At 71.3% G+C, this 110,105-nt stretch carries 110 protein-coding genes, 8 pseudogenes and 1 riboswitch (2 of these 119 running past the window's edge); of the genes and pseudogenes, 62 read left to right on the forward strand and 56 right to left on the reverse strand.

Annotated elements, in window-relative coordinates; genetic code table 11:
• A pseudogene (locus ACZ4UU_RS16720) lies at positions 1-56 on the forward strand (FAD-binding dehydrogenase); its annotated part reaches 173 nt to the left of the window's first position; the annotation flags it as partial.
• A 34-nt stretch (positions 57-90) separates the two neighbouring features.
• Here the strand turns inward: ACZ4UU_RS16720 and ACZ4UU_RS16725 are convergent.
• From ACZ4UU_RS16725 to ACZ4UU_RS16755, 7 genes and pseudogenes are all read right to left on the reverse strand, one after another.
• Positions 91-330 (reverse strand): annotated as a pseudogene (locus ACZ4UU_RS16725) (universal stress protein); the annotation flags it as partial.
• Entirely contained in the window at positions 314-1,810 is a 1,497-nt protein-coding gene (locus tag ACZ4UU_RS16730; protein WP_468040501.1) for an APC family permease, read from the reverse strand. The gene ACZ4UU_RS16730 and the pseudogene ACZ4UU_RS16725, both read right to left, overlap by 17 nt.
• A 113-nt stretch (positions 1,811-1,923) precedes the next feature.
• Positions 1,924-2,778 (reverse strand): ATP-binding cassette domain-containing protein, encoded by an 855-nt coding sequence (locus ACZ4UU_RS16735; RefSeq protein ID WP_468040502.1) that lies wholly within the window; start codon positions 2,776-2,778, stop codon positions 1,924-1,926.
• Positions 2,775-3,524, reverse strand: coding sequence for a cobalt ECF transporter T component CbiQ (cbiQ, locus tag ACZ4UU_RS16740; protein ID WP_468040504.1), 750 nt, complete (start codon positions 3,522-3,524; stop codon positions 2,775-2,777). The genes ACZ4UU_RS16735 and cbiQ overlap by 4 nt, the downstream gene beginning before the upstream one ends.
• Positions 3,525-3,530: 6 nt before the next feature.
• A complete protein-coding gene (locus ACZ4UU_RS16745; RefSeq protein WP_468040506.1) occupies positions 3,531-3,908 on the reverse strand; it encodes an energy-coupling factor ABC transporter substrate-binding protein in 378 nt (125 codons plus the stop codon).
• Entirely contained in the window at positions 3,905-4,606 is a 702-nt protein-coding gene (locus ACZ4UU_RS16750; protein WP_468040508.1) for an energy-coupling factor ABC transporter permease, read from the reverse strand. Before ACZ4UU_RS16750 ends, ACZ4UU_RS16745 begins: the two co-directional genes overlap by 4 nt.
• A gap of 30 nt (positions 4,607-4,636) precedes the next feature.
• Positions 4,637-4,822: riboswitch (cobalamin riboswitch) on the reverse strand.
• Positions 4,823-4,872: 50 nt separating this feature from the next.
• Positions 4,873-5,262, reverse strand: coding sequence for a RidA family protein (locus tag ACZ4UU_RS16755; RefSeq protein WP_468040509.1), 390 nt, complete (start codon positions 5,260-5,262; stop codon positions 4,873-4,875).
• A 73-nt stretch (positions 5,263-5,335) separates the two neighbouring features.
• Between ACZ4UU_RS16755 and ACZ4UU_RS16760 the strand changes: the two genes are divergently transcribed.
• Positions 5,336-6,244: a LysR family transcriptional regulator gene (locus ACZ4UU_RS16760; RefSeq protein ID WP_468040511.1), complete on the forward strand. Its 909-nt coding sequence runs from the start codon at positions 5,336-5,338 to the stop codon at positions 6,242-6,244.
• Between the two features lie 10 nt (positions 6,245-6,254).
• On the opposite strand, the gene ACZ4UU_RS16765 is transcribed toward ACZ4UU_RS16760, so the two are convergent.
• The 5 genes from ACZ4UU_RS16765 to ACZ4UU_RS16785 all read right to left on the reverse strand — a co-directional run bounded on the left by ACZ4UU_RS16765 (position 6,255) and on the right by ACZ4UU_RS16785 (position 13,545).
• Entirely contained in the window at positions 6,255-8,594 is a 2,340-nt protein-coding gene (locus tag ACZ4UU_RS16765; protein ID WP_468040513.1) for a transglutaminase TgpA family protein, read from the reverse strand.
• Entirely contained in the window at positions 8,591-9,760 is a 1,170-nt protein-coding gene (locus ACZ4UU_RS16770) for a DUF58 domain-containing protein (RefSeq protein ID WP_468040515.1), read from the reverse strand. Before ACZ4UU_RS16770 ends, ACZ4UU_RS16765 begins: the two co-directional genes overlap by 4 nt.
• Positions 9,760-10,728 (reverse strand): AAA family ATPase, encoded by a 969-nt coding sequence (locus ACZ4UU_RS16775; protein WP_468040517.1) that lies wholly within the window; start codon positions 10,726-10,728, stop codon positions 9,760-9,762. The genes ACZ4UU_RS16770 and ACZ4UU_RS16775 overlap by 1 nt, the downstream gene beginning before the upstream one ends.
• Positions 10,725-12,905, reverse strand: coding sequence for a hypothetical protein (locus ACZ4UU_RS16780; protein WP_468040519.1), 2,181 nt, complete (start codon positions 12,903-12,905; stop codon positions 10,725-10,727). The genes ACZ4UU_RS16775 and ACZ4UU_RS16780 overlap by 4 nt, the downstream gene beginning before the upstream one ends.
• Before the next feature lie 181 nt (positions 12,906-13,086).
• A complete protein-coding gene (locus ACZ4UU_RS16785; RefSeq protein WP_468040521.1) occupies positions 13,087-13,545 on the reverse strand; it encodes a peptidase inhibitor family I36 protein in 459 nt (152 codons plus the stop codon).
• Between the two features lie 208 nt (positions 13,546-13,753).
• On the opposite strand from ACZ4UU_RS16785, the pseudogene ACZ4UU_RS16790 reads away from it, so the two are divergent.
• Positions 13,754-13,960: pseudogene (locus ACZ4UU_RS16790) on the forward strand (helix-turn-helix domain-containing protein); the annotation flags it as partial.
• A 267-nt stretch (positions 13,961-14,227) separates the two neighbouring features.
• Entirely contained in the window at positions 14,228-15,313 is a 1,086-nt protein-coding gene (locus ACZ4UU_RS16795) for a peptidoglycan-binding protein (protein WP_468041113.1), read from the forward strand.
• 47 nt (positions 15,314-15,360) lie between these two features.
• Here the strand turns inward: ACZ4UU_RS16795 and ACZ4UU_RS16800 are convergent, their stop codons facing one another.
• Positions 15,361-15,756, reverse strand: coding sequence for a hypothetical protein (locus ACZ4UU_RS16800; protein ID WP_468040523.1), 396 nt, complete (start codon positions 15,754-15,756; stop codon positions 15,361-15,363).
• Between the two features lie 108 nt (positions 15,757-15,864).
• On the opposite strand from ACZ4UU_RS16800, the gene ACZ4UU_RS16805 reads away from it, so the two are divergent.
• The 7 genes from ACZ4UU_RS16805 (at position 15,865) to ACZ4UU_RS16835 (ending at position 23,767) form a co-directional block, all read left to right on the forward strand.
• Positions 15,865-16,698: a M55 family metallopeptidase gene (locus ACZ4UU_RS16805; RefSeq protein WP_468040525.1), complete on the forward strand. Its 834-nt coding sequence runs from the start codon at positions 15,865-15,867 to the stop codon at positions 16,696-16,698.
• Positions 16,691-18,013, forward strand: a complete 1,323-nt coding sequence (locus ACZ4UU_RS16810) for a M20/M25/M40 family metallo-hydrolase (RefSeq protein WP_468040527.1) — start codon at positions 16,691-16,693, stop codon at positions 18,011-18,013. Before ACZ4UU_RS16805 ends, ACZ4UU_RS16810 begins: the two co-directional genes overlap by 8 nt.
• A 17-nt stretch (positions 18,014-18,030) precedes the next feature.
• Positions 18,031-20,022 (forward strand): dipeptidyl-peptidase 5, encoded by a 1,992-nt coding sequence (locus ACZ4UU_RS16815; RefSeq protein ID WP_468040529.1) that lies wholly within the window; start codon positions 18,031-18,033, stop codon positions 20,020-20,022.
• Positions 20,019-20,954 (forward strand): S66 peptidase family protein, encoded by a 936-nt coding sequence (locus ACZ4UU_RS16820; RefSeq protein WP_468040530.1) that lies wholly within the window; start codon positions 20,019-20,021, stop codon positions 20,952-20,954. The genes ACZ4UU_RS16815 and ACZ4UU_RS16820 overlap by 4 nt, the downstream gene beginning before the upstream one ends.
• A 129-nt stretch (positions 20,955-21,083) precedes the next feature.
• The gene (locus ACZ4UU_RS16825) at positions 21,084-22,883 is read left to right on the forward strand and encodes a CocE/NonD family hydrolase (protein ID WP_468040532.1); all 1,800 of its coding nucleotides are present in this window, start codon (positions 21,084-21,086) and stop codon (positions 22,881-22,883) included.
• 56 nt (positions 22,884-22,939) lie between these two features.
• Positions 22,940-23,197: a LapA family protein gene (locus ACZ4UU_RS16830; RefSeq protein ID WP_468040534.1), complete on the forward strand. Its 258-nt coding sequence runs from the start codon at positions 22,940-22,942 to the stop codon at positions 23,195-23,197.
• A 21-nt stretch (positions 23,198-23,218) separates the two neighbouring features.
• The gene (locus tag ACZ4UU_RS16835; protein ID WP_468040536.1) at positions 23,219-23,767 is read left to right on the forward strand and encodes a GNAT family N-acetyltransferase; all 549 of its coding nucleotides are present in this window, start codon (positions 23,219-23,221) and stop codon (positions 23,765-23,767) included.
• Here ACZ4UU_RS16835 and ACZ4UU_RS16840 read toward each other — a convergent pair.
• Positions 23,745-24,092, reverse strand: a complete 348-nt coding sequence (locus tag ACZ4UU_RS16840) for a DUF6204 family protein (protein WP_468040538.1) — start codon at positions 24,090-24,092, stop codon at positions 23,745-23,747. The two genes, ACZ4UU_RS16835 and ACZ4UU_RS16840, sit on opposite strands and share 23 nt — an antisense overlap.
• 71 nt (positions 24,093-24,163) lie before the next feature.
• Between ACZ4UU_RS16840 and ACZ4UU_RS16845 the strand changes: the two genes are divergently transcribed.
• A complete protein-coding gene (locus ACZ4UU_RS16845) occupies positions 24,164-25,063 on the forward strand; it encodes an arginase family protein (RefSeq protein ID WP_468040540.1) in 900 nt (299 codons plus the stop codon).
• Here ACZ4UU_RS16845 and ACZ4UU_RS16850 read toward each other — a convergent pair whose 3' ends face one another.
• On the reverse strand, positions 25,064-25,411 hold the full coding sequence (locus tag ACZ4UU_RS16850) for a VOC family protein (RefSeq protein ID WP_383449322.1): 348 nt from the start codon (positions 25,409-25,411) through the stop codon (positions 25,064-25,066).
• A gap of 138 nt (positions 25,412-25,549) precedes the next feature.
• Between ACZ4UU_RS16850 and ACZ4UU_RS16855 the strand changes: the two genes are divergently transcribed.
• On the forward strand, positions 25,550-26,068 hold the full coding sequence (locus ACZ4UU_RS16855; protein WP_468040542.1) for a phage holin family protein: 519 nt from the start codon (positions 25,550-25,552) through the stop codon (positions 26,066-26,068).
• A gap of 5 nt (positions 26,069-26,073) precedes the next feature.
• Positions 26,074-27,105 (forward strand): SDR family oxidoreductase, encoded by a 1,032-nt coding sequence (locus ACZ4UU_RS16860; RefSeq protein ID WP_468040543.1) that lies wholly within the window; start codon positions 26,074-26,076, stop codon positions 27,103-27,105.
• Positions 27,106-27,257: 152 nt separating this feature from the next.
• Here ACZ4UU_RS16860 and ACZ4UU_RS16865 read toward each other — a convergent pair whose 3' ends face one another.
• Complete coding sequence (locus tag ACZ4UU_RS16865) at positions 27,258-28,349, reverse strand: enolase C-terminal domain-like protein (RefSeq protein ID WP_468040545.1); 1,092 nt, start codon at positions 28,347-28,349, stop codon at positions 27,258-27,260.
• A gap of 15 nt (positions 28,350-28,364) precedes the next feature.
• Complete coding sequence (locus tag ACZ4UU_RS16870) at positions 28,365-29,321, reverse strand: LLM class F420-dependent oxidoreductase (RefSeq protein ID WP_468040547.1); 957 nt, start codon at positions 29,319-29,321, stop codon at positions 28,365-28,367.
• 208 nt (positions 29,322-29,529) lie between these two features.
• Between ACZ4UU_RS16870 and ACZ4UU_RS16875 the strand changes: the two genes are divergently transcribed.
• The 13 genes from ACZ4UU_RS16875 to ACZ4UU_RS16935 all read left to right on the forward strand — a co-directional run bounded on the left by ACZ4UU_RS16875 (position 29,530) and on the right by ACZ4UU_RS16935 (position 39,312).
• A complete protein-coding gene (locus tag ACZ4UU_RS16875) occupies positions 29,530-31,287 on the forward strand; it encodes an NAD(P)/FAD-dependent oxidoreductase (RefSeq protein WP_468040549.1) in 1,758 nt (585 codons plus the stop codon).
• The gene (locus ACZ4UU_RS16880; RefSeq protein ID WP_468040550.1) at positions 31,274-33,121 is read left to right on the forward strand and encodes a transketolase; all 1,848 of its coding nucleotides are present in this window, start codon (positions 31,274-31,276) and stop codon (positions 33,119-33,121) included. The genes ACZ4UU_RS16875 and ACZ4UU_RS16880 overlap by 14 nt, the downstream gene beginning before the upstream one ends.
• A complete protein-coding gene (gene ligD / locus ACZ4UU_RS16885) occupies positions 33,118-34,050 on the forward strand; it encodes a non-homologous end-joining DNA ligase (RefSeq protein ID WP_468040552.1) in 933 nt (310 codons plus the stop codon). Before ACZ4UU_RS16880 ends, ligD begins: the two co-directional genes overlap by 4 nt.
• Positions 34,051-34,126: 76 nt before the next feature.
• On the forward strand, positions 34,127-34,459 hold the full coding sequence (locus ACZ4UU_RS16890) for a gas vesicle protein GvpO (protein ID WP_468040554.1): 333 nt from the start codon (positions 34,127-34,129) through the stop codon (positions 34,457-34,459).
• 52 nt (positions 34,460-34,511) lie between these two features.
• Positions 34,512-34,937, forward strand: coding sequence for a gas vesicle structural protein GvpA (locus tag ACZ4UU_RS16895; protein WP_383449313.1), 426 nt, complete (start codon positions 34,512-34,514; stop codon positions 34,935-34,937).
• Complete coding sequence (locus tag ACZ4UU_RS16900; RefSeq protein ID WP_468040556.1) at positions 34,934-35,704, forward strand: GvpL/GvpF family gas vesicle protein; 771 nt, start codon at positions 34,934-34,936, stop codon at positions 35,702-35,704. Before ACZ4UU_RS16895 ends, ACZ4UU_RS16900 begins: the two co-directional genes overlap by 4 nt.
• Positions 35,705-35,708: 4 nt before the next feature.
• Positions 35,709-35,954 (forward strand): gas vesicle protein GvpG, encoded by a 246-nt coding sequence (locus ACZ4UU_RS16905; protein WP_468040558.1) that lies wholly within the window; start codon positions 35,709-35,711, stop codon positions 35,952-35,954.
• 12 nt (positions 35,955-35,966) lie between these two features.
• Entirely contained in the window at positions 35,967-36,623 is a 657-nt protein-coding gene (locus tag ACZ4UU_RS16910; RefSeq protein WP_468040560.1) for a DNA primase, read from the forward strand.
• A complete protein-coding gene (locus tag ACZ4UU_RS16915; RefSeq protein ID WP_468040561.1) occupies positions 36,620-37,723 on the forward strand; it encodes an SRPBCC family protein in 1,104 nt (367 codons plus the stop codon). The genes ACZ4UU_RS16910 and ACZ4UU_RS16915 overlap by 4 nt, the downstream gene beginning before the upstream one ends.
• Positions 37,720-38,046, forward strand: a complete 327-nt coding sequence (locus tag ACZ4UU_RS16920) for a gas vesicle protein (protein WP_468040563.1) — start codon at positions 37,720-37,722, stop codon at positions 38,044-38,046. Before ACZ4UU_RS16915 ends, ACZ4UU_RS16920 begins: the two co-directional genes overlap by 4 nt.
• Positions 38,043-38,846 (forward strand): GvpL/GvpF family gas vesicle protein, encoded by an 804-nt coding sequence (locus tag ACZ4UU_RS16925; protein ID WP_468040565.1) that lies wholly within the window; start codon positions 38,043-38,045, stop codon positions 38,844-38,846. The genes ACZ4UU_RS16920 and ACZ4UU_RS16925 overlap by 4 nt, the downstream gene beginning before the upstream one ends.
• Complete coding sequence (locus tag ACZ4UU_RS16930) at positions 38,843-39,031, forward strand: gas vesicle protein (protein ID WP_468040566.1); 189 nt, start codon at positions 38,843-38,845, stop codon at positions 39,029-39,031. The genes ACZ4UU_RS16925 and ACZ4UU_RS16930 overlap by 4 nt, the downstream gene beginning before the upstream one ends.
• Positions 39,028-39,312: a gas vesicle protein K gene (locus ACZ4UU_RS16935; protein WP_383449305.1), complete on the forward strand. Its 285-nt coding sequence runs from the start codon at positions 39,028-39,030 to the stop codon at positions 39,310-39,312. The genes ACZ4UU_RS16930 and ACZ4UU_RS16935 overlap by 4 nt, the downstream gene beginning before the upstream one ends.
• Before the next feature lie 53 nt (positions 39,313-39,365).
• On the opposite strand, the gene ACZ4UU_RS16940 is transcribed toward ACZ4UU_RS16935, so the two are convergent.
• From ACZ4UU_RS16940 to ACZ4UU_RS16950, 3 genes are all read right to left on the reverse strand, one after another.
• Positions 39,366-39,536 (reverse strand): hypothetical protein, encoded by a 171-nt coding sequence (locus tag ACZ4UU_RS16940; RefSeq protein WP_062716500.1) that lies wholly within the window; start codon positions 39,534-39,536, stop codon positions 39,366-39,368.
• A 44-nt stretch (positions 39,537-39,580) separates the two neighbouring features.
• On the reverse strand, positions 39,581-40,438 hold the full coding sequence (locus ACZ4UU_RS16945) for a methyltransferase domain-containing protein (protein ID WP_468040568.1): 858 nt from the start codon (positions 40,436-40,438) through the stop codon (positions 39,581-39,583).
• Positions 40,439-40,548: 110 nt separating this feature from the next.
• Entirely contained in the window at positions 40,549-42,042 is a 1,494-nt protein-coding gene (locus ACZ4UU_RS16950; RefSeq protein WP_468040570.1) for a phosphatase PAP2 family protein, read from the reverse strand.
• Between the two features lie 72 nt (positions 42,043-42,114).
• Between ACZ4UU_RS16950 and ACZ4UU_RS16955 the strand changes: the two genes are divergently transcribed.
• Both ACZ4UU_RS16955 and ACZ4UU_RS16960 read left to right on the forward strand, forming a co-directional pair.
• Positions 42,115-42,768, forward strand: a complete 654-nt coding sequence (locus ACZ4UU_RS16955) for a histidine phosphatase family protein (RefSeq protein WP_468040571.1) — start codon at positions 42,115-42,117, stop codon at positions 42,766-42,768.
• A gap of 371 nt (positions 42,769-43,139) precedes the next feature.
• On the forward strand, positions 43,140-44,759 hold the full coding sequence (locus tag ACZ4UU_RS16960) for an ABC-F family ATP-binding cassette domain-containing protein (protein ID WP_468040573.1): 1,620 nt from the start codon (positions 43,140-43,142) through the stop codon (positions 44,757-44,759).
• A gap of 134 nt (positions 44,760-44,893) precedes the next feature.
• On the opposite strand, the gene ACZ4UU_RS16965 is transcribed toward ACZ4UU_RS16960, so the two are convergent.
• Positions 44,894-46,000, reverse strand: a complete 1,107-nt coding sequence (locus ACZ4UU_RS16965; RefSeq protein WP_468040575.1) for a baeRF2 domain-containing protein — start codon at positions 45,998-46,000, stop codon at positions 44,894-44,896.
• A gap of 62 nt (positions 46,001-46,062) precedes the next feature.
• On the opposite strand from ACZ4UU_RS16965, the gene ACZ4UU_RS16970 reads away from it, so the two are divergent.
• Positions 46,063-46,320 carry a DUF6158 family protein gene (locus ACZ4UU_RS16970; RefSeq protein WP_468040576.1) on the forward strand — a complete coding sequence of 86 codons (258 nt, stop codon included), beginning with the start codon at positions 46,063-46,065 and terminating at the stop codon, positions 46,318-46,320.
• A gap of 52 nt (positions 46,321-46,372) precedes the next feature.
• On the opposite strand, the gene ACZ4UU_RS16975 is transcribed toward ACZ4UU_RS16970, so the two are convergent.
• Genes ACZ4UU_RS16975 through ACZ4UU_RS16995 form a run of 5 tightly spaced genes read right to left on the reverse strand, consistent with a single transcriptional unit; the run spans position 46,373 to position 50,487 of the window.
• On the reverse strand, positions 46,373-48,466 hold the full coding sequence (locus ACZ4UU_RS16975) for a catalase (protein ID WP_468040577.1): 2,094 nt from the start codon (positions 48,464-48,466) through the stop codon (positions 46,373-46,375).
• Positions 48,467-49,009, reverse strand: a complete 543-nt coding sequence (locus ACZ4UU_RS16980) for a type 1 glutamine amidotransferase domain-containing protein (RefSeq protein ID WP_468040578.1) — start codon at positions 49,007-49,009, stop codon at positions 48,467-48,469.
• Between the two features lie 6 nt (positions 49,010-49,015).
• The gene (locus ACZ4UU_RS16985; protein ID WP_468040580.1) at positions 49,016-49,672 is read right to left on the reverse strand and encodes a diguanylate cyclase; all 657 of its coding nucleotides are present in this window, start codon (positions 49,670-49,672) and stop codon (positions 49,016-49,018) included.
• Positions 49,673-49,676: 4 nt separating this feature from the next.
• Positions 49,677-50,096 (reverse strand): CBS domain-containing protein, encoded by a 420-nt coding sequence (locus ACZ4UU_RS16990; RefSeq protein WP_468040581.1) that lies wholly within the window; start codon positions 50,094-50,096, stop codon positions 49,677-49,679.
• Positions 50,089-50,487 carry a DUF2795 domain-containing protein gene (locus tag ACZ4UU_RS16995; RefSeq protein ID WP_468040582.1) on the reverse strand — a complete coding sequence of 133 codons (399 nt, stop codon included), beginning with the start codon at positions 50,485-50,487 and terminating at the stop codon, positions 50,089-50,091. The genes ACZ4UU_RS16990 and ACZ4UU_RS16995 overlap by 8 nt, the downstream gene beginning before the upstream one ends.
• Before the next feature lie 134 nt (positions 50,488-50,621).
• Between ACZ4UU_RS16995 and ACZ4UU_RS17000 the strand changes: the two genes are divergently transcribed.
• On the forward strand, positions 50,622-50,756 hold the full coding sequence (locus ACZ4UU_RS17000; RefSeq protein WP_468040584.1) for a hypothetical protein: 135 nt from the start codon (positions 50,622-50,624) through the stop codon (positions 50,754-50,756).
• Between the two features lie 622 nt (positions 50,757-51,378).
• Here the strand turns inward: ACZ4UU_RS17000 and ACZ4UU_RS17005 are convergent.
• Positions 51,379-51,594, reverse strand: coding sequence for a hypothetical protein (locus ACZ4UU_RS17005; protein WP_468040585.1), 216 nt, complete (start codon positions 51,592-51,594; stop codon positions 51,379-51,381).
• A 483-nt stretch (positions 51,595-52,077) separates the two neighbouring features.
• On the opposite strand from ACZ4UU_RS17005, the gene ACZ4UU_RS17010 reads away from it, so the two are divergent.
• The gene (locus ACZ4UU_RS17010; RefSeq protein WP_468040586.1) at positions 52,078-52,446 is read left to right on the forward strand and encodes a hypothetical protein; all 369 of its coding nucleotides are present in this window, start codon (positions 52,078-52,080) and stop codon (positions 52,444-52,446) included.
• 154 nt (positions 52,447-52,600) lie between these two features.
• Here ACZ4UU_RS17010 and ACZ4UU_RS17015 read toward each other — a convergent pair whose 3' ends face one another.
• Positions 52,601-53,050 (reverse strand): MarR family winged helix-turn-helix transcriptional regulator, encoded by a 450-nt coding sequence (locus tag ACZ4UU_RS17015; protein WP_468040588.1) that lies wholly within the window; start codon positions 53,048-53,050, stop codon positions 52,601-52,603.
• Positions 53,051-53,173: 123 nt separating this feature from the next.
• On the opposite strand from ACZ4UU_RS17015, the gene ACZ4UU_RS17020 reads away from it, so the two are divergent.
• From ACZ4UU_RS17020 to ACZ4UU_RS17040, 5 genes and pseudogenes are all read left to right on the forward strand, one after another.
• Complete coding sequence (locus ACZ4UU_RS17020) at positions 53,174-53,674, forward strand: allene oxide cyclase barrel-like domain-containing protein (RefSeq protein ID WP_468040589.1); 501 nt, start codon at positions 53,174-53,176, stop codon at positions 53,672-53,674.
• Between the two features lie 44 nt (positions 53,675-53,718).
• Complete coding sequence (locus ACZ4UU_RS17025) at positions 53,719-54,369, forward strand: NAD(P)-dependent oxidoreductase (RefSeq protein WP_468040590.1); 651 nt, start codon at positions 53,719-53,721, stop codon at positions 54,367-54,369.
• A 126-nt stretch (positions 54,370-54,495) separates the two neighbouring features.
• A complete protein-coding gene (locus tag ACZ4UU_RS17030; protein ID WP_468040591.1) occupies positions 54,496-55,632 on the forward strand; it encodes an ABC transporter substrate-binding protein in 1,137 nt (378 codons plus the stop codon).
• A gap of 1,253 nt (positions 55,633-56,885) precedes the next feature.
• Positions 56,886-59,105, forward strand: a complete 2,220-nt coding sequence (locus ACZ4UU_RS17035; RefSeq protein WP_468040592.1) for a xanthine dehydrogenase family protein molybdopterin-binding subunit — start codon at positions 56,886-56,888, stop codon at positions 59,103-59,105.
• Positions 59,106-59,264: 159 nt separating this feature from the next.
• A pseudogene (locus tag ACZ4UU_RS17040) lies at positions 59,265-59,540 on the forward strand (hypothetical protein); the annotation flags it as partial.
• Between the two features lie 564 nt (positions 59,541-60,104).
• Here ACZ4UU_RS17040 and ACZ4UU_RS17045 read toward each other — a convergent pair.
• The 4 genes and pseudogenes from ACZ4UU_RS17045 to ACZ4UU_RS17060 form a co-directional block, all read right to left on the reverse strand.
• A pseudogene (locus ACZ4UU_RS17045) lies at positions 60,105-60,520 on the reverse strand (GntR family transcriptional regulator); the annotation flags it as partial.
• A 32-nt stretch (positions 60,521-60,552) separates the two neighbouring features.
• Positions 60,553-61,038 (reverse strand): alpha/beta hydrolase, encoded by a 486-nt coding sequence (locus ACZ4UU_RS17050; protein WP_468041114.1) that lies wholly within the window; start codon positions 61,036-61,038, stop codon positions 60,553-60,555.
• Between the two features lie 617 nt (positions 61,039-61,655).
• Positions 61,656-63,014, reverse strand: coding sequence for a lipase family protein (locus ACZ4UU_RS17055; RefSeq protein ID WP_468040593.1), 1,359 nt, complete (start codon positions 63,012-63,014; stop codon positions 61,656-61,658).
• A 455-nt stretch (positions 63,015-63,469) separates the two neighbouring features.
• On the reverse strand, positions 63,470-63,670 hold the full coding sequence (locus tag ACZ4UU_RS17060) for a hypothetical protein (RefSeq protein ID WP_468040595.1): 201 nt from the start codon (positions 63,668-63,670) through the stop codon (positions 63,470-63,472).
• A gap of 170 nt (positions 63,671-63,840) precedes the next feature.
• Between ACZ4UU_RS17060 and ACZ4UU_RS17065 the strand changes: the two genes are divergently transcribed.
• Positions 63,841-64,089, forward strand: coding sequence for a hypothetical protein (locus tag ACZ4UU_RS17065; protein WP_468040596.1), 249 nt, complete (start codon positions 63,841-63,843; stop codon positions 64,087-64,089).
• 168 nt (positions 64,090-64,257) lie between these two features.
• Here the strand turns inward: ACZ4UU_RS17065 and ACZ4UU_RS17070 are convergent, their stop codons facing one another.
• Positions 64,258-65,061, reverse strand: coding sequence for a type III PLP-dependent enzyme domain-containing protein (locus ACZ4UU_RS17070; protein WP_468040598.1), 804 nt, complete (start codon positions 65,059-65,061; stop codon positions 64,258-64,260).
• A pseudogene (locus tag ACZ4UU_RS17075) lies at positions 64,947-65,477 on the reverse strand (ABC transporter ATP-binding protein); the annotation flags it as partial. The pseudogene ACZ4UU_RS17075 and the gene ACZ4UU_RS17070, both read right to left, overlap by 115 nt.
• Positions 65,478-65,516: 39 nt before the next feature.
• On the opposite strand from ACZ4UU_RS17075, the gene ACZ4UU_RS17080 reads away from it, so the two are divergent.
• From ACZ4UU_RS17080 to ACZ4UU_RS17130, 11 genes and pseudogenes are all read left to right on the forward strand, one after another.
• Positions 65,517-66,824 carry a sensor histidine kinase gene (locus tag ACZ4UU_RS17080; RefSeq protein WP_468040599.1) on the forward strand — a complete coding sequence of 436 codons (1,308 nt, stop codon included), beginning with the start codon at positions 65,517-65,519 and terminating at the stop codon, positions 66,822-66,824.
• The gene (locus tag ACZ4UU_RS17085) at positions 66,821-67,480 is read left to right on the forward strand and encodes a response regulator (RefSeq protein WP_468040600.1); all 660 of its coding nucleotides are present in this window, start codon (positions 66,821-66,823) and stop codon (positions 67,478-67,480) included. The genes ACZ4UU_RS17080 and ACZ4UU_RS17085 overlap by 4 nt, the downstream gene beginning before the upstream one ends.
• Positions 67,481-67,831: 351 nt before the next feature.
• Positions 67,832-67,987, forward strand: a pseudogene (locus ACZ4UU_RS17090) (nuclear transport factor 2 family protein); the annotation flags it as partial.
• Between the two features lie 303 nt (positions 67,988-68,290).
• Complete coding sequence (locus ACZ4UU_RS17095; protein ID WP_468040601.1) at positions 68,291-69,004, forward strand: hypothetical protein; 714 nt, start codon at positions 68,291-68,293, stop codon at positions 69,002-69,004.
• Between the two features lie 362 nt (positions 69,005-69,366).
• A pseudogene (locus tag ACZ4UU_RS17100) lies at positions 69,367-69,934 on the forward strand (flavodoxin family protein).
• Between the two features lie 57 nt (positions 69,935-69,991).
• The gene (locus tag ACZ4UU_RS17105; protein ID WP_468040603.1) at positions 69,992-70,642 is read left to right on the forward strand and encodes a (2Fe-2S)-binding protein; all 651 of its coding nucleotides are present in this window, start codon (positions 69,992-69,994) and stop codon (positions 70,640-70,642) included.
• Positions 70,643-70,654: 12 nt separating this feature from the next.
• Positions 70,655-71,635: an FAD binding domain-containing protein gene (locus ACZ4UU_RS17110; protein ID WP_468040605.1), complete on the forward strand. Its 981-nt coding sequence runs from the start codon at positions 70,655-70,657 to the stop codon at positions 71,633-71,635.
• On the forward strand, positions 71,632-73,845 hold the full coding sequence (locus tag ACZ4UU_RS17115) for a xanthine dehydrogenase family protein molybdopterin-binding subunit (RefSeq protein WP_468040606.1): 2,214 nt from the start codon (positions 71,632-71,634) through the stop codon (positions 73,843-73,845). Before ACZ4UU_RS17110 ends, ACZ4UU_RS17115 begins: the two co-directional genes overlap by 4 nt.
• Before the next feature lie 133 nt (positions 73,846-73,978).
• On the forward strand, positions 73,979-75,133 hold the full coding sequence (locus ACZ4UU_RS17120) for an XdhC family protein (protein ID WP_468040607.1): 1,155 nt from the start codon (positions 73,979-73,981) through the stop codon (positions 75,131-75,133).
• An 8-nt stretch (positions 75,134-75,141) separates the two neighbouring features.
• The gene (gene moaA, locus ACZ4UU_RS17125) at positions 75,142-76,131 is read left to right on the forward strand and encodes a GTP 3',8-cyclase MoaA (RefSeq protein WP_468041116.1); all 990 of its coding nucleotides are present in this window, start codon (positions 75,142-75,144) and stop codon (positions 76,129-76,131) included.
• A gap of 34 nt (positions 76,132-76,165) precedes the next feature.
• A complete protein-coding gene (locus ACZ4UU_RS17130) occupies positions 76,166-76,630 on the forward strand; it encodes a molybdenum cofactor biosynthesis protein MoaE (protein WP_468040608.1) in 465 nt (154 codons plus the stop codon).
• Positions 76,631-76,714: 84 nt separating this feature from the next.
• Here ACZ4UU_RS17130 and ACZ4UU_RS17135 read toward each other — a convergent pair whose 3' ends face one another.
• From ACZ4UU_RS17135 to ACZ4UU_RS17145, 3 genes are all read right to left on the reverse strand, one after another.
• Positions 76,715-77,602 carry a helix-turn-helix domain-containing protein gene (locus ACZ4UU_RS17135; RefSeq protein ID WP_468040610.1) on the reverse strand — a complete coding sequence of 296 codons (888 nt, stop codon included), beginning with the start codon at positions 77,600-77,602 and terminating at the stop codon, positions 76,715-76,717.
• Between the two features lie 313 nt (positions 77,603-77,915).
• The gene (locus ACZ4UU_RS17140) at positions 77,916-78,806 is read right to left on the reverse strand and encodes a crotonase/enoyl-CoA hydratase family protein (protein ID WP_468040611.1); all 891 of its coding nucleotides are present in this window, start codon (positions 78,804-78,806) and stop codon (positions 77,916-77,918) included.
• Positions 78,807-78,970: 164 nt separating this feature from the next.
• Entirely contained in the window at positions 78,971-79,603 is a 633-nt protein-coding gene (locus tag ACZ4UU_RS17145; RefSeq protein WP_468040613.1) for a TetR/AcrR family transcriptional regulator, read from the reverse strand.
• A 140-nt stretch (positions 79,604-79,743) separates the two neighbouring features.
• On the opposite strand from ACZ4UU_RS17145, the gene ACZ4UU_RS17150 reads away from it, so the two are divergent.
• Both ACZ4UU_RS17150 and ACZ4UU_RS17155 read left to right on the forward strand, forming a co-directional pair.
• A complete protein-coding gene (locus ACZ4UU_RS17150) occupies positions 79,744-80,370 on the forward strand; it encodes a TetR family transcriptional regulator (protein WP_468040614.1) in 627 nt (208 codons plus the stop codon).
• Between the two features lie 34 nt (positions 80,371-80,404).
• Positions 80,405-80,539: a hypothetical protein gene (locus tag ACZ4UU_RS17155; protein ID WP_468040615.1), complete on the forward strand. Its 135-nt coding sequence runs from the start codon at positions 80,405-80,407 to the stop codon at positions 80,537-80,539.
• Positions 80,540-80,810: 271 nt separating this feature from the next.
• Here the strand turns inward: ACZ4UU_RS17155 and ACZ4UU_RS17160 are convergent, their stop codons facing one another.
• Positions 80,811-80,933, reverse strand: a complete 123-nt coding sequence (locus tag ACZ4UU_RS17160; protein ID WP_468040617.1) for a hypothetical protein — start codon at positions 80,931-80,933, stop codon at positions 80,811-80,813.
• Positions 80,934-81,100: 167 nt separating this feature from the next.
• On the opposite strand from ACZ4UU_RS17160, the gene ACZ4UU_RS17165 reads away from it, so the two are divergent.
• A complete protein-coding gene (locus tag ACZ4UU_RS17165; RefSeq protein WP_468040618.1) occupies positions 81,101-81,286 on the forward strand; it encodes a hypothetical protein in 186 nt (61 codons plus the stop codon).
• 111 nt (positions 81,287-81,397) lie between these two features.
• Here the strand turns inward: ACZ4UU_RS17165 and ACZ4UU_RS17170 are convergent, their stop codons facing one another.
• Positions 81,398-82,000 carry a MaoC family dehydratase gene (locus tag ACZ4UU_RS17170; protein ID WP_468040620.1) on the reverse strand — a complete coding sequence of 201 codons (603 nt, stop codon included), beginning with the start codon at positions 81,998-82,000 and terminating at the stop codon, positions 81,398-81,400.
• A complete protein-coding gene (locus ACZ4UU_RS17175) occupies positions 81,997-83,592 on the reverse strand; it encodes a phytoene desaturase family protein (RefSeq protein ID WP_468040622.1) in 1,596 nt (531 codons plus the stop codon). Before ACZ4UU_RS17175 ends, ACZ4UU_RS17170 begins: the two co-directional genes overlap by 4 nt.
• Positions 83,593-83,676: 84 nt before the next feature.
• On the opposite strand from ACZ4UU_RS17175, the gene ACZ4UU_RS17180 reads away from it, so the two are divergent.
• Entirely contained in the window at positions 83,677-84,198 is a 522-nt protein-coding gene (locus ACZ4UU_RS17180) for a winged helix-turn-helix transcriptional regulator (RefSeq protein ID WP_468040623.1), read from the forward strand.
• A 105-nt stretch (positions 84,199-84,303) separates the two neighbouring features.
• Here ACZ4UU_RS17180 and ACZ4UU_RS17185 read toward each other — a convergent pair whose 3' ends face one another.
• The 8 genes from ACZ4UU_RS17185 to ACZ4UU_RS17220 form a co-directional block, all read right to left on the reverse strand.
• On the reverse strand, positions 84,304-84,492 hold the full coding sequence (locus tag ACZ4UU_RS17185) for a hypothetical protein (protein WP_468040624.1): 189 nt from the start codon (positions 84,490-84,492) through the stop codon (positions 84,304-84,306).
• A gap of 6 nt (positions 84,493-84,498) precedes the next feature.
• Entirely contained in the window at positions 84,499-84,810 is a 312-nt protein-coding gene (locus ACZ4UU_RS17190) for a hypothetical protein (protein WP_468040626.1), read from the reverse strand.
• Positions 84,811-84,852: 42 nt separating this feature from the next.
• A protein-coding gene (locus ACZ4UU_RS17195; protein WP_468040627.1) for an IS5 family transposase occupies positions 84,853-85,784 on the reverse strand; the annotation gives its coding sequence in 2 pieces (ribosomal slippage) (positions 84,853-85,449 and positions 85,452-85,784; 930 coding nt in all).
• A 56-nt stretch (positions 85,785-85,840) separates the two neighbouring features.
• On the reverse strand, positions 85,841-86,317 hold the full coding sequence (locus ACZ4UU_RS17200) for a YxiG-like protein (RefSeq protein WP_468040629.1): 477 nt from the start codon (positions 86,315-86,317) through the stop codon (positions 85,841-85,843).
• A 209-nt stretch (positions 86,318-86,526) separates the two neighbouring features.
• Positions 86,527-86,694: a hypothetical protein gene (locus ACZ4UU_RS17205; RefSeq protein WP_468040630.1), complete on the reverse strand. Its 168-nt coding sequence runs from the start codon at positions 86,692-86,694 to the stop codon at positions 86,527-86,529.
• Entirely contained in the window at positions 86,691-87,191 is a 501-nt protein-coding gene (locus ACZ4UU_RS17210; protein WP_468040631.1) for a helicase-related protein, read from the reverse strand. Before ACZ4UU_RS17210 ends, ACZ4UU_RS17205 begins: the two co-directional genes overlap by 4 nt.
• 118 nt (positions 87,192-87,309) lie before the next feature.
• The gene (locus tag ACZ4UU_RS17215) at positions 87,310-87,459 is read right to left on the reverse strand and encodes a hypothetical protein (protein ID WP_468040633.1); all 150 of its coding nucleotides are present in this window, start codon (positions 87,457-87,459) and stop codon (positions 87,310-87,312) included.
• A gap of 342 nt (positions 87,460-87,801) precedes the next feature.
• Positions 87,802-89,604 carry a thiamine pyrophosphate-requiring protein gene (locus ACZ4UU_RS17220; protein WP_468040634.1) on the reverse strand — a complete coding sequence of 601 codons (1,803 nt, stop codon included), beginning with the start codon at positions 89,602-89,604 and terminating at the stop codon, positions 87,802-87,804.
• A gap of 248 nt (positions 89,605-89,852) precedes the next feature.
• On the opposite strand from ACZ4UU_RS17220, the gene ACZ4UU_RS17225 reads away from it, so the two are divergent.
• Positions 89,853-90,641, forward strand: coding sequence for an RNA polymerase sigma factor SigF (locus ACZ4UU_RS17225; protein WP_468040636.1), 789 nt, complete (start codon positions 89,853-89,855; stop codon positions 90,639-90,641).
• A 43-nt stretch (positions 90,642-90,684) separates the two neighbouring features.
• On the opposite strand, the gene ACZ4UU_RS17230 is transcribed toward ACZ4UU_RS17225, so the two are convergent.
• Positions 90,685-91,812: a PAS domain-containing protein gene (locus tag ACZ4UU_RS17230; protein WP_468040637.1), complete on the reverse strand. Its 1,128-nt coding sequence runs from the start codon at positions 91,810-91,812 to the stop codon at positions 90,685-90,687.
• A gap of 124 nt (positions 91,813-91,936) precedes the next feature.
• Here ACZ4UU_RS17230 and ACZ4UU_RS17235 point away from each other — a divergent pair, with 124 nt between their 5' ends.
• The 4 genes from ACZ4UU_RS17235 (at position 91,937) to ACZ4UU_RS17250 (ending at position 96,179) form a co-directional block, all read left to right on the forward strand.
• Positions 91,937-92,653 carry an ANTAR domain-containing response regulator gene (locus ACZ4UU_RS17235; protein WP_468040639.1) on the forward strand — a complete coding sequence of 239 codons (717 nt, stop codon included), beginning with the start codon at positions 91,937-91,939 and terminating at the stop codon, positions 92,651-92,653.
• A gap of 188 nt (positions 92,654-92,841) precedes the next feature.
• Complete coding sequence (locus tag ACZ4UU_RS17240) at positions 92,842-93,693, forward strand: hypothetical protein (RefSeq protein WP_468040640.1); 852 nt, start codon at positions 92,842-92,844, stop codon at positions 93,691-93,693.
• Between the two features lie 99 nt (positions 93,694-93,792).
• A complete protein-coding gene (locus ACZ4UU_RS17245; RefSeq protein WP_468040642.1) occupies positions 93,793-95,040 on the forward strand; it encodes an aminotransferase class I/II-fold pyridoxal phosphate-dependent enzyme in 1,248 nt (415 codons plus the stop codon).
• A complete protein-coding gene (locus tag ACZ4UU_RS17250) occupies positions 95,037-96,179 on the forward strand; it encodes an MBL fold metallo-hydrolase (RefSeq protein ID WP_468040644.1) in 1,143 nt (380 codons plus the stop codon). The genes ACZ4UU_RS17245 and ACZ4UU_RS17250 overlap by 4 nt, the downstream gene beginning before the upstream one ends.
• Before the next feature lie 4 nt (positions 96,180-96,183).
• Here ACZ4UU_RS17250 and ACZ4UU_RS17255 read toward each other — a convergent pair whose 3' ends face one another.
• Together ACZ4UU_RS17255 and ACZ4UU_RS17260 are read right to left on the reverse strand one after the other, a co-directional pair.
• Entirely contained in the window at positions 96,184-96,804 is a 621-nt protein-coding gene (locus ACZ4UU_RS17255) for a DedA family protein (protein WP_468040646.1), read from the reverse strand.
• Positions 96,801-97,574 (reverse strand): MBL fold metallo-hydrolase, encoded by a 774-nt coding sequence (locus ACZ4UU_RS17260; protein ID WP_468040647.1) that lies wholly within the window; start codon positions 97,572-97,574, stop codon positions 96,801-96,803. The genes ACZ4UU_RS17255 and ACZ4UU_RS17260 overlap by 4 nt, the downstream gene beginning before the upstream one ends.
• A gap of 84 nt (positions 97,575-97,658) precedes the next feature.
• On the opposite strand from ACZ4UU_RS17260, the gene ACZ4UU_RS17265 reads away from it, so the two are divergent.
• From ACZ4UU_RS17265 to dnaK, 4 genes are all read left to right on the forward strand, one after another.
• Positions 97,659-98,066 carry a hypothetical protein gene (locus tag ACZ4UU_RS17265; RefSeq protein WP_468040649.1) on the forward strand — a complete coding sequence of 136 codons (408 nt, stop codon included), beginning with the start codon at positions 97,659-97,661 and terminating at the stop codon, positions 98,064-98,066.
• A gap of 215 nt (positions 98,067-98,281) precedes the next feature.
• Positions 98,282-100,366, forward strand: coding sequence for a phage holin family protein (locus tag ACZ4UU_RS17270; RefSeq protein WP_468040650.1), 2,085 nt, complete (start codon positions 98,282-98,284; stop codon positions 100,364-100,366).
• A 117-nt stretch (positions 100,367-100,483) separates the two neighbouring features.
• Positions 100,484-100,912, forward strand: coding sequence for an OsmC family protein (locus ACZ4UU_RS17275; RefSeq protein WP_468040651.1), 429 nt, complete (start codon positions 100,484-100,486; stop codon positions 100,910-100,912).
• Between the two features lie 252 nt (positions 100,913-101,164).
• Complete coding sequence (gene dnaK, locus ACZ4UU_RS17280) at positions 101,165-103,054, forward strand: molecular chaperone DnaK (RefSeq protein WP_468040653.1); 1,890 nt, start codon at positions 101,165-101,167, stop codon at positions 103,052-103,054.
• Here the strand turns inward: dnaK and narI are convergent.
• The 5 genes from narI to ACZ4UU_RS17305 all read right to left on the reverse strand — a co-directional run.
• Positions 103,051-103,773 carry a respiratory nitrate reductase subunit gamma gene (gene narI / locus ACZ4UU_RS17285; RefSeq protein WP_468040655.1) on the reverse strand — a complete coding sequence of 241 codons (723 nt, stop codon included), beginning with the start codon at positions 103,771-103,773 and terminating at the stop codon, positions 103,051-103,053. The genes dnaK and narI overlap by 4 nt on opposite strands.
• A complete protein-coding gene (narJ, locus tag ACZ4UU_RS17290) occupies positions 103,770-104,264 on the reverse strand; it encodes a nitrate reductase molybdenum cofactor assembly chaperone (protein WP_468040657.1) in 495 nt (164 codons plus the stop codon). The genes narI and narJ overlap by 4 nt, the downstream gene beginning before the upstream one ends.
• Positions 104,264-105,898 (reverse strand): nitrate reductase subunit beta, encoded by a 1,635-nt coding sequence (narH, locus tag ACZ4UU_RS17295; RefSeq protein ID WP_468040659.1) that lies wholly within the window; start codon positions 105,896-105,898, stop codon positions 104,264-104,266. Before narH ends, narJ begins: the two co-directional genes overlap by 1 nt.
• A complete protein-coding gene (locus ACZ4UU_RS17300; protein WP_468040661.1) occupies positions 105,898-109,602 on the reverse strand; it encodes a nitrate reductase subunit alpha in 3,705 nt (1,234 codons plus the stop codon). The genes narH and ACZ4UU_RS17300 overlap by 1 nt, the downstream gene beginning before the upstream one ends.
• An 84-nt stretch (positions 109,603-109,686) precedes the next feature.
• On the reverse strand, positions 109,687-110,105 hold the 3' portion of the coding sequence (locus ACZ4UU_RS17305) for an SAM-dependent methyltransferase (protein ID WP_468040662.1). Its footprint extends 397 nt past the window's final position; the window shows 419 of its 816 coding nt (coding positions 398-816); its start codon lies beyond the right edge, outside the window; it ends in the stop codon at positions 109,687-109,689.

Here is a 110,105-nt window from a genome sequence, read left to right on the forward strand (position 1 = left end):
GCGGCGGACTCGCGGACGGGCACGGCAATTCGGTGCCGCGCTTCCACGTCACGTGGGCACCGGCGGCCATGGCCACCTGAGAGCGAGGTCTCACGGTCCGGTCGGCACGCACAGCACCGGCGTGCGCGCCAGATGCAGCAGCTTGTGGGGTGTGGAGCCCAGCAGGGCCCCGCGCAACGGGCTCTCACTCCAGCTGCCGACCACGATGCGTCTCGCCGAGTGGCGGGTCGCGGCCTCGATCAGGGCCTGAGCCGGCTTCTGCTGGGCGCGGACCGCGCCCGGGGACTCGTCGTAGCCGAGAACGACCGTCATCTCAGGACTCCTTGTGGCCGGGTACGAGGGCGGGGTCGGCCACCTCCGGGCGCGCCGCCCAGAAGGCCGGTGCCATCAGGCGCCACACGACCATGAGGACCACGCCGGTGAGGGTGATGCCGATGCCGATGACCAGGGGCGGGCCGAGTCCGAACCAGGAGACACCGCTGTAGGAGTTCGCGGGGTCGGACATGTCGCCGATCGACTCGGCCAGCAGCCAGATCAGCAGCCCGGCGCCGACCAGCGGGCCGAGGCCGATGAGCAGGAAGTTGTGCACACTCTCGGTGAGATGACGGCGGTAGTACACCGCGCAGGCCACGCCCGTGAGCGCGTAGTAGAACGCGATCAGCAGCGACAGCGCGGTCAGCGAGTCGAACAGGGCGTTCTCGCTGATCCGGCGCACCACGAGGTACCAGGCGATGGCGATGGCCGCGACCCACCAGGTACTCACGTCAGGGGTGCGGAACCGGGCGTGGATGTGCCCGAAGTGCCCCGGCAGCGCGCGGCGGCGCGCCATGGACAGCGCGGTGCGCGAGGCGGGGATGATCGTCGTCTGCGTCGACGCGAGCCCGGAGGTCGAGACCGCCAGCAGGACGACCCAGTCCCAGGCGCCCATGGCCTCGTCGGCGAGCAGCGCGAAGATGAACTCCTCCTCCTCGGCGTTCTCGGCCAGATACACCGGTCCGGCGTAGGCGACGACCGCGTAGGCGACCGACACGTACGTCACCAGCAGGATCACCGTCGACCACACCGCCGCCTCGCCGGGGGCGGTGGCGGAGTTCTCGACCTCCTCGGTGAGGTTCACCGCCGACTCCCAGCCCCAGTAGACGAACACGCCCAACAGCAGACCCGCCGTCAGTTCGGCGCCGCCGGCCCCGAAGGGATCCAGCCAGCCGATCGCCGGATCGACGGAGTCGAGCGAACCGGTGTCGGCGTGGACCCGGTAGATCGCCACCACGGCGAACGCGAGCAGACAGGCGACCTGCGCGAGGATCAGGGTGTTCTGCACTTTGGCCGACACCTCCGTGCCGACGACGCACACGGCCGTCATCACCAGGATGAGCAGCACCGTCAGCGTCTCGCGCACGAACTCGTCGTCGACCCAGCCGTCGAGACCGAACGCGAGCAGCGCGAACGTCACCGCGACGTCCGCGAGTGAGCCGACCACCAGCACCCCGGTCATCGTGATGGCCCAGCCGCCGAGCCAGCCGGCCCATGGGCCCATGGCCCGGGTGACCCAAGAGAACGTCGTCCCGCAGTCCTGGTCGACCCGGTTGAGGTAGTAGAACGCCGACGCGATCAGCAGCATCGGGACGAACGAGGCGAGCATGACGCCCGGGGCGTACACACCGACGAGCGCCACCACCGGGCCGATCGCCGCGGCCAGCGAGTACGCGGGCGAGGTGGAGTTGAGCCCGATGACGAGGGCGTCGACGAACCCGATCGCGTTGGCCTTCAACCCTCCGGGCGGGCGGGTGTCCTCCGTGGCGTCGGCCATACTGCCTCACTTCGGTCGTACGTGACCTCATGAAACAGCGAACCGTGGGGCCCGCCGCGCCTTTGGTGTGCGCTCGCGGGATGTATCACCCGTGTGCCCAACGCGCGCACAGGTCAGCCTTCGGCAGGGCTCGGTGCCGTGGCCAGGGCCGCCAGTGCCTCCGCGTCGCGCGGGCCCGGCGACGCGTCGTCCAGCAGACCGTGTGCCCGCAGGAACTGGGCCGCCGCGATGCCCCAGGGCAGCCGCAGCCCGGCCTGCTGAAGGAGGTCGGTGCGGGCCAGCATGGCGGGCGCCGGTCCGGTGCGCACGCCGGACGGGGTCAGCAGCGCCGCGTCGTCCGCCCAGCGCAGGGCCAGGTCGACGTCGTGCGTGGCCATCACCACCGTCGTGCCGCTCGCGCGCAGGCCGTCCAGGGTGGCCAGGAGACGCTCCTGACCGTCCGGGTCGAGCCCGGCGGTCGGTTCGTCGAGGATCAGCACACGGGGCCGCATCGCGACGGCGCCCGCGATGGCCGTGCGCTTGCGCTGCCCGTACGACAGCAGATGCGTGGGCCGGTCGGCGAGCGCGGTGATGTCCAGGGCGGTGAGCGCCTCGTCGACCCGCGCGCGTACCTCGGCGTCGGGCAGGCCCAGGTTCAGCGGGCCGAAGGAGACGTCCTGGGCGACGGACGCGGCGAACAACTGGTCGTCGGGGTCCTGCACCACCAGCTGCACGGTCGTCCGCAGCCGGGTCAGGCCCTTGCGGTCGTAACCGACCGGCGCACCCTCCACCGTCAACCGGCCGTCGTGCGGGCGCAGTCCACCGCTGAGCAACCGCATCAGCGTGGTCTTGCCACTGCCGTTGCGGCCGAGCAGCGCGAGCGCGCGCCCCTCGCGGACGTCGAAGTCGAGGCCGCTGAGGACGACGGGCCCGTCCTCGTAGGCGTAGGACGCGCCCCGCAGGGCGACCAGGGCGGTGGGCTCGCTCATGGCAGGGCCCTTTCCAGTACGAGGGTGAGGGCGGCCAGCGCTGCGAGGAGCCCGCAACTCGCGGCCGTGAAGCGGACGGAGACCCGGGCCTCGGGCACCAGGACGCGCAGTGTGCCGTCGTAGCCGCGCCCGGCGAGCCCGGCCTGGAGCCGGGCGGCCCGGTCGAAGGCCCGCACGAAGGCGGTGGCCCCGAGCCCGGCCAGGGACCGCCACTCCGCGGCCCTGCCGGTGTGCCCGAGCCGCGCGGCCTGGGCCTCCCGGATACGGCGCACGGAGTCCAGGAGCAGGAAGCTCATCCGGTACGTCACCAGGGCGACGTCGACGACGGGCGCGGGCACCCCGGCCTTCACCAGGCGGGGCAGCAGGTCGGACATCGGCGTGGTGAAGGCGAACAGCAGCACGCCCAGCGAGGCGGCCGAGGTGCGCAGCAGCAACTCCCCGGCACGCAGCGGGCCCTCGCCGGCCAGGGACACGAAGCCGTCCGGCCCGCCGACCTGGACGAGCAGGGTGAGCGCGCCGGTCACACAGAAGCCGAGCGGCACACGGTAGGCCCGCCACAGCCGCCGCGCGGGCACGCCCGCCGGACCCAGCAGTACCGCGAGTGCGGTGACCAGGACCAGCGCGGCGCCCGGCCAGGGCGGCAAGGAGATCGCGAGCACGGTGAGGCCGAGCCCGAGCACGGCCTTGTCCACGGGGTGACGGCGGCGCCAGCGACTGCTGTGCGCCGCCGCGTCGATCGGCAGCACGAGGGGTCAGGACCTCTCGGCCGGGGACTCCTCGGCGGCGGTCGCGCCGGCCGTGCTCTCCGCGCCGCCGGCCCGCTCCAGCGCCCGCTCCTCGCCCTGCCGCCGTCCCCGGCGCAGACCGAAGTAGTAGGCGAGGACGCCGGCCCCGAGGGCCGCCTGGAGGGAGAACAGGGCCGACTCGATCTCGCCGGACGGCGGCTCGTAGAGCGGCGAGAACCACGGCTCGTAGTCCGGCTCGATCTCGGTGATCGCCGACTCCGCCTCACCGTCGGCGCCCGCGAACGGCTCCTCCTTGTGGTCGCCCAGGCCGAGGGCCAGCGGCAGCACCGCGAGGGCGGCCACGACGACCAGCAGCAGAATGTTGATCTTCGTGTTCCTGCTCATCGGGCCACCGCCTCGGTCTCGGTCCGGGACTGCTTCTTCGCCAGGAGCACGCCCAGCCGGGTCAGTTCGCCCTTGCTGGACTGCACCAGCAGCCGCATCACGAGCACCGTGAGCAGTCCCTCGCTCACCGCGAGGGGGATCTGGGTGACGGCGAAGATGGAGCCGAACTTGCCGAGCGCGCCCAGGAATCCGCTGCTCGGGTCGGGGAAGGCGAGGGCCAGCTGGACGCTGGTCACGCAGTAGGTGGACAGGTCGGCTAGGAAGGCGCCGAAGAACACGGCGACCATGAGCGGCACGTCGTAGCGCCGCAGCAGCCTGTAGATCGCGTACCCGGCCCAGGGGCCGACGATCGCCATCGAGAAGACGTTGGCGCCGAGCGTCGTCAGACCGCCGTGCGCGAGCAGCAGCGCCTGGAAGAGCAAGGTGATGGTGCCCAGTACCGCCATGATCGGCGGCCGGAACAGGATGGCACCCAGACCGGTGCCCGTGGGATGCGAGCAACTGCCGGTCACCGAGGGCAGCTTCAGCGCGGACAGGACGAACGTGAAGGCTCCGGAGGCGCCGAGGAGCAGCGTGCTCTCCGGGTGCTCCTTGACCTCACGGGTGAGTGAACGGACGCCGTGGACGACGAAGGGCGCGGACGCGACGCCCCAGGCGACCGCGTGCGCCGGAGGCAGGAAACCCTCGGCTATGTGCATGGCTCAGCAGACCCTCTCCAGCACCTCGTGGATGGTTGACGCGCCTTGGTCGGTCTCCTGGCTTACGGGTACCACCGCCCGTGCTCCGCCTTCCCGGGTCCCGAAGGACCCAGTGGCTGCCCGTGAGGGCTGGAGCCGGACTTCCCGATTCACAGTGGCGAGGGCCGCACCGGCATCACACCGGGTTTCCCGTTCACCAAGGCGTGGTGACAGTAGTGCCCGGACAGGGTGGCTGACAAGCGCGCCCAGGGGGCGCGAAAGGGGCGCTACGCGAGGGGCCGACGCGCGTACACCTCTATCTCGATCTTCATACGAGGGTCGGCGAGACCGCACATGAGCATCGTGGCGGCCGGCCGGACATCACCGAAGCGGCGGCGCAGGACCGGCCAGCAGGGCTCGAAGTCCTCGCGGTCGGGCAGCAGGTACCGCACCCGCACCACATCGGCGAAGGTGCACCCCGCCTCGGCCAGCGCCGCCTCGATATTGCGCAGGCACTGCTCCGCCTGCTCCCCCACGTCGTCGGAGATCGTCATCGTGCTGTAGTCGAACCCGGTCGTCCCGGACACATGCACCCAGTCGCCGTCGACCACGGCACGGGCATAGCCGATCTGCTCCTCGAAGGTCGAGCCGCTGAGGATCGCACGTCGCTCTGTCATGCGCCGCACGCTAAGTCGACCAGCGCTGATACGTCTAATACGGCAGGAGGCATGGCCTGATATCCCTAGGCGTATGGACCGACCGGAACTGCCCCTGCCACAGCTGCACGCCTTCGTCGTACTCGCCGAGGAACTCCACTTCGGCCACGCCGCCGCCCGCCTGGGCATCGCCCAGCCACCGCTGAGCCAGCAGATCCGACGCCTGGAGGACAAGGTCGGCCACGCCCTGTTCCACCGAGCACCAGGACGCGTCACGCTCACCCCGGCGGGCCGCGAACTGCTGCCCGCCGCCCGGCGCGCCCTCACCGACCTCACGGACGGCCTGGCCGCGGCCCGTGCCGTCGGCAGCGGCCGGGCCGGCAGCCTGCGCCTCGGCTTCGCCGCCTCCCTCGCCCTGACCGTGCTGCCCGGCCTGCTGCGCACCTTCCGGGGCCGGTTCCCCGGCGTACTCCTGGACATCCACGAGATGACCACCGCGCCGCAGATCGCCGCCCTGCACGACGGGACCATCGACGTCGGCCTCCTGCGCGAGCCCCCCGCCGACCAGCCGGAGCTCGGCTTCAGAACCGTACTCAGCGAGCCGTTCGTGGCCGTGCTGCCGTCCGCCCATCCGCTGGCCGCACAACGGACCGTACGGGTCGCGCAGTTGGCGGACTCGCCCTTCGTACTGCTGCCGCGTGCGGTCGGCCCGCGGCTGTACGACCGGATCACCGGCCTGTGCGCCGAAGCCGGCTTCACGCCGCGGACCGCCCAGCACGCCGTGGAGTGGCAGACCGTGTGCGCCCTGGTGGAGACCGGCCTCGGCGTCTCCCTGGCACCGGCGAGCATCCGCCGTATCCGCCTCAAAGGCGTCGCCTTCCGCAGGATCGAGCCCGGCGACGCCCGCACGCGCGTGGCCGTCGCCTGGCGCGAGGGCGACCCGAACCCGCTGGTCGCACACCTGCTGGCAGCGGTCAACCAGGATCGGCCGGACCGGCGCTAGCCGATGCCGGTCACCGCTCGGGAGGCCGGCCCGCGCCCTCGCGCCTTCGGCGAGGAGCCGCGGAGCGCAGGAGCCGGAACAGACGGGTGCGGTGCGGGACGCGGTGCCGGACGGTCTTCTCGAGCGCGTCGCAGTCCGCCCACGCGGCTTCGGCGGCCGCGCTGTCGGGTCTGCGGCCCGCGTACTCGACCTCGTTGACCAGGGTGGCCAGGTCCGGCAGCCGCCGGCCCACGGTGCCGCCCACCTGCCGCGCACCGAACGCGGCGATCTCCTGCGCCGTGTGCGCTCCCGTGGCGGGGAGGCCGATCTCCGTGAGGCGGTCCTCGATCTGCTGCCAGGCCCCGAGGACCCGGTGCCGTGCGTCCGGCCCGTTGCGCCGTCTGCTGCGCCGCTTGTACGGCAGCCACAGCGCGTACAGCACGTAGGCCGTGGCGAGCAGGAGCAGCGTGAGCGGGACGGTGAGCCACAGCGGCGGCATACCGGCGCCGGAGGCACCCCCGGCGGCGGGGGCCGCCTCGACGGGGGTGCGCGGGGGCGTCGACGGCGGCGTCGGCTTGGTGCTCTCCCGGTCCGCCTGCTGACGATCCTCGGGCTCCGCCGCCGACGCGGCGCCCGAGCCGCCCTGCGCGGCCTCGCCGGGCGTCGGCTGGAACGGCACCCAGCCGACCCCGGCGAACCTCACCTCCGGCCAGGCCAGCACGTCCCGTCCCCGTACCTGCCAGGTGCCCGAACCGGTCCGCGTACCCGGGCGGAAGCCCACGGCCACCCGGGTGGGCAGGCCCAGGGTGCGCGCCAGGACCGCGAACGAGGCGGCGAACTGCTCGGACGTGCCGCGCCCGCCGTCCGCCAGGAAGAACTCCAGGCTCCGGTAGGTGTGCCCGGGCAGCGCCCCCTGGTCGAGCCGGTAGGTCGCGCGCAGCCACTCGGCCAGGCGTACGGCCCGCTGGTAGGGGTGGGTGGCCCCCCGGGTGACCCGTTCGGCGATGGTCCTGAAGGACCGTACGGAAGGGATCGGTTGCCCGGCCGCGTCCACGGCCGGAAGGTTCACCCGGGCCGGGTCGTGCGCGGCGGCCGCGTACCGCAGCCGGTCGGCGTCGTACTCGGGGAGGCGGGAGGTCGCGGTGTAGGTGAAACCGCTCGGCACGGCCGTCCCCGTGGAGAGCATCCCGCTGTTCGGGTCGACGGACAGGGAGGTGCCCTCGGGCGTGGTCACGGACGAGGGCCGGTCGGCGGCGGGCAGCCAGATGCCGGGCAACGACTGTACGGTGACACGCTGTTCGAGTGTCCTGGTCCGCCCTGCCGCGTCCGGGTCGGTGCCCTTCTCCTCCGGGACCCGGCCACCGGTACGGGTCAGCCCGGCGCTGCTGGTCCACGTCGTCCCGTCGTACCGGTCGAGGACCGCCAGCCGGTAGTTGCCGGGGGCAGCACCCGAGGTCCGTACGGTGAATACCTCCTCGTCGCCGTTGCGCAGCCAGGCCGCGACCTGGTCCAACGGGCTGACGGACTGCGGCCGTTCGGTAGGCGGGGTGACCGTCTCCCGGAGGTCGTACGGGGAGCCGAGACCGGGAAGGTGCGGGCCCAGCAGCGCCGCGACACCGCCGAGCGCGGCCACGGCCGGCAGCCGGAGCGCCATGGCCCGCAGCGGAAGCCGGACCCGTGAACGCACCAGCACCAGCAGCGCGGCGGCACCGGCCAGCGCGCCCGCCGCCGGGTACGACGAGCCCGGGCCGTCCGCGCCGAGCACCAGCGGGAAACCGAAGGCGAGGACCGCGGGGAGGGCGGGGAGCAGCGGGGCGCGGGTCCGCAGGGCGAGTTCCGCGGCGACGGCGGTGGCCGCCCAGACGACGGCGTGCGGCAGCACCAGCAACTCCGGGTCGCCGGGCGCGGGCAGGATGGTGGAGAGCAGCGCGTGGGGTGCGTCGAGCAGCGCGGACCACGCGGCGCGCAGTGCGGCCGCGCCGGGCAGACCGTCGCTCACCTCGTGGAAGAGCGTCGCGCTGACGACGACGGCCCAGGCGACGACGGTCAGCAGCGCGGACGGCCACAGCGGCAGGGTGGGGCGGCTCGCGCGTCCCTCGCGGGTGGGGCGACGGCGCAGCAGGCCCGACAGCACCGCGGACAGAACGACCGGGGCCAGCACGGCCACCGCCAGCACCGGAAGCAGCTGGGACGGCGGGAACGCCCGGGCGAACCCGTACCCCGAGGCGGTGGACAGCGCGGCCACGGGCAGCAGCGACCACAGCCGTAGCGCCCGGTCCGGCTCCGGCTCAGGTCCTTTGGCGAGACCGCCGGTCCGTTCGGGTATGTCGCCCTGGAGCGACGGGACGGCCACCGGGGCCGTGGCACTCATCGCACGGCCTCCCGGCGCCATCCGGCGAGCAGTTCGTCCAGCGAGGCGACGCGCAACTGCGGTACGTCCGAGCCAGGGCCGGACCCGGATCCGTCGCGCGTGCTCCGCGCGTCGGCGCCGGCGCGCACCACCGTCACCCGGTCGAAGCGGCCCCGTACCCCGTCGACGGCGCCGAGCCCCCGGGTGTCGCCCGTGCCGGTGACGACGACCAGCGTGCCGTTGTTCCCCTGGCCGTTGCCCAGGCGGCCTTCGAATGCGGCGGCCATGGACGTCAGGTCCGAGCGGCGCACCACGGCCAGCGCGTCCAGCAGCGCCTCGCCGTCGTCGCCCGAGCCGTCGGTGTCCAGCAGCGGCCCCGCCTCGCCGACCAGGTGCACGGGAAAGTGGGAGCGGGCGGCCGCGTACGCGACGGAGGCCGCGCAGTCCACGGCCAGTTCGAAGTCGTCCTCCGAGACATGGGCACGACGACGGCCGTCGAGCACGAGCGTGGTGTGCGGGAGCGATACGTCGACCATCTGGCGGACCATCAGCGTGCCGGTGCGGGCTGTCGACCGCCAGTGGACCCGGCGCAGATCGTCGCCGAGCACGTACTCGCGCAGTGCGTGGAAGGTCAGCGAGCCGTCGTCGGCCGCGTCGGAGGCCGGTCCCTCCACATGGTGCGCCCGCCCCGACGGCAGCACGGGCAGCGGGCAGATCCGGGGCCGTACGAGCAGCGTGTCCTCGGCACCGTACGGGCGCATACGGCGGGCGAGCCCGAGCGGGTCGGTGCGTTCCAGCCGCAGCGGGCCCACCGGGACGGGGCCGCGACGGGCCGTGGGCAGCGCGTACCGCAGCTCGTGGGTCGCGCCCGGCCGCAGCGGCGGCACGTCGACGGGGATGTCCCGGTCACCGCACCGGTCGACGGCACGCAGGCCCCGTCGGGTGCGGCCCCCGGTGTTGGTGAGGACGACGACGCCCTCGGCGGGATCGCCCCGGCTGACCCGGCCCGGCGCGATCCGCCGCTCGGCGCCCAGCCAGGGCGCGGGCAGCGCCCACAGGACGGCGACCGCGACCGAGAGCAGACAGGTCGCGCCGAGCGCCGCGAGCTCGCCGTATCCGAACGCATAGCCGACGCCGGTCAGTACGGCGCCCCCGGCCAGCGTGCCCCACCCGGTGCCCGACAGCATCAGAGGCGTGCCCCGCTGTTCAACTCCACCGTGGCCAACACCTCTTCGATCACGTCCGCGCCGCTTCGGCCGCTCAGCTCGGCCTCCGGCGTGAGGATCAGCCGATGCGCGAGAACGGGTCCGGCCAGCGCCTTCACGTCCTCCGGGAACGCGTACGGCCGGGACTGCGAGGCCGCCCGCACCCGCACCGCGCGCAGCAGGGCGACGGAGCCGCGCGGCGAGGCGCCGAGGCGTACGTCGGGATGGGTACGGGTCGCCGTCACCACCCGCACGATGTAGTCGTACAGCGCGTCGGCCACCTGCGCCTCGGCCGCCGCCACCGCTATCAGTTCCGCGATCTCCTGTGCGGTGGCCACCGGGGTCAGCGAGTCGGGGTCGGCGCCCGTTTCCTTGAGCACCGCGACCTCGGAGGTGTGGTCGGGGTAGCCGACGGTGATCCGCATCAGGAAGCGGTCGAGCTGGGCTTCCGGCAGCGGGTAAGTGCCGCCCATGTCCACCGAGTTCTGTGTCGCCAGCACCATGAACGGGCGCGGCACCGGGTGCGTCGTGCCGTCCGCGGTGACCCGGCGCTCCTCCATCACCTCCAGCAGCGCCGACTGTGTCTTGGGGGAGGCCCGGTTGATCTCGTCGCCGAGCACGATGTTGGCGAAGACCGGGCCGGGGAGGAACTCGAACTCGCCGGTGTTCTGCCGGTAGACGGTGACGCCCGTGATGTCGGAGGGCAACAGGTCCGGTGTGAACTGCACCCGGGCGAAGTCGGCCTCGATGGAGGCGGCGAGGCAACGGGCGAGGGTGGTCTTGCCGGTGCCGGGGACGTCTTCTATGAGGAGGTGGCCTTCGGAGAAGAGGCAGGTCAGGGCGAGTTCGATGGTGTCGCGCTTGCCCTTGACGACGCGTTCTATGTTGTCGGCGAGGGTGTGGAAGAGGTGGGCGAAGCGCTCAGTGGCCTCGGTGGGGGGAGAGGTCATTCGCATTCCCAGATGTCGCGGTTGTAGCGGGCGTGCACGAAGAGGTCAGAGGTGTATCCGATGATGTCCTTGTTGGTGACGGGGCTGTGGAAGGTGTGGTAGGCCCAGACCTTGGTTACCTCATCGGGTTCGGGCTCCGGGTGGTCGTACGTGTGTTCCTCGCCTTCCGTCGTGCAGTGGACGGTGGTGACCAGGTCGTCTCGCCCGCCGGGCATCTCGCCCGGCCGACCGCTCCCGGTGGTGGTGGGTAGTGAGCGGATCCCGACGGAGACGTCGTTGGCGGAGTTGTTCACGATCTTCATCTGCTGAGAGGGCGGCGTCAGGTCGATCTCCCCGGACGCCGCCGTACCCGATCCGGCGGCGTTGCGCGCCACCACCGTCACCCTGGTGATGGTGCTGTTCCTCATGTTCCCGTACGTGTGACTGAGTTCGGTGGTCTCGGCTGTCCCGCCGGTCCCCTTGACCGTGTACGTCACCGAGCCACTGGCACCCTGCGGCCGCTGCCAGGTCACCGTACCGCCGTGCCCGCGTCGGGCCGGAGTGAAGTCGACGTTCTGCGGTGCCCCCGGCGCGATGCACGGCCGCGCGAACGCCGACGGCGCGGACTCTTCGTCGTGCCTTCCCCTGCCGTGCTCCGCCACCACCGTGAAGCTGTACTGCTCCTCACACGACCCGCCGCTGACCTCGAAGACGAACGGGCCGTCAGGCCCGACCGCGTCCGGGGTGACGGTCTGGTCCCGCGCCGCCCCCTTGAGGACATAGCGCTGCGGCGTCGCGCCCAGCGCCTCGGCGAAGGTGATGCGGATGGCGCCCGACCGCGACTCCGCCTGCGGTGCACCCGGAGCCCCGGGCTCGGGTGCCGGAGGTGTCGGCCCGGGCGACCCGGACGCCCCTGTGGACGGGCCACCGGAGGAACCGACGGAGGGCGCGCCCGACCCGGGAGCTGTTCCGCCCGGGACAGAGGCACTTGGTGGAACCTGCCCGACCGGGACGCCCGTCGGGACACCGTCCTCCACCGGCTCGTCCCCGGGTTTGCGCGCCGACGGGGCCTGTGTCCCGTACTTGCCGATCCGTCTGACCTCGCCGTCGGCGTCGATCACCGCGGCGGCGGCGCCGTCCGGGTCGTTCACCCACAACAGGCCGTCCTGTACGAAGAGTTCGAGCTCACCGGGCCCGTCGGTGATCGGTATCGGTTCGGCGAGCGCGGACGCCGACGTGTCGTACACCAGCAGCCTGCCGGTGGACTCGTCGGGCAGGTAGGCCCGCCCGCCGAGCAGTTGGGGCGCCCCCAGCGCATGGCCTTCCGTCGGTACGCGGACGCGCATGGTGTGCCTGCTGTGGACGTCCACCACGACCAGGTCCCCGGTACCGGCGGCCAGCAACGGCACCGCGGAGCCCTCGGTGCCCGCGGGCACCAGAACGTCCGCCGGGTCAGCCCCGGCGAACGCGCCGCCGAGATCGAAGGCGCCCCGCACACCCGTGACCGACAGCACCTTCGTCGACGCGGCGGTCCCGTCGGTCACCACGGGACGGCCGCCGGCCACGGTCAGCGTCAGAGCGTGGCCCGGGTCGGCGACCTGGACGGCGGCGCCCTTGATGCCCTCGACGAACGGCACCACCGTGCCGGACTCCGGCAGCGGCACCCACAGAGTGCCCTCCCCGTCCACCACGGCGGCTCCCGGCTTCCCGCCCAACTGCACGGCCGGGTTCTCGGCCGTCGTCAGCGCCGGGTCGATCCGCTGGACGGTGCCCCGCGCGGGGTCGACGACATACGCGTACGCACCGCCGGAGACGAGCTGAAGCCCCGCCGCACCGTAGTCAGCCGACTGCGCGGCGGTGAGCTGCGCGGCGTCGATCCTGGTGACCCGGCCGGTCCGTTCGTCCAGCACCAGCGTGGTCCGGCCGTCCTGCGCGACCGAGACCGGGTGGCCCGCCGTCCCGGCCGGCAGCGCGGCCTTGCCGTCCACCTCGCCGGTCAGCCCGTGCGCGTGTACGACCTCGCCCTTCGCGCTACTGGCCAGCCAGGCACCGACATCCGCGAGCTTCGGCCGGGTGCCGGAGGCGCCGGCCCCGACGACGAGCGAGGTGCCGATGAGCGTGCCGGCCGCGCAGACCGCCAGGTAGCCGGTGACATGGTTGCCGGTCGGGCGCAGTTTGGCGCGGACGGCGGCGATCACTGCCGTGCCACGTGAGCCTGGCCTACTGGTCTTCCTCGGCATCCTTGCTCGCTCCCCCATGCCGATAGCCAACGCTGCGTGGTCGAAGGTTAGTTGACGGAACGCAGAGGTGTCAGCGGCAACACACGCCACTCGGCCGCCGTTTCGTGGGAGCGGCGGCCGAGTGATCAGGTGAGGTGGCTCAGCAGTTGGCGACCCACTTGTGGGACGCGATGTTGTCGTTCAGGGACTGGCCGTTGCCGCCCTCGGTGCCTCCGTTGTTCGGGAAGCGGTAGTGGACGATGTTCTCCAGGTACCTGCCCCTGTCGAGGCAGAAGTGGGCGCCTGTCTGGCCGGGGCCGTAGTAGAGCCAGACGTCGTGCGTCTTGCCGTTGTTGAAGACGGAACTCGCCTCGTTGCGCATGCCGTTGCAGTCGTCCCAGTTGGAGGCGGGTCCCTCCCACTTGCAGTGCAGGCCGCCCTTCTTCTGGTGCTCCCACACGTGGAGGAAGCCGTCCGGGGCCGCCTGGACCCGCGTCGACGGCGCGGCGGCCGGTGTCGAATACCACTCGGGGTTCGCATGCGCGGCGCCGGGCAGCGCGGTCAGCGTCGCGGCGGCGAGCCCTACGGTTGCCAGCGCGGAGGCGATTTTGGTCCGCATGACGGTTTCTCCTTGGTCATGTTGTCGTGCCGGTCGTGGCCACGCCGACGCTGGCAGGGCGTTTCGGCGCCTGGCAACGGATCACTGCCCGATGGGATGCTGGGACGCGGAGACATGTGATGGCCTTGCACTTCAGTCGGCCCGCTGGGACACCGGTGGGACAGTGGGACGGCGCGGTACGACGGTGTGCGCCGAGGGGGAAGACCGAATGGGATCGCAGCCCGCGGAGTTCGACGAGTTCGCGGCCTGTCTACGGGCGCTCAAGGAACGGGCCGACCTCAGCTATGAGGCGCTGGCCCGCAGGACCCGCATAGGCAGGTCCACCCTGCACCGGTACTGCTCCGGGTCGCACGTCCCGCAGGACTACGGGTCGGCCCATCGCTTCGCCACGGCCTGCGGGGCGTCACCGGAGGAACTGCGCCGATTACACCGGCTCTGGGCCCTGGCGGACGCCGCGCGCGAGCCCGACCGCGGCGTTGACGAGGATCCGGGGCCCGCTCCGGGGGCCGATCCAGACGTCGATCCGGCCGGGAACCACGGATCGGAGCCGGCCCCGGCCTCGGACCCGGCCCCAGAGCCGGCCCCAGACCCCGACCCGGTTTCGGACGCCCCACCCGCCCCCCGTCGGCCCTGGCACCCCACCAGGTCACCGGTCCTCGCGGTCCTCGCACTCGTCCTGGCGTTGGGAGCCACGGCATGGGGCATCACGGCCGTCTCCGGAACCGGATCCGGTGGCGGCACCGCCGCCGACGACGGACGCCCGCTGTTCTCGGCAAAGTGCGCCGGACCGGTGCGTCTGGGGCAGCGCGGTGCCTGCGTACGGGAAGTGCAGCGGCTGCTGGCCCGAGCAGGGGCAGAGATGGACGTCGACGGGGATTTCGGCCCGCAGACGCTGCGTAGGGTGACCGCCTTCCAGGCGCTGTCGCGGATCGACGCCGACGGGGTGGTCGGCGAGGAGACGAAGAAGGCGCTCTACGCCCCGAAGAGCCGGATGGACACCTGGCCGCCCGGGAAGGTGCGGCAGCGGGTCCGCAAGGTGTTCCGCGAAGTGCCGGACGACGCGGTCGCGTTCGCCGACTGCCAGTCGTTCCTCGATCCGTTCCACATCGTGCCGAACACCAACGGCACCCGGAACTGGGGAGTCTTCCAGATCTCGGATGCCGCGCTGCGGAAACTCGGCGGCACGCCGCGCGACGCGATGGACCCGGAGTGGAACATTCGGGCCGCCCACCGCCTGTGGAGCCGCACGAAGGGCTTCGGAGACTGGCCGCACTGCGACCGCGCGTCCTCGCCCGAGGCCGTCGGACCGGCCCTGGTGTCGACGGTGAACGGCCGGGCGTCGGGAAAGGACGGCTCCGCGCCCCCTTCGTCTCCCTCGGCACCCTCGTCCGCGAACACCGTCTGCCCGGTTCCGGGACAGCGCTTCAAGACGCCCCACCACGACCGCGTCTACCTGGTCGGCCCCGGCGATCGCCTGTACTACGTCCCCGACGCGATCGTCTACTTCAACCTGTGGGACGACTGGAACGGCGTCGCCGTCGTCAGCGACAGCGTCTTCGCGGACTGCGCGTGGGACGAGGCCCACGAGTTGGCCAACGGCCTCCTGGCCAGGGTGAGCGGCGGCTCGCTGACCTACATCTGGGACGCGTGGTACGGCTACCGCCTGATCGCGGACCGGACCGTCTTCGACAAGTACGGCTTCTCGGCGGCGAAGATCCAGACACGGCCCTCCCTGTCCCCGATCAGCGGCGACAGCACGTGGCGGTAGGGCCCCTCGTTCGGCCGCCCCTCGTTGCTCATGGAGGGCCGTCGGCCTCACGCGTGCCCGCGAAGCGCCTTGTGGGCGCCGTAGGCCTCGATGAAACCCTGGATCGCCTCGAGATCGTTGGCGAAGCCGGCGGACCGCCACTTCGCCTTGCTGCCGTCGAGGTAGCGCAGGTCGACCCAGGTGGAGACGGCCGCCGACGAATTGGAACTGGCCACTCGGATCCGCATGCCGGCCAGATCCTGGAAGGCGACGACCGTCAGTGGCTTGCGTTCACTGACGTACTCGACGGCCCCGTCCGGCGTGATCACGAGCAGGGGGTCCGGATCGTCCGATGTCCCGCGGAAGAAACCGGACAGCTTGCCCCGCCTCCTGGTGAACACACGCCAGTCCGCGGGCACGGGGCCCCGGCGCGCCTGCCACAGGATCGTTCGCGGATCCGTCATGGCACCTCCGCGGGACAGGGGGACTCCGTCCAGGAGAAATTCTCCGCTCAGGGCCGGACGGACGCCACTCATGGGAAGTTCCCGCACCGACGCGTAACGTGAGGCCTCATGAAGATCCTGATCAGTGCCGACATGGAGGGCGCCACCGGCGTGACCTGGCCGGCCGACGTGCTGCCGGGGACGCCGCAGTGGGAGCGGTGCCGGGGGATGTTCACCTCGGACGTCAACGCCGCCGTGCTGGGGTTCTTCGACGGCGGCGCCGACGAGGTCGTCATCAACGAGGCGCACTGGACGATGCGCAATCTGCTGCTCGAACGGCTCGACGAGCGGGCGGAGATGATCACCGGCCGGCACAAGACGCTGTCCATGGTCGAGGGCGTGCAGCACGGCGACGTGGACGGCATCGCCTTCGTCGGCTACCACGCGGGCGCCGGCATGGAAGGAGTCCTCGCGCACACGTACCTCGCCAACTCCGTCACCGGGGTGTGGCTGAACGACGTACGGGCGAGCGAGGGCCTGCTGAACGCGCACGTCGTCGCCGAGTACGGCGTGCCCGTGGTGCTCGTCACCGGGGACGACGTGGCCTGCGAGGACGCGCTCGGGTACGCGCCCGAGGCGCTGAAGGTCGCCGTCAAGGACCATGTCTCGCGGTACGCCGCCGTGTGCCGTACGCCGGCCAGGACCGCCGCCGACATCCGCGCCGCGGCCAAGGAGGCGGCCGCGCTGGCGGTCCGCGGGACACCGGTGAGCGGCGGGCCGTTCACTGTGGCCCTGGAGTTCGACGCCGAGCACCTCGCGATGGCGGCCACCGTCGTCCCCGGCGTCGGACGTGTCGGCGAGCGAAAGGTGGCGTACACCAGCGAGCGCATGTACGAGGGAATCCGTACCTTCAAGGCGGTCACCACGATCGTCTCGGCCGCGGTGGAGGAGCAGTATGGCTGACCAGCAGGCACTCGACGAGGTCGTGACGTTCACCTCCGACCTCATCCGGATCGACACCACCAACCGGGGCGGCGGCGACTGCCAGGAGCGGCTCGCCGCCGAGTACGCCGCCGCGCGGCTCGCCGAGGCGGGCCTGGAGCCCACGATGCTGGAGCGCACCAAGGGCCGTACGAACGTCGTCGCCCGCTTCGAGGGCTCCGATCCCTCGGCGGAGGCGCTGCTCGTGCACGGGCATCTGGACGTGGTGCCCGCACAGGCGGCCGAGTGGAGCGTGCACCCCTTCTCCGGGGAGATCCGCGACGGCGTGGTCTGGGGCCGGGGCGCCGTCGACATGAAGAACATGGACGCGATGATCCTGGCGGTCGTCCGGTCCTGGGTCCGCCAGGGCGTACGCCCACGGCGTGACGTCGTGATCGCCTTCACCGCCGACGAGGAGGCGAGCGCCGAGGACGGCGCCGGATTCCTCGCCGACCAGCACGCGGGGCTCTTCGAGGGCTGTACCGAGGGTTTCAGCGAGTCCGGCGCCTTCACCTTCCATGACGGCAGCGGGCGGCAGCTCTACCCGATCGCGGCGGGGGAGCGCGGCACCGGCTGGGTCAAGCTCACCGCACGCGGGCGGGCAGCGCACGGCTCCCAGCCCAACCGGGAGAACGCGGTGACCCGCCTCGCCGCCGCCGTCACCCGCATCGGCGCCCACGAGTGGCCGCTGCGGCTGACCCCGACGGTCCGCGCCGCCCTCACCGAACTCGCCGCGCTGTACGGCCTGGAGGCCGACCTGGACGACGTGGACGGACTGCTGGAGAAGCTCGGTCCGGCGGCCGAGCTGGTCGAGGCGACCGTCCGCAACAGCGCCAACCCGACGATGCTGGAGGCGGGTTACAAGGTCAACGTGATCCCGGGGGAGGCCGTGGCCTACGTCGACGGCCGCTATCTCCCCGGCATGGAGGACGAGTTCCGTGCCACCCTCGACGCACTCACCGGGCCCGACGTGGACTGGGAGTTCCACCATCGCGAGGTGGCCCTCCAGTCGCCGGGAGCCCTCCAGTCGCCGGTGGACTCGCCGACGTACGCCAAGATGCGCGCCGCCGTCGAGGAGTTCGCGCCCGAGGGACATGTGGTGCCGTACTGCATGCCCGGCGGCACGGACGCCAAGCAGTTCTCCCGGCTCGGCATCATCGGCTACGGGTTCTCCCCGCTGAAGCTGCCGGAGGGCTACGACTACGGGGCGATGTTCCACGGCGTCGACGAGCGGGTGCCGGTCGAGGCGCTGCACTTCGGCGTGCGGGTCCTCGACCGCTTCCTGCGGACGGCCTAGGCGAGGTGGGGGAGACGGTGCGAACGCTGGCGTACGGTTCCTGGCCCTCGCCCATCGACGCGGCCCTCGCCGCCACGCACGACGGGCACCCCGAGTGGGTGGGCTTCGTCGGCGACGAGGCGTGGTGGACCGAACCACGGCCCACGGAGGGCGGCCGGCGCACGCTGGTGCGGCGCCGGGCCGACGGCACGGAGGAGTCCGTGCTGCCCGCCCCGTGGAACGTGCGCAGCAGGGTCGTCGAGTACGGCGGACAGCCCTGGGCGGGCGTCGAGGTCGACGGCCGGCCGCTCGTCGTGTTCGTCGATTTCGCCGATCAGCGGCTCTACCGGTACGAGGAGGGCGGCGAGCCGCGTCCGCTCACTCCCGTCTCGCCGGTGGGCGGCGGGCTGCGCTGGGCGGAGCCGCAGGTGCGGCTCGAACTCGGTGAAGTGTGGTGCGTGCTGGAGGAGTTCACCGGCGACGGGCCCACCGATGTGCGGCGCGTCCTGGCCGCCGTGCCGCTGGACGGCTCGGCTGCCCAGGACCGGGACGGCGTACGCGAGCTCACCGACGACCGGCACCGGTTCGTCACCGGGCCGCGGATCGCGCCGGACGGGCGACGGGTGGCCTGGCTCGCCTGGGACCATCCGCGCATGCCGTGGGACGGCACGGAACTTCTGGTCGCCGACGTCGGCGCCGACGGCACGCTCGGCGCCCCGCGCACCGTCGCCGGTGGCCCGGAGGAGTCGATCGCGCAGGTCGACTGGGCGCTCGACGGCCGGCTGCTGTACGTGAGCGACCGCGGCGGCTGGTGGAACCTCTACCGCGACGGCGTACCCCTGTGTCAGCGCGAGGAGGAGTTCGGCGGGCCGCTGTGGAAGCCGGGCCTGCGCTGGTTCGCCCCGCTGGCGGGCGGACTCGTCGCCGTCGTGCACGGCCGCGGGGCGACGGCCCTCGGGGTGCTGGACCCCGAGACCGGCGAGATCGTCGACGCGGCGGGCCCCTGGACGGAGTTCGAGGCCACGCTCGCGGTGCACGGCGAGCGCAGTGAGATGGGGGTCCCCCCGCCCGAAGGGTGGGGGAGGATCGTCGCCGTCGGCGCCAGTCCGCGCAGCGCGTACGAGGTGGTCGAACTCGACACCCGCACGGGACGCACCCGCGTCATCGGCGCCGAACACGACGACGCCGTCGACCCCGCCTACTACCCCGAACCGCAGATCCGCACCTTCACCGGCGCCGCCGGGCAGGACATCCACGCGCACATCTACCCGCCCCACAACCCCGGCTGCGTCGCCCCCGCCGACACCCCACCGCCGTTCGTGGTCTGGGCGCACGGCGGCCCCACCTCGCGGGCGCCCCTCGTCCTCGACCTGGCCATCGCCTACTTCACCTCACGCGGCATCGGCGTCGCCGAGGTCAACTACGGCGGCTCCACCGGGTACGGCCGGGCCTACCGCAACCGGCTGCGCGAGCAGTGGGGCGTGGTCGACGTCGAGGACTGCGCGGCCGTCGCGCTCGCCCTCGCCGACGAGGGCACCGCCGACCGGGACCGGCTCGCCATCCGCGGCGGCAGCGCGGGCGGCTGGACCGCGGCCGCGTCGCTCACCGCCACCGACGTCTACGCCTGCGGCACGATCCTCTACCCCATCCTCGACCTGGCCGGCTGGGGCACGGGGGAGACCCATGACTTCGAGTCCCGGTACCTGGAGTCGCTGGTCGGCCCTCTCGCCGAGGTCCCGGCGCGCTACGCCGAGCGCTCGCCCGCCGCGCACGCCGATCGGCTCGCCGTGCCGTTCCTGCTGCTCCAGGGCCTTGACGACGTGATCTGCCCGCCCACCCAGTGCGAGCGGTTCCTGGCCCGCATGGAGGGACGCCGGGTGCCGCACGCCTACATCGCCTTCGAGGGCGAGGGCCATGGATTCCGGCGGGCGGAGACGATGATCCGCGTCCTGGAGTCCGAACTATCCCTGTACGCCCAGGTCTTCGGGCTGAACCCGCCCGGGATCCCGACGCTGGAGCTCACCAAGTGACCGAGCCCGTACGGCCCCTGGTACGGCCGCAGCGCCTCGCCCCCGGCGCCCGCGTGGCCGTCGTCGCGCCCAGCGGACCCGTCTCCGAGGAGCGGCTGGAGGCCGGGCTCGACGTGCTGCGCGGCTGGGACCTCGACCCGGTGGTGACGCCCCATGTACTGGACCGGCACGGCGAGTTCGACTACCTGGCGGGGACGGACGCGGACCGCGCCGCCGATCTCCAGCGCGCCTGGTGCGATCCGTCCGTGGACGCCGTGCTGTGCGCCCGGGGCGGCTACGGGGCCCAGCGCATGGTCGACCTCCTCGACTGGGCGGCGATGCGGGCGGCCGGACCGAAGGTGTTCGTCGGGTTCAGCGACATCACGGTGCTGCACCAGGCCTTCGCCACCCGGCTGGACCTGGTCACCCTGCACGGACCCGCCGCGGCCGGCGTCGACTTCGTCAAGAACGCCCGGGCGCAGGAGCACCTGAAGGCCACGCTCTTCCATCCGGAGACGGTCCGCGTGATCCCCTCCCGCGGCACGGCCATGGTCCCCGGACGGGCCCGTGGCGTCACCCTCGGCGGCTGCCTCAGCATGCTCACCTCCGATCTCGGCACCCCGCACGCCCGGACCGGTGCGCGGGACGGGCTGGTTCTGCTGGAGGACATCGGCGAGCAGCCGTACCGCATCGACCGGATGCTGACCCAGCTCCTGCGCACGGGATGGCTCGACGGGGTCGCCGGGATCGCGCTCGGGTCCTGGGCGGGGTGCGGCCCCTACGACACGGTGCGTCCGGTCCTGCTGGACCGGCTCGGCGGCCTCGGTGTGCCGGTCGTCGAGGAGTTCGGCTTCGGGCACTGCGAGGACGCGCTGACGATCCCCTTCGGGGTGAGCGCGGAACTCGACTCCGATGCGGGGGAGTTGACCCTCGACGAGCCGGCCCTGCGCTGACGCTGTTCACTGAATCTCCGTCAAGAAACCCTCTTCCCGGTGATTGACCCCGTCTGACACGTGTCACACCATGACAACCGGCCAGTACTGACTGGTCGGTAAACAGGGCTGTCTCCAACGTGCCTCAGTGTGGAGGTCTTCGTGTCCCGACGTGCGCCCAGATCCCCAGGGCCTGCCGCCCCACTCGCTCTCGTGCTCGGCGCCACGCTCACCGCCCCCCTCGCGCTCACCGCCCCGGCCGCCGCCGCGAGTGGCCAGTTCACCGTCACCGCCCTGAAGTTCACCGTCCAGGCGGGTGACCGCACTTGCGCCGTCGACGCCGACCTGTACCGGCCCGCGGGCGTGGACAGCGCCCACCCCGCGCCCGCCGTCCTCGCCACCAACGGTTTCGGCGGCAGCAAGTCCGACGGTTCGACCGACGCCATCGGCAAGGCCTTCGCCCAGCGCGGCTATGTCTCCCTCGTCTACTCCGGGCTCGGCTTCGGCAAGTCGGGCTGTCTGATCTCCCTCGACGACCCCGCCATCGACGGCGTCGCCGCCGCACGGCTGATCGACTTCCTGGGCGGCGCACGCGCCGCCGACGACGGCACGAAGGTCGACTTCGTCACCCGCGACGCCCCCGGCGACCCCCGCGTCGGCATGGTCGGCGGCTCCTACGGCGGCGCCATCCAGCTCGCCACGGCCGCCGTCGACCGACGCCTCGACGCGCTGGTGCCGATGATCACCTGGAACGACCTGGCGTACTCCCTCGACCCGAACAACGCGCAACCCGGCGGCAGCGTGCCCGGCGCCTTCAAATGGCAGTGGGCCAACGGCTTCTACCTCATAGGCGAAGGCCAGCCCCTGCTCCAGCCGAGCCTCGACCCCTCCCGCATCAACTCCCTGCCCTGTCTGCACTTCGTCACCAAGGCCTGCGACACCGTCCGCACCCTCAACTCCGGCCGCTATCCGGCCAAGCAGACCGCCGAGCTCCTCGCGTACGCGCGCAGCGTCTCGCCGGTGACGTACCTGCACCGCGTCAAGGCACCGACCCTCCTCGTCCAGGGGCAGGCCGACAGCCTCTTCAACCTCAACGAGGCCACAGCGACGTACAAGACGCTCAAGGCCCAGGGGACGCCGACGAAGATGATCTGGCAGTCCTGGGGCCACAGCGGCGGCCTCACCGACCCGGCCGCCGGTGAACTCAACCTCGGCCAGGGCAACCTGGAGACCAGCTACGTCGGCCGGCGCATCCTCGCCTGGTTCGACCGCTACCTGGGCAGGAAGAACGTCGACACCGGTCCCGCCTTCGCCTACTACCGCGACTGGATCACCGACCCGAACGGCACCTACGCCACCGCCGACCGCGTCCCCGCGCCCAGCCGTACGCTCTACCTCTCCGGCGACGGCAAGCTCGTCGACAACCGCCGCAAGGTGGCCCGGGGCAGCCGCACGTACACCAACTGGCTCGTCCCCACCAGCCACTCCGAGAGTTCACTCGCCGCAGCCATGGGCATCCCGGACCCCGCGCCGTACGACACCCGGGGCACCTACCTCGGCTGGACCAGCGAGCCCCTCACCCGCACCACCGACGTCGTCGGCGCGCCCCGGGCCACGCTCAAGGTCCGCTCACCGAAGGCCGAGCGGACCCAGCACTCCGGGGACGCCGCCGACAAGCTCGTCCTCTTCGCCAAGCTGTACGACATCGCGCCCGACGGCACGAAGACGCTGGTGCACCGGCTCGTCGCACCGGTCCGCGTGCCCGACGTCACCAAGAGCTTCACCGTGACCCTGCCGGGGATCGTGCACCGGTACGAGAAGGGGCACCGGCTGCGGTTCGTGATCGCCGCGAGTGACGACGCGTACTTCGGGAACCGGGGGATCAAGCCGGTGACCGTGGTCAGCTCGCCCGAGGACACGGGGGTGATCCAGCTGCCGGTGATCGGCTGAGCCCCCGCCGGGTCGCTCACCGTGCGTGATCGCGCCGCGGGGAGCATCCTGGTCGTATGACCGCGAGGACGACGTCGCGGAGCGGCGGGAAGACGGGCGGGACGCAGAGCGGCCGGCGCGGGACGCTGACCCCCAAGGGGATCACCGTGCTGGTGCTGCTCGCGCTCGCCCTGGTCTTCATCTTCGAGAACACCCGCGAGACCGAGATCCGCCTGCTGGTGCCCCTGGTCACGATGCCGCTGTGGCTGGCACTGCTCGCCGTGGGGGTCATCGGCGCGCTGGTCGGGGCGTACTTCATGGGCCGGCGTCGATAGCGTGCGTCGTAGGCTTTCGCCATGCCGCACCCCGCGACCCGCTATCTGGCCGAAGGCCCCCGCGTGGGCATACGTCACTTCACCTACGAGGACAGCCGCGAGTTCACGGCGCGGGCCCGGGAGAGCAAGGACCTGCACCACCCGTGGCTCTTCCCGCCGGACGGTGCCGCGGCCTACGCCGCCTATGCCGGGCGGCTGATCGAGGATCCGGGCAAGGCGGGGTTCCTGGTCTGCGCGAAGGACGACGGTGGCGGCATCGCCGGGTACATCAACATCAACAACATCGTCCAGGGTGCCTTCCAGAGCGGCGCCCTCGGCTACGGCGCCTTCGCCCACGCGGCCGGGCGGGGCCTGATGCGCGAGGGCCTCGACCTGGTCGTGGGCCACGCCTTCGGGCCGATGCGGCTGCACCGGCTGGAGATCAACGTCCAGCCGGCCAACACCGCCTCGATCGCCCTCGCCCGCGCCTGCGGGTTCCGCCTGGAGGGCTTCTCGCCGGACATGCTCTTCATCGACGGCGCCTGGCGGGATCACGAGCGGTGGGCGATCACCGCCGAGATGCGGGCTTGAAGTTGATCTTCATGGTGTCGAGGTCCGTCACCGTCGACCTCAGCTCGCGAAAGCCGTAGCCCAGCTCGCGCAGGGCACTCTCCGCCCGGTCCTCGGCGATGGCACCGGCCATCTCCTCGCCGTCCGCCGCGTCGGAGACCACGACGTAGCGCATCGAGAAGTGCTTCAGCGGGGCCGGCTCGTAGGACAGCGACCCCTCCGGCGTGAACCGCATGCTCGTCATACCGTGCTCGGCGGCCTCGGCGAGCAGTCGTGCCCGGGCCTCGTCGGTGAGTGCGTCCCACGTGCCCCGGACGATCACCCGGTAGGTGTGCTGCTCGCTCATGCTCCCGTTCCCGTCGCTGTTCCTCTGAATTGGCGTTGAGCGCCGACTCTACGTCGACCAGGATGGAGCGCATGCGGAATATCGTCGTGCTCGACGCCCCCTCCAACCTGGGCCTGCGCCCGCCCGCCCTCGGCACCGTGCCCGGCTGCTACAAGCTGGCCGGCGCCCTGCGTGAGCAGCGGATCGTCCAGCGGCTGCGGGCGCTGGAGGGCGGGGTCGTGGTGCCGCCGAGATACGACCGGGGGGACTGGCGGGAGGGCGACGGCGTCTTCAACGCGGCCGCCCTCGCCTCCTACACCCGCAAACTCGCCGACCGCATCGAGCGCCATGTGCGCGCCGGGGACTTTCCGCTCGTCCTGGGCGGCGACTGCTCCATCAACCTGGGCGCCGCCCTCGCGCTGCGCCGTATCGGCCGGCACGGGCTGGCCGTCGTGGACGCCTCGCCCGACTTCCGGCATCCCGGCAACTCCGACCAGGTCGGCGCGGCGGGCGGCGAGGAGGTCGCCCTGGCCACCGGGCGCGGGCAGGAGGACCTGACGAACCTGGAAGGGCTCAGGCCCTATCTGCGGGACGAGGACGTGCGCTACTTCGGCATCCGTGACTGCTTCGAGGAGGACCGGGCCGAACTCGCCGATCTGAAGATCCCCGTGGTGACCGTCGGCGACCTGCGCGAATGGGGCGCCGAGTCGCTCTCGTCGGTCACCCGGCAGGCCTTCGAGATCCCGGAACTGGACGGCTTCTGGGTCCACTTGGACGCCGACGTCCTCGACCCGTCCGTCATGCCCGCCGTCGACAGCCCCGACCCGGACGGGCTCACCCCCGACGAACTCGTCGCGCTGCTGCGCCCCTTGCTGGCCTCCGCGCACTGTGTCGGGCTCAACGTCACGATCTATGACCCCGACCTGGACGCGGAGGGTACGGCCGGGGCGCTGCTGGCCGACATCGTCGTGGCGGCCCTCGATCAGCCCTGATCAGCCCTGACGGTCCACGTACTCGTAGATCGCCCCGTCCGGATGCATCGCGATCAGATTGCGGCCCACCGGTGTCGCCACCGGGCCCGCGATGACGTGCGCACCCAGCTCGGTGAGCACCTGGTGGGCCTCCTCGACGTCCTTGACCGCGATCGTCGCCGCGACCTTGCGCAGCACCTCCAGCTCGGCCTCCGGGCCGCTCATCAGCAGAAAGCAGCCGACCGCGGCCACCTGGACGCCACCGCGTTCGAAACGGAGCGCCTGGCCGCCCGCCAGCCGTTCGTAGAAGGGGACTGCCCTCTCCAGGTCGTCGACGCACACGCGAAGCGTGGTTCCCAGGATGTCCATGAGGACGAGCCTAGTTGGGGGCGCCCGGACGGGGAGATCGTTTCACGTGATCCCCTCACTCAGGTGGGTTGTCCCACGTGCCGGTATGGGCCGTGACGGAGCGCGTTACTCGTACTCCCGTACGGGTACCCGGGGCCCATGGACCGCTTGGATCATCTTGAGCACCTGGACAGGCAACTGGTCGACGAGCTGGCGCAGGTGGCGCGTGAGACCGTGCGGGACGAGCTGCGCGAGCAGACGCGCAGGCAGCGCCGTCGGGCCATGCTCTACGCCGGCTCCGGCGCCGTCGCCCTGTACGCGGGCGCGGCCCTCGCGCTCGCTCTCGGGCTGGGCCTCGCCACCGGACTGCCGGACTGGGCCGCCGCACTGATCACCGCGGCGATCCTCGGCGTGGTGGCGTACGTGCTGCGCGGCGCGGCCCGCCCGTCGGCGTCCCGGCCGACGACGGAGCACGCGGCAGCGCCGGACGCCGCCCATCGACCCCACCTCGGTGAACACGACCTCGGTGGCAGCGCGCCGACCGCGCCGCCCGGTGGGCTCGGCCTGCCGTACCCGCCGATGCCGGCCGGCCCGCCCGGAGCGACGCCGGACGCGTCCGAGCCGCGGCCGCCGCACCCGGACGACATCGACCCCGAGCAGCCGCACCACCGGGCGTGATGCCGGTGCGCAAGCTGCGGAAGGGGGCCCTGCCGAAGCGCGGCAGGGCCGTCGTCGTGACCGGGGCCAGCGGCGGCGTCGGCCGGGCGGCGGCCCGGGCCTTCGCCGCGCGCGGCGACCGGGTCGCCCTGCTCGCCCGGGGACGCGAGGGTCTCGCCGCGGCGGCGGACGAGGTCCAGCGCGCCGGGGGCGAGGCCCTGGTCGTCACCGTGGACATGGCCGACGCCAAGGCCGTCGAGGACGCCGCCCAGAAGGTGGTCGACGCCTTCGGGCACATCGACGTCTGGGTCAACAACGCCTTCGCCGGGATCTTCGCGCCGTTCACCGAGATCACCCCGGACGAGTTCCGGCGGGTGACCGAAGTGACGTACCTGGGCTATGTGTTCGGTACCCGGGCCGCCCTGCGGCACATGCTGCCGCGCGACCGGGGCACGATCGTGCAGGTCGGTTCCGCGCTCGCCTACCGCGGGGTTCCGCTGCAGTCGGCGTACTGCGGGGCGAAGCACGCGATCCAGGGGTTCAACGAGTCGCTGCGGTGCGAGCTGCTCCGCGGCGGGAGCCGGGTGCGGACGACGATGGTGCAGATGCCCGCCCTCAACACCCCGCAGTTCGACTGGGTGTTGAGTCGGATGCCGGGACGGGCCCGGCCGGTGGCCCCGGTCTACCAGCCGGAGGTGGCCGCGCGGGCGATCGTGCACGCCGCGGGGCACGCACGGCGCCGGGAGTACTGGGTCGGGGGTTCGACGGTGGCGACGCTGATGGCCAACGCCGTCGTTCCCGGGTTCCTGGACCGGTATCTGGCGCGGACCGGGTTCGACGCGCAGCACGACGAGGGTGAGCAGGAAGGGCCGACGAATCTGTGGACGCCTGCGGATGGGCTTCGCGGGCGGGACTTCGGGGCGCATGGGCGTTTCGACGGCGAGGCTTGTGCGGGAGGGCCTCAGGAGTGGCTGTCCCGAAATCGTGGCCGGGTGGGGCAGGTTGTCACGGTCGGGGTGGGTGTGCTGACCGCACGATGGCTGGGGCGGCGGCTGTAGTGAGCCTGCGGCTCCGCCGTGGGGCTCGATGCGTGTAGATCGTCTGCGGCGCCATTGTGGCTGGTCGCGTGTGGCTGGTCGCGCCCGCGCGGCGGAGCCGCACATTGATACAGCCCCGCGCCCCTGGGGGGCGCTGCCGTGAGGCCGTCTGGTCAGGCGACCCGGAACTCCTGTACCTCCTCTGCCCTCAGCGTGAGTCCGTGGCCCGCGCCCTGGGTCGGGGTGATCGTGCCGCCGCGGGGGTCCAGGGCGCCGTCGAAGAACATGTCCTCCACGCGGACGTGGTCGTGGAACCACTCGATGTGCCGCAGGTTGGGGAGTGCGGCGGCCGCCGCGGCGTGGGCGTGGGGCGCGCAGTGGGCCGAGACCTCCAGGCCGTGGGCCTGGGCCACGGCGGCGGCGCGCAGGAACTCGGTGACGCCGCCGCAGCGGGTCGCGTCGATCTGGAGGCAGTCGACCGCCCCCGCGGTGATCATGCGGGCGAAGTACGGGAGGTCGTAGCCGTATTCGCCGGCAGTGACGTCGCACGGCAGGGTGTCGCGGAGGAGACGCAGGCCGGTCAGATCGTCCGAGGACACCGGTTCCTCGAACCAGGTGACAGCGTGCTCGGCGAGGGCGTGGCCGACGCGGATCGCCTGCTTGCGGGTGTAGGCGCCGTTGGCATCGACGTACAACTCCGCCTCGGGGCCGATCACCTGGCGGGCCGCCCGTACCCGGGAGACGTCACGCGCGGTCGCGCGCCCCAGGTCCTCGCCGATCTTTATCTTCACGCGCGGGATGTGCTGACCGTGCACCCAGCCGTTCAACTGCGCGGCCAGATGGGTGTCGTGGTACGTCGTGAAGCCTCCGCTGCCGTAGACGGGGACCTGTTCGCGACAGGTGCCCAGCAGCCGGGCCAGGGGCAGTTCGAGGATGCGGGCCTTGAGGTCCCACAGGGCGATGTCCAGGGCCGAGATCGCGCACGCGGCGATGCCCGGGCGGCCCGCGTTGCGGATCGCGCGGACCATCGCCTCGTGCGCGGCCGGGATGTCCAGGGCCTCGCGTCCCTCGACGAGCGGTGCGAGATGGTCACGCAGGAAGTCGCCGACCGCCGCCGGGCCGTACGTCCAACCGGTGCCGGTCGCGTCGCCCGCCGTCACCTCGGTGATCACCACGGTCGTGGAGTTCCACGCCAGCGTGCCGTCGGCCTCGGGAGCGTCGGTGGGCACCGTGTAGACGGAGACGACGGGGAGATGGAGTTTCATCGCGTCCGCCCCTCGTCACGGCTGAAGCTGCGGCAGCACCTTCGTACGGTAGAAGTCGAAGAAGCCGCGCTGGTCGGGGCCGATCTGACTGACGTAGACGCGGTCGAAGCCCGCCTCGGCGAAGGCGCTCAGCTCCGACACGTGCTCGTCGACGTCGTCGCCGCACACCGTGTTCTCGCTCACCATCTGCTCGGTGACCAGCGGTTCCAGCTGCTCGAAGTGGCGCGGTGAGGGCAGGATCTGGGCCATCTCGCCGGGCAGCAGCTGGTTGGACCACAGCCGGCGCACCGTGCGTACGGCCTCGTCGCGGTCGGTGCCGTAGCAGACCTTCGTGCCGCCCATCACCGGCTTGCCGTGGCCGCCGCCCTTGCGGAACCGGGTCACCATCTCCTCGTCCGGCATCATCGTGATGAAGCCGTCGCCGACGCGGGCCGCGAGGGCTGTCGCGGCCGGGCCGAAGCCGGAGACGTCGATCTGGACGGGTTCGTCGGGGACCGTGTAGAGGCGGGCGTTCTCCACCCGGTAGTGGCTGCCGTAATGGCTGATCTCCTCGCCGGTGAACAGCCGGCGCATGATCAGGATCGCCTCCTCCAGCATCTCCAGGCGGACGCTCGCGGGTGGCCACACATGGCCGAGTATGTGCTCGTTGAGGGCCTCGCCCGAGCCGACGCCGAGCCGGAAACGGCCGTTCGTCATGACCGCGGAGGTCGCCGCGGCCTGCGCCACCACCGCCGGGTGGATCCGCGCGGTCGGGCAGGTCACGGCCGTCTCGACGGGCAGCGACACCGCCTCCGAGATCGCGCCGATCACCGACCACACGAAGGGGCTCTCGCCCTGCGCGTCGTTCCACGGGTGGTAGTGGTCCGATATCCACAGCGACTGGAATCCGGCCTGTTCCGCCATCCTCGCCTGCTCGACGAGTTCGGCGGGACGGAACTCCTCGCACGCCAGGAAGTAGCCGTACTCGGGCATGGGGGGCACCTCCGGGACTGCCGCGTCGGTCGGCGGCGGGGACGGGTCGCCGTCCGGGTACCCGGCGGCCGGGCGGGAAACCGGGCCGGAAGCGGGATGTACAGGCCGGCGTGCCGGAGACCGGCGCTGCCCGCGGGCGACGTTTGGGGGCCTTGACCAGGGGGACGCGGAAGGCTCCCGAGGTACGCGACAGCCCCGGAGGCACACCGTGAGTCGACCCCGCATCGTGATCGTCGGCGCCGGATTCGCCGGGTACCGGGCGGCCCGCACGCTCTCCCGGCTCACCCGGGAGAAGGCCGACATCGCCCTGCTGAACCCGACCGACTACTTCCTGTACCTGCCCCTGCTGCCCCAGGTCGCCGCCGGCATCCTGGAACCGCGCCGGGTGACCGTCTCCCTCTCCGGCACCCTGCCCCATGTCCGGCTCGTGCTGGGCGAGGCCGACTCCATCGACCTCGACGGGCACACCGTCCACTACACCGGCCCCGAGGGCGACGCCGGCAGCCTGCCCTTCGACCGGCTGATCCTCGCCGCGGGCAGCGTCAACAAGCTGCTGCCCATCCCCGGCGTCGCCGAGCACGCGCACGGCTTCCGCGGCCTGCCCGAGGCGCTGTACCTGCGCGACCACGTGACCCGGCAGGTGGAGCTGGCGGCCGCCGCCGACGACCCCGAGAGCTGCGCCGCGCGGTGCACCTTCGTCGTGGTGGGTGCCGGATACACCGGTACGGAGGTCGCCGCGCAGGGCCAGCTGTTCACCGACGCCCAGGTGCGCAAACACCCCCTGCGGGCCGGTATGCGGCCGCGCTGGCTGCTGCTCGACATCGCCGACCGCGTGCTGCCCGAACTGGAGCCGAGGCTCTCCCGCACCGCCGACCGGGTGCTGCGTGAGCGGGGCGTGGAGGTGCGGATGGGCACCTCCGTGAAGGAGGCCACGCACGGTGGGGTGCTGCTGACCGACGGCGAGTCCGTCGACACCCGCACGCTGGTGTGGTGCGTCGGCGTACGGCCCGATCCGCTCGCCGAGTCCCTCGGCCTGCCCCTGGAGCGGGGGCGGCTCCTCGTGGACCCGCACCTCCAGGTGCCGGGCCGGCCCGAGGTGTTCGCCGCCGGGGACGGGGCGGCCGTGCCCGACCTGGAGAAGCCCGGCGAGTACACGCCGATGACCGCCCAGCACGCCTGGCGGCAGGGCAAGACCGTGGCCCACAACGTCGCCGCGTCCCTGGGGCACGGCGAGCGGCGCCCCTACCGCCACCGCGACATGGGCTTCGTCGTGGACCTCGGCGGCGTCAAGGCGGCCGCCAACCCACTCGGCATCCACCTCTCCGGCGTGGCGGCGGGCGCCGTCACCCGCGGCTACCACCTCGCCGCGATGCCCGGCAACCGCGTCCGCGTCGCCGCCGACTGGCTCCTGGACGCCGTACTCCCGCGCCAGGCCGTCCAGTTGGGGCTGGTGCGTGCGTGGTCGGTGCCGCTGGACACCGCCTCGCCGGAGCTGGCGCGCACGCCGGGCCGGCCGGAGAAGGCGCCCGCCCCCTCAGCGCGACCGAACCCCGGGGCGTCCGGACGTGAGCCCGAGTCCGCGCAAGGGCGGCAGCCGAGCACCGACCCGGCGAAGACCCGGCCTGGCGGGGAGCCCGCGAAGAACCAGCCTGGCGGGGAGCCCGCGAAGAACCAGCCTGCCGGTGAACCCGCCACGAGTCCGGGGCCCGGCCGCCCCGCGACCGGATCCGAGCCGCTCGATCCCGTCCGGGACCCAGACGCCGGCAAGCACCACGAACCGCCCGGCCCGGTGACGCGCCCCGATCTGCGAGCGGGCCGGGAGCCGGGAGCCGGTACCTCCGCGGACCGCGAAGCACCTCCCGGATCCCCGGCCGTCCACAAGCCGCATCCGGACGCCCCCATAGCCCCCGAACCCCGCTCCCGCCAGCCTTCTGAAGGAGACCAGGAGACCCATGAACACCGCTGAACTCGTCGAACTGGCCCAACAGTTGCGTGTGGACAGTGTGCGTGCCTCCGACGCCGCGGGATCCGGGCATCCGACGTCGTCGATGTCCGCCGCGGATCTGATGGCCGTACTCCTCGCGGAGCATCTGCGTTACGACATCGACCGGCCGGCGCACCCCGGCAACGACCGCTTCGTGCTGTCCAAGGGACACGCCTCGCCCCTGCTGTACTCCGCGTTCAAGGCCGCGGACGCCATCGAGGACGGCGAGCTGGTCACCTTCCGCAAGCTCGGCAGCCGGCTCGAAGGGCATCCGACGCCGAGGCAGCTGCCGTGGGTGGAGACCGCGACGGGGTCGCTCGGGCAGGGACTGCCGATCGGTGTCGGCATCGCGCTGGCCGGGAAGCGGCTGGACCGGAGCGGGTACCGGGTGTGGGTGCTGTGCGGGGACAGCGAACTCGCCGAGGGATCCGTGTGGGAGGCCGCCGAGCACGCGGCCTACGAGCATCTGGACAACCTCACCGCGATCGTCGACGTGAACCGGCTCGGCCAGCGCGGGCCGACCCGGCACGGGCACGACCTCGACGCCTACGCCCGCCGCTTCCAGGCCTTCGGCTGGCACACCGTCGAGGTCGACGGGCACGACGTGGACGCCATCGACCGCGCGTACGGGGAGGCCCGGTCCACCGTCGGACAGCCCACCGTGATCCTCGCCCGCACCCTCAAGGGCAAGGGCGTCCAAGCCGTCGAGGACCGCGAGGGACTGCACGGCAAGCCGCTGCCGGACGCCGACGAGGCCATCGCGGAACTCGGCGGACGGCGCGACCTGCGCGTCCGGGTCCACGAACCGCCCGCGACCCGCATGCTGCACGCCGTACGCGCCGGACACGTCGAACTTCCCCGCTGGGACAAGGGGGAGGAGGTCGCCACCCGCAACGCCTACGGCGAGGCGCTCGCCGCGCTCGGCACCGGACGCGGTGACGTCGTCGCCCTCGACGGCGAGGTGAGCGACTCCACCCGCGCCGAGTTCTTCGCCAAGGAACACCCCGACCGGTTCTTCGAGTGCTACATCGCCGAGCAGCAGATGGTCGCCGCCGCGGTGGGGCTCGCGACCCGCGGCTGGGTGCCGTACGCCTCCACGTTCGCGGCCTTCCTCACCCGCGCCCACGACTTCGTTCGCATGGCGTCGGTCAGCGGCGCCGGCGTCAACCTCGTCGGCTCGCACGCGGGCGTCGCCATCGGACAGGACGGGCCGAGCCAGATGGGCCTGGAGGACCTGGCGATGATGCGCGCAGTGCACGGCTCGACCGTGCTGTACCCGTGCGACGCCAACCAGACCGCGCAGCTCGTCGCCGCCATGGCCGGCCTGGAGGGCGTTCGCTATCTGCGCACCTCGCGCGGCGCCGCCCCGGTGATCTACGGACCTGACGAGGAGTTCCCGGTCGGCGGCAGCAAGGTGCTGCGCTCCGGTGACCACGACCGGCTGACCGTCGTCGCGGCCGGCGTCACCGTGCACGAGGCGCTCACCGCCGCCGACACCCTGGCCCGCGACGGCATCCAGATCAGGGTCGTCGACCTCTACTCCGTCAAGCCCGTCGACCGGGCCACCCTGCGCCGGGCCGCCGAGGAGACCGGCTGTCTGGTCACCGTGGAGGACCACCACGAGGAGGGCGGCCTCGGCGACGCCGTCCTCGACGCGTTCCTCGACGGCCGCCCGGTGCCGCGCCTGGTGCGCCTCGCCGTCCGCAGGATGCCCGGCTCGGCCTCCCCGGACGAGCAGCTGCACGCCGCGGGCATCGACGCCGCGTCCATCGCCGCCGCGGGGAAACTGCTGGTGGAGGAGGCGGTCGTACGGTGACCGGAGGCGGCGACGATACGAGGCAGGTGCGGGCGGGGCGCCGTACCGTCGAGGTCAAACGCGTCGACAAGGTGCTCTTTCCCGGGGACGGGGGCGCGAAGGAGTACACCAAGGGCGACCTCGTCGACTACTACCGGTCCGTCGCCGAGTTCATGCTGCCGCACCTGCGTGGCCGTCCGCTGATGCTGGAACGCCACCCCGACGGCGTCGACGGGCCGCGGTTCATGCAGAAGAACACCCCGGACCACTACCCGGACTGGATCACCCGGGCCGAGGTCGCCAAGGAGGACGGCACCGTGACCCACACGGTCTGCGACGACGTGGCGACCCTCGTCTACCTCGCTGACCAGGCCTGTCTCACCCTGCACCGCTGGCTGTCGCGCACCGGCCGGATCGACTGCCCCGACCGGATGGTCTTCGACCTCGACCCGGCCGAGGACGACTTCGAGCCGGTCCGGGAAGCCGCCGGTCTGCTCGGCGAGCTGCTCGACTCGCTGAAGCTTCCGTCGGCCCTGATGACCACCGGGTCACGCGGCCTTCACGTCGTCGTACCGCTGAAGGGGGAACAGGACTTCGACCAGGTACGCCGGTTCGCCCGGGACGTCGCCGACACCCTTGTCGACGCCCACCCGGACCGGCTCACCACCGCCGCCCGCAAGAAGGACCGCGGCGACCGTCTCTACCTCGACGTCCAGCGCAACGCCTACGCCCAGACCGCGGTCGCGCCCTTCACCGTGCGCCCCCGGCCCGGCGCCCCCGTGGCCACGCCCCTGACCTGGGCCGAGCTGGACGACCCGGACCTCGACGCCCGCCGCTGGACCATCGCGGACGCCGTGGACCAGGCCCGCACCAACCCCTGGGCGGGGGTGATGAGCCGTCCCCGCGCCCTGGGACCCGCCCGGCGCAGGCTCGACGGACTTCGTGGTTGACGCGCTTCGTGGCCGACCCACGCGAACTCATGGGTTTGGCCGACGCCTTCCGGGCCACTCGCCGTGGGAGGCGCCCATGACTGATTCACAGAACTCACCCAAATCATCCAGACAACGACAGGGCGGGGCGGACGACATGCCGAGCCCCATGGAGGTGCTGCGCCAGGCGCGCGCCCAGCTCGCCGAGCTCACCGGCAAAGCCGCGGAGACGGTGTCTTCGTTCGAACAGACCGAGGACGGCTGGGTGCTGGAGATCGAGGTCCTGGAGCTGGCCCGTGTCCCCGACACGATGAGCCTGATGGCGAGCTACCAGGTCGACCTCGACCAGCAGGGACAGCTCACCGGCTACCGCCGTGTCCGCCGCTACGAACGCGGACGGTCCGACGCACACAGGCCCGGCGGCCGTTAGGCCGCCCGCCCACGCCCTGCACACCATCCCCAGACAAGGAGGAACGGCCGGCATGACCGTTGTCCCGGCACAGCAGACCGGAGGCGGAGGCGGCAGCAGCGGCCTCTACGACGTCCTGGAGCTCGTCCTCGACAGGGGGCTCGTCATCGACGCGTTCGTACGGGTCTCCCTCGTCGGCATCGAGATCCTCAAGATCGACGTACGGGTCGTCGTCGCCAGCGTCGACACCTATCTCCGCTTCGCCGAGGCGTGCAACCGGCTCGACCTGGAGGCAGGCCCGCGCAAGGACCCGGGCCTGCCCGACCTGGTCGGCGAGATCACCGAGTCCGGTGCGCGCGGCAAGTCCAAGGGGGCGCTGTCCGGCGCAGCCGAGACCATCTCCGACGCCTTCAAGCAGGCGCGGGACGAAGGCGAGCGCGAGCCCAAGCCGCGCGCCCGCAAGTCCACCGCGTCGCGCCGGAAGGAGGAGCAGGAGTGAGCACGTACGTGTACGGCATCACCGCGAGCTCGCACCCCTCCCTCCCGAGCGCCGTGGGCGGCGTCGGCGACCCGCCCAGCCCGGTACGCGTCCTGAAGCGGGGCGACCTGGCCGCGCTCGTCAGCGACGCCCCCGAAGGACTGCGCCCCAAGCGCAAGGAACTGCTCGCCCACTCGAACGTGCTCGCCGAGGCGGGCGCGGCCGGGTGCGTGCTGCCCATGCGGTTCGGGAGCATCGCCCCCGACGACGACGCGGTCACCTCGGTCCTCGCCGAGCGCGCCGAGCACTACAAGGAACGCCTCACGGCCCTGGACGGCACGGTCGAGTACAACATCAAGGCCAGCCACGCCGAAGAGGCCGTGCTGCACCGCGTACTGTCGGAGAACCCGGAGATCCGGTCCCTGACGGAGGCCAATCGGCAGGCCGGCGGCGGCACTTACGAGGAGCGGCTGCGGCTCGGCGAGATGGTGGTCGCCGCGGTCAAGGCCCAGGAGGCCGAGGACGCGACCGACGTCCAGCACACCCTGGAACCGGCGGCGGACGCGGTCAGCGTCGGCCCCGACTCCTCCGGCTGGCTCGCCAACGTGTCGTTCCTGGTGGCCCGCGAAGGCGTCGAGACCTTCCTCGCGGCCGTGGAACAGCTCCGCAAGGGCCATCCGCACCTCGAACTGCGCGTCAACGGCCCGCTGCCGCCGTACAGCTTCGTCGATCCCGGCCCGGCCGAGCCCGCGGGGACCATGACCGGCGCGGAGAGCGCGGAGGAGTGAGGCCGTGGGACTGATCGGAGAGGTGGTGCTGCTGCCGTTCGCGCCGGTGCGCGGCAGCGCGTGGGTGATCAGACAGGTCCTGGAGGAGGCGGAGCGCCTCTACTACGACCCGGCGACCGTGCGGGCGGAACTGGCCGCGCTGGAGGAGCAGTTGACGTCCGGTGAGATCGACGAGGACGAGTTCGACCGCCGGGAGGACGAACTCCTCGACCGGCTGGAGATCGCCCTCGCGCACGGTACGGGCAACTGAGGGGACGGCACGATGAACCGAGTGGGACTCGGCCTCGCGGTAGGGGCCGGATACGTCCTCGGACGTACGAAGAAGCTGAAACTGGCGTTCGCCGTAGGCACGTTGGTGGCCGGCAAGCGCATGCAGCTGAGCCCGCGGGCGCTCGCGGACCTGGTGTCCCAGCAGCTCCAGAACAACCCGCAGTTCAAGGAGCTCGGGGACCAGCTGCGCGAGGACCTGCGCGGCGTGGGCAAGGCGGCGTCCGGCGCCATGGTCGAGCGACAGCTCGACGCCTTCGCCGACCGGCTGCACGGGCGCACCGCACAGGTGCGGGACCAGCTGGCCGGGGTGGGGACCGAGGTGCCCGACCTCGGTCCGGACGACGAGGAGCCCGAGGAGTCCGAGGGGCCGGACGAGCCGGAGGACACGGACACCGAGGAGGAGCCCGAGGCGCAGGAGCGGCCGCGCCGGAAGAAGGCGGCGAAGAAGGCTCCGGCGAAGAAGGCGCCCGCGCCGGCCAAGAAGACCGGGGCGAAGAAGGCTCCGGCCAAGAAGACCGCTGCGAAGAAGACGGCCGCGGCGAAGAAGACAGCGAACAGGAAGCCCGCCGCCAAGAAGACGGCAGCCGCGTCACGCGGTGCCGCCCGCGGCGCGCGCTCCCGGCTGCCGAAGGGCGGTGACGAGCGATGACCGAGACACTCAGCGGCGTGGCCCGCGGCGAGGCCGCCGACCGGCTCAAGGCCGAACTGCGCGAGTACCTCGCCGCCCAGGCCACCCGGCTGCTGACCGGCGCAGGCCAGAAACTCGGGCAGGCCACGGTCAAGCTGACCGACATCGCCGAGGGCAACAGCCCCGGCTTCGCCCAGCTCGCCCTGGACGGCGGCCGCAAGCTCGCCGAGGGCAAGGGGCCCCTGCGCAGCGCGCTGGAGCTCGGCGCCTCCCGCGCCAAGGACAACGTGACCGAAGCGCTGAAGAACCTCGGCGGCGGCAAGGGCAAGAGCAAGGGTGGGGCGGGCAAGAAGCCCACCGTCATCCTCGAGTACGTCGACGTCGGCGTCCCGCTGCGCACCGCGTACGACCAGTGGACCCAGTACCAGGACTTCAGCACCTTCGCGAAGGGCGTGAAGAGCGCGAACCGCGCCGACGACACGACCTCCGACTGGCAGCTGAAGGTGTTCTGGTCCAACCGCAGCTGGAAGGCGCACACCACCGAGCAGACGCCCGACGACCGCATCGCCTGGACGTCCGAGGGCGCCAAGGGCACCACGAAGGGCGTCGTCTCCTTCCACCGGCTCGCCGACAACCTCACCCGCGTCCTGCTCGTCGTCGAGTACTACCCCAAGGGACTCTTCGAGAAGACCGGCAACCTCTGGCGCGCCCAGGGCCGCCGCGCCCGGCTCGACCTCAAGAACTACGTCCGCTACATCACCCTCAAGGGAGAGGCCGAGGCCGGCTGGCGCGGCGAGATCCGCGACGGCGAGGTCGTCCGCAGCCACGAGGACGCGGTCGCGGAGGAGGACGAGGAGGCGTACCAAGGAGGGGAGGAGGAAGAAGGCGAAGCCGCGTACGCGGATGACGAGAACGGCGAGTACCCGGACGACGACAGGGAGTACGCGGACGAGGACGGTGAGGAACCGGAGGGCGAGTACGACACGGAGGAGGAGTACGCGGACGAACAGCCCGAGTCCGAGTCCGAGCCCGAGTCCGAGCCCGAGTACGAGGCCGAGGAGGAATCCGAGGAGGAGCCCGAGGACGAGGCCGAGTACGCCGGTGGCGGGAGCCGCCGATGACCACGCCCGGGCGGCTGCCCCAGCCCTACGGCCACGACAGCGGCGCCAACCTCGCCGACATCCTGGAGCGCGTGCTCGACAAGGGCGTCGTCATCGCCGGTGACATCCGGATCAACCTGCTCGACATCGAACTCCTCACGATCAAGCTGCGGCTCATCGTCGCCTCCGTCGACAAGGCGAAGGAGATGGGCATCGACTGGTGGGAGGACGACCCGGCGCTCTCGACGCGCGCCCGCCGTGACGAACTGGCCCGGGAGAACGCCGAGTTGCGCGAGCGGCTGGCCCAGCTGGAGCCCGCTCGGGGACAGGAGGAGGCCTCATGACCGGACTGCGCTACGTCTACGCCATCTGCCGTCCCTTTCGCTCGGCCCTCCAGCGGCAGCTGACGGGGGTGGCGGGGTCGCCGCCCAAGCAGCTGACGCACCACGGCCTGATCGCCGTCGTCAGTTCGGTGCCCGAGACGGACTTCGCCGAGGAGCCGCTGCGCGCCCACCTGGAGGACATGGAGTGGCTCACCGCCACGGCCCGCGCCCACCAGACGGTCATCGACGCGCTCACCGCCGTCACCACCCCACTGCCGCTCCGGCTGGCCACCGTCTTCCGGGACGACAGCGGCGTACGGACCATGATCGAGGCCCGCGAGGACGACTTCCGGCGCATCCTCGACCGCCTGGAGGGGCGCGTCGAGTGGGGCGTGAAGGTGTACGCCGAGCCGGAGCCCACCGAGGCCGACCAGCCGGGCGAGGGCGCGCAGGGCGGCGGGACCGGGCGTGGGGCCGTGTCCGGTCGCGACTATCTGCGGCAGCGCCGCATGCAGACGCGGGCGCGTGAGGACGTATGGCAGAAGGCGGCCGCATTCTCCGGCCGACTGCACGAAACGCTCTCCGCTTTCGCCGAGGATTCCCGGCTGCATGCCCCGCAGAGCGCCGCGCTTTCCGGCGCTTCCGGGCAGAACATGCTGAACGCCGCCTATCTGGTGCCGCGCGGGGATTCCGAGGAATTCGTCGAACTGGTGGACCGGGAGAAGGACGACGCCCCCGGAATCCGGGTCGAACTCACCGGACCCTGGGCGGCGTATTCCTTCACCGGGGAGTTCGCGGAGGAGCCGGAGGTGGAACCGTGACCGCCGTCGAACGCCGCGAGATCGCCCTCGTGGACCTGCTCGACCGGCTGCTCTCCGGGGGCGTCGTCGTCACCGGGGACATCACCCTGCGGATCGCGGACGTCGACCTCGTCCGGATCGACCTGAACGCACTGATCAGCTCGGTCGACGAGCAGGTCCCGTCGCCCTGGGGGGAGCCGGCGTGACGTCCCACCGCAACCGACTGGACCTCGACCCCGACACCGTGGAACGCGACCTCGTGAAACTCGTCCTGACCGTCGTGGAACTGCTGCGCCAGCTCATGGAGCGCCAGGCGCTGCGCCGCTTCGACACGGGTGATCTGAGCGAGGAGCAGGAGGAGCGGATCGGGCTCACGCTGATGCTGCTGGACGACCGGATGACCGAGCTGCGCGAGCGGTACGGGCTGCGGCCCGAGGACCTGAACCTGGACCTCGGGCCGCTGGGGCCGTTGCTTCCCCGGGAGTGAGGAACCAACGCTTTTCCCGGGGGCTTTTCCCGGGAGTGAGAACTAACTCGGATTCACCATCGATACCAGCGACCCCGGCCCCCTGCCGCGGTGGTGCCGCGCATCACGAAACCCAGGAGCCACAGCACCAGAACCACGATCGCGATCCACCACAGCGCCTTCAGTGCGAATCCGGCGCCGAAGAGAATCAGGGCCAGCAACAGCACGAGCAGAATAGGTACCATTGTTTTTTGACCTCCTGCACACCGTGTTTCCAGGAAATCGCGATTCAGGCATCTTTACGGCACAGAATCTCCCCGTGCAGAACACTGAACCAGCCTTCTTCCTGCCGGCCCCACTCCCGCCACGCCTCCGAGACGGCCCTCAGCTGCTCAGCGCTCGCGTGCCCGCCCTCCGTGGCCCGCTCGGCATACGCCGAGGCCAGCGTGCGGTCCGCCCACAGCCCGCTCCACCAGGCCCGTTCGTCCGGCGTCGAGAACGTCCAGGTGCTCGACGTGGCCACGATGTCCGTGAGCCCCGCCCGCAGTGCCCAGGACTTCAGCCGCCGCCCGGCGTCCGGCTCACCGCCGTTGGCGCGGGCGACCCGGCGGTACAGGTCCAGCCAGGCGTCCATGCCCTGGGACGCCGGATACCAGGTCATGGCCGCGTAGTCCGAGTCGCGGACCGCGACGAACCCGCCGGGCCTCGTCACCCGCCGCATCTCGCGCAGCGCGCCCACCGGGTCGCCGACGTGCTGGAGCACCTGGTGGGCGTGGACGACGCAGAAGGTGTCGTCCGGGAAGTCCAGGGCGTGCACGTCGGCGACCGCGAAGTCGACGTTCGTCAGCCCGCGGCCGGCCGCCGTGGCCCCGGCCTGCTCCAGGATCTCAGGCGCCCGGTCGGCACCGGTCACCCGCCCGTCGGGCACCAGGGCCGCCAGGTCGGCGGTGATCGTGCCCGGACCGCAGCCCACGTCCAGGATCCGCATGTGCGGCTTCAGTGAGGGGAGCAGGTAGGCGGCCGAGTTGGCGGCCGTGCGCCAGGTGTGCGAGCGCAGCACGGACTCGTGGTGCCCGTGGGTGTAGACGGCGGTCTCCCGTGCGGTCTCCCGCAGGTTCTCCGGTGTGCTCTCGTCGGCCTTCGACATGGCTGTTCCCCTCGTCTCGTCCTGCCGGGCGGTACTCGACACGGTACGCCCGCATGTCGCATGGTGAGACCGACGTTTTACTATGCGGACTGACAGGGTGTCAGTGCATGTCAGGCTCCGGGCAGCGGCCGGTACACCGTCAGCGCCTCCGGCAGCTTCTCCAGCGTCACGTCGCCGCCCACCTCGGTGACTTCGCCGTCGTACGCGAGGAGCGCGCCCGGGGTGACGCCGGACAGGTGCAGTCGGCCGACCTGGACCGCCGCGTGGGCCGGGGACCGGGTCAGCGGGCCCGCGGCGGCGGCCGCGAGCAGACGCAGCGCGGGCCGGCGCCCGCCGTGCACGACGCGTACGTCGAGCACACCGTCCGCGAGGTTCAGGCGCCGCGCGGGGGCGAGGCCCATCCGGTGGTAGGTGCCGTTCCCGGCGAACAGCATCCACAACGGGTGCGCACGGCCCGCGACTTCGGCGTGCAGCGGATGGCGGTCGCTGCGCAGCACACGCAGCGCCGCGAGCACCCCGGCCGGCCAGGCGCCGACGCGGGACGAGAAGCGGTCCCGCTCGCGCACCAGCTCCGGATACACACCGAGGCTGCACGTGTTGAGGAACACCCCCTGCTGTCCGTCGCAGGTGAATCGGCCCACGTCCACGCGCACCGCCTCGCCCCGCTGGAGGGCCCGGCTCAGATCGCGCTCGTCCTCCACGCCCAGGTCGTAGGCGAAGTGGTTGAGCGTGCCGCCGGGCAGCACCGCGAGAGGCAGGCCGTGCTCCAGGGCCACCTCGGCCGCCGCGTTGACCGTGCCGTCGCCGCCGCACACGCCGAGCACCCGGGCCCGGGCCGCCGCCTTGCCCAACTCCGCCCGGGCGTCGTCCGGTTCGCACTCGACGAGCTCGGCGCGCGGCAGCAGATCCAGCAGGGCGTGCACCCGGTCGGAGCTGCCCGACCCCTTGTTGGCCACCACGACCAGTCCGTCCCCGTCCGGCAGCGCGGGAACGTCGGTACGGGGCCGGGCCGGCGGCACCAGCCGGTCACGCGTCGGCACCATGCCCCGTACGGCGAACGCGGCACCCGCGCCCAGGGCCGCGCCCGCCGCCACGTCGCTCGGGAAGTGGACGCCGGTGTACACCCGCGACAGCGCGACCGACCAGGCGATCGGAGCCACCGCCAGGCCCCAGGCGGGCGACTCCAGCGCGACTCCGGTCACGAACGCGGCCGCCGACGCCGCGTGCCCCGACGGGAACGACGTGGTGATCGGCTGTCGCTTCAGCTGCCGGCCCAGCGGTACCGGGTCCAGGACGGGACGGGGACGGCGTACCGACCGCTTGCCCACGGTGTTGATGGTCAGCGAGGCCAGGCTCAGCGAGGCGAGGCCCCGGGCGGCGGCCCGGCGGGCCCGGGGGGTCCGGCTGGCGGCGATCACGGCGGCCGTCGCGAACCACAGCACACCGTGGTTCGCGCTGCGGCTCAGCCGCGGCAGGACCGGCTCGGCATACGGCCAGTTCCGCTCGGCGGCGAACTCGAACAACCGGGAGTCGAGGGCGAGGAGCCGGTCGCGCAGGGCGTGCCGGCCGGGCTTCGGGACGGTGAGGTCGACGTCTGGGCTCATACAGGGCTGGGTACCCTGAAGTGGCCGATTGCTGTCCGGCCGGCGGTGACCGACACACGGAGGAACCCGTAGATGCGCCTGCTCCTCGTCCGCCACGGCCAGACGCCCTCCAACGTGGACTTTCTGCTGGACACGGCTGTTCCGGGCGCCGGGCTCACCGCGCTCGGCGAGCAGCAGGCCGCGGCGCTCCCCGTGGCTCTGGCCGACGAGGACATCGAGGCGGTCTACGCCTCCACCCTGGTCCGCACCCAGCTCACCGCCGCCCCGTTGGCGGGCGCGCGGGGCCTTGAAGTGCTCGTGCGGGACGGGATCCGTGAGGTGGCTGCGGGGGATCTGGAGATGCTGCGCGGCGACAACGAGCACGGTGAGCTCTACATGAAGACGGTGTTCGCCTGGGCGGGCGGGGACGTGGGGCTGCGGATGCCGGGGGGTGAGAGTGGGGCGGAGGTTCTCTCGCGCTACGACGCGGTGGTTTCGGAGGCCGCGGACAGTGGGGCCGGAGTGGTGGCCATGGTCAGTCACGGTGCGGTGATCCGGCTTTGGACGGCTGCTCGGGCGGACAACGTGGATGTGCCGTTCGCGGCGGCGCGGCCGCTCGAGAACACCGGCGTGGTGATCCTGGAGGGGTCGCCGGTGGACGGTTGGAAGGCGCTGACCTGGGCGGGGGCCGTGGTGGCTCCGGTGGGGGAAGGCGGGCCGACGGGGCGGGTGGTGGACCCCGACTAGGGTTCTCGCCCCCGCCGCCCCTACCCGTCCCATCCCTTGAAGGGGCTTCGCCCCTTCGACCCCACTGGGGCTGCCGCCCCAGACCCCGCCATCGGCCCTGAAGGGGCCTCGTCCTCAAACGCCGGACGGGCTGGGGGTGCCGGGGCGGGTGGAGCATGCTGCGGGTGGGTGGGGGTCAGGGATGGAAGCCCCTGGGGTGGGTGGGTGATCGGGACGGCCTGGCCTCGTCCTCGAACGGCGGACGGGCTGGGGGTGCCGGGGCGGTGGCTGGAAGTGAGTGTTCTCCGTCGTGAGGTCGGCCTGTCTGCCTGGGGGGACGTGGTGAATAAGTATTTGCCCGGTGCCGTGCGGCGACCTCAGAATGCGGCCCTATGGGACATCTGGAAGCCGCGCATCTCGAGTACTACCTTCCCGACGGGAGGGCGCTGCTCGGCGATGTGTCGTTCCGGGTGGGGGAAGGGGCCGCCGTGGCGCTCGTCGGGCCCAACGGGGCCGGGAAGACGACCCTGCTGCGGCTGATCTCCGGGGAGCTGAAGCCGCACGGGGGCAGTGTCACCGTGAGTGGGGGGCTCGGGGTGATGCGGCAGTTCGTGGGGTCCGTGCGGGACGAGACGACCGTGCGGGATCTGCTGGTGTCGGTCGCGCCGCCACGTATCCGGCAGGCCGCGCAGGCCGTGGACGCCGCCGAGCACGGCATCATGACCGTCGACGACGAGGCGGCCCAGCTGAAGTACGCGCAGGCGCTCGCCGACTGGGCCGAGGCGCGCGGGTACGAGGCCGAGACGCTGTGGGACATGTGCACCACGGCGGCGCTCGGGGTGCCGTACGAGAAGGCGCAGTGGCGGCAGGTGCGGACCCTGTCCGGGGGCGAGCAGAAGCGGCTCGTGCTGGAGGCGTTGCTGCGGGGCACCGACGAGGTGCTGCTGCTCGACGAGCCGGACAACTACCTCGACGTGCCGGGCAAGCGGTGGCTGGAGGAGCGGCTGCAGGAGACGCGCAAGACGGTCCTCTTCGTCTCCCACGACCGTGAACTCCTCGCCCGTGCCGCCGAGAAGATCGTCTCCGTGGAACCCTCGCCCGCGGGCGCGGACGCCTGGGTGCACGGCGGAGGCTTCGCGACCTATCACGACGCCCGGCGTGAACGCTTCGCCCGTTTCGAGGAGTTGCGCAAGCGCTGGGACGAGAAGCACGCCCAGCTGAAGAAGCTGGTGCTGACTCTCCGGCAAGCGGCCGAGAACAGCGCGGACCTGGCCTCTCGGTACCGGGCCGCCCAGACCCGGCTGCGCAAGTTCGAGGAGGCGGGGCCGCCGCCGGAGCCGCCGCGTGAGCAGGACATCCGGATGCGGCTCAAGGGCGGGCGTACCGGGGTGCGGGCCGTCACCTGTGGAAACCTTGAACTCACGGGCCTGATGAAGCCGTTCTCGTTGGAGGTCTTCTACGGCGAACGTGTCGCCGTGCTCGGCTCCAACGGTTCCGGCAAGTCGCACTTCCTGCGGTTGCTGGCCGGTGAGGACGTGGCGCACACGGGGGAGTGGAAGCTGGGGGCGCGGGTCGTGCCCGGGCACTTCGCGCAGACGCACGCGCACCCTGAACTGATGGGTCGTACGCTGCTGGACATTCTGTGGAAGGAGCATGCCCAGGATCGGGGTGCGGCGATGTCCCGGCTGCGGCGCTACGAGCTCACCCACCAGGCCGAGCAGACCTTCGACCGTCTCTCCGGCGGGCAGCAGGCCCGTTTCCAGATCCTCCTGCTGGAACTGGAGGGCGTCACCGCGCTCCTCCTCGACGAGCCGACCGACAACCTCGACCTGGAGTCGGCGGAGGCCCTCCAGGAGGGGCTGGAGGCCTTCGAGGGGACGGTGCTGGCCGTCACGCACGACCGCTGGTTCGCGCGGTCCTTCGACCGGTATCTGGTCTTCGGCAGCGACGGTCGTGTGCGGGAGACGGCGGAGGCGGTATGGGATGAACGGCGCGTGGAGCGAGCCCGCTAGCGTTCCAGAAGGGGGGCGGGGAACCGCGCGACCAGCCCCCACCTGCCCGCCCCCGAAGGACGGCGCCCGGGGTCGAAGGGGCGGAGCCCCTGGGGATGGGACGGGTAGGGGCGGCGGGGGCGAGGGAGGCTTGGTCAGGGCCAGCGCAGGAGGGCTCCGAGGCCGCCCGCCGGGGTCTGGTCCTCGGGCGCCGGGGTCACCGACAGCGCCCCCGCCCCCGTGGCGACCGCGCAGCGGATCAGGGCGTCGTCGGCGCGGGCCGGCCAAGAGTGCTGTTCACCGAGGATCTTGAGGTCGGTACGGCGCACCGCCAACTGGTCGGGGTCCTCGCCGATCCACACCTCGCGATGCGCGTCAGGACTGTCCGGCCGGATCAGCAGCTCGTCGATACGGTGCTCCCGCGCCGCCTCGACCAGCGCCGGCACCCCCTCCACCGCCCCGGCACGCCCTTCGCCCCCCGGCTCCCGGGCCGCGAGGAACCGCTCCAGCTCCCGCACCGCCCGCTGCCGCACATGCTCCTCGCGCGCCCGTTCGACGTCCTCGTCGAGCAGCCGGCTGCCGGTCCCGTGCGGGGCCTCGACCACGAGGTCGTGCAACCGCCGCGGCAGCCGTTCGTGCACCGACCGCCGCTCCCGGTCGTCACCCACGAGGACCAGCAGGTCGGCCCGCGTCTCCTCCTGGCAGACGGCGAGCGCGTCGGCGATCTCGGCCGCGTTGTGCTCCCAGGTGTTCTCCACCTTGAGCTGGAAGTGCCGCTCGGACCAGTCGACCGTGCTGGTCCGGTGGATCGGATGCTGCCGGCCGGTGACGGCACCGACGTCCTGCCGGCCCAGCGCGGTCCGCAGCTCGAAGGCGGCGCCCCGGCGGTCGACGTAGGCCACGACACAGACCGGGTCCTCGCCGGCCAGCTCCAGCAGCGGAGCGGTGTGCGGCAGCGGGGCCCAGTGGGCGCTGTCGCGCAGCGGGGCGCGGGCCAGCGGCGGGTCGAGGACCACTTCACCCGCTCGGGCGAAGATCGCGCGGCCGTGCGGTTCGGAGGAGTGCTCCAGTTCCTCCAGCGCGCCGCGCACGGCCCGGCAGGTCGCGTCGTCGGCGCCCTGCCCGGCCAGATCCCGGGACAGGGCCCGAGCCGTCAGGTGCCGTTCGTGCGGGGTGTCCTCCGTGTGCCGGGAGGTGTCCACGTATACGGAGGCCCAAGGCCCGGGGTGTTCGTACAGTGGGTTCAGGAAGGCGAGATCCATGGTCTGTCTCTCCTGTACGCCGCTCGGGTGCTGTGTGCTCCCCGGGCGGGTACCCGGACCGCATGAATGAACACGACGAGCGGGGCACCACGATGACCGGAGTCGACCCCAGCCGGCTGGACGACCAGCAGCTCATGAAGGAGCTGGAGACCATCCACCGGACGCGTCACGACACGCTGCTGTACGGCTCTAACGACGCGCTGCGGGCCCACAACGAACGCATGGCGCAGCTGGAGGGCGAGTACCTGCGCCGCAACCCGCGCCGTACGGTGGCCGCGGGCCGAACCCGGGAGGGCGCCCGCGACCGCGGCTCGTGCTGAGCGGGGCGTGCCCCGCACACCACCCCTCGGCACGGTTCGAGTACGCGCGAACTCAGCACCCCACCGGCGGACGCCCCCAGTGGCGGTGAGCCGACACGGCGGCCTTGAAGGCCTCCAGGAAGTCCGCGCTCGCCGGGCCCGGCGACGTGTCCGTCACCACGCCCCGGTCGGACACCGTGTGGTGGAACTCGGCGGACAGCCGTACGCCTTCCGGCTCCAGGGCGGCCAGGACGCCCACGCCGGAGCCGAGCGCGCCGACCGGCTTGCCGTGGCGGTATGCGCCCCGAACGAAGCGCATCGCGTCCTGGTCGGCGGCCGTCGGCGGGGTGCCGTGCGGGCCGCCGGGCAGCAGCACGGCGTCGTACAGCACGGAGGCGACCGTCGGCAGGGCGCGGTCGACCTCGCACCGGTCGCCGTGGGCGCCGGCGACCGTGCCGTCCGTCGGTGCCAGCGCCTCGACGATCGCACCCTCGGCCGTGAGCGCCTCCCGCACCGGGTCGACCTGGGCGGTGTCGACGCCGTCCGTGACCAGGACCGCGATCTGCCGGGTGCGGATCGAGCCGTCGCCGCGCAGTGACTCCAGGCTCAGCGCGGGGGAGGAGAGCTTGTCCGCCGTCTCCGTGCCGGACGGCTCGGGCACCCCGATGCCGCGCGCCACCTGCGACGCCAGATCGCCGTTCACCTGGGCGAGATGCTCGACCGTACGGGCCCGCACCTCCTTCGCGCCGACCTTGCCGAGCTCGAACCGGAACGCCGCGACGATGTGCTGCTTCTCCCAGTCGGCCATGCTGTTCCAGAACATCGCCGGCTGGCTGTAGTGGTCCTGGAAGCTCGGGCTGCGACGCCGGATCTTGGCGCCGTCGACCCGTTCGGCGTAGTGCGTGTACGCGCTGCCGTCGACACCGGCGTGGGCGGGGCAGCCGCCGCCGAGGGAGTTCGGGAAGTAGTTCGTGCCGCGGTGGATCGCGCCCTGGTGGTAGCCGTCGCGCTGGTTCGTGCGGACGGGCGCCACCGGGCGGTTCACCGGCAGCTGCGCGAAGTTGGGGCCGCCCAGCCGGATCAACTGGGTGTCCAGGTAGGAGAAGTTGCGGGCCTGGAGCAGCGGGTCGTTGGTGAAGTCGATCCCGGGGACGACGTTCGCCGTGTGGAAGGCGACCTGTTCGGTCTCGGCGAAGAAATTCTCCGGGTTGCGGTCCAGCACCATCCGGCCGATCGGGCGGACCGGCACCTGCTCCTCCGGAATGATCTTCGTGGCGTCGAGAAGGTCGAAGTCGAACGCGAACTCGTCCTCCTCCGCGACGAGTTGGACGCCGAGCTCCCACTCCGGGTACTCGCCCGCCTCGATCGCGTCCCACAGGTCGCGCCGGTTGAAGTCCGGGTCGCGGCCCTGGCACTCCTGCGCCTCGTCCCACACCAGGGACTGCACACCCAGCCGCGGCTTCCAGTGGAACTTCACGAACGTGCCCTTCCCGTCCGCGTTCACGAACCGGAAGGTGTGCACGCCGAAGCCCTGCATCATGCGGTAACTGCGCGGGATCGCCCGGTCCGACATCAGCCACATGATCGCGTGCAGCGTCTCCGGCTGGAGCGACACGAAGTCCCACAGGGTGTCGTGCGCGGAGGCGCCGGTGGGAATGTCGTTGTGCGGCTCCGGCTTCACCGCGTGCACGAAGTCGGGGAACTTGATGCCGTCCTGGATGAAGAAGACCGGGAAGTTGTTCCCGACCAGGTCGTAGTTGCCTTCCGAGGTGTAGAACTTGGTCGCGAAGCCGCGCACGTCCCGCACGGTGTCCGCCGAGCCCTTCGGACCCTGCACGGTCGAGAACCGCACGAACACCGGGGTCCGCACGGACGGATCCTGGAGGAACGCCGCGCGGGTGAACTCCGCGCACGATTCGTACGGTTCGAAATAGCCGTACGCGCCCGCGCCCCGCGCGTGCACCACCCGCTCCGGGATCCGCTCGTGGTCGAAGCGGGTGAGCTTCTCCCGGAAGTGGAAGTCCTCCATCAGGGTCGGCCCGCGTTCGCCGGCGGCGAGCGAGTCGTCGGTGTGGTCGACCTGCACGCCCTGGTCGGTGGTGAGCGGCCCGCCCTTCGGGTCGTCCGCGTGGAAGGTCTCCCTCTGCTCCTGCTTGCGGTCCCCCATTTACGACGCCTCCTTCGCGAACACTTCCAGGAACGTCTCGCAGAACGCCTTCAGATCGTCCGGCTTACGGCTGGTGACCAGCTTGTTGGAGCCGTGGTCGCAGATCCGCACCTGCTCGTCGACCCAGGTGCCGCCCGCGTTGCGGATGTCCGTCCGCAGACTCGGCCAGGAGGTCAGCACCCTCCCGCGGACGACGTCCGCCTCCACCAGCGTCCAGGAGGCGTGGCAGATCGCGGCGACCGGCCGGCCCTGGTCGAAGAAGTCCCGCACGAATCCGACGGCCTTGCTGTTCATCCGCAGATAGTCCGGGTTGGCGACCCCGCCCGGCAGGACCAGCGCGTCGAAGGAGTCCGCGGACGTCTCGCCCACGACCTCCTGCACCGGGAACTTGTCCGCCTTGTCGAGATGGTGGAACGCCTGGATCGTGCCCGGCTTCGTCGACACCAGCACCGGCTCGTGGCCCGCGTCCACCACGGCCTGCCAGGGATCGGTGAGCTCCACCTGCTCGACGCCCTCGGGTGCGGTCAGAAATGCGATACGCATGATGTCTCAACGTCCTTCCGTGGCCCTGAACCGGGCCTCGTCGCTCGTGCAGCGCTTCTTGTCCCGCCGCCGGGCCCGCCAACAGCGCCACAGCTCCTCGCCGTACGGCAGCAGCACACAGGCCCCGATCGCGACGCCGATGCCCGCGAGATAGCCCCGCGACAGCGGCCGCCGGCGCGGCACGAGCCGCCACGCGTCGGGATCGCCCCGGCCGCCGCGCACCAGGGACTTCACCTGGTCGGCGTGCAGACACATCAACGCCGAAAGCCCGCCGAACGGCAGGGACTCCAGGAAGCTGTGGATGTGCTGCTCGACCGGCCTGACCTCGCGGTCGCTGTCCACGGCCGTCCGCACGTCCCACAGCGCGGTCGCCTCGTGCGCGGCGGTCGCGCCCAGCTGCACGCTCAGCAGCAGCGGGTTGACCTCGTAGCGCAGGGTCAGCGCGATGGGGATGCCGACCTCGGTCATCATCAGGGCATGGATCAGGGACTCCTTGGGGCCCGCGGTCTCCTCGATCCGGGTCCGGCGGTGCATCCACCAGTCGGCGACACCCGGCGCGAACCAGCTGGGCAGCAGCCCGTACAGCAGATAGCGGACGGTGGCGTCGCCGACGTCGACGGTGACACCGGAGGCGCTGATCTCGGCGGCCTGGTCCCGGCTCATCCGATCACTCGTCCGGAGCCGCACGGCTGATCTCGGCCAGCGCGGAGTCGGGGTCCTGGGTCTCGGCGAGGTCCCCGAGGGTGACGATGCCGACCGGCAGCCCGTCCTCGACGACCGGCAGCCGCCGCACCGCGTGCTCGCGCATCAGCGCGACCGCCACGGAGACCCGTTCGCCCGGGTCGATCAGCACCGGGTCCCGGGTGCACACCGACCGGGCGCTCACCGTCAGCGGGTCGGCGCCGTCCGCGACCGCCCGCACCGTGATGTCACGGTCGGTGAGCACGCCCACGACGTCCTGCCCGTCGGCCACCACGACGTCCCCGATGTCCTGCGCCCGCATCAGCTGCGCGGCCTCGACGAGGGAGGCGTCCGGGCGGACGGCGACCACACCCGGCGTCATCACGTCCCTCACGAAGTCAGCCATTCCTGGTGCTCCCCCGTTCCCCGGCCCCGGTCAGGGCCTCGGCCAGCTGCTGGACGTTGGCGTAGCGCGTCGAGCGCGGCAGCCGCTCCAGCGACTCGACCAGGGCGTCGGGCGCGTACCCGCGGCGCAGGGCGGTGGTCAGTTCCCGGGGGCTCGCCGGGAAGGCGCTACGGCCCAGGAGCCGCGCCAGCTCGAGCCGGACCGTCGCCAGGGAGGCCGTACCTCCCGGCGTCACCGGCCCGCCCGCGACCTGCGGATCGTCGTCCGCGGTCGGCTCCGGGTCGTGCCACTCCTCCGTCCGGGTGGGGTGCCCGGACCGCAGCAGCCCCTGCAGTTCGTGCTTCATCTCGTCGTCACGGTGAACGCTCAGCCGGTCACTGCCTCGCTGCATGACTCCCTCCAGATCTTCGGCGTGCGCACCGCGTACCCGCACATCCGGGGGCGACACAGGGTTTGCGCAGCGGAAGGAGGGAGACCCGGTTCCCTACCCCCCACGCACGCTCTGCTCCGGGGAAGGACCAGGTCATGGCACTGCTCGCTGTGCTGCTCCCACTTCTCATGCTCGGCGCGGTGCTGGCACTGGGCCGTTACGAGGATGCGCTGCTGCCGAGGAATCCGGACGACGCCGACCGACCGCAGGGGGCGGCGCAGGCCCGCTAGGCGCCGCCCGCACGAAGACCGGGAGCGAGCGGAGGTCCTACGGCGCCGAGGGCGTTCCGGTAAGCCCGTTCGTCGTCGTCTCCGAACACGGTGAACACCACGCGGTCGAACCGTCCGGGATGCGCTGCGATCCAGTCCGTGACGGTGTGCAGCGCGACCGGTGCGGCCCCTTCCTCGGGGTAGCCGAAGACGCCGGCGGCGAGGTCCAGGCACGCCCGGTAGAAGTAGCGACCCTCGCGCGGAACAGTTCAGTGCGCAGACCATGATCGCATCGGGTCGTCCACAGCACCAGCGGCTCTCGAGTCAGGCTGGGGTCCAGTGCCCTTCTCGTCCAGCCATTCCAGCCCCCACAGCGTCAATTCCCTGGCGGCGGATTCCGGAACGCGTTCGTGGAACTTCCGCCGGGGCTTGGGTCACCGATGCCGCGCTCTGTCCCTCCCAGCCTCCGGCGTAGACAGGGGAGTCGTGGGCTGGGCTGCCGGTGAGGGCTTGCCAGATCCACGCTGCGGCGTGGCGTTGCCGCTGGCGAGTAACGCCCATCCGTACTGGATGGAAGATCGAGAACAGACTGTCATAAGGGACCTCGAGAGGTTCGGATAGCGCTCTTCGGCGAGCGGCGTAGTCAATGGGCCTTTTCGGTGTCGGGCACTGCCTGCTCGGTGACCTTGGCACCGTCCACCTGCCAGACGATCCGGCCGCTCTTGCCCGCCGCGCTGTCGGAGGCCTGCTGCAGCAGGGCCGTCGCCTTGGCCGAGTCGGTGTTCTGCGAGGTCGGGCTGTTGCCGAAGGCGTTGCCGACCGCACCGACTCCGGCGCCGAGCGCGAGCAACAAGCCCACCCAGACCAGGACGACGGCGAGCCGGTGCCGGTGTCACCAGCGGGCGAGAGGAGACATCGACGAGCCTTTCCAGCGATCTGCCATGCGTACGGGCCGATCAACACGGCCCCCCGAACGCTCGCAGTTCTCCGGCCTCTCGTCGTTGGCCGTACGCAGACACTTTCCCCTACTGCGATCGCAGCAGACGGGATCGACCGCCAAAGCGCAGGCAGCTCGCGGGACTGAGTCGGCGCGCCGGGACGGCCGCCGGGCGACGCTTTCGTCACCAGCGGCACCAGGGCGGCCTGCCCTCCACGCCCAGCGGCCCGAGCCAAGGCTCCGGCAAGCCGTCCGCCGTCCTGGTCGCGGTTGTACGGATCGGCCATCCGGCCGAGCAAAGCGGTCGGTGAGCCGTCACAACCCGCCGTTCGGCCGAGGCCGGCTCCCCTTGTGCTGGGCGAGCTTGGGTGCCGCAACCCCGTCTGTCCTCACCAGGAGTACTCCATGAAACGCGAACCCTTGATCGTCACCGGCGTCGCGGTGGCAGCTGTGGCCGTGGGCGGCGGAGCCCTCACCTATGCCATGAGCGGCATGGAGTCGACCACAGGGCTCGACAAGTCCACCACCGTGACCGTGGACGGCCACAAGGCGCTCAGCGGAACCGTCGTCGCAGGCCGTACGTCGTCGAAGTACAGTCCGCTGCCATGGATCGGAGGTGACACGTCCGTCGTGAAGTGCCCGGACCTCAAGGCGGTGGCCGGCGCCAAGGTGACATGCACCGCAAAGGACGGTGACGGCAAGGACCTCTCCATCCCGGTCACCGTCCTCAAGGCTGACGCCACCAGCGTCACTTGGACGTTCGAGCGCGTCTAGCGTCGCGCTTCACGCGACGCCGGCGTGTCCGGGATGCGAGGACGATGGGGCTCACCTCAAGCAGTGACGGCACCGGAACTCGTGCGGTCGTCACAAGACGACCGCACGAGGCCCGTCGCCTCAAGCAGGTGACAGGTCAGCTCGATCTTTCCGGCTACGGCCCCGCAGGGCTCTGGGCGTCGCGCAGAATGCGCAGAGCGCGCTCCAGGTGACGGCGATCCGCCGCCGAGAGCGGTCCGGAGACGTGGGTGCGCAGATGAGAGACGTGCTTGGCCATGGCACGGTCCAGTGCCTCGGCGCCCTTGTCGGTCAGTACGGCGAGTGCGGCCCGTCGGTCGCCCGGATCGGGGTCGCGGCGGATCAGCCCTTCCTTCGCCATACGGTCGGCGAGCCGGGTGAAGCCGCCCGAGCTGAATGACACGGCCTCCGCCAGGTCGGTCATGCGCAGCCGGTGTTCGGGGGTGCGCCCCAGCCGCAGCAACACCTCGAACCAGGTCTCCGGCAAGCCCAGATCGCTGTGCACCAGGGGCTTGAGGCGGGTGAACGCCTCCACGAACAGGCCGTAGAGCGTCACGTCGTCGTCGTTCAGCAGTTCCTCGTTCACCACCTCAGGGTGACAGAAGGTCGCGCCCAGAAGAAGCTGCCGTTGCAATATCTTGCTAGGCAGATATATTGTCTGCGCCGGCAGGTAAATCCCCTGTGTGCCCCCACCGCTGTGGAGCCGATCATGCGCAAGCCCCTCCTCTCCGTCTTCGCTGTCGCCGCAACGGCCGGTGCGTTCGCCGTCGGCCTGGCCCTGGGCCCCGCCACCGCGGACGCCGCCCCGGCCTCGCACCCGCACCGCACGCTCACCATCCAGGCCATCGAGAGGGGCACCGCGATCAACATGGTCGACGTCGCCCCCGCCGACTCCGCCCTCGGCGACCAGCTCATCGGCACCGGCGACCTCACCACCCCCGCAGGCCGCAAACTCGGCACCAGCAGCTTCGTCGGCGTCTCCACCGACGCCAAGCCGCGCACCGCCGAGCTGCTGACCTTCGTCTACGAGCTGCCCGACGGAAAGATCACCACGTCCGGCACAGCCAGGCTCTCCGCCACCGGCCCCGTCTTCGACGAGCGGTTCGCCATCACGGGAGGCACCGGCGCATACAAGGACGCCACCGGCCAGGTGCGCGTGCTGCAGGAGACGGTGGAGCACGCGAAGGTCACCTTCGCCATCCAGCACTGACCACTCAACGAGTACGACACCCACGAGCACTTACGGAGTCACCAGTGAAGATCCTCCTGATCGGCGCCACCGGCATGATCGGCTCCCGCATCGCCGCGGAAGCGCTCAGCCGCGGCCACGAGGTCACCGCCGCCAGCCGCTCGGGCAGCGCGGACGCCCTGCCACAGCACCCGAAGCTGACCGCCCTCGCCCTCGACGCCTCCGTGGCGGACAAGGTGGCCCAGGCCGCCGCCGGACACGACGTCGTCATATCCGCCGTCTCCCCGCCCCGCGACGGCTCCGACCCGGCCACCCCGCTGCTGGCCACGTACCGGTCCCTGACCGATGGACTGCGCACCGCTGCCGTGCGCCGCCTGGTCGTCGTCGGAGGCGCAGGCAGCCTGAAGACGGCCTCGGGCCAGGACCGGGTCGACACCTCCGACTTCCCCGCGATGTACAAGGCCGAGTCCCTCGCCCAGCGCGAGGTACTGCGCCTGCTGCGCGCCGAGGTGACCGACCTCGACTGGACCTACGTCTCCCCGGCCGACGAGATCGCCCCCGGAGAGCGCACCGGCACCTTCCGCCTCGGCGGCGACGACCTGCTCACCGCCGAGGACGGCACCAGCTTCATCAGCGCCGAGGACTACGCCGTGGCCCTCGTCGACGAGGCCGAGAACAACAGCGCGATCCGCCGCCGCATCACCCTCGCGTACTGACCGGCAGACGGACGCGGGCAGCAGGGCAGCCCCCTTGAGGCTCCCCTGACCGCCCGCTCGTCCCGTCTCTGCCGATGCAACCGCCTGCTCCCCGTTCGCATCACCGTCCCAGGAAGGAACACGGCAATGCCGATGGCACGACGTCAGGTACTGATGGGCGGCTCGGTCGCCTCCGCCGCCCTCGCACTCGGAGGGGCGAGTGGTTTCGCGACGACCCCGGAGACATCAGACCGACGCCCCAGCACGCGTGAGGAGACCAAGAGCCTGGACCAGCTGTACCGCGAGGCGAGGGCGGAGGGCGGCACGCTCATCGTGTACGCCGGGGGTGACACCGCCACCCAGCAGGACGGCAACAAGGCCGCCTTCGAGAAGGCGTTCCCCGGCATCACACTGAACATCGTCGTGGACTACAGCAAGTTCCACGACGCCCGCATCGACAACCAGCTCACCACCGGCACCCTCGTCCCAGACGTCGTCCAGTTGCAGACCCTCCAGGACTTCCCCCGCTGGAAGCAGGAAGGCGTCCTACTGCCCTACAAGCCGGCCGGCTTCTCCCGCGTCCACCCTGCCTTCAAAGACCCCGACGGCGCGTGGACCGGCATCTTCGTCGACGCCTTCTCCACCATCTACAACATCGACAAGATAGGCGCCAAGCAGGCACCGGCCACCGCTCGCGACCTCCTCGACCGTCGTCTCAAAGGGAAGATCGTCTCCACCTTCCCGAACGACGACGACGCGGTGCTGTACCTGTACAAGCTCATCACCGACAAGTACGGCTGGGACTGGCTGCGCCGGTTCGCCGCCCAGGACGTGGCCTGGGTACGCGGCACGCAGGAACCCGCCGACCGGGTCGAGGCGGGCACCGCCGCCGTCGCGCTCGGCACGGACGGCATGCTCACCCCGGCCGACGGCATGAAGACCCGCTTCGTCCTGCCCGAGCACGACCCGTTCATGGCCTGGGCCCAGCGCGCCGCCATCTTCAAGGACGCCAACCACCCGGCCGCAGCCAAGTTGTACCTGAACTGGTGGCTGTCGAAGCGGACCCAGTCCGACTTCTACATGTGGTCGGTCCGCACCGACGTCACCCCGCACACGGGCTACCGGCCCATCTGGGACTACCCCAACGCCCACCTGGGAGGCTTCGAGCACTTCATGGCCGACCGTGCCCTCGTCGAGCACTTCAGGCAGCAACTCACCCTATACGTGGGAGAGGTGAGCGGCGCGCCGTCCCCGGGCTGGCTCGGCCTGCACCCCGGCCGCTGATGCGGAGGCATCCGACCGAGGAAGCTTCCGGCTGATAAGGCAGTCGATCAAACACCGCCGAGGAAGAAGTACCCGCACTTGTCAAAGCGAGCAGCCACGGCCCGGGAATGATCCAGTCTGCTGATCGCTCGTCCGACGGCGTTGCACTTCGTGTACTGATCTTCATCGAAGCCGGTTGGCCGTCCGCCGCGCGAACCCTGGCGTAGGCGGGCGGCCTGGCTGTTTACGTATGTATGTGCTTGCCGGGCTGGTCCTCGACGGCGACCGCGGCTTGTGATGCCTCCCAGGATTCGATCGAGAGACCTACCGCTGGCGCAACATCATCGAGCGCTGCTTCAACCGGCTCAAAGGCTTCTGCGGCATCGCCACCCGATACGACCAGACCGCCACTTCCTACGAAGCGGCGGTCATACTCGCCTCGTTCTTGCTCTGGGCAAGATCCGGCCGGGACGTTGCCGTCGGCGACATGGGCCCCGGGCGGACGTCGTCCCGGGGCTGACCACCGGGGCCGTGCCCCTGTGGCAGCTCGGGCTCCGCGTGGCGGAGTTCGCGCTGTCCGACGGCGACGCCTCGCGGATCGTACGGGTCTCCAGGAGCGTTGTTCCACGGGGCAGCACACCGCGTTGTCAGGCAAGCGCCGCTGTAGCCGCTGCGGAGGCATTTCGGGCCCCGGTCCTCGTGGTCGGTCGTGGCGACGACCGGGCCGGGGAGCTCGGGTGGCCGTCCGCAGGCTGTTACTGCCGGACGTACCAACGGCAGTGGTACGCACCGAAGTTGTCCCAAGGGCCTCCGCTCGTTGCGTCGCTTCGCGTGCGGCACAGTGGATGCCGTGCCCCACCGATGGCCCGGTAGGGCGGCTGCCGGTCGTGTTCACCCCTGGTCACCGCACATCTCCCGGGCCCGCGGCCCACAGCGTGAGCCGCGACGTGAACCATGTCCCCGTCTCCGACCCCACCCCGACGGGACTGCTCACCGGCAGCAGTCGTCCACGCGCGCGCGCCGTCCACACGCGCGACCAAGGAGATCCCCACATTGTCCAGCCGTTTCCTCTTCCTCCTCGGCAGCTACCGCAGCAACGGCATCAGGAAGGTGGTCGCGCTGCCGGTGCGTCGCGCAACTGCCCGCCGGCATCGAGCAGCAGTTGATCCAGCTCGCCGGGCTTCCGCTCCCCGGCTCAGCCCGGGATCCAGCCGCATGACCGCCGGGCGGCGCCGCCACGCCACCTCGCGCGTGCGCCTCGCAGGGGGCGGCGAATGAGCCGGCAACCGCAGTCGGCCGTCGGAGCGCCGCTGTCCCGGGTCGACGGGCGGCTGAAAGTCACCGGCCAGGCCGAGTACGCCGCCGACCTCAGTCAAGCTCGCACCGCCCCGGGCGAAGGTACCCTCGTCATCGACGGCCTCGTCCACGCCGTCATCGTCGACAGCGGTATCGGGCTCGGCCGCATCACCGATATCGACACGCGCGCCGCCGAAGCCCAGCCCGGCGTCCTGACGGTGATCACCCACCGCAACGCGCCGAGGCTTCCGCCCTACGACGGAGTCTGGCCGCCGGGCCGGCGGCTGCGTGTCTTCCAGGACGACCGCGTCCGGTTCTTCGGCCAGCCCGTCGCGGTCGTCGTGGCCACCACACTGGAGGCCGCACAGCACGCCGCGAGCCTGGTGCAACTCTCCTACGACGCCGAGAAGCCGTCGACCGAGCTCGCCGGTGCCGACGGCAACGAACCCCGCACGTACGCCCGCGGCGACGCGGACAGCGCCGTGGACGCCGCCGCCGTCCAACTCCGGATGACGTACCGGATGGCCCGCAACCACCACAACGCGATGGAACCGCACGCCATCGTCGCCCACTGGGACGGCGACCGGCTCACCGTCCGGGAGAAGTCCCAGGGGGTGCAGGTCGCTGCCGCCAGCCTTGCCGGCGAGTTCGGCATCCCGCGGGAGAACGTGCGCGTCATCTCCCCGTTCGTCGGCGGTGCCTTCGGCAACTCCACCCGGACCTGGCCGCACTCCGTGGCCGCGGCCCTCGCCGCGCGCGAGGTGCAACGCCCCGTCAAACTCGTACTGAACCGACGGCAGTTGTTCTTCGGCGTCGGTTTCCGGCCCGCGTACGAGTACCGACTGCGCCTGGGCGCCGACCGGCGCGGCCGCCTGGTGGCGACCGTGCACGACATCAGCGCCGAGACCTCCCAGTACCAGACGCACAGCGAACCGGTACTGATTCCCGGGCAGATGCTCTACAGCACACCCAACGTCCGTCAGACGTACCGCACCGTGCCGTTGGACGTGAGCACACCGACGTCCATGCGCGGCCCCGGCTACGGCAGCGGCGCGTACGCCATCGAGTCGGCCATGGACGAACTCGCCCACGAACTGGGCATCGACCCCATCGAACTGCGCCTGCGCAACGAGCCGTCCGCCGACGAGTCCACCGGGCAGCCGTTCTCCACCCGGCGGCTGCGCGAGTGCTACGACATCGGCGCCCGCGAGTTCGGCTGGCACCGGCGCAACTCCAAGCCCCGCACCGTCCGTGACGGCGACTGGCTCATCGGCATGGGCATGGCGGCCGGTGTCTACGACACCGCACGCGCCGCGGCGCAGGCTTCGGTCAGGCTCGACGCCGACGGGACCGCCGTGGTCGAGTCCGCGACCAGCGACATGGGTCCCGGCACATACACCTCCATGGCGCAGGTGGCCGCCGACGCCCTCGGGCTGAGCATGCGGCAGGTGACCTTCCGGCTGGGCGACTCCCGCATGCCCCTGGCCCCGGTCCACGCCTCCTCGCAGACCATGGCCAGCGTCGGCTCCGCCGTCCAGGACGGCTGCGACAAGCTGCGGCAGGAGGCCGTCAAACTTGCCGTCGAGGACGCGCGCTCGCCGCTGCACGGCGTCGACACCGGCGACGTGGTGGTCCGCGCCGGACGGCTGCACGTGAAGGACGACCCCACGCGTGGGGAGACCTACCGGCAGCTCCTCGCCCGTAACAACCGTCCCCGTCTGGAGGCACTCGGGTCCTACACGCCGGGGGAGCAGAGGCGGCACTCGATGTACGCCTACGCCGCGACGTTCGCCGAGGTGGCGGTCGACGCCCGGCTCGGTCTGGTACGCGTCAGACGCATGCTCGGGGTGTACGACGCCGGACGGATCATCAACCCCAAGCTCGCCGACAGCCAGGCCCTCGGTGCCATGGTCGGCGGCATTGGCCAGGCCTTGCTGGAACACACGGTCACCGACCACCGCGACGGCCGGATCGTCAACGCCGGCCTCGCCGACTACCTTGTACCGGTGAACGCCGACGTACCCGCCCTGAAGGCGGTCTACGTCGACGGCCGGGACGACGAAGCCGACCCGATCGGTGTGAAGGGCCTCGGCGAGATCGTCATCGTCGGCGTGGCGCCCGCCATCGCCAACGCCGTTTTCAACGCCACCGGACGACGCGTCCGCGACCTGCCCATCACCGCCGAAGCCCTGCTCTGAGCCCCGGGACGGTCTCAGGAGCCCTTCCCGCCACCCGAGTGGGGGTCCTGAGACCGTCCCGCTGACCGGCCCGCCACCCCGACCTCCCCATACCCATACCAGCGCGGCGGCGGGCCTCCCAACCCTGCCCATGGAAGCCACTCGTGCTGAACCTCGCGGAACATGAACTCCGAGATCGCGGGCTGGGGGGACACCTGCGACAAGATGGTCGACCACTCGATGCGGCTGACATGGCCGGGCATGTACGCGCTGGCCGCCCCGTGGCACGCCCGCCGCGTCGGGAAGGCCAACCACAGTTCCAGAGGCACAGGCACAGGGACGGGCGACGCGGACGCGGCCTGGTCCTACGGGCAGGCGCGGCCGGGCGACCCGTTCGAGATCACCGGCCAGGACAGCAATGGCGTGGTCGCGCCCGGGAACTGCGAAGCGCGCTGATGACCGGCCCGCATCAGCCCCGACGGCCGCGCGCCGACGGTCGACGGCGAGGCCGGAAGCCTCCAGTTGTGGGACATCACCACCCAGCAGCCGCTCGGCGCCCCCTCACGACACCGGGCTACGCCATCGACACGCCAGCCTTCGGCGCGGACAGCTCGACGCTGTACGCGGGCAGCGCGCACGTAGCCCTCCAGACCTGCACCGTCGAGGCCGCCCTGCCGTCGGCTCGAACTTCAGATGGGCATCCTGACCGAAACCGATGAGCGGGATCCCGGGACGGCCTGCGCCCTGTCCCTGGGACGGCTCAGCGAACGGGGGACCTTCGAGAGTCCCTTCACCTTCGTCGGAGTCGTGGTCGCGGGTGTCCCATCCGTCGGCTGAATCGGCACGCTTTGCCGCTGGCTCCAGGTGCGGTGTCAGGGCGACAGGCCGTTTGCGCGGCCCGGCCCTGCGGGCAGAACTCGCCCTCATCCTCGACGGCACGGGCTCGGCCTGCGGCGTCCTGATGGCGGAGGGAAGGAGTTTCCAAGCGCCGTTGCCCGATGCGCTCCACCCGCGAGCGTGTTACACCCCGGGATCGGCCAGAACGGCGGCGGTCACCGTCAGGTGCTGGGTCAGTACGTCGGCCGCGGTGACGGCGTCGCGTGCCAGGGCCGCCTCCTCCAGCTGACGATGTTCGTCGGCGGCGTCACGACCGGGTGTGTGATGTGCCGACCAGCGGCGGCCCAGTTCACTGGCGGTCCACATGCGGTCGAAGGTGTCCAGCAGCATGGGGTTGCCGCACCCCTCCAGCAGGGTGCGGTGGAAGGCACGGTGGGCCTCGGACCATGCGCTGCTGAGGTATTTGCCCTCCTCCCGCGCGTACAGAGGAGTGCGGGCGAGGCGGTGGTGGGCAGCGCGTACGTGTGCCTCCCCGTCGAGGTCCCGCGCTCGATCGCCAGCCTCAGCACGACGGGTTCGATCGTGCGACGGGCCTCCAAGTCCAGCCAGGGCGTCATGGTGCGAAGAGCCCCTACGCGCGGCAGGTGGTGTCCCGGGCGGGCAGCCGGCCCTCGGTCAGGTAGGTGTTCACCGTGGTGGTGACGCAGGCGGGGGCCCCGGGGAAGCCGTAGACGGCATGGCCCCGGCCGCTTTCGACCTGGAGCAGGCGGGCGCCTTGCAGTGCGCGGCGCATGGCCAGGCCCTCGGACAGCGGGGTCTGCGAGTCCCACTGGTTCTGCACGACGAGGGCACCGACCCTGTTGTCGACGCGGGTGGCCGCCTCCGCGCCGCGCGGCCAGAAGGCGCAGGGGGTGATGGTGGCGGCGAAGTCCCCGTACAGGGGGTATCGGACACGATCGCGGACGGATTCCCGGCGGTAGCGGTCCGGGTCGCGGGGCCAGGACGCGGAGTTGTCGCAGGTGACGGCCCAGTGGAGCGAGACGATGTTGTCGGTGGCGGCGTCCGCCCTGCCGCCGGCCGGCGCGGGCTGCGGGCGGGTACCGGCTGACCTGCGCAGTTCGACGAGGTGGCGTGCGGCGGTCCCTGACCTTCTTGGCCAGCGTTTCCTTCATGGACAGCGGGTCGTCGAGACCGCGGTGCCCGGGCCCGCCGGAGTTGGTGAGCAGCACGCCGTGTCGCTTGCCGGGAACGCTGGTGTTCAGCCGGGAGATCCTCAGGCGCAGGGTAGGGCCGGCGGGGCGGGTGTAGTCGAGGAGCACGGTGACGGTGGCACACCGGTAGGAGCCGGATACTGCTCGCCGCTGCCACAGCGGTGCCAGGCGGGTCGTTGGTCGTAGTAGCGGCCGAGGGCTGTAGGTGGGTCCGGCGCCGTCAGTCGGAGCATGGCGCCCTGCGCTCCGGGCACGCAGAGCGCGATGAGCAGGCCGACCGAGGCGAGCTTGAGGACACGGGCGGTAGGCATGGCGGGGACGCCCCTCCGGGGAGACGAGTCGAATCGGGCGTCCGGCCCTGGCGTGCGACGGAGAAGGCCGGGCGTTGCGGCTCACCCTTCCGCCGCCGGTCCGTCACCCGCATCGGCTGAGCGGCCGGGCGCGGCCCCCGGACCAGGCAGTTGCCTCGGCCGAAAGGCCGAACGGGCGGCCCACGGGGTGGTCGGGCCGCCGGATGGCTCGGTCAGCGCTGGAAGGGCATGGTCCAGCAGTTGGACGTGGTCGGTTTGCCCTTCAGGCGGTCGGTGAGCCAGGAGATCGCCGCTTGCTGGTCGGTGATGAGCGGGGCGAGGTGGTTGGTGAGGATCTTGTCGCCGAGGTTGGGCAGGCCGACGGCCTGGTAGGTGACGTTCCCGCCCTTGCGGCACCAGTCCACGGCCAGTTGGCGGGCCTGGGCGTGCGGAACGATGTCGTCCTGGATGCCGGTGGCCACCCGGACCGGGCCGTTCGGCTTGAGCGTCCCGATGCGCTGAGCGTCGAGGATGGCCTGTGCGCGCGGATCGGCGGCGATGATCTCGGCGACGGACTTGCCACTGTTCGTCCACGCGCTGCTCCGCGAAAAGCCGTAGCCGAGCATCGCGTCGCCGACGCACATGGTCGACGTGTCGGCGAGCGCCTTGCGCCCGGCGTCGTTGAGGTTCGCCTCGGCGGCGTCCCGCATGTCGGGGTACGCCTGGACGAAGCCGTTGATCGCCCAGCCCAGGGCAGCGGCCAGAACGCTGCCGTCGATTCCCTTCATGACGGCGGTCAGGTCGGCGGGCGGCGCGCCGGCGTAGGTGCCGGACAGTGGGACGTCGGGCGCGTAGGTGGGCTGGAGTTCGGCCGCCGACGCGGTGGCTCCACCGCCTTCGCTGTACCCGTACAGGCCGACGCGGGAGCCGGAGGTGAGGGAGGTGCCGGGGAGAGCGCGCGCCGCACGGACGGCGTCCAGCACTGCGTGCCCCTCGTCCAGGCGGTTGACGTAGGTGTGCAGACGATCGGTGGCGCCCAAGCCGACGTAGTCGGTGACGACGACGGCCGCTCCGGTGGCGAGGAGACGGTAGATCGCGAGGTTGTCGTAGCCGACGGACAGGGTCTGTCCGCTGGTGGTGAGCGGGTGTTGCAGGGCGAGCGAGGGCGCGCACTGATCGCCCTGGCCCATGGTCCCCGAGGCAACCGCCACCAGCGGGCGGGGACCGTCGCCCTCCCACTTCGCCGACGGCTCGATGTAGGCGCCGGTCACCGCGACGGCCTGGCCGTCGGAGTCGGTGGACTTGTACATCAGCCGGGTTGCGGTGCCCGGCAGGGGGCGGCCGTCGAGGCCGGGCAGCGAGAGCCCTAGGGAGAGGGGCTCGCGCCGGATCAAGGCGCCGTTGGTGGTGGACAGTTGGGCGGGCGGGGTGTAGAAGGCCGGGATGCTCACTCCCCGGGACACGACGGGTTCGGTGTCGGTTGCGGTGGCGTCGGCCGTGGTCGCGCCGACGCACACGCAGGCCACAGTGGCGAGCGAGGCGGCGGCCAGACGGTTGGAGGCGGAACGTGGACGGCTTCGGTAACGGCGCACAGCTCACTCCTCGTACTGCTGCGTTGCGTGATTGCGCGAAAAACTAGCAGCGGTAGTTACCGCTGGTAACGCCCACCTGGTTACGTTCCGGTAACCGTTTGCCGGAGCAAGCGCATGTGGCGAGCGGGTCGCGCGCTTCCTCACTGGCGCCGCGAGAAGACGGGCTTCGAACCACCGGGAGTCCCGGATCCTGGCCAGCAATCCGGTTGCCTCGCAGGCATGTTGACCAGGGGGGCGACCGGCTCCGACATCACCTGCGGCACCGCTGCTACTGCGGTCTCGCGGAGTCTGGCTACTGCTGTTGGAGGAGGGCCGGACCCTCACGCTGGAGCATCCCGCTGTGCGAGCCAGGGCCCGGCCGCGGCTGCCTTCGGACTGGCCGGGGCCCGGGCCTGACGACTCGACTCCCGGGTGCGGCCGGAGTGGTCCGACCGCATCCAGGAGTGGGCAGAAGCTCACGGAAGCGGGATGGCTACTACCTTGAATGCGGCGGCCGGGCTGCCGATGTCGGAGAAGTTCTCGCCGAAGTCGGCGTCGACCACGCGGAGGCGGCCGCCGAACGTCTTGCCCGTAGACGGCCATGAGACACCCGGCGCCTTGGTGGTGCCGAGGACCTGTCCGGCGGTCAGCGATGGCGAGAGCCTGACCTTGTCCACGCCTTGGGAGTGGACCTCATACAGGGTCCGCCCGACGAGCTGCAGACCGTCGGCCCAGACATCGGCCTTCGACGAGGACCTCGTCGAAGCCGGCCTGGTGATCCGTCGGCTCGCCATCGAGCACCCGGGCCCTGTTTCGTCTCGTCTTCCGCAACACGGTGGACCCCTCCATGCGAAGTCAGCCCACCGTCTGCTCCTCATCCGCCCGTGCCTACGCCGCCCCCAAGGCGAAAGTCGCGCGGCTGCTGACCATCGGCCTGCTGGACGCCACCGGCGTCGACGAAGCGACCCGGTACTTCCGAGCGTTCTGCGACGGCGTCGCCGGACTCGAACTCGACGCCACCATCCACGTCAACACCGGCGAACACCTGTGGCGCACCGGACTCCACACCTTCGTGCGAGGCCCCACCCGGCCCTGATGGCCGCGGAAACCTTGGAGTGGCCCTGGCAAGACTTCCGTACAGTTGGGGAGTGCCGTGCCACCGCTGCTCCACGACTTGAGCGCCTGCCCGGCGACACCACGCCGTTGGGATCAGTATCCGAACGGCGCGTCACGTCACCCAGGGCAAGGGTTCTTTGACGCGACGCTAACTCATGACATCGGTGCCGCTTCGGCTCAGCAGGTGGTCCATGGTCTCGGCGGAACGCAGGAGCTGGAAGGCGATGCTCCCGTCGGCAGCTGTGCGTGCACCGTAGACGGCAGGCTCGAGCATGCCGTTGAAATGGTAAGGGGCGGAGAAGCAGTAGGCGCCGGTGTCGAGGACGGCCACGATGTCGCCCGGGGCGAGCTCGGGCAAGGAACGGGCTCGCGCGATCATGTCGCCCGCGAAACACAGGGGGCCCGCGATGTCCTGGGCCGTCAGCGGGCCGGTCTTGGTCGCGCCCGTGGGGTGGTGGGCGGTGACGCGCAGGGGCCAGGAGTCGGGCTGGAACACGGTGCGCGTGGCGACGTGGGCACCGGCATGAGTGATCGCGATCGGGTGTCCCCCGGCGGTCTTCGTGTACTCGACGTAGGCGGCGGTGAAGCCGTTCTTGGAGAGCAGGGAGTGGCCGAACTCGGTGATGATCCGGTAGTCACCGGTGAACAGGCCCGGCGCGTGGTCGCGCAACCGGGCCACGTAGGTGTCGAAGCCGGGGGCGCTGTCGTCGCTGTCGAAGTCGACCGGCAGGCCCCCGCCGATGTCGATGCCGACGATCTGCCGTCGGCCGAGTTCGGCGTTGACCTTCTCGGCGAACGCGACGGTCTTGGCGATGCCCTGGGCGATCAGGTCGAGCGGACTTTCGGGCGCCCTACCAGGGCCCGTGCGATGGCCACCCGCTGCGCCTGACCTCCGGACAGCTGTCCGGGGCGCCGGTCCTCCAGGCCCTGCAGGCCCAGAGGCCCGAACCACTGTCGGGCCTGCTCGACGGCCGCCCGGCGCGGAGTGCCGCCGAGCATCAGCGGCAGGGCCACGTTCTCGTCGGCGGGCAGTTCCGGCAGCAGCTGGCCGGACTGGAAGACGAAGCCGAACGCGGTGCGGCGCAGCTCACTGCGGGCCGGTTCGCGGAGCTGGTCAATCCTCCCCCAGACTTCGTCCGGGGGGACCCCCATCTCGCTTCGCTCGCCGTCCAGGAGCACCTTCCCGGAGTCGGGCCGCTCGATGCCGGCCAGGCAGTGCAGCAGGGTGGACTTTCCGGAGCCGGACGGGCCCATGACGGCCAGCGACTGGTCGGCCCTCACATCGATGTCGACGCCGGCCAAGGCGCGGGCCATGCCATAGGACTTGAACAGGCCGGTGCCGGTCAGGACGGCTGAGGTGGTGTTCATCGGGTGGACTCCCCGGAGCCAAGGGTGATCATCAGGTGCATGCCGTCCACGATCGGGGCGTACGGCACCCGGCGGGCTCGGCCGGACGGCCGGTTGTGGTGGCCGGACATCGGCCATTCGGCCGAGAGCGAGGGGAAGCGCCGCTTCCGTATCCTTGCGGCCGTGTACTCCGAGACTCCGCTGTCCCGCCGCGTGCTGATCGTCGCCAGCTGGATCCTTCTCCTCGCGGTGGGGCTGCTGGACGTGTTCGCCGGCCGGGCACCCCACTACCTCTGGACGAGCTGGCTGCCGATCGTGTCCGGTCCGCTTGCCTGCGTGGCGCTGCTGTGGCCCGAGCGTCGTCCGAGCGTGCAGGTTCGTGCCGCGCTAGTCGCCGGCGGGTCGCTGGCCCTCACGGTCGGGATCGGAGTGTTCGCGGGATCGGACGGCGCCGGCACCTGGGGTCTCCTGGAGGGTGTCGTCCTGCTGGTGCTGCTCTCCCGCGCGGTGCGGACGGTACCCCGACCGGGAATGGCGGCGGCCGTCTCGACCGCACTCGCCGTCGCAGCCATCGCGATCCCGCTGCGCTGGGCGACGACGAACAGCCAGGTCGCCATCGGCTGGTCCCTGCTGATGACGCTCGCCGTCGGCATTGCCTTCGCCTGGGGCCTGCGCACGCGGCTGCTGGAGGAGCAGCGGGCCCGTGACATTGCCGCCGTGCGCCAGGGCCAGCGCCTGGAACTCGCCCATGACCTCCACGACTTCGTCGCGCACCACGTCACCGGCATCATCGTCCAGGCCAACGCAGCGCTCACCCTCCAGCACACCGCACCGGAACAGGTCGGGCCGCTGCTGGAGAACATCACCCGGTCCGGATCGGAGGCGCTGGACTCGATGCGCCGCCTGGTGCGGGTCCTGCGCGAGGACGACCACCACAGCATCCGACCGGGGCAGGTGTGGAGCGAACTCGCCCGTCTGGTCTCCGCGTTCGCCGCGGACCATGCGGACGTCCACCTGCACGTCGCCGCGGCGGCCCGCGAGGTGCGGCTCGCCCCCGAGGTGGAGACCTCCGTACACCGAGTCGTGCAGGAGGCCCTGACCAACGTGCGCCGGCACGCGCCCGGCGCCGCGGTGGCCGTACGGGTCGACGCCGACGGGTCCAGGCTGCGGGTCGAGGTGCACAACACGGCACCGGTCGCACGCCAAGCCGTCCCGGTCGGCGGACGCGGCGGCTTCGGACTGGTCGGCCTGCGCGAGCGCGTCGAAGCGGTGGAAGGCGCGCTGACCGCCGTCCCCACCGACGACGGTGGCTGGCGGGTGACCGCCGACTTCCCGATGCTGGCCGCCATGGCAGGATCACCGGCGTGAACGACACGGTGATCCGCGTACTGATCGCGGACGACCAGGAAATGGTCCGCATGGGCTTCCGGCTGATCCTGGGCGCCCAGCCCGGCATCGAGGTGGTCGGCGAGGCCGCCGACGGCGCCGCCTGCGTGGAACTCGCCCGCCGACTGCGGCCGGACGTGTGCCTGGTCGACATTCGGATGCCGAAACTGGACGGCCTGGACGTCACCCGCGCGCTGGCCGGACCCGGAGTCCACAACCCGATGCGGGTCGTCGTGATCACCACGTTCGACCAGGACGACTACGTGCACACCGCGTTGCGCAACGGGGCGTGCGGCTTCCTGCTCAAGGACGCCCCGCCCAGTCTGCTGATCGAGGCGGTGCGGGCCGCCGCCCGCGGGGATGCGCTGGTCTCGCCGGCCGTCACCGTCCGGCTGCTGAAGGAACTGTCCGCCACGCGTGCCGAGCCGGATGCCGCCTGCCCGTTGACCGAGCGGGAACTGGATGTGGCCCGGCTGGTCGCGGTGGGCCGCACCAACCAGGAGATCTGCGACCAGCTGGTGGTGTCACTGTCCACCGTCAAGACGCACCTGGCCAACATCCAGCAGAAGATCGACGCCCGTAACCGGGTCGAGATCGCCGCCTGGGCGTGGGAGACCGGGATGGTCCGGGAGCGATAGGCGAGGCTGCACAGCCGTTACCGGTGCGGGCACCTGCACCGGAGCATCACAAGCCACGAGCCAGGCGATGCGGCAGAAGACGGCCGTCCAAGGGTTTGCGTGCCATCGCGTGTGGTCCCACCCCAGTGCCTCGCGGTCATGTCATCTGCGATCTGTCGCCCCGGCTGGCGTCCGGGCGATCACCGAAAGCCCGGACGCCGGCCGGGGCCCTCGACGGAGGAGCTCGGCAAGGCGGCCGACGGCGCAGCGCTGACCGAGGCGCTCGTCAAGCGCTCCCCGACAACGGCCTGCTGATCGCCGCCCAGATCGGGCGAAGGTCGCCAAGGGCGAGATGTAGTGGGGCTGAGTGTCATGACGTACGGGCACACCGGTGTCGTGTCCTCCACGGCCCCGGCCGACGTGGTCCGCCATCAGTACCCGGCCTCCGCGGCCGGCGACCTGGAGGCCCGCGGGCCACCCTCGCCCCGGACGTGGAGTGGAAGGGACGGCAGCTTCCCACTCGCCGGCGACGTCCTGTCAAGGCCCACCGTGGCGTGGAGCCTGGTAGCGGTGGCCAGGTCCGCAGGGCGTGGCGAAACCTGCTTCTCTTTCCGGACACACGGCCTCGCGAGGTTCTGACCGGCGTGTTCGAGGTGCTCTTCCCTCGCCGAAGGCGTTGGTGAGCCCTTTCCCGGCCACCCCGCGGCGAGGTCCGGCTCCATGCGTTCCGGTGCGGGTGTCCTTGGCCGGCCGGAAGCGGCTGGTCGTGCCGCCCGGTGGGTCCGCCACCTAGCGGGTGACCTTCACCCGCACGACAGCGGAGTACGACCGGTGGGCCCTCGTCTCGGTGAGCTGGGGCGACAGGGACGGACACCGGGTGCGCAGCACCATCGCCCTGCGTGCCACGCGGATCACCATCCACCGGAGGCCGATGGCACGGGCGCCACAGGATCCCTCGCCCTCCAGGCGAAGTCGGGCTGGGACGGCACCCTCACCACGGCCCTGAACGGCCTGTACGCGGGCACGGCCAGGACCGGCACCCTGACGGGCACCTCGACCGACAGCTTCACCACACCGCCGTCGCCGCTCCCGGCTTCGGCGGCCCGTACCGAGATCACCGTTCCCGAGGGCACCGCACTGGCCCGTGTCGTGATCCTCTCGTCCGACCACCTCGCCGGCACTGATACGGACCTGTGGGTGTTCGACGAGGACGGCACCCTGCCCTCGTCCCCCACCAGCTGCAGCGGGGAGTACGTCGACCTCACCGAGCCGGGCACGTACGAGGTGTACGTCAACCAGTTCGCCCTGCCGGAAGGCGCCACCAGCCAGACGTACACGCTGCACACCTGGCTGATCGGCCAGGACTCCCGCCCCGACCGGCCGGCCACCGTCACCCCGGTCGAACAGCGGGTGGCCCTGGGCGGCACCGCCGACGTCACCGTCTCCTGGCGCGACCTCCCGACCGGCCACACCTATCTCGGCCCGGTCGGGTACGGCGACGGCACCGAAACGGTCGGCAGCACCGTGCTGACCGTCACTCCGTAGTCTCCCCTGCTCTCCCCTTCCGTCACCCGACTCAGGACACGGTGGCCGTACGCGAACCGTATGGCCACCGTGCCGGCATGACGACCTCCTGCGGCGGCCGGGCCGCTCTGCCTGCTACTGCCAGACGTACCAACGGCAGTGGTACATACCCGCGTCGTCCCAAAACCGTCTGCTCGTTGTCCAGCGCCGAATACCGCAGAGTGGACGCCGTACCGCACCGCTGGCCCGGTGAGGCGGCTGCCGATCGTGTTCCGCCCCCGGCCGCCGGACTCCTCCCGGGCCGATGGGCGGCCTCGTTCGCCGCCGCGCGAACCGTGTCCCGAGACGCCGGCCCGACCGGCGCCGCCCGGGATGTGGCAGCCATGACGCCGCCCGGCGGGACTGGTCACACAGCGGTCGCCCACGCCCCCCACCCAGGAGATCCCCTTGTCAAGCATCCGCTTCCCGACTACGACGATCTGCGGCACCGCGCGGGGCACACCACGCGGCCCGAGGAGAGCGGAAACCTCGCGCGGCTCTTCGAGGCCACCCTCGCCGCGACCGACATCGTGATCGCCTCCCCGGTGGACTGGTTCTCGTTGTCCTCGCGCACCAAGCGCTACCTGGACCACTGGACGCCCTGGCTGTACGTCCCTGATGTCGACTTCAGGGCGGCCATGGCCGGGCGCACCCTGTGGGCTGTCACCAGCTCCGCAGGTGAGTCGCCCAGGGGCGCCGAACCGCTGGTCGGCACCCTCAACAACCTGGCCGCGCACCTGCAGATGAACTTCGGTGGCGTTCCTGTACGGCAACGGCACCGCACCGGGTGACGTGTTGCGGGACACCGACGCGCTGACGCACGCCAAGACGTTCTTCGCCCAGGACGCGCAGCCCGCCCGCTTCCCGGGCGGCTACACACGGCCCGACTCCGACACCGCCTCCGCCGCATAGCCGCTCGCGGCACCACTGCTTACCACCACCCGTCCTCTGCCGACCGAGAGAGTGCGCATGTCCATCGACCCCCCAGAGTCACCAGTTGCTCCACCCGAGGGATCTCCCGAGGCAACTTCGTCCGACCCGTCCAGGCGCACGTTCATCGCGACCACCACCGTCGCCGGCGCGGTCGTCGCGGGCGGCCTCATAGCCGGGCCGTCCGTGTTCGGCGCCGAGTCCGCGGACACCGCCCAGGCGGCGCCCAGCAGTCGCGTCACCCTGACCGTCAACGGCGTGCGCCGCACCGTCACGGTCGACAACCGCACCTCGCTGCTGGACCTGCTGCGCGAACACCTCGGCCTGACCGGTTCGAAGAAGGGCTGCAACGCCGGCGCCTGCGGCGCCTGCACCGTCCTGGTCGACGGCCGCCGCGTCAACTCCTGCCTGACGCTGGCGGTGCGGCTGGACGGCGCCGAGGTCACCACCATCGAGGGCATGTCCAAGGGCGAGCGGCTGCACCCGCTGCAGCAGGCGTTCATCGACCAGGACGCCTTTCAGTGCGGCTACTGCACCCCGGGACAGATCATGTCGGGCGTCGGCTGCATCCAGGAGGGGCACACCGGCTCGCCGGAGGAGATCCGGGAGTTCATGAGCGGCAACATCTGCCGCTGCGGCTGCTACGTGAAGATCGTGCGGGCGGTCGAGCAGACCGCGCACGGGAAATGAGGCACGGTCCCCATGCACCCCTTCTCCTACACCAGGGCCGCCACCGCCCGGCAGGCCCTCGACGCGGGCCGCGACGGCGGGCGTTACATCGCCGGCGGCACCACACTCGTCGACCTGATGCGTGAGACCGTCGAACGCCCCCGCACCCTGGTCGACATCAGCGCCCTGCCCCTGCGCGAGATCGTGGTCACCCGGCGCGGAGGCCTGCGCATCGGGGCCCTGGTGCGGATGTCCGAGGCCGCCGCCCACCGGGGCGTACGCGCCCTGTACCCGGTCATCTCCGAGGCGCTGGAGCTGAGCGCGTCGGCGCAGCTGCGCAACATGGCGACCATCGGCGGCAACATCATGCAGCGCACCCGGTGCACCTACTTCCGTGATGTGACCGCCGACTGCAACAAGCGGGAGCCGGGCTCCGGTTGTGCGGCGCGCGACGGCTTCAACCGCACCCACGCGATCCTCGGCACCTCCGACGCCTGTGTGGCCACCCACCCCTCCGATGTCGCCGTGGCCTTCGCCGCACTGGAGGCGACCGTGGTCGTACTCGGCCCGGACGGTGAGCGCAGCGTGCCCTTCGCCGACTTCCTGCTCCGGCCGGGCAGCACACCCAACCGCGAACATGCCTTGCGCAAGGGCGAGTTGATCACCGGTGTCGAGATTCCGGCCCTTCCGCGTCCGCTCAGGTCGGGCTATCTGAAGGTGCGTGACCGGCAGTCGTACGAGTTCGCGCTCACCTCGGCGGCCGTCGCCCTGCACATCCGCGGCGGGGTGATCCGCGAGGCCAAGGTCGCCGCCGGAGGCGTGGGCACCGTGCCCTGGAAACTGCCCGCCGTCGAGCGAGAGCTCCTCGGGCGGCGGCCGTCCGACGCTCTGTGGACCAAGGCCGCCGCGCGGGCGGCGGACGGGGCCCGGCCCCTCCACCACAACCGCTTCAAGGTCGAGTTGCTCAAACGGACCGTCGAGCGCCAGCTGCGCGTCGTAGGAGGTGGCAAGTGAGCCCGCAGCCACAGGCAGCCGTCGGAGCGCCGCTGTCCCGGGTGGACGGGCGGCTGAAGGTGACCGGCCAGGCCAAGTACGCCGCCGACCACGTCCCCGACGGGGCGGTGCACGCCGTCGTCGTCGACAGCCGTGTCGCGCGCGGCCGTATCACCGGCATCGACACCCGCGCCGCGAACGCCCAGCCAGGCGTCCTGGGCGTACTCAGCCACCTCGACAAACCCGAGCTGGCCTACCGCGAGAACCAGGGCGCCTGGCTGGACCCGTTCGTCGGCGAACGGCTGCACGTCTTCCAGGACGACAAGGTCCGCTTCTTCGGACAGCCCGTCGCCGTGGTCGTCGCCCGCACACTGGAGGCCGCACAGCACGCCGCGGACCTGGTGAAGGTCTCCTACGACGCCGAGCGGCCCTCGACCGACATGACGGCACCCGGAGTCCCGGAGAACGAGCCCCAGCCCCAGCAGAACTACGCGCGCGGCAACCCCGAAGAGGCGCTGGCCTCGGCGGAGGTGAGGCTGGAGGGCACCTACCGGCTCGCCCGCAACCACCACAACGCGATGGAGCTGCACGCCACCGTCGCCCGCTGGGACGGCGAGAGGCTCACCGTCTGGGACAAGACCCAGTGGACGCTGGGAGCGCGGGACGAACTCGCCGCCGTATTCGGCATTCCGGCGCAGAACGTGCGCGTGATCTCGCCGTTCGTCGGCGGCGCGTTCGGCAACGCGCTGCGCACCTGGCCGCACTCCACCCTCGCGGCCCTCGCCGCCCGGGAGTTCCGCCGCCCGGTCAAGCTCGTCCTGACCCGCGAGCAGCTGTACTACGGGGTGGGGTTCCGGCCCGCCTACGAGTACCGGCTGCAGTTGGGCAGCACCCGCGGCGGACGCCTGACCGCGGCCGTTCACCGTGTGCGGGCCGAGACGTCGACGTACGAGAACTACGGCGAGGGCGTGCTGGTGCCGGGGCAGATGCACTACGCCACGCCCCACGTACGCCAGGCGTACCGGACCGTGCCGCTGGACGTGAACACACCGACGTTCATGCGGGGTCCCGGCTACTCCACAGGCGTCTTCGCCATGGAGTCGGCCCTGGACGAACTCGCGTACGAGCTCGGCGTCGATCCGGTCGAACTGCGGCTGCGCAACGAACCGGAGGAAGACCCCGCAAGCGGGCTGCCGTTCTCCACCCGGCGGCTGCGTGAGTGTCTGCGGGTCGGCGCCCGCGAGTTCGGCTGGCATCGGCGCAATCCCAGGCCGCGCTCCCGGCGGGACGGCGACTGGCTGATCGGCATGGGCATGGCCAGCGGTGTCTACGACACCCTGCGCATGCGGTCCGAGGCACGCGTGCGGCTGGACGCCGACGGCACCGCCCTGGTGCAGGCGTCGACCAGCGATATGGGCCCCGGCACGTACACCTCCGTGACGCAGCTCGCCGCGGACGCCCTGGGCCTGACCATGCGCACCGTCCGCTTCCAACTCGGCGACTCCTCCTTCCCGGCGTCCCCGCCGCACGGCGGCTCGCAGACCATGGCCGGGGTCGGCTCCGCGGTCCAGGACGGCTGCGACAAACTGCGGCAGGAGGCGATCAAGCTCGCCGTCGAGGACGAGCGGTCGCCGCTGCACGGCGTCGACGCCGCCGACGTCGTCGTCCGCGGCGGACGGCTGCATGTGGCCGCCGACCCGGCGCGCGGGGAGACCTACCGGCAGTTGCTGGCCCGCAACGGCCGTACGCACCTGGAGGTGACCGGGACCTTCGCCCCGACCGGGGACGACCGGTTCTCCATGTACGCCTACAGTGCGGTGTTCGCCGAGGTGGCCGTCGACCGGCGGCTGGGCCTGGTGCGGATGCGGCGGATGCTCGGCGTCTACGACGTCGGACGGGTCATCAGCCCCAAGCTCGCCGACAGCCAGGCCCTCGGCGGCATGGTGGGAGGCATCGGCGGGGCGCTGCTGGAGCACACGGTCACCGATCACCGCGACGGCCGGATCGTCAACGCCAACCTCGCCGACTACCTCGTGCCCGTCAACGCCGACATCCCCGACCTCAAGGCGGTCTATCTGGACGGGGAGGACCGTCACGCCGACCCCATCGGTGTGAAGGGCCTCGGCGAGATCGTGGCCATCGGCGTGTCGCCGGCCATCGCCAACGCCGTCTTCAACGCCACCGGACGACGCGTCCGCGAACTTCCCATCACCGCCGAAGCCCTGATGTGAACCCCGGACGGCCAGGCCTCCCTCCCCCGGGGGCCCGCAGCTGATCCGGTCGGCCCGCCGCCGCGCCCCACCATCCCCACGCCGGCGCGGCGGCGGGCTCCCCCCACCGCCCACCCACCGAAGGACACCCCTCATGCTGAACATCGCGGACACGCTGTACCACTGGTGCCGCGAGGCCCGCCCCTTCGCCCTCGCCACCGTCATACAGGTCAGCGGCAGCGGGCCCCTGCCACCGGGCACCTCACTGGCCGTGGACACCGACGGCGACGTGGCCGGCAGCATCTCCGGAGGATGCGTGGAAGGCTCCGTCTACGAGCTGTGCCAACAGGTCCTGGAGTCGGGCGAACCCCCGATACGGGCCTCGTTCGGCTACTCCGACGACGACGCCTTCGCCGTGGGCCTGACCTGCGGCGGCGAACTGGAGGTCCTGGTCCAACGGATCGACCCCGCCGACCAGCCCCACCTCACCACCGCCCTGGAACAGGTGTCGGCCGGTGTGCCCATCTCCGTGGCCCAGGTGATCGACGGGCCACAGCGCCTTCTCGGCCGCACCCTGTCCGTCTTCGGGGGCGGCAGCGCGTACGACGGGACACTGGGCAGCCAGCGGACCGACCGTACGGTGGCCACCCAGGTCCGCGCCCTGCTGCGGGCAGGTCGGACCGCGCGCGTCGCCGTCGGCGGGGACGCCGACACCTGCCCGGAAAAGCTGACGCTCCTGGTCCACACCCAGGCGCCGCCGCCCCGCATGCTGATCTTCGGCGCCGTCGACTTCGCCGCCGCCCTCAGCCAGGCCGGACGCTTCCTCGGCTACCGGGTCACCGTCTGCGACGCCCGCCCCGTCTTCGCCACCGCCGAGCGCTTCCCGCACGCCCACGAGGTCGTCGCCGACTGGCCGCACCGCTACCTGGAGCGCACCGAGGTCGACGCCCGCACCGCGATCTGCGTTCTGACCCACGACGCCAAGTTCGACATCCCCCTGCTCCGCAAGGCCCTCAAGCTCCCGGTCGGCTACATCGGCGCGATGGGTTCCCGACGCACCCACGAAGACCGTCTGGAACGTCTGCGGAAGACCGGCGTGTCCGAGGAGCACCTCGCCCGTCTGCACTCACCGATCGGACTCGACCTCGGCGCCCACACCCCCGAGGAAACAGCGATCTCCATCACCGCCGAGATCATCGCCCACAGCAACAACCACACCGGCCTGCCCCTGTCCCGCGTCCCCGGCCCCATCCACGGTTCCGTCCCCGTGACCCAGGTGTCGTCGCAGACCGAGCTCCTGGCTGTATGAGGCCGCCCGTGCTCATCGACGCCTACGGCCGGGTGGCCACCGACCTGAGGGTCTCGCTCACCGACCGCTGCAATCTGCGCTGCACGTACTGCATGCCCGAGGAGGGCCTGCAGTGGCTGGCCAAGCCCGATCTGCTCACGGACGACGAGATCGTCCGCCTGATCGACATCGCCGTGACCTCCCTCGGCATCGAGGAGGTCCGCTTCACCGGCGGTGAGCCCCTGCTCCGCCCCGGCCTGGTCGGCATAGTGGAGCGGGTCGCGGCCCTGAAGCCACGCCCGCAGATGTCGTTGACGACGAACGGCATCGGTCTCAAGCGCACGGCGACGGCGCTGAAGGCGGCGGGACTGGACCGGGTCAATGTCTCCCTGGACACCCTGCGCCCGGACGTCTTCAAGACCCTCACCCGCCGCGACCGTCACAAGGACGTCATCGAGGGCCTCGACGCCGCCCGCGAGGCGGGCCTGACCCCGGTGAAGGTCAACTCGGTCCTGATGCCGGGGCTGAACGACGACGAGGCCCCGGACCTGCTGGCCTGGGCGGTGGAGCACGACTACGAGCTGCGGTTCATCGAGCAGATGCCGCTGGACGCCCAGCATGGCTGGAAGCGCGACGGCATGATCACCGCCGGGGACATCCTGACCTCGCTGCGCACCCGCTTCGAGCTGACCGAGGAGGGCTCCCAGGCTCGCGGCTCGGCCCCGGCGGAGCGCTGGATCGTCGACGGCGGCCCGCACCGCGTAGGCGTGATCGCCTCGGTGACCCGCCCGTTCTGCGCGGCCTGTGACCGCACTCGCCTCACGGCCGACGGCCAGGTTCGCACCTGCCTGTTCGCCCGCGAGGAGACCGACCTGCGCGCGGCCCTGCGCTCGGGCGCCCCCGACGAGGAGATCGCCCGCATCTGGCGCCTGGCGATGTGGGGCAAGAAGGCGGGCGCGGGCCTGGATGGCCCGTCGTTCGTGCAGCCGGACAGGCCCATGTCAGCCATCGGTGGTTGACCGAGTGACAAGCAGGTCAGGGAGGTACGCAGGCATGGCAGCCGACCGAGACCACGAGCACCCCGGCGAGCAGGCGCACCCGCATCCGATCAGGCTGCTCGCGATACGGCGGACACCGCTCTCCCTGGACGATGTGTTCCAGGCCGTCGGCGACGAAGCGGCAGGCGGGATCGTGCTGTTCGTCGGCACGGTGCGCAACCATGACGGGGGCGCGGGCGTGGACGCACTGGGGTATTCGTGCCACCCGACGGCGGAGGCAGAGATGCGGCGGATCGCGGAGAAGGTCGTGGCGAACCACCCGGTGCGTGCCCTCGCCGCGGTGCACCGGGTCGGTGAACTCGCGTTGGGAGACACGGCGGTCGTGGTCGCCGTCGCCTGTCCCCACCGGCAGGACGCCTTCGCGGCCTGCAGGCAGCTGATCGACGACCTCAAGCACGAGGTACCCATCTGGAAACACCAGAAGTTCTCGGACGGGACAGATGAATGGGTCGGTGCGTAGCGCCGTCGTTGGGGGGTGGTGGTCGGGCGACGGGTGGGCGGGTCGGCGCGTGATGCCGTCACAGGCTCTGACGGGGCCCATGTCTCAGCGCAGCGGCTCCGTCTCCCAACTGGCCAGCATCCGCAGGGCTTCCTCCGAGCGGGAGCCGGGCTCGGCGTGGTAGGTGACCAGCCGCATGGGGGCGCCCCCGGGCAGGGCCATGGGCTCGTGGACGAGGTCGAACTCTCCCACCAGCGGGTGCCGCATCCGCACGGTCTCGCCGACGGTCCCGCAGCTCACCTCGTGCCGTGCCCACAGCTGCCGGAAATCCTCGCTCTTCTGCCACAACTCCTGGATCAGCGAAGAGAAGTGCGGGTCCTCGGGGCTCTTGCCGGCGTTCATGCGCAACGCTCTCGCGATGCTCAGAGCAGTGCTGTCCGGATCGGCGAACCTCTCGCGCGCCGCGGACGAGAGGAAGGCCAGCCGGGCCGTATTGCGCTCCTCGGGCGGCAACAGGCCCCAGTCCCCGAAGACGGCGGTGGCGAGCCTGTTCCACCCCAGGATGTTCAGGCGCCGGTCGACGACGTAGGCGGGCACCCCGAGCGCGTCGAGCAGGTGCTGCACGCTGGGCCGCAGTCGCTGCTGTGGGGGCGCGGTCTGCGTCGCGCTCTGCCGCTCGGGCTGGGCCAGCCGGACCAGATGGTCGCGCTCCTCCACGGTCAGACGCAGGGCGCGGGCGATGGCGTCCAATACCTCGGACGACATGGTCTCGCCGTATCCCTGCTCCAGGCGCGCGTAGTACGCGTACGACACCCCTGCCAACTGCGCCAGCTCCTCGCGCCGCAGCCCGGGGACCCGCCGCCGGCCGTACGACGGCAGGCCCACGTCCTCGGGCCTGAGCCGGGCCCTGCGAGAACGCAGGAACTCCTTCAACTCGGCGCGCCGGTCGAGTCCGGACGTCACTTGGTCATCAGGCGCCACATGTGAAGACATCTCCGCCCTCCGGTTGTCATACGTGCCTTGCTGATGCGGAGCAGCGTACAGCACCGACTCCAAGAGTCATCTTGATACTCAATCTCAGAGAGATATAGACTCTCCTTATGAGACTTCACTTCGAACGGGAGTGTTTCTCGTGAGCAAGATCTGGTTCATCACTGGTTACTCGCGCGGCTTCGGCCGCCAGTTCGTCACGGCGGCGTCGCCGGTGTGCAGCCATCCGTCGGGGGCGATGGTTCGGGCGGTGGCCTCGGGACCGGCCGGGCGGCGTCGGCAGGCGGTTACGAGAGGGGCATCGGTCCGTGCATCGTCACTCCTCCAGATCTTGCGCCGTGGGGACCGGGCCGCCGCCGTCGGGAATCCAGCGGCCCGAGTCGCGCCACTTGACGGCCTCGTGGAAGCCGTGGGTCGCGGCGAACTGCTGGAACCAGCGGCCCTCCGGTGAGTGCCGGGTGATGCCGTCGAAGAGGGTGGCCAGGATCTGGGTGCCGTGCAGGCCCATGTTGTCGTACGCCTGATTGATCATGAGTTTCTGCATGGCGAGCTGGTTGACGGGCACCCCCGCGATCCGGTCGGCCAGTTCCTCCACTCGCGCGTCCAGATCCCGTGGCGGCGCGGCGTCCAGCACCAGGCCCCAGTCGGCGGCGGTCCGGCCGTCGATGGTGTCCCCGGTCAGCAGCATTCGCTTGGCGCGTTCGGCGCCCAGCCGGTACACCCACATCGCCGTGGTCGGGCAGCCCCACACCCGGGCGGGCATGTAGCCGATGCGCGCGTCCTCGGCCATGACGACCAGGTCGCAGGACAGGGCGATGTCGCTGCCGCCGGCGACGGCATGGCCGTGCACCTTGGCGATGGTGGGCTTCAGTGACCGCCACAGGGTGAAGAAGTCGTCGGTGAAGCCCTTCATCCAGGCGAAGTCCTTGATCGGATCCCACACCGGGTTGCCGTCGGTGGCGCCCTGCGTGCCGTGGCCGTCCTCCGCGGAGATCTTCAGGTCGTATCCGGAGCAGAAGGCCCGGCCCGCCCCCTGGAGCACGATGACGTGCACGTCGGGGTCGTCGTTGGCGCGCCGGACGGCGGCGGCGATGTCACCGGGCATCCGGAAGTCGATCGCGTTGAGCCGGTCGGGACGGTTGAGGGTGAGGTACGCCTTACGGCCCTTCACCTCGTACAGGACGGTGGACTGCTGATCGTCGGTCATATGAGCTCCGTACGGTGTCGGTCTGCCCGGCGGGCCGGGAGCGGCGGTGGGTTCAGGGCCCCGGGGCGAACGGGTGGAGTGCGGTGGTCGGCCAGAGGTTCGCGACCCCTCCGGTATCGATCTGCGCGAACTCACCGCCATCGGTGGGAGTGGATGAGGGGCTCTCAGCTCGTTGGCGGGGGCGATGCGGCAGCAGGGGATCCTGACGATCCGGTGAGCAGCGGTCGCACGATCCGGCCCCACCCCTCCAGCAGTGCGTCGCGGTCCGTGTCCTCCCGGTACAGCACGTCGGAGATGGCCATGCCGCGCAGCAACTGCACGGTCAGCTCGGCAATCGCCGGGTAGGTGGCCGATGCGGTGAGTTCGGGGCCCATGACCTCGTCGACCACCCGGTACAGGTCCCGACGGGCCGCCCCTTCGGCACGGCGCAGTACGTCCCGCAGCCGGGCGTCGGTTCGGGACACCGCCCACAACTCCATCTCCGCACCGAACGATTGCCCACACATGACGGACCGCAGCACGCGCAACGCGCGTGACAGCGGGTCACCGTCCGGCCGTGCCGCCGCCAGTTCCTCGTGCACCGCCTGTTCGTTCCGCGCGACGAGCAACCCGATCGCGGCCCCGAACAGGTCCTCACGGGTGGGGAAGTGATGCAGCAGCGCGCCTCGGCTGACACCGGCCCGCCGCTGCACCTCCAGAGTCGTCGTCGCGGCGACGCCGACCTCGATCAGCGACTCGACCGCCGCGTCCACGATCTGTGCCCTCGTGGCGTCGCGCTGTTCGGCACGCCTGGTCATGACCGCCTCCATGTTTCGGCAGTCAGTATTGACTGCCAATTGAGCTTGTCACGGTCAGTCCTGACTGTGAAGGGGCGCGCGCCAGGGCTCTGCGCTCTGATACTCGGTATCAAAGTGAGTCCTTGATGTATCGTGCAGGTATGTCTGAAACCGCCCGCGCCGCCAACAAGTCCGCACGCAAGCCGCCCGGCCTGCGTGAGCGCGTGCGTGCGACGGTTCAGGCGGAAGTGGTCCAGGTGGCGCACCGGCTCTTCACCGAGCAGGGGTTCGACCGGACCACCGTCGACCAGATCGCCGCCGAGGTGGGCCTGTCACGCGCCAGCCTGTTCAGGTACTTCGGCACCAAGGAAGACATCGTCCTGGGGCGCCTGGAGGAGTCCGGCCGCCAGATCGCGGCGGAGCTCGCCGCCCGCCCCGACGACGAGCAGCCCTGGGAGGCGCTGCGCCGGGCCTTCGACGTCCTCACGCCGATCAACGAGGCGGCGCCGCCCGAGCAGGTACTCAGCTATCTGCGCATGGTCCAGGAGACCCCGTCCCTGCGCGCCCGGCACCACGAGAAGCAGCTGAGCTGGAAGAAGCTGCTTGTGCCGGAGGTCGCCCGGCGGCTGGGGGCCGACCCCGACCGGCCCGAGGACACCAGGCCGAGCGCACTGGCCGCGGCCGCGCTCGGCTGCCTGGACGCAGCATCCACGGCGTGGGTGGCCTGTGAGGGCACTGTCCCGCTGGCCGTGCTGCTCGACCGGGCCATGGGCGCGTTGGCGAAGTAGCCCGGCCCGCCGCTCCGTCGCGCGCTTCGCTTCCATGCTCACTGCGCCACGCGGAAACGGCTGCTACCGCAGCGAGCGCCCGCGCGGGCCTGGCAGCACAGGCCTGTGTCTCCAGTGGCCCACCACCGGTGGCACCAACCAGCAGCGGAAGCTGGTGGAGATCGCCTGACCCTGACGCAGTGAGCCCCAGGACGGGGCAGGACCGGACGACACCTTGCCCCGCCCTGTTCGCAGGGGTGAACGAACGGCGTTTCTTCTGCCGCCGCACCGAACCTCCCGCGGTGCGCTACCTCGGATCGGCCGCCCACTTCCCGCAACCGAGGGGGCCTTCGCCGGCGGGGCCGTGCTGCCCTCGGCGATGGTGCGCGCGTTGCCCGCCGGGATCGACCTGCGCGTCGCGGCCCCTGGCCGAGTCGGCCGCCGTCGCCTGGCACGCCGCGTCACAGGCGGGCGACCTCCACGGCAAACGCGTCCTGGTCATCGGCAGCGACCCCATCGGCGTCCTCGCCGTCGCGGTGGCGGCACGGGCCGCTGCCGCCGAGATCGTGGCGGTGGACCTGCATGCCAGACCCCGCGAGAACGCGAGGGCGGCGGCGCGACACGGACGATCCACGCCGGTGACGCCGAAGCGGTCGCCGTCGTGCACGCGGACGTCGTGATTGAGTCGTCCAGTCACCGGGGAATCGCATCGGCCATCCGGGGGTGACGCCCGGGGCGGGTCGGTGGTGTATTGGTCGGCCTCACGCCGAGCGGTGACCAGCCGGTCCCCGTCGCGCAGGCCATCACCCGGAAACTGCGCCTGGTCGGCTCGCTCCGGTTCAACGATGAGATCGACGAGTCGATCACCGTGATCGCCGGCGGATCCTTGGCCTTCGACCCGGTCAACACCCACGAGATTCCCGAGGCAAGACACTGAAGGCACTGGCCGCCGCAGCCGACGCATCGGTCTCGGGCAAGGCCCCGCTCGCCTTCTGACCGGCACAGCAACGCCCGGAGATCTTCCGGGCGTTGTGTCGTCACCGGACCATCATCCTGCTCTGCTCATGTCCGGGCGGCGCAGCAAGAGGTTCATGGCGCTCATCGTCAGCACCGTCTGCCCGTGCTGATCGAGGACCTCGATGCCGGTGTTGACGAGACCGCGATCCGGCTTGGAGCGTGAGACGCGAGCCTCTTGGACCGTTGCCCGCAGGGACAGCCTGTCGCCGGGTCTGACCGGTCGGACCCAGCGCAGTTCGTCGATGCCGGGTGAGGCCAGGCAGGCCACCTTGCTGACGTAGTGGTCGACATACATCCGCATCGTGACGGAGCAGGTGTGCCAGCCGCTGGCGATGAGACCGCTGAACGGGCCCTGCTGCGCTGCCTGCGGATCGTTGTGGATGCTCTGCGGGTCGAACTCGTCGGCGAATTGGAGAATGTCCTCCCTCGTCATGGTGATGCTGCCGTAGACGTACACGGCACCCGGCACGTAGTCCTCGAAGTACCGGTCCTCGATCGGGGTGGCGAAGTCGGTGTCGCTCAGGACCGTGGTGGCGCCCGAGTTCGTTCGCCTCAGCGAATCGGCCCTCGACAGCCGAGAGTCGGGCCGGTCACGCGTATACGAGGCACTGGCCTGCTCGCCGCCGCCGTTCACGCGGTCTCGAGGTCTTGCAGGGCGTCGCGCTCCAGGGCCGCGGAGGCGGCGACCACACCGCCCATGATGGCGCCGCTGACGCCGGCCGATGCGACGTCCTGGCCGGTGAGGAGGAGGCCCGGGATATGAGTGTGGGCGCCGAGGTCACGCACGGCGAACCGTTGCGGGGTGTGGGCGAGGGACATGAAGTCGCCCCTCTCCTTGCCGAGGAAGTGGTTGAAGCTGAGCGGCGTGGCCAGTTCGGTGTGGTCGATGCGGCCCTCCAGCTGGGGGCAGAAGCGGAAGACCTGGCCGAGCAGTTCTTCGGTGAGCCTGTCCTTGAGGCGCTCGTAGTCGGCGCCCCGGCGCATCCAGGCGCTTCCCGCGTACGGCTCGAACAACGACCAGGTGGTGAGTCCCGCGATGTCGATGGTGGTGCGTCCTGGGTAGCGGCTCTCCCACGTCGGGTCCTTCACGGAGGGGAAGGTGATGAAGTACGTCGGCATGGCGCGGTGTTCGGGGTCGGCCTCGAACGCGGCGATGTCGCCGTCGATGTCGGGGCCGGCGTGGGCCCAGATGTTGGCCGGGTTCAGGTCGAGCCGGTCGCCGGATTCCCGGATGCCGATGTTGAGCATGACGTACGTCTGGGAAGGGCCGATGGCGTGCAGGGAGTCGGTGAGCCGGGTGGCTTCGGGAGTCTGGTGGGGCAGGAGCCGGGTCAGGGTGTTGAGCGCACCGGCGTCGCTGATGACCAGCGGCGCTCGGAAAGTCTTTCCGTCCGCCATGAGGACTCCGCCGGCCGAGCCCTTGTCGTCCAGTACGACTTCCTTGACCTCCGCGGAGATCAGGACGGTTCCTCCGGCGCCGGTGATCACGTCCGTTGCGGTCTCCGCGAGGCGTGCGGAGCCGCCGACGGGGTAGTTCGCGCCGTTGATGTAGTGGCGGATGAGCATGGCGTGCATGCCGAACGAGGCGCGGCCGGGGGCGAGGGAGTAGTCGCCGTAGTGGCCGCAGAGCACCGCGCGCAGTTCCGCGTCGTCGGTGAGGTCGCTGAGGACGTCGGTGACCGTGCGGTCGGCGTGCGAGAGGAAGGGTGCGGCCAGGTCGTCGTAGAGGGTGTCCGCGACGGAGTGCGGCAGGCTGCGGTGGGCGAGGTAGGGGCGAGCCGCGCGGTTCGCGGCGTGGACCAGATCGACGTACTGGTCGATGGCCTCGGACTCGCGGGGGAAGTACGCCTTCATCCGGTCCTTGAACTGCTGCACGCCGGACCGGTACTCGTACTCCCGGTCCGCGATGAAGACGCGGTTGTACACGTCCGGCATGGCAGCCCACTCCAGCTTGCCGCCGCTGATGTGGTCGAAGATCCGGCGCAATCCACTGGTGGGCCGGTGGACGTCGCCCATGTAGTGGAGCCCGGCATCCCATTCGTATCCGGCGCGCCGGAACGTCTGGGTGGCGCCGCCCGCCGTCGAGTGCTTCTCCAGCACGAGCACCCGTTGCCCGGTCCGGGCCAGGAAGGCCGCTGTGGTCAGGCCGCCGATGCCCGATCCGATGACGATCGCGTCCCATGCCTGGCCGACCGTGCTGCGGTGGTAGCTCTCACCGATGCTCACGTGGTGCCCTTTCATCTGGCTTCGGAAAACAGAAGTCAGCATACGGGGGTGGATAGACTCGGGCAACACACCGGAGAGGGACACGTGAGCAACGAAACCGAAGCAGCCACCGCGGGGCATCCGGGGCGATGGCAGCGGGACGCGTGGGACATCGAACCCGACTCGATCAACCTCGCCCTGCGGTCCCTCAGCCCCCGGACCACGGGCGTGATCATCAGGGAGGCCTTCTACGGCACGCGCCGCTTCGACGACTTCGAGCGCCACTGCGGCATCAGCCCGAGCGTGCTGTCCGCCCGCCTGCGGGACCTCGTCGCCGACGGCATCCTCGAGAAGACCCGCTACCGCGCTCCCGGGGCGCGCGGCCGCGACGAGTACCGCCTCACCGACAAGGGGCGCGCCCTGCTGCCCATCCTGATCGCCCTGAACAACTGGGCCGAGCGCTGGATCGTCCCGGACGGCGCCTCCACGCTCTCCCTGCTCCACCGCGACTGCGGAAGCCCGGTCCAGACGGCCGTGACCTGCGAATCCGGACACGACATCACTGCGCCCAGTGACGTCGTGGCAGCCCCTGGCCCCGGCGCGAAGCCCGCGTCCGAGTCCGACTGACGCTCACCCGGTCCGTTGCCCGTTGCACCCAACACCAGCCCGAGACCGGCGATCGGAGTCGTGAGCCGGACGCATGCGTCGTCATCCCCGCAGACGAGACCGCACCTACTTCAGCGCTCCGGCCGACACGCCCTTGATGATGCTGCGCTGCGCGACGGCGTAGAAGATCAGGATGGGCAGGATGGAGATCACGGTGGCGGCGAGCAGGATCTGCTGCTGTTCGGGCACCCGGTCCGGCACTGAGCCTTGTGCGGCGAGGGAGCCCAGCGCCAATTGGTCTGGCTGCCCGCTCATGGCGTCTCAGCTTGGGGCGGGGCGGGGCGGGGCGAGGTCGGGCGGGTAGCCCTTGGCACGGAGCCAGGTGTCGAGGGCCAGAGCGACGATGTCGCCGTGGGGAACGTCATGGTCGGCGTTGTAGCGGCGGATACGTCGCTGGAGTTGCAGGATGTCGGGGACGGCGTAGTTGAGCTGTCCGCGTTTCGTGTGGCGGTTGCCGAGGATTGTAAGACTGTCTGGGTGCGGAGTGAGCGGATCTTCGGCGGGCTCGGACTGGGCTTCGAGTGCGTCGGCTCTGTCGCGTAGCCGTCGGGCGTGGTAGGTGAGGTCGGGCACGAACATTGCTCCGGTCGGTCCGGCTAGGACTTGTCCGGCCGATCATGTCCGGAGCCAGATGATGATGGCTGCGGCGGTTGCCGTGCCGAGGTAGACGTAACGACGCTTGTCGTATCTGGTAGCCACTGCCCGATGCTGCTTCAGTCGGTTGATGGCCCGTTCGACGGTGTTGCGTTTCTTGTACCGCTCTTCGTCGAAGCCGGGTGGTCGCCCGCCGCGTGAGCCTTTGCGCAGGCGGGCGGCCTGACTGTCAGCCTTCTCCGGGATCGTGTGCCGGATGCCCCGGCGCCGCAGGTACTCACGGCAGGGCCCGTTGCTGTAAGCCTTGTCGGCTGCGACGCTGTCGGGCTTCTTGCGCGGCCTGCCCGGCCCGATCTTCGGGACGCGGATCTTTTCCAGGACCGGCTTGAACTGCGTGCAGTCTGCTCGCTGGCCTGGCGTGACGATCAGAGACAATGGGCGGCAGCGGCCGTCCGCGCTCAGGTGGACCTTGGTGGTGAACCCGCCGCGCGAGCGGCCCAGGCCCTCACCTCCAGCACCACCTCCACCAGGCGGGCGTGCAGGCTCTGCCACGGCGTTTCGCGCTGATGTTCTGGCCCTTCGGCCTCCTTTGAAGCGAGAGCCTGCGGTGGGTCGATGCGGGCCCCCGCCGCATGCTGATGCGCCCGCACGATGGTGGAGTCGACCGAGACATCCCAGTCGATCTCGCTTGCGGCGTCGGCCGCGGCCTGGACCTGCTGGAGCAGACGCTCCCACGTCCCGTCGGCCGACCACAGCCGGTGCCGTTCGTAGACCGTCTTCCATGGCCCGAACCGTTCAGGCAGGTCACGCCACTGCACGCCGGTCCGCACCCGGTGCAGAATCCCGTCGATCACCTGCCGGTGATCCCGCCACCTGCCACAACGCTGGTTACTGACCGGCAGGAACGGCTGCAGCCGTTCCCACTCCGCATCACTCAGATCGCCCCGCCCCATGACATGAGGAACGATCCAGAGACACGGCGGTCACAAGATCACACGAACCCTGATCCCTAATCTGTCACGAACGGTGCGTATCCCGCCGGGACCTCGCTCACCTGAAGATCAGAGAAGATCAAGGTCAGGTTGTGAGCGTTGGTCTCGATGCGAACCTCATGGAAGTCGATCCCGACGGCCTTCGACCAACGGCGGGCAGCCTCCGACTCGGGGAGAAGCTCAGCTCCTGGGTACATGCAATGACACTTCACGCCCCAGACGTAGCCGCCGAGGTCGGGGTCAGCAGTTTCGTGATCGAGGAGACGATCGTCCAAGGAGACCTGCCAGATCTCCGCGGGCACTGACGTCTCACATCGGGCCTCGACGCAGTACCGGAAGAGGTACCGCCGGCAGGCCGGCGCGACGCCGGTGCTGGGGGCAGCCGTCGCGTAGATGAAGACCTCGTAGTCGCGCATGTAGTTGGTGTATCCGTGGTGCACGACAGCGTGATCGAAGGTCTCGTCGAGCATCTGCTCAAGTACGGCGGTATCCATGCCGCCCTTCTACCTCACTCGGCGAGACCTTCGATAACGAGATTCACGGGTGTTGGGCGCCATTGCCTCAGATCGCCCGGACAAGTCCTAGTGGCGAGCGCGTCGTTGCTGTGCACGGCATCGGCAACTACAACCCGAACAAGAACCCTGGGGACGCCGCCGCAGCCCTGAGCGCAAAGTGGGCTGCTGCGCTGCGGACTCCGGCTCAGCTACACGCCGCGTACTCGGACGGGTTTTCGCTCCCGTGCCACGAGCCAGGCGACCCGGTCTCGTTCGTCGATCGCAACCGGGTAGGTGAGCAGCCGGTCGCCGAAGAACGGCGCGAGCGCTTCGGGCTTCCACCGCAGAGTGCTGGTGCGATAGACGACGGTGCTCATCCGCGGTGCGATGTTCCGGAGTGAGACCTCCTCGGGCAGGCTGGAGAAGGCCTCTTCGAAGTCGCTGAGTTCTTCCTGCTCGCCGACCGCGTGCGCGGAGAGGATCTCGATGACGTCGTCCAGTCGGCGTCCTCGGCATACAGTTTCTTCAACTTCTCATCGAACTGAGTCTCGGTGCGATTGACGACGACGGTGGCCGTCCCGATCGAAGTGCCGGCCACTCGGGCGAACCTGCCGATGAACTGCGGCGTGATGCCCAAGCTCTTGTGCTGGTCATGGATCGCCGCGATCTTGAGCGAGGGCAGATCGAAACCTTCACCGAGCATGTCGACACAGACGACGATCTTGCTGCTCCGGTCGTGCAGCGCTTCCAGCGAGGCTTGGAGGTCTGTCTTTCGGCCTTTGCTGTGCAGGATGACAGGGTTCAGGCCGGGAGCGAGCTCCTGGTAGAGCGGCAGAACATCCTCGGCGCGACCGATCCGCTTGACCTGAGCCATGAGGAGGTGGTCGTAGCCGGCAGCCAGATCCGCGCGGAGAAGTTCGACGACCGGCGATGGGCAGCACGGTCGGTGGACTCGCGACTGACTGTCGGCCCGGGCTCTCTTCGAGGGGGCATCAGTCGTCCCGCTCACCGTTGCTGCGGCTGCGGGAGCGCGCGATCACGGCCGCTGCTCCCGGGACCGCGGAGCGCAGTGCCCGGTGCGTGGTCGCCGAGCAGATGTCGTCGCAGGCGCGGTGGCGACGGCTCCCGAGCGAAGGGCGCACGACTTGTCCTCGACCTCTGAGCGACAGGGCACGTTCGGGACGGGTGACCGTTCCCGGAAACCGACGGTGGCCGCGGCAAGCGGTTCTGATCCCCCTCCTTGACTTCGGGTGTCGGGCACAGGGAGATGGCGGCGGCAGAGCCGTGTGCGCCACCGGCATCCGCGAGGATCTCCAGGAACGGGCCCTCGGCCAGGAACTGGGCCAGTCCCGGCTGTCTCGCCTGGGTGATGCCGGCGCAACTGCCCGGCCTGCGTAGGTACGGCACTGAACAGTTCACCGCGCTACTGAACTGACCACTGAACTGTTTCGTGCGCAACTGAACTCTTCAGTGTCGTTCAACACTCAGCCGCCCTTCTTGTCCCGCCCCGGCAGGAACTCCTGCATCTTCGCCTTGAACCCCTGCCTGACCATCGACCCGCGATCCGCGTCCCCCTTCAGGATCGACGAGGCCGTGGCCTCCATCTGGTCCCACGTGGCATGCGGCGGGATCGGCGGTACGGCGGGGTCGGTGAGGAACTCGATCACCGCGGGACCGTCCGCCTCCAGGCCCGCGCGCCAGCCCGCCTCGACGTCCTCGGGCTTCTCGACGCGGATGCCGGTCAAGCCGAGGGAGCGGGCGAACGCGGCGTACTGCACGTCCGGGAGCTCCTGGGACGGCAGGAAGGACGGGGCGCCCTCCATGGCGCGCATCTCCCAGGTGACCTGGTTGAGGTCGTGGTTGTTCCACACGGCCACGACCAGCCGCGGGTCCTCCCACAGGTCCTGGTACTTCGCCGCCGTGATCAGCTCGGCCAGGCCGTTCATCTGCATCGCGCCGTCGCCGACCAGCGCGATGGCCGGGCGGTCCGGGTGGGCGAACTTGGCGCCGATCGCGTACGGCACCCCGCAGCCCATCGTCGCCAGCGTCCCGGACAGCGACGAGCGCATGCCAGGCCGCATCGTCAGATGGCGGGCGTACCAGTTCGCCGCCGACCCGGAGTCGGAGGACACGATCGCGTTCTCGGGGAGCAGCGGGTCCAGGCAGCGGGCGACGTACTCCGGGTTGATGGGGTCGGCCGACAGGTCCGCCCGCCGCTCCATGACCTCACGCCAGCGCGTCACGTTGTCGCAGACCGTGTCGTACCACTCGCGGCCCCGCTCCTCGGACCTGATCAGCGGGATCAGCCGCTCCAGCGTCGCCTTCGCGTCGCCGACGAGATTCACCTCGTACGGGTAGCGCATCCCGACCATGTGCGGGTCGATGTCGATCTGCACGCCCCGCGCCTTGTCGAAGTCCGGCAGGAACTGCGTGTACGGGAAGGACGATCCGATGGTCAGCAGCGTGTCGCAGTCCCGCATGAGCTCGTACGACGGACGCGTGCCCAGCAGCCCGATCGAACCGGTGACATACGGCAGTTCGTCGCTCAGCGCGTCCTTGCCGAGCAGCGCCTTGGCCACCCCGGCGCCCAGCAGTTCGGCGATCCGCTCCACCTCCGCCCGCGCACCGGACGCGCCCTGGCCGACCAGGATCGCCACCTTGTCACCGGTGTTGAGGATCTCGGCCGCCCGGTGGATCGAGTCGTCGGAGGGGATCGCCGTCCAGCTGCTGCGGTCCAGGCTGGAGGGCACCATCTTGAACTCGTGCGTGGGCGGCGAGTAGTCGAGCTCCTGGACGTCGCCAGGGATGATGATCGCCGTGGGCGCGCGGCGCGCGTACGCGGTGCGGATCGCCCGGTCCAGGACGTTCGGCAGCTGCTCGGGGACCGTCACCGTCTCCACGAAGTCCGAGGCGACGTCCTTGAACAGCGTGTGCAGGTCCACCTCCTGCTGGTACGAGCCGCCCATCGCGGTGCGATGCGTCTGGCCGACGATCGCCAGCACGGGGACATGGTCGAGCTTGGCGTCGTACAGACCGTTCAGCAGATGGATCGCACCCGGTCCGGACGTCGCCGCGCACACCCCGAGACGGCCGCTGAACTTGGCGTAACCGACCGCCTGGAACGCGGACATCTCCTCGTGCCGGGACTGGATGAAACGAGGCTGGTTGTCGGCACGGCCCCAGGCGGCGAGCAGGCCGTTGATGCCGTCGCCGGGATAGCCGAAGACGTGCTCCACATCCCACTCGCGCAGGCGCTGCAGGACATGGTCGGCGACCTTGGTGCTCATGTGCGGGACCTCCTGGGCTCCGGGGGACTGCGCGGCACCACTCCGAGTGACCCTGCGGGCCGGTGGAAAACCTCAACGGGCGTTTGCGGGCGAGGGGCCGGGGCAGGCGAAGAAACAGTGCTTCGGACAGGAGGCACGTCCGTGGGAGCGGGGATCACCCGCCACGGGTGTGTCCGGCTCCGGTGCACGCCCGCACTCCCATGGTGACCGTCCAAGCCAGAGCACAACCAAGGGAGTTGCGACGCAGAATGCCCACTTCAGTGAGCGCGAAGCACCACCCGCACGACGACGCACCCGACACCGCGGAGGACTTCCGCAAGCTCGCCACGCTGCCCGAGGGCCAGCAGCGCGACACCGTCCGCGAGAGGATCGTCGAGGCCTGGCTGCCCATGGCCGACCGCCTCGCCGGACGGTTCCGCAGCCGCGGCGAGAGCTTCGACGACCTGCGGCAGGTCGCAGCCCTCGGCCTGGTCAAGGCCGTCGACCGCTACGACCCCGAACGCGGCAACGCCTTCGAGAGCTACGCCGTGCCCACCATCACCGGCGAGATCAAGCGGCACTTCCGCGACCACATGTGGACGCTGCACGTGCCGCGCCGCGTCCAGGACCTGCGCAACCGTGTCCGGTTCGCCGTCCAGGACCTCCAGACCGTCTCCGGGCGGCGGCCCACGGTCGCCGAGATCGCCGCGCACGCGGACATGAGCGAGGCCGACGTCAAGGTCGGTCTTGAGGCGCTGGAGAGTTTCACCGCGCTGTCACTGGACGCGGAGCTGCCCGGCAGTGACGACGGGTACTCGCTGAGCGACGCGCTGGGCTCAGCCGATCCCGCGCTGGACACGGTCGTGGACCGTGAGGCGGTCGCGCCTCGGCTGGCCGCGTTGCCCGAGCGTGAGCGGGCGATTCTGTACATGCGGTTCTTCGGGGACATGACGCAGAGCCGGATCGCGGAGCAGCTGGGGATCTCGCAGATGCATGTGTCCCGGCTGATCAGCCGGTGCTGCAGTCGGGTGCGGGAGCAGGTCCTCGGTGCCGGGTAGCGCCCACGCGGCGGAGCCGCGAATCGACACAGGCCCGCGCCCCTCAGGGGATTGCTGTTGCCGCCAGTGACACGTGGCGGGACATCGTGTCCAGCGCCTTGGCCTCCGCCATCGAGAAGGCCAGGCGGGCTCCGCAGCGGAAAAGCGTGAGGACGCCCTGTACGGCATCCCCGACCAGCACCGGCACGCACAGCAGTGACGTGACGTCTGCCTGTGCGAGGACGGGAACGCCGTCCGGGGTGTGGCCGAAGGCGGTCGGGTTCGAGGGCCGGACCTGGAGGGTGGGGGAGGCCGTGCGGGCCGTCTCCATGACGAGCGGGCACGTGGCCGGGGCCTGGGCCGCGACGGCGCTCGCCTCCTTCTCCGAGGGGGCCAGGACCTTCGTACGGGAGAGTTCGGCCGTGCCCGTGTCGGCGATCACCCAGTCGGCGAAGCGGCCGTGGAGGACCTGGGCGGCCCGGCTGAGGACCGCGTCACGGTCACCGCGCGGTGCGGTCAGCAGGGTCGTGGTCATCTCGTCCAGGACGTCCATCAGGGACGCGTGCCGGGTGGTCTCGGTCAGGTCGGGGACCTGGGGCGTCGGGCTCTCGGCCGCGCTCGGGGACCCGGTCGCGGCAAGGTCGCCGGGTTGCAGCACCACCAGCACCGTGGTGTGCGGCTCCCCGCTCGGGCGTACTGCGGTCAGGGTCGCGTGGACCGGCACGGAGGGGCGCTGCTGGAGACGCACGGTGAGGCCGCGGTCGCCCTCGCCGCGGGCCACCGCGGCCGCCTGGGAACGGAACGCGGCCCGGTCGGCGTGGGCGAGGAACCCGGTCAGCGGCCGGCCCGTCGCGTAGCCCGCGCGGACCCCGGTGAAGGACGTGGCCGCGAAGTTCAGCCGACGCACCACCGCCTCCCGGTCCACCAGCGCCACGGGCAGCGGAAACCGCTGGAAGACCGCGCGCAGCAGATGCTGTTCCTGGCGGTCGGCGGACGTCGTACGGGGCGGCCCGGCCGACGACAGCCGCTCGAACCACGGCCACAACTGGTCGGCCACATGGTCGAGTTCGAAGATCGCCGCGTCCAGTACGGTCGGCAGGTCCCCTCCGGACACGGACCGCGCCGCCTTGAGCTCCGCGACGCGGCGCACGAAATCCGCGAGCTCTTCACCGAATTCGTCGGTCTTCGCCATGAGGACGAACCTAGCTCCTGACCACGTGGCGCGGGGCGCCGGGGACCCAACCGGTTCTGCCTGTTCTTCCGTTGTTTTCCCCGCGCGGGTCCGGGAACGCGCGGGGAGAGAGGAGGAGTTGAGGATGCCCGCTCAGCACCCTGTGGAGCACTGGGCACGCGAGTCGGCCGAAGCCGCCCTTCCGGCGCGCAGGTTGTCCGAACTGGTCGAACAGGCCGTGCGCTGCACCTCCGACTGCTGCGGGGCCAGCAGCCTGGTCGCCGAGCCGGCGGCCGAGCGGCCCGCCGCCGTCACCCATCCCGACCTCGCCGGACTCGTCGCCGTACAGCTCCGCTCCGGGAACGGACCCATTCCGGCCGCTCTGGAACGCGGCGAACCCGTCGGCTCGGCCGACCTGCTGCGCGACGAGCGCTGGCCGGAGTACCGCGCCGTGGCGCTCGACTCGGGCGTGCGCTCCAGCGTCACGCTGCCGTTCCGCCGCTCCGGGCTGACGGTGACGCTCAGTCTCTACAGTTTCCGGCCGGGCGCCCTGGAGGACGCCGCCCACGGGCCCGTGCACGCCCTCGGTGACTTCGCCGCCGACTGCCTGGTCCGCGACCGTTCGTATCGGGCCGCGCTCACCGAGCTCGACCAGCTGGGCACCGCCTTGCGCTCCCGGCCCGTCGTCGACCAGGCGTGCGGCATCGTCATGCACGTCCTCGGCTGCGACGCCGACGCCGCCTTCGGCGTGCTGCGCCGCATCTCCCAGGGCACCAACCGCAAGCTGTCGGACGTCGCCGCCGGAGTGGTCGGCAGGCGGGGGCGCGGGCTGGAGCGCGACCTGGCGGCCTTGCTGAACTGACGGGACGGAGGGCGGGGGCAGAGGGCGGGGACGGGGGCAGGCAGAGGCCTCGGTGATGTCACCCGCTCGGGCGTCACCGTCCCGCGAATGGTGCCCGGCCGCGCGCGCCCGGACGCCGGGCGGGCTGTCATGGCTGCGGGGGCACGACCGCCGTACCCCCGCAGCCGTCGGCCGAAGGAGCTCACCCCATGCGCCGCACCGCCCGCGCCCTGTCCGTCGCCGCCCTGGCCGGTGTCGTCCTGGGCTTCGCCGCCTCGGCCGTCTTCGCGGAACCGGCCGCCGGGGTCAGCCCCGTCAGCGTCTCCCCGGGCGGCAGCGTCACCGTCGCGGTCACCTGTGACCCGGCCGGCGGAGCCGCGCCCGCCACCCTCGACGCCACCTCACAGGCGTTCGAAGAGGGCACCGTCGCGCTGAAGCGCGTCTCCGGCAACGACGGGAAGAGCGCCGGGCCCGCCTACCGCGGCACCGCCCGCGTTCCCCCGGCCGAGAACTTCGAGGGCGACCCCGACGCGGTCGGATCCGACTCCGCCTGGACGGTGGACGGCACCTGTCCTGCGGCGGCCGGAGGGGAGGGCAAGCCATGGAGTGCGACGTTCACGGTGGCCCGCGACAGCGGCGGCGGGACGGGCGGCAAGGACGCGGGCAAGGACGGCGGCGAAGCAGGCGGCGAAGAGGGCGGTGAAGGCGGCGGTGAGGACGGCGGCACGGGCGGCTGGGACGGCGGCCAGGGCGGCATCGACGGTGGCCAAGGCGGCCTGGAGGGTGTCGAGGGCGGCGGCCGGCGCGGGACTGAAGGTGGCGGTGGCGGTACGGAGGGTGGTGGCCGGCACTGCGCCGATTCCCATTCCGGCATGACCGGCCCCGGCAAGGCCGAGACGGACTGTGCCGAGGAGGCGGGGCACCACGGTGTGCGGGCCGGCTCGGGTGGCACCTTCACCGACTCCGTGCCCGCCCTGGTCGCCGGTGGCTTGCTGATCGCGAGCGCGGCCGGCGGCGCGGTGTACCGACTGCGCCGCAAGTCACCCACCGCTGAGGACTGACGCACGCCGACGCTGTGACGGGCGCGACCCCTGCGGGCGCCCATGGGGGACCGCACGATGGGTACTCACTGAGGCAGCAGGCACAGCGCGGAGGCACGGATGCGCCCGACGGACCCAGAAGGCCACGGCCCTGTCCGCTACGGTCCACCGCTGCCGGGCGACGGGCTGCCCGTGCTGCCCGAACTGGCCGCCGTGCTCGCCGCGGCCGCCGGCCGGCCCGAGAGCGAGCCGATCGGCGGCGGCCACGGACTTCTGGAGGCCGCGTGCGGCTACTGGGACCGGCGCGGGCTGCCGACCGAGCCCGAGCAGGTGGTGGCCGCTCCCGGGGCGCCCGCCCTGCTGCTCGCGCTGACCGCCGCGATCGGCGGCGACGTCCTGGTGCCCAGGCCCTGCGCGGCCTGGTGGGCGCCGTACGCACGCCTGTTGGGCAGACCCGTCTTCCATGTGGCGACACCGGCCGAGAGCGGGGGTGTCCCGGATCCGTACGCCCTTCTGGAGACCGTTCGCCGGGTCCGGGACGAGGGCGGTGACCCGCGGCTGCTCGTGCTGTCCGTCGCCGACGACCCCACCGCCACCGTGGCGCCGCCCGAGGCACTGCACGAGACCCTGGAGGCCGCCACCGACGAGGGGCTGCACCTGGTCAGCGACGAGACCTGGCGAGACACCGTGCACGCCCCGCACGACACCGTGCTGCTCAGCCCCGCCGAGATGCTGCCCGACCAGGTCACCGTCGTCACCGACCTGTCCGGCGCCCACCTCCCGCCCGGCTGGCCGGCCGGCGTCGCCAGGTTCCCCGCCCACGGCGCCGGGAACGGCCTCCACGCGCGCGTGCTCGACGTGCTCACCGCGCTCGGCGCCCGGATCGCCGGTCCGGTCGCCCTCGCGGCCGGGTACGCCCTGGCGGAGCCCGAACCGGTCACCGCGCGGATCACGGCCGCCGTACGCCTGCACGCGCGCGTGGCCGCCGCCGCGCACACCGCCGCCGTGGGCGCGGGCGCGGTGGCGCGACCCCCGCAGGCCGGGCGGCACCTGTACATCGACCTCGGCCCGCTGCGCGCCGGCCTGTCCGCGCACGGCGTGGGGGACGCACAGGACCTGGAGGACTTCCTCGCCGTCCGGCTCGGCATGCCCGCACCCGGCGGGCACCGCTTCGGCGACGACCTCGGCGCGCTGCGCGTGCGGCTGTCCACCGGACCGCTGCTGGCCGGCACCGACGAGGAACGCGCGGAATGCGTCACCTCACCCTCGCCGTTGGAACTGCCGCACGTGCACCGCGCGTTGATCCACTTGAAGTCGGTCTTCGACGATCTCCGTGACGAAGCTCAGCGATGGGAGCCTCCTCGATGACGCAGCAGTCCGAGTCAGCCACGTCGACCCCGCCGCGTACGCCCACCCGGGATGCCGGCGCCCCGCCGGCCCCGTCCCGCTTCGCGCACCCCTTCCCGCCGCTCGCCGCACCCCGCCCGCTGGGCGAACGCCGGGTGTGGCCGCGGACCTTCCACGACCGGCTCACCGCCCCGCTGCCCGGCATCAAGACCCTGGCTCGCTTCGCCCGCGAGGGCTCCGTGCGCCCAGGCCCGGAGGGCCTCGCCGACATCCCGCGCCTGCCCTTCGAGCCTGGCCCCGTACCCCGGGTGGACGCCCGAACGGTCGCCGTCTCCTGGGCGGGGCACGCCAGTTGGGTCGTCCAGATCGGCGGACTGACCGTCCTCACCGACCCCGTCTGGTCCCGTCGCATCCTCGGCACCCCGGCCCGCGTCACCCCCGTCGGCGTCGCCTGGAGCGCCCTGCCGCGCGTCGACGCGGTCGTCATCAGCCACAACCACTACGACCATCTGGACGCCCCCACGCTGCGCAGACTCCCGCGCCACACCCCCGTGTTCGTACCGGCCGGCCTCGCCCCCTGGTTCCGTCGCCGCCGGTTCAACCAGGTCACCGAGCTGGACTGGTGGGAGGCGGCCGAACTGTCCGGCGTCCGCTTCGACTTCGTCCCCGCCCACCACTGGTCCAAGCGCACCCTCACCGACACCTGCCGCAGCCTGTGGGGCGGCTGGGTCCTCACCGCCCCCGACGGACAGCGTGTCCACTTCGCGGGCGACACCGGCTACGGCCACTGGTTCACCCGCATCGGCGAGCGCTACCCCGGCATCGACCTCGCCCTGCTCCCCATCGGCGCCTACGACCCCCGCTGGTGGCTCAGCGACGTGCACTGCGACCCGGAGGAGGCGGTCCGCGCCGCCCAGGACCTCGGCGCCCGGCGGATGGCCCCGATGCACTGGGCCACGTTCGTGCTGTCGGCGGAGCCGGTCCTGGAACCGCTCACGCGCGTGAGGGCGGCATGGGGGAAGGCGGGATTGGCGCGGGAGGACTTGTGGGATCTTCCGGTGGGTGGGTCGAGGGTGCTCGACCCATCAGGGGCGAGTGGACCCACCCAGGGGCGCGGGGAACTGCGCGAGCAACCACATACGACCCGCACCCCGCGATGAACCATCACCTGGCAGATCGAACCCGTTTCCACACACTGGGCGCCACGCTGATGACCAGCGTCAACGCAATCGCCGCCACAACTCCCTCCCACGGCTCGTCGAACAGCGACCCCCCGAGAATCCCGATCAACTGATACGTCACCGCCCACGCGAGGCACGCCGGCAGGTTTCCCCGCGCAAACCTCCGCATGGGCCACTTGGCCAGCAGACAGGCCAACATCACCGGCAACCGCCCCGCCGGCACCAGCCGTGACAACACCAGCACGGCCACCCCGTGCGCGGCGAGCTTCTCCTGCGCCTGCGCGAGCCGCTCCTCCGGCGCCCGCGAACGGATCGCCTCCAGCCAGCGCGACCCGTTCTTCGAGCCCATCCCACGCCGCCCCAGCCAGTACAACGTCACGTCCCCCAGGAACGCGGCCGTCGACGCCGTCACGAACACCAGCGCCAGCGAGAACGGCGCCGTCTGGTGAAACGCCACCACCGCCGCCGAACTCACCAGCGCACCCGTCGGGACCACCGGCACCAGCGCCCCGATCAGCACCAGCAGGAACAGCGACGGATAGCCGATCGCCTGCTGCGTCGACGCGGTCGGCACCACCGTCGTGGTGGCGGCCAGCACCGTCACCGGGTCACCTCCGGGCGCACGCGCTCCCCGTGCGCGAGCCGGTGCACCGACACGCTGGGGGCACGCGCCGCCGCGAGCCGCACGAACTCCTCGCCGGGCGCATGGAATTCATGGGGGCGCACGGCGTCCATACCGATCGGCCAGTACGTGCCGTAGTGCACCGGCACCGCACTGCGCGGCGCGAGCCGGGTCAGTGCCTCGGCCGCGCGCCCCGCGTCCAGATGGCCTTCCCCGAGATACGGCCCCCAGCCACCGACCGGCAGCAACGCCACGTCGACCGGCCCGACCTCCTTCGCCATCGTGTCGAACAGCCCGGTGTCCCCGGCGAAGTACGTCCGTGCCTCGCCCTCGATGACATAGCCGAGGGCGGGCGAGCGGCGCGGGCCGACCGGCAGCCGCCGTCCGTCGTGCCGGGCCGGAACGGCCCGAACGGACAGATCGCCTACCGTCGTCACGTCCCCCGGCGTCATCTCGCTCACCTGGAGATGCGCGAGCCGGCGCAGCCCCGGCACCGCCCGGAGCGCGCCCCGGGGCACCAGCAGGCGGGTGCCCCGCTCCAGCCTGGCCAGGGACGGAACATGCAGATGGTCGGCGTGCAGATGGGAGACGACGGCGACGTCCGCGCGCCAGGCGCCCGGCGGCGGCAGCGCGCCACGGCGGCGGCGCAGGTGCGCGAGCCGGCGCGCGAACAAGGGGTCGGTCAGCAGGCGCACGTTCGAATCCTCGACCGTGCAGGTGGCGTGACCCCACCACGTGATCTCCACGGCCACCCTCTTTGCCTCCTTCGCGCGACTCCCCGAAGCGTACGGGCTGGAGTAGGGTCGGCGGCGAAACCCGGAGGTGAGGGGGACGCCATGGGGTCATCCATAGTGCGCGTGACGGCCATCGCCAGTCTTACGCCGCTCGAACAGCTGGACGCCGACCCCTTCCTGGTGGACTCCCGCAGCCAGCACGCGATGTGCGCGCGCTGGGCCGCCGAACACGGGTACGTCGTCGCGCGAGAACTGCTCGTGCGCCGGTTGCGCGCGGACCACACCGTCCTGTGGGAGGGCGTCCGCCCCGGCCTCGACCTGTTCGTGGCACCCAGCCGGAGAGTGCTGGAGAGCGCGCTGTCCTCCGTCGAGGAGTTCACCGCTGAGTGCGTGCGACGGGGGGTGCGGGTGGAGATCGTTGGGCGCGCCGAGCCCTTGTACGACGCGCAGATGAAGGCACGGGTGCACCGGAGACTGTCGATGCCGACGGCGGGCTACGACGGCCGTTGAACGCTCCGCGTGGGGTGCCGTGAAAGGTCGTACGGCGTCTGCGGCGCCGTCGTGGCCGGGCGCGCAGTTCCCCGCGCTCCTTGAGGTCTTTCAGCCCGTCCGGCGTTTGAGGACGAGGCCCGGAGGGCCGATGGCGGGGGCCTGGGGGGCGCAGCCCTCAGGGATGGGACGGGTAGGGGCGGCGGGGGCGAGACAATGGGGCCGGGAGGTGGGCCGTGCGCTGGCGACGGATCGCGAGTCAGGTAGGGCGGAGCGTCACCGTGTGGGCGGTCTCCACCGTCACCATGCTCGTGCTCGCCGGCATCCTCCCCGACTTCCAGCTCCAGTCGGCCGACGGCGACAGCGCCACCAGCATCGCCATCACCGCCGCCCTCGGCGCCGGCGCCTTCGGCCTGCTGTCCGCCCTCGCCTGGCCCCTTCTCGTCCGGCTCCTGCTCCTCGTGCCCGCCCTGGTGCTGGGCCTGCTGGTGTTCTTCCTCAACGGCTCCCTGCTCATTCTCGCCCTGCGCCTCGTCCCCTCGGGCGACAGCGAGGCCGCCCCCGAGACCGCCGTCATCGTCGCCGCGGTGATGTCCGCCGTCGCCTCCGCCACCGGCGCCGCCCTGGCCGTACGGGACGACGACGCCTACCGACGCCGGCTGTACCGCCTCGCCGACCGTCGCCGCAGAGCCCTGCCACCCGGCCCGTCCAGCCCCGGCACCGTCTTCGTCCAGCTCGACGGCGTCGGCCACGACGTCCTCCTCGCCGCCGTCGGCAAGGACCTGATGCCCACCGTCGCCCGCTGGCTGGGAGAGGGCACCGCAGACCCCGCTCACCCCGCCCGCCCCACCCACCGGCTCACCCCCTGGCGCACCGACTGGTCCAGCCAGACCGGCGCCAGCCAGCTCGGCATCCTGCACGGCAGCAACCACGACGTCCCCGCCTTCCGCTGGTACGAGAAGGCCGGCCGCGAGGTGATGGTCTGCAACCGCCCCGCCAACGCCGCCGAACTCCAGCGCCGTGCCATCGACCGCACCGGCGACGGCGGACTCCTGGCCGCCGACGGCGCAAGCCGCGGCAACCTCTTCAGCGGCGGCGCCGACGAGCAGGCCCTCGTGCTGTCCATCGCCACCCGACGGCGCGGCCGCGAGAACCGCTCCCGCGCGGGCTACTTCGCCTACTTCTCCGACCCGGCCAACGCCGTGCGCACCGCCCTGTCCTTCGTCGCCGAGGTCGGCCGCGAGATCGGCCAGTCCACCCGGGCCCGCGCCCGCAAGGCCCGCCCGCGTGTCGCCCGCGGCGGCCTCTACCCGCTCATCCGGGCGTTCGCGACCGTCGTCGAACGGGACGTCGTCGTCGCCGCGGTGATGGGCGACATGCTCGCCGGCCGCACCGCCGTCTACGCCGACCTCGTGGCGTACGACGAGGTCGCGCACCACTCCGGGCCCGGCAGCCGTGATGCCGAGAAGGTCCTCGCCCGCCTCGACCGGTCCCTCGCGTTGATCGAGAACGTCGCCGAGCACGCGCCGCGGCCGTACCGGATCGTCGTGCTGTCGGACCACGGCCAGAGCCCCGGGGAGACCTTCCGGTCCCGGTACGGGCTCGGCCTCGGCGACCTGGTGCGGGCCGGCTGCGGGCTGCCCGTGCCGCGCAGGGCGCGGCGCACCCACAGTGGCGCCGAGGCCCGCGCGGCCGTGCGCGCCGCCCTGCGCCGGCCCGTCGAGGAGGGCGGCGAACAGCGTCGGCCCTCCCGTCGCTCGGAGCCGATCGTGCTCGCGTCCGGCAATCTCGGCCTGGTCTCCTTCCCGGACGTGCCGCACCGGATGACCAAGGAGGAGATCGACGCCCGCCACCCGGCCCTGCTGACCACCCTCGCCAACCACCCCGGCGTCGGTTTCCTGCTCGTCCGCAGCGAGGAACACGGCGGGGTCGTGCTCGGCGCGTACGGCGCCGAGATCCCACTGGACCGACTCGACGAGGATCCGGGCCCGTTGAAGGTGTTCGGGCCCGGCGCCGCCGACGCGGTGCGTCGTACGCACACCTTCCCGAACACCGCCGACATCATGGTCAACTCCGCGTACGACCCCGACGAGGGCGGCGAGGTGCTCGCCTTCGAGGAGCAGATCGGCTCGCACGGCGGACTCGGCGGGGCGCAGGGCGAGCCGTTCCTGATGTCGCCGCTCGCCTTCTCCGTGCCGGTCGGCGAAGGCGAGGACCTCGTGGGCGCCGAGCACGTGCACCGCGTACTGCGCCGCTGGCTGCGGGAAGCGAACGGACCTCAGGTCCCCTTGGAGCCCGAGCCGGAGGAGCGGGCCGCCTGACAAGCCGTCGCCTGCCGTTCACCCCCCGTAGGCCGGTCTTCCGGGTGCGGTGGGCCGGAGTGTGATCGGATGGGGGCACGGGCCCAGGAAACGGGCCCCCACGCGAAAGGAAGAACCGTGGCTACCACGCGCTCCGCACACACCGTCTGGGAAGGCAACCTGCTCGAGGGCAACGGTGTCGTCAACTTCGACTCCTCTGGTGCCATCGCCGCGCAGCCGGTCACGTGGGCCTCGCGCTCCCAGGACGCGAACGGCAAGACCAGCCCCGAGGAACTGATCGCCGCCGCGCACTCCAGCTGCTTCTCCATGGCGCTGTCGCACGCCCTGGCGGGTGCCGGGACGCCGCCCACCAAGCTTCTCACCTCGGCCGACGTGAGCTTCCAGCCGGGGGAGGGGATCACCGGGATCCACCTCACGGTGGAGGGGACGGTGCCGGGGCTCGACGAGGAGGGATTCGCCGCCGCGGCGGAGGATGCGAAGAAGAACTGCCCGGTGAGTCAGGCGTTGACGGGGACGACGATCACGTTGTCGGCGAAGTTGGCCTAGCGGGGCGCATATGGGGGGTGCCGGGAAAGGGCTGTGTGGCGTGCGCTGCGCCGTCGTGGCTTGTCGCGCGGTTCCCCGCGCCCCTGAGGTGGGCGCGGCCCTTCAGGCCCGGCCCACCTCGTCCTTCGCCGGCTGAGCGGCCGCTCAGCCGGCCGTTTGGCTCCAGGCCTCCCGGTCACCCGTCCCATTGACAAGAACCCGCTCAAGTTTTGTGCTGGAGTTCAAGGGGCGCCCTGGCGGAAGGGGACAGCGATGGCACGCGCGGTCGGGATCGATCTCGGGACCACGAACTCGGTGGTCGCCGTCCTGGAGGGCGGCGAACCCACTGTCGTCGCCAATGCGGAGGGGGCCAGGACCACACCGTCGGTCGTGGCCTTCGCCAAGAACGGCGAAGTGCTCGTGGGGGAGGTGGCCAAACGGCAGGCGGTGACGAACATCGAGCGCACCGCCCGTTCCGTGAAGCGGCACATGGGCGACGGGAGCTGGCGCTTCCCGGACCAGGGCGACATCGACGGCACCCGCTACCGGGCCCAGGAACTGTCCGCCCGGGTGCTGCAGAAGCTGAAGCGGGACGCCGAGTCTTATCTCGGCGAGGACGTGACCGACGCGGTGATCACCGTCCCGGCGTACTTCGACGACTCCCAGCGGCAGGCCACCAAGGAGGCCGGGGAGATCGCGGGCCTGAAGGTGCTGCGGATCATCAACGAGCCCACGGCCGCCGCGCTCGCCTACGGCCTCGACCGGGGCGAGGAACAGACGGTGCTCGTCTTCGACCTCGGCGGCGGCACCTTCGACGTCTCGCTGCTGGAGATCGGCGACGGCGTCATCGAGGTCAAGGCCACCAACGGCGACACGCACCTCGGCGGCGACGACTGGGACCAGCGGGTCGTCGAACACCTGGTGAAGAAGTTCAAGGGCCAGAACGGCATCGACCTCGGCAACGACAAGATGGCGCTGCAACGGCTCCGCGAAGGCGCCGAGAAGGCCAAGATCGAGCTGTCCAGCTCCTCCGAGACCACGATCAACCTGCCGTACATCACCGCCTCCGCCGAGGGCCCCCTCCACCTCGACGAGAAGCTGACCCGCGCCCAGTTCCAGGAGCTCACCGCCGATCTCCTCGACCGCTGCAAGACCCCCTTCCACCAGGCCGTCAAGGACGCCGGCATCAAGCTCTCCGCCGTCGACCACGTCATCCTCGTCGGCGGCTCCACCCGGATGCCCGCCGTCACCGACCTGGTGAAGGAACTCACCGGCAAGGACCCGCACAAGGGCGTCAACCCCGACGAGGTCGTGGCCGTCGGCGCGGCTCTCCAGGCGGGTGTCATCCGCGGCGACGTCAAGGACGTCCTCCTGCTCGACGTCACCCCGCTGTCCCTCGGCATCGAGACCAAGGGCGGCATCATGACCAAGCTCATCGAACGCAACACGACGATCCCGACCCGGCGTTCGGAGATCTTCACTACCGCCACCGACAACCAGCCCTCCGTCGGCATCCAGGTCTACCAGGGCGAACGCGAGATCGCCGCGTACAACAAGAAGCTCGGCGTCTTCGACCTCACCGGTCTGCCGCCCGCCCCGCGCGGTGTCCCGCAGATCGAGGTCGCCTTCGACATCGACGCCAACGGGATCATGCACGTCTCCGCGAAGGACATGGCGACCGGCCGCGAACAGAAGATGACCGTGACGGGCGGCTCGGCCCTCCCGAAGGACGACATCGACCGGATGATGCGGGAGGCCGAGGAGTACGCCGAGGAGGACCGGCGACGCCGCGAGGCGGCCGAGACGAGGAACCAGGCCGAGCAACTCGTCTACCAGACGGAGAAGTTCGTCCGCGACAACGAGGACAAGGTCCCCGCGGACACCAGGTCGGAGGTCGAGTCGGCGGCGGCCGACCTGAAGCAGCTCCTGGCGGACAACGCCGAGACGAACGCCCTGCGCACCGGCATCGAGAAACTCGCCACCGTGAGCCAGAAGATGGGCCAGGCGATGTACGCCCAGACCCAGCAGACCCCGACCGACGCCGACGCCGGGGCAGGCGCCGGTTCGGGCACCGGCACGGAACAGACCTCACCGCAGGACGACGACGTGGTGGACGCCGAGATCGTCGACGAGGACCGGGACGCGAAGGGCGGTGCCGCCTAGACATCAGTCTTCTCCCAACCCCGCCGCTCCGGCCGGGACCCCAGCTGCCTGGGGTCCCGGCTGCGGTACACCACGTACGGCCGGAAGAGGTACTGCACCGGGGCGCTGAACATGTGCACCAGCCGGGTGTACGGCACCAGCGCGATCAGTGCCATGCCGATCAGCGCGTGGATCTGGTAGAGGACCGGCACGCCCGCCATCAGGTCCGTGTCCGGGGTGAGGGTGAACAGGCTGCGGGCCCAGGGGGCGATGGACCGGCGGTAGTCGTAGCCGTCGCCGGAGGCGTGGGTCAGCTTGGCGACCATGCCCATCACGATCGCCGCGACCAGCACCAGGTACATCACCTTGTCGTTGGCGGTCGTCGCGCGGAACACCGGCGCCCTGGTGCGGCGGCGGTAGACCAGCAGCGCGATCCCGCCGACCGTGACGAGACCGGCCGCCGTACCGCCGTACAGGGAGAACAGGTGGTAGGTGCGCTCGCTCACGCCGACGGCGTCCGTCCAGGACTCGGGGATGAACAGCCCGATGACGTGGCCGACCAGCACGAAGAGGATGCCGTAGTGGAAGGCGGGCGAGGCGATGTTCAGGAGCCTCGACTCGTACACCTGGGACGAGCGGGTGGTCCAGCCGAAGCGGTCGTAGCGGTGGCGCCAGAACAGGCCGGCGACGAGCAGGACGAAGGTGACATAGGGCAGGACGCCCCAGAGCAGTGTGGTCATGGGCGCGTCCCCGTCTGTGCGGTCGGCAGGGTGGCGCACACGGCGTCCAGGACCGACGCGTACGGTGTGCCGAAGTCGGTGAGGCGGGTGCGGAGCTGCTCCAGGCAGTCCCGGTGCTCCAGGAGCAGTTCGGTGTTGCCGGTGCGGGACACGAACTCCAGTACCGCGGGCAGGAAGTCGGGCAGTTCCTCGCCGGTGAACTCCAGTCCGTGGGCGCGGTAGAGGTCCTTGAAGCGGACCAGCGACATGCCGCGCCGCCGGGTGTCCCCGTCGCGCCACCAGCTCAGATACAGGCTGTGGCGGTTCTTCAGGTCGAAGACCTGGACGTAGTGCGCGGCCAGCTCGCCCGGCGGTGTCACGGCCGCGTGGTCGGTGAACCCGCGCAACTGCGGGGCCGCCTCGCGCAGCAGTGGAAGCCGGGCGCGGAAGTCGTCGTCGGGGTAGGTCAGGCAGAGCGCGGCCGCCTGGTAGAGCACCTCGAAGGACGGCATCAGGCCTCCTCGCGGTCGGCTGTGGGATCGGCTGTGGGGGTGGTCTCGGCCGCGTCGTCGGCGGTCTGCCGGCGGCGCAGGATGTGGAAGTTCTCCACCGGTACGAGCGGCAGCAGCTTGCGGCCCGAGTCCTGGCCGAAGGGCCCGTCCCCGCCCATCCCGGGCCCGCCGTCGTAGTCGAGGCTGCACCCCTCCGGGAGCGCCGACTCCTCCAGGCGCCGCGCGTCCGCGACGGCCGCCGTCGGAATCACGTACCGGTCCTCGTACTTGGCGATGGCCAGCAGCCGGTACATCTCCTCGATCTCCCGCGCCCGCATGCCCACGGCGTCCGGCACCGAGGGATCCGGTTCCTCACCGAGGTTGATCGCCCGCATGTGGGAGCGCATCGCGGCGAGCTTCTCCAGCGAGGCACGCACCGGGCCGATGTCACCGGCCGTGAACATCTCCGCGAGGTACTCCAGCGGAATGCGCAGGCTGTCGATCGCCCCGAACAGGTTCCCGGCGTCCTCGCCGTCGTGCCCGGTCTCGCTCAGCGCGTCCACCACCGGGGAGAGCGGCGGGATGTACCAGACCATCGGCATCGTCCGGTACTCCGGATGCAGCGGGAGCGCCACCCGGTACTTGCTGATCAGCGCGTGCACGGGCGACCGGCGGGCCGCCTCCACCCAGTCGTACGGGATCCCCGCCTCGTCGGCGGCCCGCTGCACGGCACGGTCCTCTGGGTCGAGGAACACCCCCAACTGGGCCTCGTACAGGTCCCGTTCGCGGCGCACGGACGCGGCCGCGGTCACCTTGTCGGCGTCGTAGAGCACAACCCCGAGATAGCGGAGCCGGCCCACACAGGTCTCCGAGCAGACCGTCGGCAGACCGACCTCGATCCGCGGATAGCACATCGTGCACTTCTCCGCCTTGCCGGTGCGGTGGTTGAAGTACACCTTCTTGTACGGGCATCCCGTCACGCACATCCGCCAGCCGCGGCACCTGTCCTGGTCGACGAGGACGATGCCGTCCTCCGCCCGCTTGTACATCGCCCCGGACGGACAGGACGCCACACAGGACGGGTTGAGGCAGTGCTCGCAGATGCGCGGCAGATAGAACATGAAGGTCTGCTCGAACTCGAACCGCACCTTGTCCGAGGCCTGTCTGCGCGTCTGCTCCACCATCGGGTCGAAGTCGCCGTGGGCGGGCGCGCCCGCGAGGTTGTCGTCCCAGTTCGACGACCACTCGATCTTCATCGGCTTGCCGTCGAGCTGCGAGACCGGCCGGGCCACCGGGAAGTCGTCACCGAGCGGGGCGTCGGTGAGGTTCTTGTAGTCGTACGTCCAGGGCTCGTAGTAGTCCTTGATCTCCGGGAGTTCGGGGTTGGAGAAGATCCCGGCGAGCTTGCGGAACCGGCCGCCCGCCTTCAGCTTCAGCGCGCCGCGCCGGTTCAGCTCCCAGCCGCCGCGCCAGCGCTCCTGGTCCTCGTAGCGGCGCGGATAGCCCTGGCCGGGGCGGGTCTCGACGTTGTTGAACCAGACGTACTCCATGCCCCGCCGGTTGGTCCACGCCTGCTTGCAGGTGACCGAGCAGGTGTGGCAGCCGATGCACTTGTCGAGGTTCATGACCATCGCGATCTGGGCCATCGGACGCATCAGTACTCGACCTCCTGGCTGCGGCGGCGGATCACCGTCACCTCGTCGCGCTGGTTGCCCGTCGGGCCCAGGTAGTTGAACGCCCAGCAGAGCTGGGCGTAGCCGCCGACGAGATGGGATGGTTTGAGGATCAGCCGGGTGAGTGAGTTGTGGATGCCGCCGCGCCTGCCGGTGGTCTCGGTCTTCGGCACGGCGACCGTGCGTTCCTGCGCGTGGTGCATGTAGACGGTGCCGGCCGGCATCCGGTGCGAGACGACGGCCCGGGCGGCGACCACACCGTTGCGGTTGACAGCCTCCACCCAGTCGTTGTCGACGACGCCGATCGCGTCGGCGTCCTGCGGGGACATCCAGATGTTCTGGCCGCCGCGGGAGAGGGCCAGCATGAACAGGTTGTCCTGGTACTCGGAGTGGATGGACCACTTGTTGTGCGGGGTGAGATAGCGGACCGTCACCTCCCGCTGCCCGTCCGGGCCGAGCCGCGGCTCGCCGAACAGCTTGTTCATGTCCAGCGGCGGCCGGTAGACGGGAAGCGCCTCGCCGAGCTCGTGGATCCAGTCGTGGTCCAGGAAGAAGTGCTGGCGGCCGGTGAGGGTGTGCCAGGGCTTGAGGTGCTCGGTGTTGAGGGTGAACGCGGTGTAGCGGCGCCCGCCCGACTCGCTGCCCGACCACTCCGGCGAGGTGATCACCGGTACGGGCGCGGCCTGTGTGTCCGCGTACGTGACCCGCCTGCCCTCGTGCTCGGCCGCGAGGTGCGCCATCTCCTGCCCGGTGCGGGCCTCAAGGGTGCGAAAGCCCTGGGTGGCGAGGCGGCCGTTGGTGGTGCCGGACAGGGCGAGGACGGTGTTCGCGGCCTTCACGGCCGTGTCGAGCAAGGGGCGGCCGTCGGCCGTCACGCCGTTCAGGTGCCGGAGGTCCTCGACCTCCTCGTCGGGCTTCAGCGTGATGCCTTTCGCGGGCAGGCCGAGCTGCTCGACCAGCGGTCCGAGGGCGGAGAACTTGGCGCCGATCGCCGTGTAGTCCCGCTCCACGACGGTCAGTTGGGGCATCGTCCTGCCGGGGACCGGGTCGCACTCCCCGCGCCGCCAGTCCAGGACCACCCCGCCCGGCTGGGCGATCTCGCCCGGGGTGTCGTGCTGGAGCGGCGTCGCCACCAGGTCCTTACGGACGCCGAGATGGTCGACGGCCAGCTCGCTGAGCCGCTCGGCCAGCGCCTTGAACGTGTCGAAGTCGGTGCGGGCCTGCCACGGCGGATCCACGGCCGGGGTGAAGGAGTGCACGTAGGGGTGCATGTCCGTGCTGGACAGGTCGTGCTTCTCGTACCAGGTCGCGGCGGGCAGCACGACGTCCGACAGCAGCGTCGAGGACGTCTGCCGGAAGTCCAGCGACAGCAGCAGGTCGAGCTTGCCCTCCGGGGCCTCGTCGCGCCAGGCCACGTCCTGCGGCCGGACGTCCTCGGGGGCCTCCTCGGCCTGGAGGGACGAGTGCGTGCCCAGCAGATGCCGGGTGAAGTACTCGGCTCCCTTCGCCGACGAGCCGAGCAGGTTGGCCCGCCACAGCGTCAGCACCCGCGGCCAGTTCTCCGGCGCGTCCGGGTCCTCGCAGGCGAACTTCAGGGTGCCCGCGCGCAGTTCGGCCACCACCCGCGACACCGGATCGCCGAACACCTCGCCCAGCTCCAGCGGATTGCGGTCGAAGGTCGGATACGACGGCATCCACCCCGTGCGCGCCGACAGCGCGAGACAGTCCGCGCCCGTCATTCCCCGGAACCGGCCCGTGCCGAGCGGCGAGGCGAGCACGTCGGCCGTGAACCCGTCGTAGCGCCACTGGTCGGTGTTGAGGAACCAGTACGCCGTGCCGATCATCTGCCGTGGCGGCCGCGACCAGTCCGACGCCGCCGCGAGCGTGGCCCAGCCGGTCACCGGGCGGCACTTCTCCTGGCCGACGTAGTGCGCCCAGCCGCCGCCGTTGCGGCCCTGGCAGCCGGTGAGCTGGAGCAGGGCGAGGAAGGCGCGGTAGATCGTCTCGGAGTGGAACCAGTGGTTGGTGCCGGCGCCCATCAGAATCATGCAGCGGCCCTTGGACCGCTCGGCCGTCCGCGCGAACTCCCGTGCGATGCGTATGCACTTGGCCGTGGGGACGGAGGTGTGGGCCTGCTGCCAGGCGGGCGTGCCGGGCGCGTCCGGATCGTCGTACGACGCCGGCCAGCGGCCCGGCAGCCCCTGCCGCCCCACCCCGTACTGGGCGAGCAGCAGATCGAAGACCGTCGTCACCAGCGGGCCGTTCGCGCCGCCGAGCTTCGTCGCCGGGACGCCACGCCTTACGACGCCCCCGCGCCCCTGCCCGTGCGGCCCGCCCTCGGTGTCGAAGCGCGGCAGCAGCACCTCGAGACCTACGGCTACCTCACTGCCGTACAGGCTCAACTTCGGTCTAATCGCGCCGAGTTCGAGGTTCCACTTGCCCTGGCCCGACTCGGACCAGCGGAAGCCGAGGGAGCCGTTCGGGGCGACCGCGCGGCCCGACACCTCGTCGAGCACGACCGTCTTCCACTCGGCGCTCCCGCCCTCCTGACCCAGGTCCGAGGCGCGCAGGAACTTCGCGGGGACGTAGGCGCCGTTCCGTTCCTCCAGGGTCACCAGGAAGGGCAGGTCGGTGAACTGCCGTACGTAGTCCGCGAAGAACGGTGTCTCACGTTCGACGAAGAACTCCTTGAGGATCACATGGCCCATCGCGAGGGCCAGCGCGCCGTCCGTCCCGGGGTGCGGGTGCAGCCACTCGTCGGCGAACTTGGCGTTGTCGGCGTAGTCGGGGGCGACGACCACGACCTTCTGGCCCCGGTAGCGGGCCTCCGCCATCCAGTGGGCGTCCGGGGTGCGGGTCACCGGGACGTTCGAGCCCCACATCATCAGATACGCCGCGTCCCACCAGTCGCCCGACTCCGGCACGTCCGTCTGGTCGCCGAAGACCTGCGGGGAGGCGACGGGCAGGTCGGCGTACCAGTCGTAGAACGACAGCATCGGGGCGCCGATCAGCGAGTGGAAGCGGGCGCCCGCCGCGTGCGACACCATCGACATCGCCGGGATGGGGGAGAAGCCGGCGATGCGGTCTGGGCCGTACGTCTTGATGGTGTGGACGTGGGCCGCCGCGACGAGCTCGACCGCCTCGTCCCAACTCGCCCGCACCAGGCCGCCCTTGCCGCGTGCCCGCTGGTAGCGGCGGCGCCGCTCGGCGTCGCTCTGGACGTCCGCCCAGGCCAGGACCGGGTCCCGGAGCCGCTCTTTCGCCTCCCGGTACATCTCCAGGAGCACCCCGCGGACGTAGGGGTAGCGGACCCGGGTGGGGGAGTAGGTGTACCAGGAGAAGGCGGCGCCGCGCGGGCAGCCGCGGGGCTCGTACTCGGGGCGGTCGGGGCCGACACTCGGATAGTCGGTCTGCTGGGTCTCCCAGGTGATGATGCCGTCCTTGACGTACACCTTCCAGCGGCAGGAGCCGGTGCAGTTCACACCGTGCGTGGAGTTCACGACCTTGTCGTGGCTCCAGCGGTCCCGGTAGAAGGCGTCCGCCTCGCGCCCGCCGGTCAGCGCGACGCTGTGCAGATCGGGCGTGGCCGTGCCCGGCCGGAAGAACCTGCCCGCCTTGAGCAGCGCCGCGCCCGGCTCCGGGGGCGGCTCGGCGGGCGGGGTGGGCGGTATCTCCGTGTCGGTCACAGGCGCTCCCTTGGTTGCCCTGGTCCCTGTTCACGAACCTAGGGCGGCACGCGGGAGCGCACCCCTTCACCGCACCCGTACGGGTCAGACCTTGCGGGCGACCCCCGCGTACACCGGCACGATGCCCTCCGCCTGGGCCGCCACGTCCTCGGGACCCGGACGCCAGCCGGACACCGGGATCACACCGGGGCCGAGCAGCTCCAGGCCGTCGAAGAAGCGGGAGAACTCGGGGAGCGAGCGGGGGTGGAAGGAGGTGCCGCTGCGCCGGAAGTGCTCGGCGGCCTTGTCGATCGCGGCGGGGTTCAGATCGGGGGTGACCTGCGACAGGATCAGACAGCTGCCGGGGGCCAGCGCGGCCACGTACTTCGCCAGGAGGCCGTAGACGTCGTCGCCGTCCGGCTCGGCGCCCAGATAGTGGGTCAGCGCGACCAGGGACAACGCGACGGGCGCCCCGAAGTCGAGGGACTCGGCGGCCCGGGCGAGCAGCGCGTCCACGTCTCGGA

This window comes from Streptomyces sp. NPDC028907 (genome assembly GCF_055564995.1).

Excerpts from the sequence above, each read along its gene's own strand:
- ACZ4UU_RS17120 (WP_468040607.1), top strand. The coding sequence starts at position 73,979 with ATGCTGAACATCGCGGACACGCTGTACCACTGGTGCCGCGAGGCCCGC.
- ACZ4UU_RS17110 (WP_468040605.1), top strand. The coding sequence starts at position 70,655 with ATGCACCCCTTCTCCTACACCAGGGCCGCCACCGCCCGGCAGGCCCTC.
- ACZ4UU_RS16985 (WP_468040580.1), bottom strand. The coding sequence starts at position 49,672 with ATGAGCCGGGACCAGGCCGCCGAGATCAGCGCCTCCGGTGTCACCGTC.
- ACZ4UU_RS16995 (WP_468040582.1), bottom strand. The coding sequence starts at position 50,487 with ATGCAGCGAGGCAGTGACCGGCTGAGCGTTCACCGTGACGACGAGATG.
- ACZ4UU_RS17035 (WP_468040592.1), top strand. The coding sequence starts at position 56,886 with ATGAGCCGGCAACCGCAGTCGGCCGTCGGAGCGCCGCTGTCCCGGGTC.
- narJ (WP_468040657.1), bottom strand. The coding sequence starts at position 104,264 with ATGCCGTCCTTCGAGGTGCTCTACCAGGCGGCCGCGCTCTGCCTGACC.
- ACZ4UU_RS16890 (WP_468040554.1), top strand. The coding sequence starts at position 34,127 with ATGACTGATTCACAGAACTCACCCAAATCATCCAGACAACGACAGGGC.
- ACZ4UU_RS16965 (WP_468040575.1), bottom strand. The coding sequence starts at position 46,000 with ATGGATCTCGCCTTCCTGAACCCACTGTACGAACACCCCGGGCCTTGG.
- ACZ4UU_RS16785 (WP_468040521.1), bottom strand. The coding sequence starts at position 13,545 with ATGCGGACCAAAATCGCCTCCGCGCTGGCAACCGTAGGGCTCGCCGCC.
- ACZ4UU_RS17225 (WP_468040636.1), top strand. The coding sequence starts at position 89,853 with ATGCCCACTTCAGTGAGCGCGAAGCACCACCCGCACGACGACGCACCC.
- ACZ4UU_RS16990 (WP_468040581.1), bottom strand. The coding sequence starts at position 50,096 with ATGGCTGACTTCGTGAGGGACGTGATGACGCCGGGTGTGGTCGCCGTC.
- ACZ4UU_RS17265 (WP_468040649.1), top strand. The coding sequence starts at position 97,659 with ATGGGGTCATCCATAGTGCGCGTGACGGCCATCGCCAGTCTTACGCCG.
- ACZ4UU_RS16950 (WP_468040570.1), bottom strand. The coding sequence starts at position 42,042 with ATGAGCCCAGACGTCGACCTCACCGTCCCGAAGCCCGGCCGGCACGCC.
- ACZ4UU_RS17220 (WP_468040634.1), bottom strand. The coding sequence starts at position 89,604 with ATGAGCACCAAGGTCGCCGACCATGTCCTGCAGCGCCTGCGCGAGTGG.
- ACZ4UU_RS16975 (WP_468040577.1), bottom strand. The coding sequence starts at position 48,466 with ATGGGGGACCGCAAGCAGGAGCAGAGGGAGACCTTCCACGCGGACGAC.
- ACZ4UU_RS16870 (WP_468040547.1), bottom strand. The coding sequence starts at position 29,321 with ATGCCCGAGTACGGCTACTTCCTGGCGTGCGAGGAGTTCCGTCCCGCC.
- ACZ4UU_RS16970 (WP_468040576.1), top strand. The coding sequence starts at position 46,063 with ATGAATGAACACGACGAGCGGGGCACCACGATGACCGGAGTCGACCCC.
- ACZ4UU_RS16730 (WP_468040501.1), bottom strand. The coding sequence starts at position 1,810 with ATGGCCGACGCCACGGAGGACACCCGCCCGCCCGGAGGGTTGAAGGCC.
- ACZ4UU_RS16915 (WP_468040561.1), top strand. The coding sequence starts at position 36,620 with ATGACCGAGACACTCAGCGGCGTGGCCCGCGGCGAGGCCGCCGACCGG.
- ACZ4UU_RS16980 (WP_468040578.1), bottom strand. The coding sequence starts at position 49,009 with ATGCGTATCGCATTTCTGACCGCACCCGAGGGCGTCGAGCAGGTGGAG.
- ACZ4UU_RS17130 (WP_468040608.1), top strand. The coding sequence starts at position 76,166 with ATGGCAGCCGACCGAGACCACGAGCACCCCGGCGAGCAGGCGCACCCG.
- ACZ4UU_RS16955 (WP_468040571.1), top strand. The coding sequence starts at position 42,115 with ATGCGCCTGCTCCTCGTCCGCCACGGCCAGACGCCCTCCAACGTGGAC.
- ACZ4UU_RS17080 (WP_468040599.1), top strand. The coding sequence starts at position 65,517 with ATGCCGTCCACGATCGGGGCGTACGGCACCCGGCGGGCTCGGCCGGAC.
- ACZ4UU_RS17020 (WP_468040589.1), top strand. The coding sequence starts at position 53,174 with ATGCGCAAGCCCCTCCTCTCCGTCTTCGCTGTCGCCGCAACGGCCGGT.
- ACZ4UU_RS17140 (WP_468040611.1), bottom strand. The coding sequence starts at position 78,806 with ATGACCGACGATCAGCAGTCCACCGTCCTGTACGAGGTGAAGGGCCGT.
- ACZ4UU_RS16810 (WP_468040527.1), top strand. The coding sequence starts at position 16,691 with ATGGCTGACCAGCAGGCACTCGACGAGGTCGTGACGTTCACCTCCGAC.
- ACZ4UU_RS17030 (WP_468040591.1), top strand. The coding sequence starts at position 54,496 with ATGCCGATGGCACGACGTCAGGTACTGATGGGCGGCTCGGTCGCCTCC.
- ACZ4UU_RS16805 (WP_468040525.1), top strand. The coding sequence starts at position 15,865 with ATGAAGATCCTGATCAGTGCCGACATGGAGGGCGCCACCGGCGTGACC.
- ACZ4UU_RS17010 (WP_468040586.1), top strand. The coding sequence starts at position 52,078 with ATGAAACGCGAACCCTTGATCGTCACCGGCGTCGCGGTGGCAGCTGTG.
- ACZ4UU_RS16910 (WP_468040560.1), top strand. The coding sequence starts at position 35,967 with ATGAACCGAGTGGGACTCGGCCTCGCGGTAGGGGCCGGATACGTCCTC.
- ACZ4UU_RS17135 (WP_468040610.1), bottom strand. The coding sequence starts at position 77,602 with ATGTCTTCACATGTGGCGCCTGATGACCAAGTGACGTCCGGACTCGAC.
- ACZ4UU_RS16960 (WP_468040573.1), top strand. The coding sequence starts at position 43,140 with ATGGGACATCTGGAAGCCGCGCATCTCGAGTACTACCTTCCCGACGGG.
- ACZ4UU_RS16830 (WP_468040534.1), top strand. The coding sequence starts at position 22,940 with ATGACCGCGAGGACGACGTCGCGGAGCGGCGGGAAGACGGGCGGGACG.
- ACZ4UU_RS17245 (WP_468040642.1), top strand. The coding sequence starts at position 93,793 with ATGCGCCCGACGGACCCAGAAGGCCACGGCCCTGTCCGCTACGGTCCA.
- ACZ4UU_RS16920 (WP_468040563.1), top strand. The coding sequence starts at position 37,720 with ATGACCACGCCCGGGCGGCTGCCCCAGCCCTACGGCCACGACAGCGGC.
- ACZ4UU_RS16865 (WP_468040545.1), bottom strand. The coding sequence starts at position 28,349 with ATGAAACTCCATCTCCCCGTCGTCTCCGTCTACACGGTGCCCACCGAC.
- ACZ4UU_RS16800 (WP_468040523.1), bottom strand. The coding sequence starts at position 15,756 with ATGACGGATCCGCGAACGATCCTGTGGCAGGCGCGCCGGGGCCCCGTG.
- ACZ4UU_RS17250 (WP_468040644.1), top strand. The coding sequence starts at position 95,037 with ATGACGCAGCAGTCCGAGTCAGCCACGTCGACCCCGCCGCGTACGCCC.
- ACZ4UU_RS17150 (WP_468040614.1), top strand. The coding sequence starts at position 79,744 with ATGTCTGAAACCGCCCGCGCCGCCAACAAGTCCGCACGCAAGCCGCCC.
- ACZ4UU_RS16845 (WP_468040540.1), top strand. The coding sequence starts at position 24,164 with ATGCGGAATATCGTCGTGCTCGACGCCCCCTCCAACCTGGGCCTGCGC.
- ACZ4UU_RS16755 (WP_468040509.1), bottom strand. The coding sequence starts at position 5,262 with ATGACAGAGCGACGTGCGATCCTCAGCGGCTCGACCTTCGAGGAGCAG.
- narH (WP_468040659.1), bottom strand. The coding sequence starts at position 105,898 with ATGCGTCCGATGGCCCAGATCGCGATGGTCATGAACCTCGACAAGTGC.
- ACZ4UU_RS16925 (WP_468040565.1), top strand. The coding sequence starts at position 38,043 with ATGACCGGACTGCGCTACGTCTACGCCATCTGCCGTCCCTTTCGCTCG.
- ACZ4UU_RS17200 (WP_468040629.1), bottom strand. The coding sequence starts at position 86,317 with ATGGATACCGCCGTACTTGAGCAGATGCTCGACGAGACCTTCGATCAC.
- ACZ4UU_RS16760 (WP_468040511.1), top strand. The coding sequence starts at position 5,336 with ATGGACCGACCGGAACTGCCCCTGCCACAGCTGCACGCCTTCGTCGTA.
- ACZ4UU_RS16840 (WP_468040538.1), bottom strand. The coding sequence starts at position 24,092 with ATGAGCGAGCAGCACACCTACCGGGTGATCGTCCGGGGCACGTGGGAC.
- ACZ4UU_RS17155 (WP_468040615.1), top strand. The coding sequence starts at position 80,405 with ATGCTCACTGCGCCACGCGGAAACGGCTGCTACCGCAGCGAGCGCCCG.
- ACZ4UU_RS17235 (WP_468040639.1), top strand. The coding sequence starts at position 91,937 with ATGCCCGCTCAGCACCCTGTGGAGCACTGGGCACGCGAGTCGGCCGAA.
- ACZ4UU_RS16770 (WP_468040515.1), bottom strand. The coding sequence starts at position 9,760 with ATGCTGTCGGGCACCGGGTGGGGCACGCTGGCCGGGGGCGCCGTACTG.
- ACZ4UU_RS16835 (WP_468040536.1), top strand. The coding sequence starts at position 23,219 with ATGCCGCACCCCGCGACCCGCTATCTGGCCGAAGGCCCCCGCGTGGGC.
- ACZ4UU_RS16765 (WP_468040513.1), bottom strand. The coding sequence starts at position 8,594 with ATGAGTGCCACGGCCCCGGTGGCCGTCCCGTCGCTCCAGGGCGACATA.
- ACZ4UU_RS17105 (WP_468040603.1), top strand. The coding sequence starts at position 69,992 with ATGTCCATCGACCCCCCAGAGTCACCAGTTGCTCCACCCGAGGGATCT.
- ACZ4UU_RS16880 (WP_468040550.1), top strand. The coding sequence starts at position 31,274 with ATGAACACCGCTGAACTCGTCGAACTGGCCCAACAGTTGCGTGTGGAC.
- ACZ4UU_RS16855 (WP_468040542.1), top strand. The coding sequence starts at position 25,550 with ATGGACCGCTTGGATCATCTTGAGCACCTGGACAGGCAACTGGTCGAC.
- ACZ4UU_RS17065 (WP_468040596.1), top strand. The coding sequence starts at position 63,841 with ATGCGAAGTCAGCCCACCGTCTGCTCCTCATCCGCCCGTGCCTACGCC.
- narI (WP_468040655.1), bottom strand. The coding sequence starts at position 103,773 with ATGACCACACTGCTCTGGGGCGTCCTGCCCTATGTCACCTTCGTCCTG.
- ACZ4UU_RS17240 (WP_468040640.1), top strand. The coding sequence starts at position 92,842 with ATGCGCCGCACCGCCCGCGCCCTGTCCGTCGCCGCCCTGGCCGGTGTC.
- ACZ4UU_RS16750 (WP_468040508.1), bottom strand. The coding sequence starts at position 4,606 with ATGCACATAGCCGAGGGTTTCCTGCCTCCGGCGCACGCGGTCGCCTGG.
- ACZ4UU_RS16940 (WP_062716500.1), bottom strand. The coding sequence starts at position 39,536 with ATGGTACCTATTCTGCTCGTGCTGTTGCTGGCCCTGATTCTCTTCGGC.
- ACZ4UU_RS16775 (WP_468040517.1), bottom strand. The coding sequence starts at position 10,728 with ATGACCTCTCCCCCCACCGAGGCCACTGAGCGCTTCGCCCACCTCTTC.
- ACZ4UU_RS16895 (WP_383449313.1), top strand. The coding sequence starts at position 34,512 with ATGACCGTTGTCCCGGCACAGCAGACCGGAGGCGGAGGCGGCAGCAGC.
- ACZ4UU_RS17160 (WP_468040617.1), bottom strand. The coding sequence starts at position 80,933 with ATGCAGGTCCACCGCCACGATCTCGGCGGCAGCGGCCCGTGCCGCCAC.
- dnaK (WP_468040653.1), top strand. The coding sequence starts at position 101,165 with ATGGCACGCGCGGTCGGGATCGATCTCGGGACCACGAACTCGGTGGTC.
- ACZ4UU_RS16945 (WP_468040568.1), bottom strand. The coding sequence starts at position 40,438 with ATGTCGAAGGCCGACGAGAGCACACCGGAGAACCTGCGGGAGACCGCA.
- ACZ4UU_RS16735 (WP_468040502.1), bottom strand. The coding sequence starts at position 2,778 with ATGAGCGAGCCCACCGCCCTGGTCGCCCTGCGGGGCGCGTCCTACGCC.
- ACZ4UU_RS16850 (WP_383449322.1), bottom strand. The coding sequence starts at position 25,411 with ATGGACATCCTGGGAACCACGCTTCGCGTGTGCGTCGACGACCTGGAG.
- ACZ4UU_RS17205 (WP_468040630.1), bottom strand. The coding sequence starts at position 86,694 with ATGAGCACCGTCGTCTATCGCACCAGCACTCTGCGGTGGAAGCCCGAA.
- ACZ4UU_RS17210 (WP_468040631.1), bottom strand. The coding sequence starts at position 87,191 with ATGGCTCAGGTCAAGCGGATCGGTCGCGCCGAGGATGTTCTGCCGCTC.
- ACZ4UU_RS17185 (WP_468040624.1), bottom strand. The coding sequence starts at position 84,492 with ATGAGCGGGCAGCCAGACCAATTGGCGCTGGGCTCCCTCGCCGCACAA.
- ACZ4UU_RS17000 (WP_468040584.1), top strand. The coding sequence starts at position 50,622 with ATGGCACTGCTCGCTGTGCTGCTCCCACTTCTCATGCTCGGCGCGGTG.
- ACZ4UU_RS16745 (WP_468040506.1), bottom strand. The coding sequence starts at position 3,908 with ATGAGCAGGAACACGAAGATCAACATTCTGCTGCTGGTCGTCGTGGCC.
- ACZ4UU_RS17145 (WP_468040613.1), bottom strand. The coding sequence starts at position 79,603 with ATGACCAGGCGTGCCGAACAGCGCGACGCCACGAGGGCACAGATCGTG.
- ACZ4UU_RS17230 (WP_468040637.1), bottom strand. The coding sequence starts at position 91,812 with ATGGCGAAGACCGACGAATTCGGTGAAGAGCTCGCGGATTTCGTGCGC.